Here is a 112,977-nt window from a genome sequence, read left to right as displayed (position 1 = left end):
CCCCCGCGGGGGCACCGCCGTACGGCAGCAGGACCACGCGTGGAGTTCCATCCCAGTCCACCGGCGCACGTGGTGCCGCCGCCCGGCCCGCCGGGCAGCGGCACCGTGGGACCGTGCGCGGGTGCCGCGGCCGGCCAGCAGGGGACAGCGACCCCGGCCGCGACTGGGCCGAGAGGTGGGACGGCCGGAGTCCGGGGACGCCCGGGGCCGGCCGTCGCACCCCCGGTCCGGTCCGGTGCGCGCCCGGGCGCACTCCCCCCTTCACCCCGCGCCGCTACGCGCGTCCCCGTGCGCCACAACCATCCGAACCACTACGCACCGTGATCATCGGCGGCGGCCCCGGCAGGAAATGCTCTGTGCCGAACTGTGCCGAACCGGTTGCAGAGCGAGCCCTCCGTCCAGCACGATGCTCGTTGTACGCGGTTCTCCCGGCGCCTCACGGCTCACCGAGGGGGCCCGCGACGGCGTTCTCCGCAGCCGCGCCACGGAAGGCGGCCGCGGTTCCTCAGTTCACGCTCCGTGAGCGTAGGACCGGCGCAGACCTGTGCGCCGAGCCACCGCGCACGGGCGTGCGCGCCCCGCGCGGCCGGCCACCCACGCCGGAGCCGCGCGGCGCGCCCCGAAGCCGACCGACCCGACGGCGCTCCTCCCCCGGCGCCGTCACCCCAGCACCGGCGCGGCCCTGACGCCGAGTGCTGAACGACAAAGGGCCCCGTTCCCCCGCGGGGCCCTTTGCCCTTTCCTCAGGGGTGCCCGTACGGGGCACCCGCTCAGGGGTGCTCGCGCCACACGCTCGGGTCGACCGGCTCCTCGGCCGGAGGCGGCGGCACCGCGCCGGGCACCGGCGTCCCGCCGGTCGGGGCGGGCGGCTCCTCGTGCGAGCCGAGCACCTCGCTCACCCCGCCGCCGGGGGCGAACGGCGCGTCCTGCGGCGCGGCGGCCTGGGGCGGCACCCCGTGCCCCGGAACGCCCTGAGCCGGCACCCCCTGGGCCGGAACGCCGTACGGCGGCGTCGCGTACGGCACCTGCGGCGGCACCGCCGGATGGGGCACCGTGCCCCGCCCCGGGGCGAACGGGGACTCGGCGTACGGCACGGCGCCCTGCGGCGCACCCGCGCCCCGGCCGCGGAAGGCCGCCAGCAGCGGCGGCACCAGCAGCGCGCCGGCCAGCGCCCAGACCGCGTTGGCCACCAGCACGCTCACGAAGGCCAGCCCGCCCGACTCCTCCTGGGAGATCTCCATCCGCGCCGAGCCGATCCAGCCCGAGCTGGACGTGGTCCGCGTCATCAGTACCCCGGAGACCGTCATCAGCAGGGTGAGCGCCCCGGCGTGCACGGCGGCCAGGCGCAGCCGGTCGGCCGAGTCCAGCCCGCGCCGGAACGCCACCCGGCCGAGCAGGGCCGCCGAGACGAGCGCGAGCAGCCCGGCCCAGCGCCAGTCGCCGGTCAGGTCGTGCAGGTCGAAGAAGGAGAAGTCGGTCTCGCTGCTGCGGTCGCCCCAGGAGGAGTCGCCGCGGGAGCCGTCGCTGCCGGACAGGCCGGAGTGCGCCCGGAAGGTCGCCCCCGAGCCGAAGCCGAGCAGGTTGAGGCCGAGGTTGGGCAGGAAGGCCAGCGAGATCCCGGTCTGCGCCCCGCTCTCGCTGGTGGCCGCGACCAGGACGAAGGCCGTCACCGAGGACAGCCCGACCGTGACCGCCAGCGCCTGGCCGGCGGCCAGCGCGGACACCGCCCAGCCGCGCACCGCGCGGCTGCGCCAGGCGGCCCAGCGCAGCGCGTCGGTGCCGTGGACGAGGAAGGCCAGCAGGCCGGCCAGCACCGCGGTCCAGGCGACCGCCTCCAGCCAGCCGGAGCCCGCCGTGATCAGCGGTTGACCGGACTTCTGGGCGCCGGAGCCGAAGTCGCCGAAGTAGTCGGGTTTCGCGGCGCGGCCCGAGGGGTTCCATTCGGTGCCGCCGAGCAGCCCGAGCAGTCCGCTCACCGCCGCGAGGACCAGCGCGGTGCGCAGCGCCTCGGCGGCGGCCTGGCCCCGGGTGAGCTGGCCCACCACGGCCTTGCGCCGGCGCAGCCCGGCCCGCAGGCCGAGCCAGAGCGCCAGGCACCACAGGACGGTGACGGTCATCGGCAGCACCCGGAGGGCGATCTCCAGCCGGTCGGTCCGGTCGTGGCCCAGCGGGCTCTGGTACCCGAGCCGGAACGGTGCGCCGAGCGCGTTCAGGGCCATCGACACCGCCGAGCCGAAGCGCTCGCCGAAGCCGGCCGACTGGAACCGGTACTCGTACTGGTAGTCGCTCGGGATCGCCGCGATCAGCGCGGCGGCCAGCAGGACGAGGGTCGGCGCGACGGCCACCTTGACGGCCGGGCGCCAGTCCGCGGCGGTCAGCAGGCGCTGGAAGGCGGGCTGCTTGTCATACTCCTGCCCGGCACCCCAGCTGCCCAGGGCGGGCGGGACCGCGGCCACCGGCCCGTACCCGGGCTGGGGTCCGTACCCCGGCTGCGGTCCGTACGGCGGCGGGACGGGCGGAGCCGCACCCGGCGGAGGCGGCGGGACGGGCGGGGCGGCGGGCGGGGCGGCGGCCGCCGGGGCAGGGGGCGCGAACGGCCGACCGCACGACCCGCAGGCGGGCGCCCCCTCCTCCGAAGTCGCCCCGCACGATGTGCAGTTGGCCATGGCCCGCGTTCCCCCCGCTCGACGAGTCCCTGGCCGCTCCAGGGAGCCCGTTTATCCCATCGGACCCGAACGGATGTCAACCGGGAACCGGGGCAGGCGGATTGGCCCGTCGGGCCGGTTTCAGCCGCGCTTCTTCGGGACCTCCGGGACGGGCAGCAGCGGCAGCCGCAGCGCGCCGAACGCGCCCTCGGGCACGGCCGGCCGGGCCGGCGCCACCGCCGCCACCCGCAGGTACTCCGCGCCCTGGGCCGGGCGCTGGTCCGCCTCGCCCTTGTTCGGCCACATCGACATGGCGCGCTCGGCCTGGGCGGTGATGGTGAGCGAGGGGTTGACGCCCAGGTTGGCGGAGACGGCCGAACCGTCCACCACGCTGATCCCGGGGTAGCCGTACAGCCGGTGGTACGGGTCCACCACGCCGGTCTCGGGGGCGTCGCCGATCGGGCAGCCGCCGAGGAAGTGCGCCGTCATCGGGATGTCGAAGATCTCGCCGACGGTGCTGCCCGGGAAGCCGTTGATCTCGTCGGCCAGCGCCTGGGCGCCCTGTTCCGCCGCCGGGATCCAGGTCGGGTTGGGTTCGCCGTGGCCCTGGCCGGAGGTGAGCCGGGCCTTGCCGAGCGGGCCCTTCTTCAGCGAGACGGTGATCGAGTTGTCCAGCGACTGCATCACCAGGCCGATGATCGTCTTCTCGGACCAGCGGCGCTGGTTCATCGAGCGGGCGAAGGTCACCGGGTGGAGCGCCGTGTTGCCCAGGTAGCGCAGCCAGCGCGGGACCGCCCCACCGCCCCTGACCTGGGCGATGGACAGCGCGCCCATCGCGTTGGAGCCCTTGCCGTAGCGGACCGGCTCGATGTGGGTGTTGGCGTCCGGGTGGATCGAGGAGGTGATCGCCACGCCCTTGGTGAAGTCCGCCTTGCCGCCGTAGCGCCGGTCGGTGGTCTGCGCGCCCACCAGGGCCTCGGAGTTGGTGCGGGTCAGCTCGCCCAGCCGCGCCGAGATCCGGGGCAGGTGGCCGCCGTCCCGCATCCGGTGCAGCAGCGACTGGGTGCCGTAGGTGCCGGCCGCGACGACCACCCGGGCCGCGGTGACGGTCCGCGCGCCCGCCTTCACCCGGTCGGTCCTCGACCGCGCGTCGGTGCGGCGCACGTCCACCGCGTAGCCGCCGCTCCCGTCGGCCCCTTCGATCTCCCGGATCCGGGCCACCGTGGTGAGCGGGTGGATCTCCGCCCCGCCCCGCTCGGCCAGGTACAGGTAGTTCTCGGTGAGCATGTTCTTGGCGCCGTGCCGGCAGCCGGTCATGCACTCGCCGCACTCCACGCAGGCCTTGCGGGCCGGGCCGGCGCCGCCGAAGTACGGGTCGGCGACCTCGCTCCCGGGGGCCGCCTTGGCGGTGCCGTCGGTGTCCTCGCCGTCGCCGAAGAAGACCCCGACCGGCGCCATGTGGAAGGTGTCGCCGACGCCCATCCGCTCGGCGGCCGCCTTGAGGTGGACGTCGGAGGGGGTGAGGGTCGGGTTGAGCCGGACCCCGAGCATCCGCTGCGCCTGGTCGTAGAACGGCGCCAACTCCTGCTGCCAGTCGGTGATGTGGCGCCACTGGCGGTCCTCGAAGAAGGCCTTCGGCGGCACGTACAGGGTGTTGGCGTAGTTCAGCGAGCCGCCGCCGACCCCGGCGCCGGCCAGGATCAGCACGTTGGCCAGCAGGTGGATCCGCTGGATGCCGTACAGCCCGAGCGCCGGCGCCCACAGGTAGTTCGGCAGGTCCCAGGAGTTCCTGGGCAGTTCGTCCCGGTCGAAGCGCCGGCCGGCCTCCAGGACGGCGACCCGGTAGCCCTTCTCGGTCAGCCGCAGGGCCGCGACCGAACCGCCGAAGCCGGACCCGACCACCACCACGTCGTAGTCGAACTCCGCCGCACCGCCGGACTGCACCATCTGCCACCGCTCCTTCACCGGGTGAACCTGCCTGTGGGTACCGCGAACCGGGCCCCGCCGCAGGTGCGGGGCCCTGGGGCCTGTCTGCGGGGGCCTACTTGAAGCGCAGCGCCTTGAGCACCCGCAGCCCGCCGGTCATCAGGGCGGCGAACTGCTTGTCGTCCAGGCCGAACGAGGGCGCGATCGGCATCAGCCGCTGGGTCGCGACGGTCTGCGCCTCGGTGAAGCGCAGGATGCCCTCCGCGCCGTGCCGGCGGCCCAGCCCGGAGTCGCCCATGCCGCCCATCGGCGAGCCGACCGAGCCGTACGCGGCGGCGTACGCCTCGTTGACGTTGACCGTGCCGGTGCGCAGCCGGGCCGCGACCGCCCGGCCGCGCCGCAGGTCCCTGGTCCAGACGCTGGAGTTCAGGCCGTACGGCGTGGAGTTGGCGGCGGCCACCGCCTCCTCCTCGGTGTCGAAGCGGTAGAGGGAGACGACCGGGCCGAAGGTCTCCTCGGCGCAGACCGCCATCTCCGGGGTGACGCCGTCGAGGATGGTCGGCTCGTAGAAGAGCGGGCCGAGGTCCGGCCGGGCGCGCCCGCCGGCCACCACGGTGGCGCCCGCCTTGACCGCCTCCTCCACGTGCCGGCCGGTGGTCTCCAGCTGGCGGGCGGAGACCAGCGAGCCCATGTCCGCGCCGTACGCGAGGCCGCCGCCGAGGCGCAGCGCCCGGGTGCGGGCGGCGAAGCGCTCCAGGAACTCGTCGGCCACCGAGCGGTGCACCAGCAGCCGCTCGATCGAGATGCAGAGCTGTCCGGCGGAGGAGAAGCAGGCCCGTACGGCGCCCGCGGCGGCCGCGTCGAGGTCGGCGTCGGCGAGCACCAGCATGGCGTTCTTGCCGCCGAGTTCGAGCGAGGCGCCGACCAGCCGGGCGGCGGCGCGCTGGGCGACGTCGCGGCCGGTGCGGGTGGAGCCGGTGAACGAGACGTAGTCGGCGTGCTCCACCACGGCGGGGCCGATCACCGGGCCGTCGCCGATCACGATCTGCCACAGGTCGGCGGGCAGTCCGGCCTCGATCAGCAGCTCGCGGGCCCACAGCGCGGTCAGCGCGGTCTGGGTGTCGGGCTTGTTGACCACCGCGTTGCCGGCCACGAAGGCCGGCAGGGCGTCGCCGACGGACAGCTCCAGCGGGTAGTTCCACGGCGAGATGTGGCCGACCACGCCCTTGGGGCGGCGGGCCTCGACGGCGTGGGTGAGCACCGGCAGCGCGCCGCCGTGCCGCTTGTCCTTGAGGTACCCGTGCGCGGCCCGCCCGTAGTGCCGGGCGGCCATGGCGACGGCCAGCACCTCCTCGAAGGCGTGCAGCCGGGCCTTGCCGGTCTCCGCCTGGACGAGGTCCAGCACCTCGTCCTGCCGCTTGAGCAGCAGGTCGTGGAAGCGCAGCAGGACGGCGGCGCGGCGGCGCACCGGCAGCGCGGCCCAGGCCCCCTGGGCGCGGCGGGCCAGCTGGAAGGCGACCTCGACGTCGGCCGGGGTGGACTGCGGCAGGCTGGCCAGCCGTTCGCCGGTCAGCGGGGCGACGGTCTCCACCAGGTCGGGTTCACCGGTGGCGGTGACGCCGGTGGCCAGCCTGGCGACCAGGGACGGCGGGACGGCCGCGGCGACGGTCCGGCCGCCGCCGGGGGCCGCCGGGTTGCCGGCGCCGGAGGGTTCGGTGGCCACTGCGTCTGCTGTGAGGTCCGACATACGGCGCAGCCTAGGCGCTCGGCGGCCGGTCCGGTACCCGTCGGTAACAAGAATCTGCCGCAGTCGGGCGAAAGCGGGCGCCCCCGCCCGACCCGGTCAGCGGCTCGGGGCGAAGTTGTTGAGCACCGCGTAGAAGCGCTGCTCGGCCTCGTTCCACTCGTTGCCCCGGTCCGGGCTGGACGAGTAGATCGCGTAGCTGGTGCCGTCCTGGCTGATGAACTCGGTCTCGATCGCGCGCCGGCGGCCGCCCTCCTTGGCCAGGTAGCTGAACTCCCAGACCGCCGCCTCCTGGCCCTTCACCGCCGTGCCGGCCATCCGGTGCTGCTTGTAGTCCTTGAGCGACTTGGCGACGGTGGCCTCCATCTGCCGCATGTGCTCCAGCGGCTTGACCGACTGGCCGACCGTGACGGCGAACTGGAGGTAGTGCACCTTGCCGTCGGGGCTGTAGTAGATCTGGTTGTCCCCGGCGCTGATCCGCTGCCAGGACGGGGTGCCGTTCGGCAGCGGGAAGCGGAAGCCGGCCGGGTCGTCGACCCAGTGGTAGCCGCTGGGCGGCGCCGCCGCGGGGGTGGCGTCGCTGGTGGGCTCCGGTCCGGTGGACTCGGCGGCGGTCGGCGTCGGGTCGTCGGGGGTGTCGCCGCCGACCACGTGCCGGGTGACCAGGAAGGTGCCCGCGGCGGCCAGCAGGCCGACGGCCACCGCTATGCCGACGATCTTCAGCAGGTTGCGGCGCTTGGCCGGTCCCCGCTCCGGCGCAATGGAGTGCGACACCGGCGCGACGGGACCGGTGTGCGCCCGGGCAGCGTCCTGCGCGCCCCCGGCGGTGTCCGGTTCGGCGAGGACGGGCGCGGCGGGAACAGCGGCGACCGCAGGGACGGCGGGCACAGCAGCGGCAGCGGGGACGGCGGCCCCGGAGGCCTTCGGCTCGGTCGGCTCCTCGGAGCCCTCGGCCGGCTCCGCCACGGCCACCGGGCCCTCGGTGCGGTCCACCACCGGCACCGACCGGGTGGGCGTACGCACCGACGGGACCGACTTCAGGCCCATCGTGTGCCCGGCCCGCACCTCGGCCAGCATCGCGGCCGCCTCGTCCGCGGTGGGCCGCTCGGCCGGGTCCTTCGCCATCAGCGCGGCCAGCACCGGCCCCAGCGGCCCGGCCCGCCGCGACTCCGGCAGCGGCTCGTCGACCACCGCGGCGAGCGTGGTGATCGGCGAGTCCCGCCGGAACGGCGACTGGCCCTCGACCGCCGCGTACAGCGTCGCCCCGAGGCCCCACAGGTCGGAGGCGGGACCGGGCCGCTCGCCCTGGGCGCGCTCCGGCGCCAGGTAGTCCGGCGAGCCGACCAGGTCGCCCGGCCGGGTCAGCTCGGTCGAGCCCTCGTACTTCGCGATGCCGAAGTCCAGCAGCACCACCCGCCCGGTGCCGCGCTCCAGCAGCACGTTGGCCGGCTTCACGTCCCGGTGCAGCACGCCCAGCTGGTGGCCGCGGTGCAGCGCGGCCAGCACCTGGCTGCCGACCTCGGCGGCGGCGCGCGGCTGCAGGGTGCCGTCCTGGCTGATCACGTCGGCCAGCGAGCGGCCGTCGACCAGCTCCATCACGATCCACGGCCGGCCGTCCTGCTCCAGCACGTCGTGCACGGTGATCACACCGGGGTGCTTGATCCGCGCGGCCGCGCTGGCCTCGCGCTTCATCCGGGTGTGCAGGATCTGCAGGTCCTCCTCGGGCAGGTGGTTGACGGTCAGCTCCTTGACCGCGACCTCCCGGTCGAGCATCCGGTCCCAGGCCCGCCAGACGGTGCCCATGCCGCCCCGGCCGAGCCGCTCGCCGAGCTCGTACCGCCCGGCCAGCAAACGCTCCGCCTCGGCCGCCTCCGGCCGGTCCTGCACGCCCATCTGCGCCCGCTCCCCCACACATTCCGCCTGCCGTCACCGCGACGGAGGGCCTGGTGCAGACCACTGTTCGAACAAATCCCACGCACACATTAGGCGCACCTTGCCGCCCCCGGTAATCACGCCCACCCCCCGGACCGGTGGAACGGAATCCGGGCGGGCCGTCAGCCTGCGAACAGCACCACCGCGACGATTCCCAGCACCAGCAGCACGAACACTCCGCCCACCAGCAGCGGGCCCCACAGGGAGGGGGGTATCCGGGGCGGCTTCGCCCCGCTCCCTGCCCCCAAGTCCCCACCGTTCCGGCCCTTTCGGGCACTCCTCCCGGCCCTGGAGCCGACGGCCCTCCCGCCGCGCCCGCGCGGCACCGCCGGCGTCTCCGGCACCGGCACCGGCCCCCCTGCGGCCCGGCTCCGCTCCTCCGCCTCCCCGTCGACCGGCTCCGGCGCCCCCGCCAGCAGCCCCGCCAGCTCCTCGCGCACCGCCTCCGCCGTCGGCCGCAGCACCGGATCGGGCTGCAACAGCCGCTCCACCAGCGGCGCGAGCGGCCCGCACACCACCGAGGGCTCCCGCCGCCCGTCGCGTACGGCCGTCACCAGCTCCGGCACGTCCCGCTCCGGGTACGGCGAACGGCCGGTGACCAGCCGGTGCACCAGCACCCCGAGCGCCCAGCAGTCGCCCGCCGGGCCGCCGTCCAGCGGCCAACGCTCCGCCACCGGGCCGACCAGGGTCGCCCGCACCTCGTACCGGCGCCGCCCGCCCGGCCCGCCGAGCTCCTCGGCCAGCGCCTCCTCGGCCACCCCGGCGAGCAGCCCGCCGAGCATCGCCGCGCCGTCCTCGCAGACCAGCACCGCCTCCGCGGTCAGCGCGCCGTGGGTCAGCCCGGCCGCGTGCAGCGCCCGCAGCGCCCCGGCCAGGTCCGCCGCCAACTCGGCCGCCCGGTACGGCGGCAGCGGCCCTTCGGCGAGCAGCTCGGCCACCGTCCGCCCGACCGGCCGCTCCTCCACCGTCCACAGCAGCTCGCCCTCGACGAACGCGCCGACCCCGCGCAGCAGCCGCGGGTGCGCGACCGGCGCGGTCGAACCGACCGCCGCCACCCGGCGCACCATCCGGTCCGCCTGCGCCGCGGCGGCCGCCTCCGGATCCTGGCCCGCCGTCAGCACCCCCGGCAGCTCCAGGGCGCCCAGCAGCACCGATTCACCGGTCCGCTCGTCCACCGCCTGGGCGCGCAAGGGTTCGGGGCGGTCCGTCAGCCGGTACCGCCCCGCCAGCAACTGACCGGGGCCGCCTCGCATGCCAGTTCCTCTCACTCACCGAGCAGCCTACTGAGCGGCTCCCAGGGCCTGCCGTCGAACTCCCTCGCCTCCGGGCGAACGACGGGAGTCCGACGACAGGCCCTAGGCTCGATCCCATGGACTGGACCGATCTGATCGACACCGCCTTCGAGGCATCCGGGAACAGCAGCAAAGCCAACCAGGCCGAGGCCGTCCGCGCCGTCGAGGCGACCGTCATCGACGGCGAGAAGCCGGTCGCCTCCACCGCCGGGCGCCACCCCGACCACTTCCGCAAGGGAGTGCTCGTGCTGACCACCCATCGGCTGCTCTTCCTGAAGGACGGGAAGCCGCCGGTCCCGGTTCCGCTCGCCGCCGTCACCGACGTCACCGTGACCCGCACCAAGCTCAACGGCGAAGTGCTCCTGGTGGTGGCGCTCAGCGGCTCGCACCGCTTCGAGGACGTGGCCAAGGCCGAGTTCTTCGCCGAGCAGCTCCGGGCCTCCGCCCGGGCCGCCCGGAACGCCCCGAAGGCCGGGCCCGCCGCCACCCCGGTCGAGGCGTCCGCCGGTGAGCAGCTCATCGGCCAGCTGGAACGGCTGGCCGCCCTGCGCGCCTCCGGTGCGCTCACCGAGGACGAGTTCACCCGCGCCAAGCAGCGCCTGATCGGTTAGGACCTGCCGCCCTACGGCGCGGGCTGGAAGCTGTTGAAGACGACGTCCCGGAGCGGGGCCTGGGCGGCCCACTCCGCGTCCGGGACTATCCAGTAGATCGAGTACCCGTACTTGGGCGGGGTCCCGGTCACGAAGCCGCGGTTGAGCGAGTGCATCCTGGGCGTGCCGTTGGTCCACTCCCAGTCCGCCGCGTTGGTCCACTGCCGGTAGGTGATCGCCGCCAGGTTGAGCCGCTGGTAGTTGCTGACCTGACCGCGGACGTTCGGCTCCGACTCCTGCCAGTCCGCGACCGCGCTCGCCCCGGGCGACGTGGTCCACTCGATCCGCAGCTGGCTGCCGTCGGCCGCGTTCTTGAAGATCCGCCGGTTGGCGTCCGACCCGGTCGGCTGCAGACCGTCCGGCAGCACGACGGAGAAGCCGCTCGGGTCCTTGTACTCGTGGTACCCGGCCGGCACGGCACCCGGCGCGGCCGGCGCGGGCTGCGCCGGTGCCGCCGGGGGCTGGACGGGAGCCGCCGGCGCACCGGCGGACTGCGCGGGCGCGTCCGGCGCCGCGGCCGGGTCGCCGGTCGGCTGGGCGGGCGCCGGGGCGGGCGCGGGTTCGCCCGTCGGTGCCGACGTCGGCACCGGCTCGGTACCGGTCGCCCCCGGCGAGGTGGCGACCGCGCTCTGCGAGGCCGCGCCGTTCGCGCCGCCGTCGTCGGTGCCGACCATCCGGACGACCGCCACCACTCCCGCGATCAGCAGCAGCACCACGATCACGGTGGCGATGGCCAGCCGTCGCCGGCCGGTGCGCGGATCGGCCCCGGCCGCCTGGGTCGCGCCCATCGTCCACTCGCTGGTCACCGGCCGGATCGGCTCCGCGCCCGGCTCCTCGGACGGCGTCCCGGCGGGCTCCGCGTCCTGGGCCCGACTCCCGACCCGGACCGTCCCCAGCAGCCCGCCCACCGACCGCTTGCGGCCGTTCCCGGTCTGCTCCGGCTCCTTCGGCGAAGACTCCGAGGGCTCCGCGGACTCCGCCGAGGTCGACGCCGACGCCGACGCCGACGGCTCGGACGGCTCCGCGGCGTCCGACGCCTCCGCCGGCCCCGCCGCCTTCGACAGCCCCGCCTTCGACAGCCCCGACGCCTTCGAGGCCTTCGGCTCCTCGGCCGGCTTCTCCAGCGGCACCGCGTGCTCGGTGGTGGACTCGGCCCGCGCGGTCGCCTCCGCGACCACCCGCTTGAGCATCGACCGGGTCTGCGAGGCGTCCAGCCGCTCGGCCGGGTCCTTCGCCAGCAGCCCCTCGATCACCGGCTGCAGCGGCCCGGCGTTCACCGGCGCGATCAGGTCCTCGGTCATCACCGCGGTCAGCGTGGCCAGCGCCGAGCCCCGGTCGTAGGGCGGCCGGCCCTCGACCATCGCGTACAGCGTGCCGCCCAGCGACCACAGGTCGGCCGGCGGCCCGGGCTTCTGCCCGCGGGCCCGCTCCGGGGAGATGTACGAGGGCGCGCCGACGAGCATCCCGGTCGAGGTGACGGAGGCGTCGCCCTCCACGCTGGCGATGCCGAAGTCGGTGAGCACGACCCGGCCGTCCTCGCCGATCAGCACGTTGGACGGCTTGACGTCCCGGTGCAGGATGCCGAGCGCGTGCGCCGCGCTGAGCACGCCCAGCACGTCGAGCGCGATCTCCGCCGCCCGGGCGGGGGCCAGCGGCCCGTCCTCCCGGACCACGTCGGCCAGCGAGCGGGACTCGACCAGCTCCATGACGATCCACGGCCGGTCGTCCTCGTCGACCACGTCGAAGACCGTCACCGCCGAACTGTGCCGGATCCGCGCGGTCGCCTTGGCCTCGCGCAGCGTCCGGGTGATCAGCCGGTGCTTCTCCTCCTCGTCGACGCTGGCGTTCATCCGCAGTTCCTTGACCGCGACGGTCCGGCCCAGCATCTCGTCCTCGGCGCGCCAGACGGTGCCCATGCCGCCGCGCCCGAGCACGCCGTTCAGGCGGTAGCGGCCGGCCAGGAGGCGGCCGGTGGAACCCTGCGCCTGGGTCATTCGGAACGTTCCCCCATGTGCTGCTGGCGGTCGTGGTGACGGCGCGTCGGCCCGACCTGGGGCCCGGACGCCCAAGCCTCCATCATCTCCTGTCCGGAGGGCCCGCGACCACCCGGCCCCCGCATCGAGCCGGTACGAACCGGAACGGAGGCGGCGCTCCGTGCCCGATCTGTGATCGAAAACTCGCCAAGATCTGTCCGGACCACTGCTACCGTTCGGCAGCTCATCGTATTCCGGGGGGATTCGACGCCCATGACCGCACCCGCACCGGGCACTGACGGCCCATCGATCCGGCCGCACACCGCCCAGCACTACTCGGTCGCACCACCCCCCGTCTCCCCCGAGGGCTACGTCGCCCCGGGCATGCCCGGCGCCCCCGTGGCCGGCTTCGACCCCGTCGAACCCACGCCCAGGACCACCCCCCGGCACCGCACCGCCCTGGCCGTCTCCCTCGCCCTCCTCGCCATGCTCCTCGGCGGCCTCGCCTACGGCAGCGCCCCGCTGCGCGCCGCCGACAGCCTCGGCTGGCTGGCCATCGCCCCGGCCGGCCTGGTCGCCCTCCCGCTCGGCCGGCTCGGCGGCCAGGGCCGCTTACTCCCCCCGCTCGGCGCGCTCCTCGCCGCCGGCGCCCTGCTCCTCGGCCAGCTGATCGAGCACCTCCGCCGCGTCCACGCCGACGGCCCGACCCCCGGCGGCCTGCTGCACGACACCGTCACCGCCTGGCGCGCCGACCTCCGCCCCCTCGACGCCGCCTTCTACGCCATCGCCCTCATCGGCGGGTTCCTCCTCACCCGCCGCAGCGCCACGCGGAGTTGACCGCCCGCCCCGTCCCCTCCCCGTACCACCCCCGCACCCGCACCCGCCTCCCGCACCGGGAAAAGGAGAAGGCCCCCGCCGTCACCCGGCAGGGGCCCCTCGATCAGGTCAGGTCAGGACTCAGCGGTGGTCGAGCGCCGGGTTGACGGTGACCTCGACCCGCTGGAACTCCTTGAGCTCCGTGTAGCCCGTGGTGGCCATCGCCCGACGCAGCGCGCCGAACAGGTTCATGGTCCCGTCCGGCGTGTGCGAGGGCCCGGTCAGGATCTCCTCGGTGGTACCGACGGTCCCGAGGTCCACGCGCTTGCCGCGCGGCAGCTCCTCGTGGACGGCCTCCATCCCCCAGTGGATCCCCTTGCCCGGGGCGTCCGTCGCCCGCGCCAGCGCGGCACCGATCATGACCGCGTCCGCGCCGCAGGCCACGGCCTTCGGGATGTCCCCGCTGTAGCCGACGCCGCCGTCCGCGATGACGTGCACGTAGCGGCCACCGGACTCGTCCATGTAGTCGCGACGGGCGGCCGCCACGTCGGCCACGGCGGTGGCCATCGGCACCTGGATGCCCAGGACGTTCCGCGTGGTGTGGGCGGCGCCGCCGCCGAAGCCGACCAGCACACCGGCGGCACCGGTCCGCATCAGGTGCAGGGCCGCGGTGTACGTGGCGCAGCCGCCGACGATCACCGGGACGTCCAGCTCGTAGATGAACTGCTTGAGGTTGAGCGGCTCGGCGGCGCTGGAGACGTGCTCGGCCGAGACGGTGGTGCCGCGGATGACGAAGACGTCGACGCCGGCGTCCACCACGGCCTTGGAGAACTCGGCGGTGCGCTGCGGCGAGAGCGCGGCGGCGGTGACCACGCCGGAGTCGCGGACCTCCTGGATCCGCTGCTTGATCAGCTCGGCGCGGATCGGCGCGGCGTAGATCTCCTGGAGCCGGCGGGTCGCGGTGGACTCGTCGGTGATCGCGGCGATCTCGTCCAGCAGCGGCTGCGGGTCCTCGTAGCGGGTCCACAGGCCTTCGAGGTTCAGCACGCCCAGACCGCCGAGGCGGCCGATCTGGATGGCCTGCTGCGGCGAGACCACGCTGTCCATCGGGGCGGCCAGGAACGGCAGCTCGAAGCGGTAGGCGTCGATCTGCCAGGCGATCGAGACCTCCTTCGGGTCCCGGGTCCGGCGGCTGGGGACGACGGCGATGTCGTCGAAGGCGTACGCCCGTCGGCCGCGCTTGCCTCGCCCGATCTCGATCTCAGTCACTTCGAGCCCTTCTGCTTTGTTGCTCATGCCCGCCGGGTCACCCCGGCCGCCCCCCAGTATCCCGTACTGCCGCTGGTCCCGCCCCGACGGCCCGCGCCCGGGCGCACCGGCAGGGGCCCGCCGCCGCGGTGCGGCAGCGGGCCCCTCGGTGGCCGGTGGCTCAGCGGGCCGAGTAGTTCGGCGCCTCGACGGTCATCTGGATGTCGTGCGGGTGGCTCTCCTTGAGGCCCGCCGAGGTGATCCGGACGAAGCGGCCCTTGCTCTCCATCTCGGCGACGGTGGCGGCGCCGACGTAGCCCATGGTCTGGCGCAGACCGCCGACCAGCTGGTGCAGCACGGCCGACAGCGGGCCGCGGTAGGGCACCTGGCCCTCGATGCCCTCGGGGACGAGCTTGTCGTCCGAGGCCACCTCGGCCTGGAAGTAGCGGTCCTTGGAGTACGAGCGGCCCTGGCCGCGGGACTGCATGGCGCCCAGCGAGCCCATGCCGCGGTAGGACTTGAACTGCTTCCCGTTGATGAACATCAGCTCGCCCGGGGACTCCTCGCAGCCGGCCAGCAGCGAGCCGAGCATCACGGTGTCGGCACCGGCGGCCAGCGCCTTGCCGATGTCGCCCGAGTACTGCAGGCCGCCGTCGCCGATGACCGGCACGCCGGCCGCCAGGCAGGCCTGGGCGGCCTCATAGATGGCGGTGACCTGCGGGACGCCGATGCCGGCGACGACGCGGGTGGTGCAGATGGAGCCGGGGCCGACGCCGACCTTGACGCCGTCCACGCCGGCGTCGATCAGCGCCTGGGCGCCGTCCCGGGTGGCCACGTTGCCGCCGACCACGTCGATCCCGACGGCCGACTTGATCTTCGCGATCCAGGCCAGCGCGTTGTGGCTGTGGCCGTGCGAGGTGTCCACCACCAGGAAGTCCGCACCGGCCTCGACCAGGGCCTGGGCCCGGTCGAACGCCTCGGCGCTGGCACCGACGGCGGCGCCGACCAGCAGCCGGCCCTCGGCGTCCTTGGCGGCGTTCGGGTACTGCTCGGCCTTGACGAAGTCCTTGACGGTGATCAGGCCCTTGATCCGGCCCTCGTCGTCGACCAGCGGCAGCTTCTCGATCTTGTGGCGGCGCAGCAGGGCCATCGCGTCCACGCCGGAGATGCCGACCTTGCCGGTGATCAGCGGCATCGGGGTCATGATCTCGCGGACCTGGCGGGTGCGGTCCGACTCGAAGGCCATGTCGCGGTTGGTGACGATGCCGAGCAGCTTGCCCGCCTCGTCGGCGATCGGCACGCCGGAGATGCGGAACTTGGCGCACAGCGCGTCGGCCTCGCCCAGGGTGGTCTCCGGGCCGACCGTGATCGGGTCGGTGACCATGCCGGACTCGGACCGCTTCACCAGGTCGACCTGGTTGGCCTGGTCCTCGACCGAGAGGTTGCGGTGCAGCACGCCGACGCCGCCCTGGCGGGCCATCGCGATGGCCATGCGCGACTCGGTGACCTTGTCCATCGCCGCGGACAGCAGCGGGATGTTGACGCGCACGTTCCGGGAGACCCGGGAGGAGGTGTCCACCTGGTTCGGCAGCACCTCGGAGGCCCCGGGCAGCAGCAGGACGTCGTCGTACGTGAGCCCGAGCATGGCGAACTTCTCGGGTACGCCTGCGGCGTTGTAAGACATTTGGGGGGTACCTTCCGTGGCCGGCCTAATCCGCTCACGCCCTGAGGGTGGGGGCGCATTCATCGCTCACTCGCGCAGACCGCCGAAGCCGGGTACGAATAGGAGGATCCTCCAAGGGGACCCCGCGCGCACCCGTCAAACTTTGGCAACCCGCCCAGGCGCCGATACCCCATGGTACTGGCACCGCGAATGTGTCCTCGTGTGCCCTTGACAACAACCCCGCCCCGTGGATCATTCCGCCCGCAACCGGCGGAAACGGCACGCAACGGGAGGAGTGGTCAGGAGGACTCCTCCGCGAGCGCCCGCAGCCGGCTGAGCGCCCGGTGCTGGGCCACCCGGACGGCACCCGGTGACATCCCGAGCACCTCGCCGGTCTCCTCCGCCGACAGCCCGGCGGCCACCCGCAGCAGCACCAGCTCGCGCTGACGGGCCGGCAGGTTGGAGAGCAGCTCCTTCGCCCAGGCCGCGTCGCTGCTCAGCAGCGCCTGCTCCTCCGGGCCGAGCGCCTCGTCCGGCACCTCCGGCAGGTCGTCCTGCGGCACGACGGTCGAGCCGGGCCCGCGCATCGCGGCCCGCTGGAGATCGGCGATCTTGTGCGCGGCGATCCCGTACACGAAGGCCTCGAACGGGCGCCCCTGGTCCTTGTACCGGGGCAGTGCGCAGAGCACCGCCACGCAGACCTCCTGGGCGACGTCGTCCACGTGGTGGCGGGCCCCGCCGGGCAGCCGGACCAGCTTGGCGCGGCAGTACCGCAGCGCCAGCGGGTGGACGTAGGCGAGCAGCGCGTCGATCGCCGGGTTCTCGCCGCGCACCGCGGCCGCGACCAGTTCGCCCACCAGCGGCGAGCCGCCCGTGCCGAGCACCGGCCGGCGGCCCGGCCCGGTCCCACCGGCGGAACCGCCGGGTTCGGCGTACGACGGACCGTGGCCCGGACCGGAGGGCTCGGCCTCCACCGGGTCCGCCTGGCCGGTCGCACCGGCGACGTCGTCGCGCATCGGTCCATGGTGCCTGGTCGAGCGGGAAAACGCGGCACCGCGTCCGGAGTTGTGCACCGGAACGTTATGCGCTGCGGCACCGTCCGGCGTCCCGCGCACCACCGGCCCCTCCTGCACCGTGCCGCCTCCCGCCCCGCCGCCGTCGGCGGTCCCGTCCGTCGCGCCGTCCGCCGAGTGTCCTGCGGCTGCGTGATTCGCCGCAGTGCCTGTCCGCTGGTCCCCGAGGTGCTCCACTCCTCCATGGTGCAACCTCGGGACCGTAACGTCACACGCCCGTGCGGCGCCCGCTCCGGGAACCTCCGGCGGCACGCCGCAACCGGCGGCGCCGCCGGTGGTCAGCGGACCAGGCCCCAGCGGAAGCCCAGCGCCACCGCGTGCGCCCGGTCGGAGGCCCCGAGCTTCTTGAACAGCCGTCGGGCGTGGGTCTTCACGGTGTCCTCGGAGAGGAACAGCTCGCGGCCGATCTCGGCGTTGCTGCGGCCGTGGCTCATGCCCTCCAGCACCTGGATCTCACGCGCCGTCAGGGTGGGCGCCGCGCCCATGTCGGGGCTGCGCAGCCGGCGGGGGGCGAGCCGCCAGGTCGGGTCGGCGAGGGCCTGGGTGACGGTGGCCCGCAGCTCGGCGCGCGAGGCGTCCTTGTGCAGGTACCCGCGGGCACCCGCGGCCACCGCGAGCGCGACCCCGTCGAGGTCCTCGGCGACGGTGAGCATGATGATCCGCGCGCCCGGGTCGGCGGACAGCAGCCGCCGGACCGTCTCGACCCCGCCGAGGCCGGGCATCCGGACGTCCATCAGAACGAGATCGGAGCGGTCGGCCACCCAGCGGCGGAGGACCTCCTCCCCGTTCGTCGCGGTGGTGACCCGGTCCACACCGGGTACGGTCGCGACCGCGCGGCGAAGCGCCTCGCGGGCGAGCGGGGAATCGTCGCAAACGAGAACGGAAGTCATGACCGTCGTCCTCCGCAGCTGATCCGCGTCACGTTGAGCCTCCTGGCTGGTACGAACCTCTACGACACGGCCGATCGGCGACGGACTCCGCGGTGATCGCCCCAACCTGCCCGCGATCGTTCCCGACGTCCGGCGCCCGCTAACCGCCTCCGCACTTCCAACGACCGTCACTCGAATGAGTTACGGCCTTCGGGGCCATCTCCACCACTGTACGTGGCCAACCCATTACCGATCAGCCGCATCGCGGTGCACACGCCGCTCTTTTGCGCAGCTCGCGCGCGGTCGGCGTACGACCCGCACATCGATTCGGCACCCCGCGCGCCCGTCGACCACCCGATTGCCACGTCCGCGCCCGCTGGAGCCCCTTGCCCACTATGCCCGTTTTTATAGCTTTCGTATGGTCATTGACTGTTGTGCCAGTGTGTGGGTGACTTGTCCATGGAGTTGCCTTAAGTCATATTTCCAGGTGTCCACACCAGTGCATCGAAGCCCCGCCGCACCGCTCGGCAGCAGCCCCGCCGAACGCCCGGCCGACGGCCGACAGCCTCTGAAGGGAATGAGCCATGGCAGATTTCTCCCGCCTCCCCGGTCCCAACGCGGACCTCTGGGACTGGCAGCTCTCCGCAGCCTGCCGTGGCGTGGACAGCTCGCTCTTCTTCCACCCCGAGGGCGAGCGCGGGGCGGCGCGCAGTTCGCGCGAGGCCAGCGCCAAGGAGGTCTGCATGCGCTGCCCGGTGATCGCCGAGTGCGCGGCGCACGCGCTGGCGGTCCGCGAGCCGTACGGCGTGTGGGGCGGGATGACGGAGGACGAACGCGAGGAGATGCTGGGGCGCTCGCGACACCGATTGGTCGAGGTTCCGCTGGCCCCGCCGGCGGTCGCCCAGCGGTAGACCCGTCTCCTTGAGCGCCGTGAAGAAACGTTTCTTCGCGGCGCTTCAGTCTTCTGGCTCACCGTACGTACCGGACCCCGACGGTCCCGTCACCCACCGTCAGCGGTCGGCGGCCGCCCCCGCCAGCCGCTCCAGCATCAGCGCCACGGCCGGCACCTCGGCCAGGTCCGGGAGGGTCAGCGCGACCACCTGGCGCACCGCGGGCGCCCCGGAGGCCGTCCGCACCGGCACCGTCGACACGCCGTCAGGACGCACCGACCGCAGCGCCAGCCGGGGCAGCACCGCCACCCCGAGACCGGCCGCCACCAGGCCGACCACCGCCGGGTAGTCGTCCGTCGCGAAGTCGATCCGCGGCTCGAAGCCCGCCCCGGTGCACAGCTCCACCAGGTGCCCCCGGCACTGCGGGCAGCCGGCGATCCACTGCTCCTCCGCCAGCTCGGCCAGCCCCACCGCCCCGCCCCGCCCGGCCAGCGGGTGGGCGGCCGGCAGCACGCCCACCAGCGGGTCGTCCAGCAGCGGGGTGACCACCAGGTCGGACCAGTCGGTCCCGGCGGTCAGCTGCTGCGCCTCCAGGTTGGCCTCGGCCCGGGCCTCGCGCGGCGTGCCGTGGGCGGGCGCCGGGAGCGCGACGGCGCCGTCGGACTGCGGGTAGCGGAAGGCCAGCGCGATCTCGCACTCGCCGCCGCGCAGCATCGCCAGCGACTCCGGCGGCTCGGCCTCGACCAGCGACACGCGCACCCCCGGATGGCTGTCCCGCAGGCGGGCGACCGCGGGCGGCACCAGGGTGGAGCTCGCGGTCGGGAAGGAGACCAGCCGCACCCGTCCGGCCCGCAGCCCGGCGATCGCGGCCACCTCCTCCTCGGCGGCGGAGAGCCCGGCCAGGATTCCGGTGGCATGCTTGAGCAGGACCCGGCCGGCCTCGCTGAGCTGCATCCCGCGGCCCGAGCGGACCACCAGCGGGGTGTCCACCGACTTCTCCAGGGCCTTCATCTGCTGACTGATGGCGGGCTGCGTACACCCCAGCTCGCGGGCGGCGGCGGAGAAGGAGCCGGTGCGGGCGACGGCACGCAGAACGCGCAGATGGCGGGCCTCGATCATGCCTTAGTTATAAGGCAATCTTTGCATTCTGCAAAATTCTGCTGATAGTTGAAGCCTCAAGCGGAACCTCGGACGGAACGCCGGAGGCCCGGCCCGCCCCCCGGGGGGAGCGGACCGGGCCTCCGGTCAGGCGTCGGAGCCTCAGTGCGAGTGGCCGTGGCCGTGGCCGTGACCGTTGTCGGCCTCCTCCTCCTTCTTCTCCACCACGAGGGTCTCGGTGGTGAGAAGCAGGGAGGCGATCGAGGCGGCGTTCTCCAGGGCGGAGCGGGTGACCTTGACCGGGTCGATGACGCCGGCCTTCACCAGGTCGCCGTACTCGCCGGTGGCGGCGTTGTAGCCCTGGCCGATCTCCAGCTCGGCGACCTTGGAGGTGATGACGTAGCCCTCCAGGCCGGCGTTCTGGGCGATCCAGCGCAGCGGCTCGTGCAGCGCCTTGCGGACCACGGCGACACCGGTGGCCTCGTCACCCGACAGGCCCAGGCCCTCGTCCAGCACCTTGGCGGCGTGGACCAGGGAGGCGCCACCGCCGGCGACGATGCCCTCCTCGACCGCGGCGCGGGTCGCCGAGATGGCGTCCTCCAGGCGGTGCTTGCGCTCCTTCAGCTCCACCTCGGTGGCGGCGCCGACCTTGATGACGCAGACGCCGCCGGCCAGCTTGGCCAGGCGCTCCTGCAGCTTCTCGCGGTCCCAGTCGGAGTCGGTCGCGGCGATCTCGCCCTTGATCTGGGCGACGCGGCCGGCGACGGCCTCGGAGTCACCGGCACCGTCGACGACCGTGGTCTCGTCCTTGGTGATGGTCACGCGGCGGGCGGTGCCCAGCACGTCCAGGCCGACCTGGTCGAGCTTGAGGCCGACCTCCTCGGAGATGACCTGGCCACCGGTCAGGACGGCCAGGTCGCCGAGGATCGCCTTGCGGCGGTCGCCGAAGCCCGGGGCCTTGACGGCGACGGCGTTGAAGGTGCCACGGATCTTGTTCACGACCAGGGTCGACAGCGCCTCGCCGTCGACGTCCTCGGCGATGATCAGCAGCGGCTTGGAGGCACCGCCCTGGAGGATCTTCTCCAGCAGCGGCAGCAGCTCCTGGATGGAGGAGATCTTGCCCTGGTTGATCAGGATGTACGGGTCCTCGAGGACCGCTTCCTGGCGCTCGGCGTCGGTGACGAAGTACGGCGACAGGTAGCCCTTGTCGAACTGCATGCCCTCGGTGAAGTCCAGCTCCACGCCGAAGGTGTTCGACTCCTCGACGGTGATGACACCGTCCTTGCCGACCTTGTCGATCGCCTCGGCGATCAGCTCGCCGACCTGGGTGTCCTGCGCGGAGAGGGAGGCGACGGCGGCGACGTCGTCCTTGCCCTCGATCTCGCGGGCGACGGACAGCAGGTGCTCGGAGACCGCGGCGACGGCCTTGTCGATGCCCTTCTTCAGGGCGGCCGGGCCGGCACCGGCGGCGACGTTGCGCAGACCCTCGTTGACCAGGGCCTGGGCCAGCACGGTGGCGGTCGTGGTGCCGTCACCCGCGACGTCGTTGGTCTTGGTGGCGACCTCCTTGACGAGCTGCGCGCCAAGGTTCTCGTACGGGTCGTCCAGCTCGACCTCGCGGGCGATGGTGACACCGTCGTTGGTGATGGTCGGGGCGCCGAACTTCTTGTCGATGACGACGTTGCGGCCCTTGGGGCCGATGGTCACCTTGACGGTGTCGGCCAGCTTGTTGACACCGCGCTCCAGCGAGCGGCGGGCGTCCTCGTCGAACTGCAGGATCTTCGCCATGTTCCCTATTCCCTCGGGGCTGCGGCCGGCCCACCGGCCGCCGAACTACGTGAACCAACAACCACGCCCCGGGCCCCTGTCACTGGGACACGGATCCGGGGCGGGTCGGTACGTCTTACTTCTCGATGACCGCGAGAACGTCGCGGGCCGAGAGGACGAGGTACTCCTCGCCCTTGTACTTCACCTCGGTGCCGCCGTACTTCGAGTACAGGACGATGTCGCCGACGGCGAGGTCGAGCGGCAGACGCTGACCGTCCTCGAAGCGGCCCGGGCCGACGGCCAGGACGACGCCCTCCTGGGGCTTCTCCTTGGCGGTGTCCGGGATAACCAGGCCGGAGGCCGTGGTGGTCTCGGCGTCGAGCGGCTGGACCACGATGCGGTCCTCGAGCGGCTTGATGGCAACCTTGCTGCTGGTGGTCACGTCCGAGCTCCCCTTCGGAGATTACGGGGTTTTCTAACGGGTAGGGGCGATCCTGCGGGCCTGCCGTCGCGGGGGTCAGACACACGTCGTCGCGTTAGCACTCCCCTAGTGGTGAGTGCCAAGGATGACCATAGGGCCGTGTTAGCACTCAGTCAACCAGAGTGCCAACGGCGAGTCCCGGAAGTCCCCGGTTCGCGAATGAGTAGCCGTACTCATGTACGACCGGGCCCGGCCCCGCCAGACTCCTGCCATGACCTCGACCCCGGTGCGCATCGGCCCGTCCCGGCCCAAGGACGCCGCCCTCGCCCTGCTGTCGCTGCCCCTGCTGGGGGGCGTGCTGCCGTTCGTCGCCTTCCTCCTCGTCGCCTGCCTCGGCACCATCCCCGGCTACGGGGACGACGGGGACGGGCGCGGGTGGGCCTTCCTGGGCATCGGGATGCTGGCCGCCCCGGTGGTCGCCCTGGCGGCGGGCCTCGTGGTGGCATTCCGCAGCCGGCGGTCCGGCTACCGGCTCCTCCCGGTCGCCGCCGGGCTCGCCCCATTCGCGCTGCCGGCGGTCCTCTCCTCGGGCGTGCTGTGGCGGTGAACCGGCTGCCGCTCGCCGACCCGCTGCGCCCGGTCGGCCGTCCGACGGACCTGCTGCTCGCGCTGCTGACGGTCCTGGGGGCCGCCTCGCTGCTGGGGTTCGGCTGGATCGCGGCCTTCCTGGCCGCGCTCGCGCTGGAGGCCCACCCCGCGATCGGCGGCTGGGCGGCCCGGGGCGCCGCGACCGCGCTGCTGCTCGTCCCGGTCGTGACGGTGGCCCGGTACACCCACCGGCGGGGCTACCGGATCACCCCGGTCGCCGCCGCGGTCAGCCCCGCCCTGCTGACCGCCCTCGCCAGCGCGGGGTGGCTCCGGTGAGCCGGCCCCACGGCGCGCCCGGGCGGCCGCCGGTCCACTGGGCGCCGGACCTGGTGCTCGCCGCGGTGGTGCTCGCCGGGGCCGTCGCGGCGGCGTCCGTCGGGTCGTTCGTGCTCAACTGGCTGAAGCTGCTCGCCCTGTACGGCCCCGGGGTGGAGGCCCTGGACGTCTTCGGCGTCGTGGTGATGCTCGTCCTGCTGGCACTGACCGGCCTCGGCACCCGGCGGCTCGGGTACCGGATCACGCCGTACGCCGCGCTGGCGGCCGCGCCGCTGATGCCGCTGGTGTTCTGGCTGACCTCCGACGTCCCCGTCATCGGCCGGTGAACGCCGCGCGGCCGCTCCGGCCGACCGGCCACCCGGCCGACCCGCGAGAATGGCCCCGTGGACACCGAGAACCTCCAGCCGCTGCTGACCCCCGAGGGCCAGGCCCTGCTCGCCGAGCTGCGCGAGTTCACCCCCGAGGAGGAGCTCGCGCTGGCGACCCGCCTGCGGCGGGAGCACCCGGCGGAGCTGGTGTCGGCCGCGTTCGGGCAGGCGCGGCTGCGGCAGCGGGCGCGGGCGAAGTTCGGGGCGGACGCCGACCTGATGTACTTCACGCCCAACGGGGTCGAGCAGTCCACCCGGCGCAGCGTGGCCGAGTGGCGGGCCCGGCGGTTCGCCGACCTGGGCGTACGGCGGCTGGCGGACCTGTGCTGCGGCATCGGCGGGGACGTGCTGGCGCTGGCCCGGGCCGGCATCGAGGTGCTGGCCGTCGACAGGGACCCGGCGGCCTGCGCCGCCACCGCGGCCAACGCGGCCGCGCTGGGCCTGGCCGACCTGGTCGAGGTGCGCTGCGCGGACGTCGCCGAGGTGGACGTCACCGGCTACGACGCGGTGTTCACCGACCCGGCCCGGCGCACCGCGCGCGGCCGGGTGTTCGACCCGGAGGCGTACGCCCCGCCGCTCTCCTGGGCGATCGAGGCCGGCCGGCGGACCCCGATCGGCGCGCTGAAGGTCGCGCCGGGCATCCCGCACGAGGCCGTGCCGGAGGACGCCGAGGCCGAGTGGGTCTCGGACCACGGCGACGTCAAGGAGGCGGTGCTCTGGTTCGGAACCAGGGCCACCAGCCCGCACCGCGCCACCCTGCTGCCGCACGGCGCCAGCCTGACCGGCGGCGACCTGCCCGACCCGCCGGCCGGCCCGGTCGGGCGCTACCTGTACGAGCCGGACGGCGCGGTGATCCGGGCCCACCTGGTGGCCGAGGTGGCCGGGCAGGTGGGCGGCCGGCTGATCGACCCGAAGATCGCCTACCTGACCTCGGACGAGCTGGTCGCGACGCCGTACGCGCACGCCTTCGAGCTCACCGACGTGCTCCCGTTCAACATCAAGAAGCTGAAGGCGCTGCTGCGCGAGCGGGCGGTCGGCACGGTGGTGATCAAGAAGCGCGGGATGGCGATCACCCCGGAGGAGCTGCGCCGCCAGCTCAAGCCCTCCGGGCCGAACACCGTCACGGTGATCCTCAGCCGCACCGACAACGGGCCGCTGATGATGCTGGGGCAGCCGGTCTGACCCCCGACGCGGCGGCCCCAGGACCGGGACGGGGCTACGAGGCGGGCGCCTGGATGTAGTCCTCCAGCCGGGCCACCGAGAAGCCCTGCTCCTGGATCCGGGCCAGCAGGTCGCCGAACATCTGGGTCATCGTGGCGCCCTTGAGCTCCTTGGGGCCGCGGAAGTGCGCCAGGACGATGTCGCCGGGCTTCAGCTTCTTGTCCGCGGCCTGGTACTGCATGTCGTGGATCTGCATCGACTCGCGCCAGAGCACGATCGCGCGCGGGCCGCACTGCTGCACCGAGGTGTTGAGCATCGGGGTGTTGGCGCCGTCGCCGAACGGCGGGCGGAACAGCAACGGGGCGGTGCCGTACTGCTGGGTGAGCGCGGCCTGGTCGTCGCAGATCTCGGCCTTCTGCTTGTCGGCCGACAGCTTGCTCATCACCGGGTGGTCCACGGTGTGGTTCTGGATGTGGTTGCCCAGCGCCTGGAGCGGCTTGAAGTAGCCGTAGTCGTTCTTGACGATGTCCTTCGTCAGGAACATCGAGATCGGCACCTTGAGGTCGGTGAGCATCTCGACGAACTTCGGGTCCTTCTCCGCGCCGTCGTCGATGGTGATGAAGACGACCTTGTCGCTGGTCTTCACATCGCTGAACACCGGTACGGGGCCGGTCCGTTCGAGCTTGATCGGCTTGTCGGCGGGCGGCGCCGGGGCGGGGGCGAGCGGGGTGAGGTTCCACTTGGCCCAGGCCGCCGCGTCCGCGCCCGCCGGGGCGCCCGCCGAAGGGGGCGCGGACGCGCTGGTCGGCGCGGCGCCGGTGGGCCGGGGCGTGGCCGCCGCCGTCGTGGCGGCGGGGGCGGCACCGCCACCACCCCCGTTGTCCCCGCACGCGGTGGCGAAGGCCAGCAGGGCCAGCGCCCCCACCCCGTACGTCCTGGTCCTGCTCCGCCTGATCACCGCTGCGCGCTCCCGGTTCCCGTCCAGCCTTCTCTCAGCTATGCACGGTACCGACCGCCGCGGCGGTTCCCGGCCAGGGGCTACTCGACGTGCTCGCTGGTGAAGGACCAGCGGTGCACCGGACGGCCGAGCAGCCCGGCCGGCGGGTCGGCGACGGGCACCGGCTCGCCGTTCCACCAGGTGATCAGCAGCACCCGCTCGCCCGGGGCGGAGAGCAGTTCGAGGCGCTCCAGACCGGCCGAGCCGCGGACCGCGGGCAGCACCGACTCCCGTACCCAGGCGGCGAGTTCGTCGCCCCGGCCGGTCGCCGCCCGGGCCTCCCACATCGCGGCGACGGTCATGCCGCGCCGCCGCCGAGGGCGTCGTAGGCCTGGCCGTGGAAGTCCGTGTGGGGCACGTGGGTCTCGGTCACCGGCAGCGAGGAGTCCGCCGACAGGTCGAGGGCGGACGGCGTGCGGTCGCGCCACACCATCTCGGCGCCCAGCGCGGCGACCATCGCGCCGTTGTCGGTGCACAGGCCCGGCCGGGGCACCCGCAGCCGGATGCCGGCCCGGTCGCAGCGCTGCTGGGCCATCTCGCGCAGCCGCGAGTTGGCCGCCACGCCGCCGCCGATCATCAGGTGGTCGACGCCGTTGTCCTTGCACGCCTTGACGGCCTTGCGGGTGAGCACGTCGGTGACCGCCTCCTGGAAGGACGCCGCCACGTCGGCGACCGGCACCTCCTCGCCGGCCCGGCGCTTGGCCTCCACCCAGCGGGCGACGGCGGTCTTCAGGCCGGAGAAGGAGAAGTCGTACGCCGGGTCGTTGCGGCCGCTCAGCCCGCGCGGGAAGGCGATCGCCTTCGGGTCGCCCTCGCGGGCCGTGCGGTCGACGATCGGGCCGCCGGGGAAGCCGAGGCCGAGCACCCGGGCGACCTTGTCGAAGGCCTCGCCGGCCGCGTCGTCGATGGTCGCGCCGAGCGGGCGGACGTCGCTGGTGATGTCCTCGCTGAGCAGCAGCGAGGAGTGCCCGCCGGAGACCAGCAGGGCCATCGTCGGCGAGGGCAGCCGGCCGTGCTCCAGCTGGTCGACGCAGATGTGCGAGGCGAGGTGGTTGACCCCGTACAGCGGCTTGTCCAGCGCCCAGGCGTACGCCTTCGCGGCGCTGACGCCGACCAGCAGCGCGCCGGCCAGGCCGGGGCCGGCGGTGACGGCGATGCCGTCCAGGTCGCTCGCCTTGATCCCGGCGGTGTCCAGGGCACGCTGGATGGTCGGGACCATCGCCTCCAGGTGCGCGCGGCTGGCGATCTCCGGGACGACGCCGCCGAAGCGGGCGTGGTCGTTGACGCTGGAGGCGACCGCGTCGGCCAGCAGCGTGGTGCCGCGCACGATGCCGACGCCGGTCTCGTCGCAGGAGGTCTCGATGCCGAGGACGAGCGGTTCGTCAGCCATGGCGGGTGTCCTCAATGTCCTTCGGGTCAGTGCTGTCAGTGCTCGGGTGGTCGAGGCGCATCACCAGCGCGTCGACGTTGGCGGGCTGGTAGTAGCCGCGCCGGATGCCCACCGGTTCGAAGCCGTGGCGCTCGTACAGCCGCTGGGCGCGCGGGTTGTCCACCCGCACCTCCAGCAGCAGCTCGGCGCACTCGCGCCGGGCGGCCTCCCGGATCAGGTCGGTGAGCAGCGCCGTGCCGAGGCCGGCGCCCTGGTGGCGCTCGTCGACGGCGATGGTCTGGACGTCGCCCTCGCCGGCGATCGCCATCAGTCCGGCGTAGCCGACGATCCTGCCGTCCGGGGCGGCCGCGACGGTGTAGTGGCGGGTGCCGCCGGGGTGGGACTCGGCCAGTTCGGACCAGAACATCCCGGCGGACCAGGCGTCCTCGGGGAAGAGCCGCAGCTCCAGCTCCAGCACCGGCGCGATGTCCCACCAGCGCATCGGGCGCAGGGTGGTGCCGTGGTTCACGCCGGGAGCACCGCCTTGCCTCCCAGAACGTTCTTGTAGGCCGCGGGGACCTGGGCGTCCGGGCGGCGCAGGTACAGCGGGTGGTTGGGCAGCAGCTCGCGCCCGGCGGCCAGCTCGGCGGCGGCGAAGCCGGCCAGGGCGCCGGCCGAGACGTGCTCGGGGCCGTGCGCGCCCGGGAAGGCGTCGGGGTAGAGCAGCGCGCCGGCGCCGACGGAGCGCGGCTGCGGGGTCAGCTCGGCCGGGCGGTCCACGGCGGGGCCCTCGGTGCGGCGGCCCTCGGCGTCGTACGAGGCCCAGTAGACCTCCTTGCGGCGCGCGTCGGTGGCGGCCGTGAACGGCTGCCCGGCCAGGCCCTCGGCGCGGGCCTGGAAGGCGATCGCGTCCAGCGTGCAGACGCCGTGCACCGGCAGCCCGAGGGCGTGGCCGAGCGCGGCGGCGGTCACCAGGCCGACCCGCAGGCCGGTGTACGGGCCGGGGCCGACGCCGACCGCGATGCCGGTCAGCCGGTGCTTGTCCACCCCGGCGGCCCGCAGCACCTGGTCGATCGCGGGCAGCAGCAGTTCGCCGTGGCGCCTGGCGTCGACCTGGTGGGTCTCGGCGAGGACGGCCGTGCCGTCGTGGACGGCGGCGGTGACGGCGGGGGTAGCGGTGTCGAACGCGAGCAGCAGCACGGGTCAAGGTTAGACCGACGTTGGGCCGACCGGCCGATCGGCAGGGTGTACCAGGCGGGAACACAGATCCGAGGCACTGCGACCCGCGCGGATGAACCTGGCACGATGGGGCCGTACGTAAAGGGACGGCGGCGGGAGCGGCAACGTGGCGAAGATGGGTCCTGGAGTGGTGGTCACGGGGTTGACCCTGGGGGCCCTGGCGGTGGTGAGCCTGCTGGCCTTCCAGGCCAACGGCGCCCAGGACCGGGCCGGCGGCCCCAAGCCCACCGCCACCACCACGGCGACCGGCACGGCCACCGCCGCGGCGCCCACCGCCGCGGCCACCCCGACCGTCCCCCCGCTGCCGGCCACCTCGGGCACCGGCACCCGGGTGGTGTACTCGGTCGGCAGCCACTACGTCTGGCTGGTCGACCCGAAGAAGAGCCCGCAGGTCGCGGCCGCCTTCCCGGTCACCCCGGGCTCGGTCGAGCCCGCCCCGGGCAGCTACGCGGTGTACAGCCGCACCCCGACCACCACCGGGACGGACGGCAAGCAGATCGAGCACGTGGTGCGCTTCGCGCAGCAGAACGGCGTGGTGTTCGGCTTCAGCGCGGCGGTGGACGGCGCGACGCCGACCACCGACCCGAGCGCCAAGACCGGCGGCATCCGCAGCGGCCGCGCCGAGGGGCAGCTGCTCTGGGACTTCGCGCCGAAGGACACCAAGGTGGTCGTGATCGCCTGAGCCCGGACGGGACCGGGCGGCCCGGCTTCGGGTTCGGGTTCGAATTCGGTTTCGGGAGGAGCGGCCTCAGGCGGCCCGGGGCGTCCGCGCCTCGGGCCGTTCGTCGTGTCCGGGCCGCGGTCCGTCCTGCCGGGGGCGCGGTCCGGGCGGTGTGGACACCGCCTCGGCGGCCGCGCAGGCGGCCAGCAGCGCCCGCATCGGCTCTCCCGGAACGCGACGGGCGGACTCTCCGGCCCCGGCGGCGGTGACCGCGCGCTGCGGGGCGGGGGTGGTGCTCGACATGGCGCCTCCCTAGTTAGGCAGACCTAACCGCAGCACCCATCCCACCACGCCCGGCACCCCGGCCGCAACATCTTGCCGACAGTCTGTCGGCAAGATGTCGGCGAGTCGTCGGAGCCCCGTCGGCGGGTCGTCGCCGCCCTCCCGGCTATCCGAGTTCCGCCAGCGCCGCGTCCGCCCAGCGCGGGCCGATGCCGGTCAGCACCACCCGGCGCGGGTCCTGGTCGTCCCCGCCCTCGGTGCCGCCGATGGCGCGCTCGATCCGGACCTCCAGCCGGTCCTCGGACAGCCGCTCGACCTTGCCCTCGCCCCACTCGACCACGACCACCGACTCGGGCAGCGAGACGTCCAGGTCGAGGTCCTCCATCTCGTCCAGGTCCCCGCCCAGCCGGTACGCGTCCACGTGCACCAGCGCCGGGCCGCCGACCAGCGAGGGGTGCGCCCGGGCGATCACGAAGGTCGGCGAGGTCACCGCCCCGCGGACCTGCAGCCCCTCCCCCAGGCCCCGGGTCAGCGTGGTCTTCCCCGCCCCCAGCTCGCCGGAGAGCAGCACCAGGTCACCCGGCCGCAGCAGCGCGGCCAGCTCCCGGCCGAGCCGGCCCATCCGCTCCGGGGTGGGGACGGTGAGAGTGGCGTGCGAGCCCATGCGCGTGTCTTGCCCTTCGGTCCGTACGGCGCGCCGACCACCGGCCGCCACCGCTACCGTGCCACATCGGCGGGCACCCGCGCGGCGGGTGGGCCCTTCGGGCGGGCACCCGGGCCTCAGGCGGGGTCGACGACGGTCTCCGCGGTCCGCTCCCCGGCCAGGTCGAGGACGGCCGCGGGCAGCGGCGCGGCCCCGGCGAAGCCGACGGCCCGGCGCAGCAGCCGGGCCAGCTCGTGGTCGACCAGCTCCGGGCACTCCAGCATCACCAGGTGCCCGGCGCCCTCGGCCAGCACCAGCTCCGCGCCGGGCAGCCGCTCGGCCATCGCCTCGCTGTGCGTCGAGGGCGTCAGCAGGTCCTTCGTCCCGGCCAGCACCAGCGCGGGCAGGCCGCGCAGGGCGTCCAGCGCCCCGTACTTCTCGTGCGCGCCGAACACCGGGTAGAACTCGGCGACCACGTCGATCGGGGTGGCGTCCAGCAGCTGCTCGGCGAAGCGCACCACGCCGGGGTCGACGTCCCGGCCGCCGAAGGAGAACCTCCGGTAGAACACGGCGGCCACGTCCGAGCCCAGCCGCCTGGTCGCCTCGACCAGGTCGACCTGGCGGCCCAGCAGCTTCACCACCCCGGGCGCGACCTTCTTGAACAGCTTCGCGCCGGCCTTCGGCAGGCCGAGGCTGACCTCGTTCCAGTCCCCGGCGAGGGTGCCGATCAGCGCCACCCCGGCGACGCGCTCGCGGAACAGCTCCGGGTGCTGGTCGGCCAGCGCCATCACCGTCATGCCGCCCATCGAGTGGCCCACCAGCACCAGCGGCCCGGTCGGCGCGACGGCGTCGATCACCGCCTTGAGGTCGCCGCCCAGCTGGTCGATGCCGGCCGGCTCGCCCGCCAGGTACGAGCGGGAGCGCTCGGAGCGGCCGTGGCTGCGCTGGTCCCAGAAGACCAGCCGCAGGCCCTCGCGCAGCGCGGCCCGCTGGAAGTGCCAGCTGTCCTGGTTGAGGCAGTAGCCGTGGCAGAACACCACGGTCAGCGGCTCGGCACCGGTCCCGCCGTCCGGCCCGCTCCAGCCGGTGCCGTCCAGCTCGACGTACAGCTCGGTGCCGTCCGGCGCGGCCACCGTCCTCGGGCGCCCGCGCAGCGAGCCGTACGGGGCGTTCGCGTCCAGCTCGGCCCGGGCCCGGCGGCGCATCGCCCGGCCGACGGTCAGCCGCTCGATCGCGACGCCCGCGGCCGCCCCGGCCGCCAGCACGCCGACCGAGATCCCGATCACACCCGCCCGGCTCACCCCGGAGGCGGCACCGGCCGCCCTGGCGACCGCCGCGACCGGACTGCCCTCGGCCGGCCCCCCGGTCATGCCGACCGGACCTCGGCGTGGCTGCCGCCCAGGTAGCGGCGGGGCACCCGGGCACCGATTCGGGTGATGATCTCGTACGAGACGGTGCCGCAGGCGCGGGCCCAGTCCTCGGCGGTGGGCTCGCCGCGCTCGCCGTTGCCGAACAGCAGCACCTCGTCGCCGATCGCCGGGGCGTCGCCGCCGAGGTCCACCACGAACTGGTCCATCGCGACCCGGCCGGCCACCGTGCGCCACTTGCCGTCGATCTGCACTGGGCCGGTGCCGCTGGCGTGCCGGGGGATGCCGTCGCCGTAGCCGACCGGGACCAGGCCCAGCGTCGTCTCGCCCGGCGTCGTGTAGTGGTGGCCGTAGCTGACCCCGTGCCCGCCGGGGACGTGCTTGACCAGCGCCAGCCGCGCGGTCAGCGCCATCACCGGGCGCAGCCCGAAGTCCGCCGGCGAGCCCACCTCGGGCACCGGCGACAGCCCGTACGCGGCCAGGCCGGTGCGGACCAGGTCGAAGTGCGACTCCGGCAGCAGCAGGGTGGCCGGGGAGTTCGCCAGGTGCCGGACCTCGGGGCGCAGCCCGGCGGCCTCGGCCGTGGCCAGCGCGACGCGGTAGGAGTCCAGCTGGGCCTGGATCGACGGGTGGCCGGGCTCGTCCGCCGCGGCGAAGTGCGACCAGACGCCGACGACCGTCAGCAGCCCCTCCGCCTCGGCCCGGCGGGCGGCCGCCACCAGCCGCGGCCAGTCGTGCGGCTGGCAGCCGTTGCGGCCGAGGCCGGTGTCGGCCTTCAGGTGCACCCGGGCCGGGATGCCGGTCTCGCGCACGGCGGGCAGCAGCTCGTCCAGCGCCCACTGGCCGCTGACCGAGATGTCCAGGCCCGCGCGCAGCGCCTCGCACCACGGCCCGCCCGGCGTCCACAGCCAGCACAGGATGCGGGCCTGCTCGGGGCGGATGCCCGCGGCCCGCAGGGCCAGCGCCTCGTCCGGCGTCGCGCAGCCGAGCCAGCCGACCCCGTTCGCGACCGCCTCCCGGGCGCACTCGACCGCGCCGTGGCCGTAGGCGTTCGCCTTGACCGCGAGCATCACCGCCGTGCTGCCGACGCGCTCGCGCAACGCGGCGAGGTTGCCGCGCAGGGCGGCGAGATCGATGGTCGCCTCGGCCCGTACGCCGTCGGTGAGGGTGGCTGTGCCGATCGTGTTCGCAGTTGTCATCAGGGTCAGTCTCCCAGACGTCCCGGAGTCCTCGCCGAACGGCCCGTCGGCGCGGCGGCCGACGACCGGGCCGCGCGCACCGCGCCGACCTGCGGCGAACCGCTCGTCCGTCCCTTGCACGGACGCGTTCGACGGACCGTCCGGTTCCGGTTGCCGGCCCTCCGGGCGCCTTCCCGGCCTTCCCGGTCAGGGCGTCCGGACCGCCCGCCACACCGCCGGCAGCGCGCCGGCCACCGCGAGCGCCGTCGTCGGGGCGCCCGGCTCGCCCGCCGCCTCGCGGCCGGCCAGGCCGTGCAGGTAGGCGGCCGCCGACGCGGCGTCCAGCGGCGCGAGGCCGGCCGCCAGCAGGGAGCCGGCCAGCCCGGCCAGCACGTCGCCGCTGCCGGCCGTGGCCAGCCAGGAGGTGCCGGTCGGGTTCACCCGGACGGCCCCGCCCGGGTCGGCGACCACCGTGGTGGAGCCCTTCAGCAGCACCGTCGCGCGGTAGGCGGCCGCCAGCCGGCGGGCGGTGGCCAGCCGGGCCGCGGCCAGGTCGTCGGCGGCCGGCGGCGTGCCGCCCCCGGCACCCGCGAGCAGCCGGGCGGCCTCGCCGGTGTGCGGGGTGAGCAGGGTGGGCGCGGTGCGGCCAGCCAGCGCGTCCGGGCCGAGCCGACCCAGCTCGGTCAGCCCGTCCGCGTCCACCAGCACCGGGACGTCGCTCGCCAGCGCCTCGGCCAGCGCCTGCCGCGCCCCCTCGCCGCCGCCCGGCCCGACCACCCAGGCCTGCACCCGTCCGGCCCCGGCCGGCCCGCCCTCGGTGACCAGCACCTCCGGGAAGCGCCGCACCACCTCTTCGGCCGCCGTGCCGACGTACCGGACGGCGCCCGCGCCCCCGTGCAGCGCCCCGGCCACCGCGAGCAGCGCCGCCCCCGGGTAGGTCGCCGAGCCGGCCGCCACCCCGACCACGCCGCGCCGGTACTTGTCGCTCTCCGCGCCCGGCACCGGCAGCAGCGCCGCCACGTCCGCGTGCTGGAGCGCCGTCACCTCCGCGGCGAGCGGCTCCAGCCCGATGCCGACCAGCTGCACGGCGCCCGCGTACGAGGCCCCCGGGTCGATCAGCAGACCGGGCTTGTACGTGCCGAAGCAGACCGTGACGTCCGCGCGCAGCGCCACGCCCGGCACCTCGCCGGTGTCGGCGTCCACCCCGCTCGGCAGGTCCACCGCGACCACCACCCCGCGCCGCGCCGCCCGCGCGTACGGCTCCGCCGCGGGGCGCAGCCCGCCCCGGCCGCCGATGCCGACGATGCCGTCCAGCACCAGGTCCGCGCGCGAGAAGTCGGCCAGGCCGACTTCCTGCTCCACCGTCACCCGCCCACGGGCGGCCCGCAGCGCGGCCAGCCCGTCCGGGTGCGCCTTCTCCGGCACCAGCAGCACCGCCGTCACCCGCGCCCCGCGCCGGGCCAGCGCGGCCCCCGCGTACAGGGCGTCACCCCCGTTGTCCCCGCTGCCCGCGAGCACCGTCACCCGACTGCCGTACACCCGCCCCCGACGCCCGGTCAGCAGCCGCGCACAGGTCGCGGCCAGCCCCGCGGCCGCCCGCTGCATCAGCGTGCCCTCCGGCAGCCGCGCCATCAGCTCGGCCTCCGCGGCCCGGACGGTTTCCACAGGGTGTGCATGACGCATTCGGGGACTCCTTCAGAAGCCGGCCGGTATCAGACCTGGGCGCACTTTCGAGTGACCCCTACAACGATCCCCCGCGCACACCCGGCTGTACGCCTACGTTGTCGCCTGTGGACATCCTTCAGTCGTTCCTGAGGCTGCACGTGCCCCAGGGGTGCAAGATCGAACTCTTCCAGGCCTGGGAAGAGATCATCGTGACTCCTCATCAGGGCGGTGCGCACGAGGACGTCGTCGCCCGGTTCGCCCGTACCGTGGCACGGGAAGCAGCCGGAGAACTGTACGTCAGCACACACAAAGGCCTGATCACCCCGACCGGCCGATTCATCCCGGATGCGACCGTAGCCCCCGTCGGCCGCTTCCGGGGCCAGGAACCGTGGTCACCACCGACAGGCGTCGCGCTGGTCCTGGAAATCACGTCGACCAATCCGCTCAAGGAGCGCGAGCCGAAGCGGCTTGGCTACGCCGCCGCAGGCATCCCCTGCTATCTATTGGTCGACCGCGACGAAGAGCGGGTCACGCTGTTCACCGAGCCCGAGAACGGGGACTACACCGCCCTCGTCGAGACCGGTTTCGGCAAGGCGATCGACCTGCCCGCCCCGTTCTCGTTCGCACTCGACACGGCGCCCCTGCGGTAGGACGCAGCCACCGCAGGGGCGCCGTACGGCCGAGCGGCTACTCGACGGTGACCGACTTCGCCAGGTTGCGCGGCTGGTCGACCTCGTGGCCCTTGGCCGTGGCCAGCTCGCAGGCGAAGACCTGGAGCGGGACGGTGGAGACCAGCGGCTGGAGCAGGGTCGGGGTGGCCGGGATGCGGATCAGGTGGTCCGCGTACGGGACGACGGCCTCGTCGCCCTCCTCGGCGATCACGATCGTGCGGGCGCCGCGGGCCCGGATCTCCTGGATGTTGGAGACGATCTTGTCGTGCAGGATCGACCGCCCGCGCGGCGAGGGCACGACCACCACGACCGGCAGCCCCTCCTCGATCAGCGCGATCGGGCCGTGCTTGAGCTCGCCCGCCGCGAAGCCCTCGGCGTGCATGTACGCCAGCTCCTTGAGCTTGAGCGCGCCCTCCAGGGCCACCGGGAAGCCGACGTGGCGGCCGAGGAACAGCACCGAGCGGGCGTCGGCCAGCGAGCGGGCCAGCTCGCGCACCGGCTCCATGGTCTCCAGGACCTGCTCGACCTGCTTCGGCGCGTCGCCGAGCTCCTTGATGACGGCGAAGATCTCGTCGCCCCACTTGGTGCCGCGCACCTGGCCCAGGTACAGGGCGACCAGGTAGCAGGCGACCAGCTGGGTCAGGAACGCCTTGGTCGAGGCGACCGCGACCTCCGGACCGGCGTGGGTGTACAGCACCGCGTCCGACTCGCGCGGGATGGTGGAGCCGTTGGTGTTGCAGATCGCCAGCACCTTGGCGCCCTGCTCGCGGGCGTGCCGCAGGGCCATCAGGGTGTCCATGGTCTCGCCGGACTGCGAGATGGCGATGACCAGCGTGCCCGGGCCCATGATCGGGTCGCGGTAGCGGAACTCGGAGGCGACCTCGACCTCGCAGGGGATGCGGGTCCAGTGCTCGATCGCGTACTTGGCGATCATGCCGGCGTGGAAGGCCGTGCCGCAGGCCACGATGACGACCTTGTCGACCGAGCGCAGGTCGGCGTCGGAGATCCGCAGCTCGTCGAGGGTCAGCCGGCCGTCGGTGCCGATCCGGCCGAGCAGGGTGTCGGCGACCGCCTTCGGCTGCTCGGCGATCTCCTTGAGCATGAAGTAGTCGTAGCCGCCCTTCTCGGCGGCGGAGGCGTCCCAGTCCACGTGGTACTCGCGCACGTCGGCCGGGGTGCCGTCGAAGTTGGTGACGGTCACTCCCTCCCGGCGCAGCTCGACCACCTGGTCCTGGCCCAGCTCGATCGCCTCACGGGTGTGGGCGATGAAGGCGGCGACGTCCGAGGCGAGGAAGTTCTCGCCCTCGCCGCGGCCGACCACCAGCGGCGAGTTGCGGCGGGCGCCGACGACCACGTCCGGCGCGTCCGCGTGCACGGCGACCAGGGTGAAGGCGCCCTCCAGCTGACGGCAGACCGCCCGCATGGCCTCGGCGAGGTCGCCCGCGTAGGCCTCGCCCAGCAGGTGGGCGACGACCTCGGTGTCGGTCTCGGACCGGAGGGTGTGGCCGCGCTCGGCGATCTCGGCGCGCAGCTGGGCGAAGTTCTCGATGATGCCGTTGTGCACCACCGCGACCCGCTCGCGGTCGTCCAGGTGAGGGTGGGCGTTGGCGTCCGTCGGGCCGCCGTGGGTGGCCCAGCGGGTGTGGCCGATGCCGGTGGTGCCGCCGGGCAGAGGGGTCTCGGCGAGCGACTTCTCCAGGTTGGCGAGCTTGCCCGCCCGCTTGTCGGTGGCCAGGCTCCACTGCCCTTCGGAGTCCTGGACCTGCACCGCGACACCGGCCGAGTCGTAGCCCCGGTACTCCAGTCGCTGCAAGCCTGCGATTACTACGTCGAGGGCGGTCTGAGCGCCCACGTATCCAACAATTCCGCACATGCGTGCCAGCATAAGGGCGGTTCTGTGGCCGTTTTCCCGCCGCGCGGGAACACTGCGTGACCGACACCACAGCCACCGTGAACGCCGCGACGGCTCACAATGGAGCATGTGCCGACCGAACTCTGTACGCCGGGCGCCGCCACGCCCGGCCCGTCCCCGTCCCCCTACGTGGACCTCAGCCGGGCCGAGTGGAGCGCGCTGCGCGAGCGTACGCCGCTGCCGCTGACCGCCGAGGAGGTGGAACGGCTGCGCGGCCTCGGGACCGCCCTCGACCTGGACGAGGTCCGCGACGTCTACCTGCCGCTGTCGCGCCTGCTGAACCTGTACATCCACGCCACGCACGAGCTGCGCGGGACGCTGGGCACGTTCCTGGACACCCCGGACACCGAGCGCACCCGCACCCCGTTCATCATCGGCGTGGCCGGCTCCGTCGCGGTCGGCAAGTCCACCACCGCCCGTCTGCTGCAGGCGCTGCTGGCCCGCTGGCCCGAGCACCCCCGGGTCGAACTGGTCACCACCGACGGCTTCCTGCTCCCCAACGCCGAGCTGCGCCGCCGCGGCCTGATGGCCCGCAAGGGCTTCCCGGAGTCGTACGACCGCCGGGCGCTGATGCGCTTCGTCGCGGACGTGAAGGCGGGCAAGGAGCGGGTCAGCGCGCCGGTCTACTCGCACCTGGTGTACGACATCGTGCAGGGCGAGCGGCTGACCGTGGAGCGCCCGGACATCCTGATCGTCGAGGGCCTGAACGTGCTCCAGCCGGCCCTGCCCGGCAGCGACGGCCGCACCCGCCTCGCGGTGGCCGACTACTTCGACTTCTCGATCTACGTCGACGCCCGGACCGACGACATCGAGCACTGGTACCTGGACCGCTTCCGCAAGCTGCGGCAGACCGCCTTCCAGGACCCGAACTCCTACTTCCGCCGCTTCACCGAGGTGCCGGAGGAGGAGGCGATGGAGTACGGCCGGCAGGTCTGGCGCACCATCAACAAGCCCAACCTGCTGGAGAACGTGCTGCCGACCCGCGGCCGGGCCACCCTGATCCTCCAGAAGGGCCAGGACCACAAGGTCCGCCGGGCCCTGCTGCGCAAGCTCTGAGCCCACCCCGACGAGCGCGCCCCGACGAGCGCGCCCCGAGGGGCGCGCCCGGGGAGGCACCTCCGGAGGAGCGCACGACACGAAGGGCCCCCGCGGCGCGCGGGGGCCCTTCACCGTGTCTCCGGGGCTCAGCCCAGGTGGGTGCGCACGGCCTCGGCCAGGCGCTGCCCGACCGTCTCGGCCTGCGCCGGGTCGGCGGCCTCGACCATCACCCGGACCAGCGGCTCGGTGCCCGACGGGCGCAGCAGCACCCGGCCGGTGGAGCCCAGCTCGGCCTCGGCCTCGGCGACCGCGGCGGCCAGCTCGGTGCTGGTCCTCACCCGGGACTTGTCGACGCCCTTGACGTTGATCAGCACCTGCGGCAGCCGGGTCATCACGGCGGCCAGGTCGGCCAGCGGCTGCTTGGTGGCGGCCAGCCGGGCGCCCAGCATCAGGCCGGTCAGGGTGCCGTCACCGGTGGTGGCGTGGTCCAGCAGGATCACGTGGCCGGACTGCTCGCCGCCCAGCGCGAAGCCGTGCTCCTTCATCGCCTCCAGCACGTAGCGGTCGCCGACGGCGGTCTCCACCAGCTCGACGCCCTCGCGCTCCATCGCCAGCTTGAAGCCGAGGTTGGACATCACGGTGGCCACGGCGGTGTTGCCGCGCAGGGTGCCGGCCTCCTTCATGGCGATCGCGAGGATGGCGATGATCTGGTCGCCGTCCACCTCGTTGCCCTCGGCGTCGGCGGCCAGGCAGCGGTCGGCGTCCCCGTCCAGGGCGATGCCGAGGTCGGCCCGGTGCTCCTTCATGGCGACGCGCAGCCGGTCCAGGTGGGTGGATCCGACGCCGTCGTTGATGTTGAGGCCGGTGGGCTCGGCCCCCAGGGTGTGGACCACCTCGGCGCCGGCCCGGGCGAAGGCCTCGGGGGCGACGTAGGCGGCCGCGCCGTGGGCGCCGTCGATGACGACCTTGATGCCGTCCAGGCGGTTGGGCAGCACGCCGATCAGGTGGGCGACGTACTTGTCGAAGCCCTCGGTGTACTCGCGCACCCGGCCGACGGCCGCGCCGGTCGGACGGTTCCAGTCCTCGTCGCCGAGGGTGTGCTTGCGGTAGTGGGTCTCGATCGCGTCCTCGATGCGGTCGTCCAGCTTGTGGCCGCCGCGGGCGAGGAACTTGATGCCGTTGTCCGGCATGGCGTTGTGGCTGGCGGACAGCATCACGCCGAAGTCGGCGCCGAGCGCGCCGGTGAGGTACGCCACGGCCGGGGTGGGCAGGACGCCGACCCGCAGGACGTCGACGCCGGCGCTCGCCAGACCGGCGATGACGGCGGCCTCCAGGAACTCGCCCGAGGCGCGCGGGTCACGGCCGACCACCGCGACCGGCCGGTGGCCGTCGAAGGCGCCGGCCTCGCCGAGCACATGGGCCGCGGCGACCGACAGGCCGAGCGCCAGCTCCGCCGTCAGGCCCTCGTTGGCCACCCCGCGCACGCCGTCCGTACCGAAGAGTCGTCCCACTGTCCCGTCCTCCATCACCACTGCTCGGAACCCAAACCGATGATCCCGGCCGCCGCGCAGTAGCCGGGGAACACGTCGCCCCGGAGTACGCGAGGTACTCCGGGGCGACGGTTTTTCGCGCAACCAGGGGGTGCGCCGCCAGGGCGGACCGCACCCCCGGGGGAGGCGATTAGCGCTTGCTGTACTGCGGCGCCTTGCGGGCCTTCTTCAGACCGGCCTTCTTGCGCTCGACGGCGCGGGCGTCACGGGTCAGGAAGCCGGCCTTCTTCAGCGCGCCGCGGTTGTTGTCCACGTCGGCCTCGTTCAGGGCACGGGCGACGCCGAGGCGCAGCGCGTAGGCCTGGCCGGAGACGCCGCCACCGCTGATGCGGGCGACGACGTCGTAACGGCCGTCCAGCTCGAGGAGCTTGAAGGGCTCGTTCACGGTCTGCTGGTGCACCTTGTTGGGGAAGTAACCCTCGAGGGTGCGACCGTTGATCTTCCACTGGCCGGTGCCGGGGACGATGCGCACGCGGGCGATCGCCTCCTTGCGACGGCCCAGGCCGGCGCCGGGGACGGCCTCGCCGAAGCGGCCGGCCAGCGACTCGGAGGTGTAGCTCTCCTCGGAGGTGTACTCGCCCTCGACGGCCTCAACGGCCTCGTCGAAGTCGACCTCAAGGGTTTCAGTGGTCTCGGCCACGGTGTTCCTCAGCTCTTTTCAGTGTTGGGGGGCTTGGTGGCCGAATTACTGCGCGACCTGGGTGATCTCGAACGGCACCGGCTGCTGGGCAGCGTGGGGGTGCTGGTCGCCCGAGTAGACCTTCAGCTTCGAGAGCATCTGGCGGCCCAGGCTGTTCTTGGGGATCATGCCCTTGATGGCCTTCTCGACGGCCTTCTCCGGGTTGTTCGCCAGCAGGTCGTCGTAGCGCACCGAGCGCAGACCGCCCGGGAAGCCCGAGTGGCGGTAGGCCAGCTTCTGGGTCTTCTTGTTACCGGACAGGTGCACCTTGTCGGCGTTGATGATGATGACGAAGTCACCAGTGTCAACGTGCGGCGCGTAGATCGCCTTGTGCTTGCCCCGGAGGAGGTTGGCGGCCTGGGAGGCCAGGCGGCCGAGCACGACGTCGGTCGCGTCGATGACGTGCCACTGACGCTGGACGTCGCCGGGCTTGGGGCTGTACGTACGCACGGTCGTAGCCTTCGCTTTTCAGTGAGTGAGTCCTGACAGGAGCACCCGGACGGCAGAGCAGCCTGGCCAACCTTGGACGCAATTCAAGGGTGACCGCTGGTCGACGACCTGATGTCTCCGGCGTACCGACCTCTCACGTGAGATAGAGCGAGCCAATACGCACATCAAGCGTCCAGGTTACCGGCCGGATCCGAAGGGGTCAAAAATGGGTCGGCTCCGTCCGGCCGGAGGCCCGGCCGTCACTCAGCGTTCGCGCTCCACGCGGGTCACGTCCCAGACCGGTTCCGGCGACTCGAACACCCGGCCGTCCGCGCCGAACACCAGGAAACGGTCGAAGGTCTTGGCGAACCAGCGGTCGTGGGTGACGCACAGCACGGTGCCGTCGAAGGCCTCCAGGCCGGCCTGCAGCGCCTCGGCGCTCTCCAGGTCCAGGTTGTCGGTCGGCTCGTCCAGCAACAGGGCCGTGACACCGGAGAGTTCGAGCTTGAGGATCATCAGCCGGGCCTGCTGCCCGCCGGACAGCGACTCGAACTTCTGCTCCTCCTGGCGGTCCAGCTCGTACCGGCGCAGCGCCCCCATCGCGGCGCCGCGGCTGAGCGCGTGCTCCTCCTCGACGATCGACCGCACGGTGCGGCCGAACAGCTCCGGGTGGGCGTGGGTCTGCCGGAAGTGGCCGGGCACGACCCGGGCGCCGAGCTTCCAGGCGCCGGTGTGCTCGACGGTCTCGTCCCCCGCGAGCAGCCGCAGCAGGTGCGACTTGCCGGCACCGTTGGCGCCCAGCACCGCGACCCGCTCGCCGTAGAAGACCTCCAGGTCGAAGGGCCGCATCAGGCCGGTGAGCTCCAGCTGCTCCAGGGTGAAGGAGCGCACACCGGTGCGCCCGCCCTTGAGCCGCATGGTGATGCTCTGCTCGCGCGGGGGCTCCTCCGGCCGCCCGGCCTCCTCGAACTTCTTCAGCCGGGTCTGGGCGGCGGCGTAGCGGGTGGCCAGGGCGTGGCTGACGGCGGCGGCCTGGCGCAGGGTGACGACCAGCTTCTTGAGCTTGGCGTGCTCCTCGTCCCAGCGCCGGCCGAGCTCCTCGAACCGCGCGAAGCGGTCCTTGCGGGCCTCGTGGAAGGAGTCGAAGCCGCCGCCGTGCACCCAGACGCTGCTGCCCGCCGCGCCGGACTCCACGGAGATGATCTTGTCGGCGGTCTTGGAGAGCAGCTCGCGGTCGTGCGAGATGAACAGGACGGTCTTCGAGGTGGCCTTGAGGGCCTCCTCCAGCCAGCGCTTCGCCGGGACGTCCAGGTAGTTGTCGGGCTCGTCGAGCAGCAGCACCTCTTCGGGGCCGCGCAGCAGCGCCTCCAGCACCAGCCGCTTCTGCTCGCCGCCGGAGAGGGTGTTCAGGCCGCGCCACTGGGCCTTGTCGAAGGACACCCCGAGGGCCGCCATCGTGCAGACGTCCCAGTCGGTCTCGTAGTCGTAGCCGCCGACGTCGGCCCAGTCCGAGAGCGCCTGGGCGTAGGCCATCTGCGTCTTCTCGTCGTCCTGGGCGATCATCGCCAGCTCGGCGGCGTCCACCGCGCGGGCGGCCTTGGCGATCCGCTCGGGGGCGACGGAGACCAGCAGGTCGCGCACCGAGGCGTCGGCCGGCAGCGCGCCCGGGGTGGACTGCTGGTCCTCGCGGCCGGTGGTGCCGACGAACTGGCGCATCACGCCGAGCCCGCCGCTGATCGTCACCGTGCCGCCGTGCGGCTGGATGTCCCCCGCGATCATCCGGAGCAGGGTGGTCTTGCCGGCGCCGTTGGCACCGACCAGGGCGACCGCGGCGCCCTCTCCGACCCGGAAGGACGCGTCGTCGAACAACACGCGCCCGTCCGGCAGGTAGTACTCCAGGTGCGAAATCTCGACGTGTCCCATGGGAACGATTCTCCCAAGCGGACGCGCCGGGCCAAAACGGATTAACCGATGGCCGGCTGACCGGGCAGGGTCCGCATCCGCCGGGCCGCCCGGTTGCGCTCGGCCAGCTGGTCGTCCGGCGGGTAGCCGACCTCCTCCAGCGTGAGCCCGTACGGCCGGATCACGTTGACGGCGGAGTTGCGCACCCCGCCGGCCAGCACCTCGCCGGGGAACTCCACCGGCCGGTGCCCGTCGCCGACCAGCAGCATCGCGCCGACCAGCGCCCGGACCATGTTGTGGCAGAAGGCGTCGGCCCGCACGGTGGCGACCGCGAGCGAGCCCTCCTGGGCGGCGTACGGGTCCACCGGGACGCGGTCCCAGTGCAGCTCCAGCAGGGTGCGGATGGTGGTGGCGCCCTCGCGCTTCTTGCAGTACGCGGCGAAGTCGTGCTCGCCGAGCAGCAGCTTCGCGGCGGCGTTCATCTTCTCCACGTCCAGCGGCCGGTCGTGCCAGAGCACGTGGCCGCGCAGCAGCGGGTCCACCCCGCCGGGGTGGTCGGAGACCCGGTACGCGTACCGGCGCCAGACGGCCGAGAAGCGGGCGTCGAACCCGGCCGGCGCCTCGCCGACCCGGTAGATCCGGACGTCCCCGGGCAGCCGGCCGGCCAGTCGGCGCAGCAGCTTCTCCCGGTGCTCCGCCCACAGCTCGGCCGGCAGGTCGACGTGGGCGACCTGGCCTCGGGCGTGCACCCCGGCGTCGGTGCGGCCGGCCACGGTCAGCGGGAACAGCTCCGGGCTGCGGGTGACGACCTGCAGCGCGCTCTCGATCTCCTCCTGGACCGTCCGGCGGCCGCCCTTCTGGCGGGCCCAGCCGGAGAACTCGGCACCCTGGTAGGCGAGGTCGAGCCGGACCCGGACGTACCCGTCGGCCGGGCCGTCCTTCACCGGCGGCTGCTCGACGCACTCGTTGACCACTGCTTCTCTTCTCCCGGGACCTCGAAGAACAAGGAACGGGCCCGCTCCCCCATCACTGGGGAAGCGGGCCCGCAACACACCTAGAGGTGTCAGGCCTGCTCGGCCTCGGCGGCGTCGGCCTTGGTCTCCTCGACCTTGGCGTCGGCCTCCTTGACGGCACGCTTGGTGGCGGCCTCGGCCTCGCCGACGGCGGTCTGCGCGACGGTCAGCGCCTCGACCAGCTCGATCACGGCCATCGGGGCGTTGTCGCCACGACGGGGACCGATCTTGGTGATACGGGTGTAACCACCCGGGCGGTTCTCGTAGCGCGGCGCGATCTCGGTGAAGAGGGTGTGCAGCACCGACACGTCGGTGATGGTCTTGCGCACCAGGCGACGGTTGTGGATGTCGCCCTTCTTCGCCTTGGTGATCAGCTTCTCCGCCAGCGGGCGCATCCGACGGGCCTTGGCCTCGGTCGTGGTGATGCGGCCGTACTGGAACAGCTCCCGGCACAGACCGGCGAGCAGCAGCGGCTCGTGGTGCGGGCCGCCGCCGAGGCGGGCACCCTTGGTGGGACGCGGCATGGATTACTCCTTGAATCTCCGACTACGGCCGTATCAGGTACCGCAGCGGGCGTACGGGCACTGTTGCCCGTACGACTTTCACGACGACGGGGGCGGTTCGTGGAACCGCCCCCGCGGCCAATTCTCTCAGTACTGCTCGGTCTCGGCGAAGTGCGAGTCGTCGAGGTCGTCGGCGCCGAAGGCGTCGGCGGCAGCGGTCGGGTCGAACCCGGGCGGGCTGTCCTTGAGGGCCAGGCCCATGCCGGCCAGCTTCGCCTTGACCTCGTCGATCGACTTCGCACCAAAGTTGCGGATGTCGAGCAGGTCGGCCTCGGAGCGGGCGACGAGCTCACCCACGGTGTGGATGCCCTCGCGCTTGAGGCAGTTGTAGGAGCGGACCGTGAGCTCCAGCTCCTCGATCGGCAGCGCCAGGTCGGCGGCCAGGGCGGCGTCCGTCGGGGACGGGCCCATGTCGATGCCCTCGGCGTCGATGTTCAGCTCGCGGGCGAGGCCGAACAGCTCCACCAGGGTCTTGCCGGCCGAGGCCATGGCGTCGCGCGGACGCATGGCGGGCTTGGTCTCGACGTCGACGATCAGCTTGTCGAAGTCGGTCCGCTGCTCGACACGGGTGGCCTCGACCTTGTAGGTGACCTTCAGCACGGGGCTGTAGATCGAGTCGACCGGGATGCGGCCGATCTCCTGGCCGGAGGCCTTGTTCTGGACGGCGGAGACGTAGCCGCGACCGCGCTCGACGGTCAGCTCCATCTCCAGCTTGCCCTTGCCGTTCAGCGTGGCGAGGACCAGCTCCGGGTTGTGCACCTCGACACCCGCCGGCGGGGCGATGTCGGCGGCGGTGACGACACCCGGGCCCTGCTTGCGCAGGTACATCACGACCGGCTCGTCGTGCTCCGAGGAGACGACCAGCTGCTTGATGTTGAGGATGAGGTCGGTCACGTCCTCCTTGACGCCCGGCACGGTGGTGAACTCGTGCAGGACGCCGTCGATGCGGATGCTGGTGACAGCGGCACCCGGGATCGACGACAGGAGCGTGCGGCGCAGGGAGTTGCCGAGGGTGTAGCCGAAGCCCGGCTCCAGCGGCTCGATCACGAACCGCGAGCGGAACTCGTCGACGACCTCTTCGGTCAGCGAGGGGCGCTGAGCGATAAGCATGGGGGGAATCCTCCAGTTGTCTTCGGCACCCACTATTTGATGCCGACAGGACCAAGCGTACGGGCTCCCGTAGGCAGCGACCAATCACTGCGTGGGAGCCCGTACGAGGTTTAAAACATCACCCGCGTGCCCGAAGGCGCTGCGTCAGACGCGGCGGCGCTTCGGCGGACGGCAGCCGTTGTGCGGGGTGGGGGTGACGTCCTGGATCGAGCCGACCTCCAGGCCGGTGGCCTGGAGCGAACGGATCGCGGTCTCGCGGCCGGAGCCCGGACCCTTCACGAAGACGTCGACCTTGCGCATGCCGTGCTCCTGCGCGCGACGGGCAGCGGCCTCGGCGGCCATCTGCGCGGCGAACGGGGTCGACTTGCGCGAGCCCTTGAAGCCGACGTGGCCGGCGGAGGCCCAGGAGATCACGTTGCCCGCGGGGTCGGTGATCGAAACGATGGTGTTGTTGAACGTGCTCTTGATGTGCGCGTGGCCGTGAGCGACGTTCTTCTTTTCCTTGCGGCGGATCTTCTTCGCGCCGGCAGCCTGACGACCCTTGGGGGGCATAAGTCTGTTCTCCTACTGAGGTGGTCGGTCCGCTGACCCGCGGGCCGGAGGGATGTCCGGTTACGGGACGGACTACTTCTTGCCCGGCTTCTTCTTACCGGCGATCGCGCGACGCGGGCCCTTGCGGGTACGCGCGTTGGTGTGGGTGCGCTGGCCGCGGACCGGCAGGCCGCGGCGGTGACGCAGACCCTCGTAGCAGCCGATCTCGACCTTGCGGCGGATGTCGGCGGCCACCTCACGGCGGAGGTCACCCTCGACCGTGTAGTTGGCGTCGATGTACTGGCCCAGCTTGACGAGGTCGTCCTCGGAGATGTCGCGAACGCGGACATCCGGGTTGACACCGGTCTCGGCCAGGGTCTGCTGGGCGCGGGTACGGCCGATGCCGTACACGTACGTAAGGGCGATCTCGATCCGCTTCTCACGGGGGAGATCAACGCCGGCGAGGCGTGCCATTCAAGGCTCCTGTGGTTCTTCAGAGGTCTTGCGTGCTACCTACTCCGACACCTCACGGTGAGGGAGCCCCGGCCTCTGACCGGGGGTGGCAGTCCGTCCGGGAACGGACGGATCGGGTAGCCCGCTTATGACGTTTTCGCGTCGCGCGAAGTACTACGAGAAATGCTGAAGAGTGATCAGCCCTGGCGCTGCTTGTGGCGCAGGTTGTCGCAGATCACCATGACCCGGCCGTGGCGGCGGATCACCTTGCACTTGTCGCAGATCTTCTTGACGCTCGGCTTGACCTTCATGTTTCAGGTTCTCCGGGTCTAGATCTGACGTTCTTACTTGTAGCGGTAGACGATCCGCCCGCGCGTGAGGTCGTAGGGGCTGAGCTCCACGACGACCCGGTCGTCCGGCAGGATGCGGATGTAGTGCATGCGCATCTTGCCACTGATGTGCGCGAGGACCTTGTGACCGTTCTGCAGCTCGACCTTGAACATCGCGTTCGGCAGAGACTCGATCACGGTGCCCTCGATCTCAATGGCGCCTTGCTTCTTAGCCATGAACTGCGAGATCCACCTTCCGGGACCGGCTACCGTATGCGGAACGCTCGTGCGAACCTGGGTTCACCCCTTCCCCGGGGGGAAGAGGGCGCGCTGAAGCACGCTACGAGTGAGCCGACGGTCCATCCTACGCCAGCGCGTCCGGTGCACCAAAACGGGGGTCCCGGAAAGCGGTCGCCGTCACATCTGCTACGTCAGGCCTTGCTGAGGACCGTCAGCGGCTCGACGTGGGCGGTGCAGGCCGAGCAGCGGCGGGCGGCCTCGGGGATGTCGGTCAGGCACTCGGGGCACGGGCGCTTCGGCGTCTTCGGCTTCTTCGGCATGTAGCGCGCGGTCGCCTTGGTGATCGGCAGCACCACGCAGAAGTACAGCACCGCGGCGGTCATGAAGAACGCGATCAGCACGTTGAGGAACTGCCCGTACGGGAAGGTCACCCCCGCGATGTGCGCCTTGTACGAGCTGAAGTCGCCGGCGGCGCCGACCACCACACCCACCAGCGGGGTGAGGAAGGCGGACACGAAGCCGGTCACCACCGCGGTGAACGCGGCACCGATGACCACACCGACCGCCATGTCGACGACGTTGCCGCGCATCATGAAGTCGCGGAATCCCTTGAGCACGTGCTCTCTCCTGCATCGCTCGTAACCGGACCGGCCGGAGCCGACCACTGCCAGCGCATAAAAATAGGACAAAAGCCCTGGAGGTCCAAACCTCCAGGGCCCTGATCCCTTGTCAGCAGCGGCAGTTGAGCGCCGTCAGGACTACGCGAGGGGGTCCGGAGCTGCGGTGATGCCCAGCTTGGCCAGCTCCGCCTTGCCGCCGTCGAAGGCGGTCAGCACCAGCGGGCCCTGCTCGGTGACGGCCACCGAGTGCTCCCAGTGCGAGGCCCACGTGCCGTCGTTGGTGACGACCGTCCAGTCGTCCTCCAGCACGGTGGTGTGCGGGGTGCCGAGCGACACCATCGGCTCGATCGCCAGCACGGTGCCGGGGACGAGCTTCGGGCCCTTGCCGCGGCCGCGCTCGACGTAGTTCAGCACGTGCGGCTCCATGTGCATCGCGGTGCCGATGCCGTGGCCGCCGTAGCCCTCGGTGATGCCCCACTTGCCCTTGGGCGGGAGCGGCTGGCGGCGGATGAAGCCCTCGATCGCCTTGGAGACGTCCACCAGGCGGTTGTTCTTCTTCATCTGGGCGATGCCGGCCCACATCGAGCCCTCGGTCACCCGGCTCAGCATCTCGACCTCCGGGCGGACCTCGCCGACCGCCACGGTGATGGCCGAGTCGCCGTGCCAGCCGTCCAGGATGGCGCCGCAGTCGATCGAGATGATGTCGCCCTCCTGGAGGGCCCGGTCGCCGGGGATGCCGTGCACGACCTCGTTGTTCACCGAGGCGCAGATCACGCCCGGGAACCAGAGCCCGCCGTGGTTGGCCCGGAAGTTCGAGGTGGCGCCGTGGTCGGTGATGACCTTGTCCGCGACGTCGTTGAGCTCCTGGGTGGTCACCCCGGGGGCGACCGCCTCGCGGCAGGCCTTCAGGGCCTCGGCGACGACCAGCCCGGCCGCTCGCATCTTCGCGATCTGCTCGGGGGTCTTGATCTCCACCATCTGGTCACGCCTTCCAAGTCCGGATTACCACTGCTACCACCGTACGACGCCGAAACGGCCGGGCCACCCGCGTGGGGCGGGCGACCCGGCCGTACCGTCGTACGTTCGCCGAGAGACTCAGCTGTCCTGCTTCAGCGCCTCGATCGAGCGGGCGGTGACCTCGTCCACCTTGCCGAGGGCCGAGATGGTCGCCACCAGGCCCTGCTGGACGTAGTAGTCGATGATCGGCTCGGTCTCCGTGTGGTAGACCTCCAGGCGCGTGCGCACCTTGTCCTCGGTGTCGTCCGAGCGCTGGTACAGCTCGCCGCCGCACTCGTCGCAGACGCCGTCGACCTTCGGCGGGTTGTAGTCCACGTGGAAGACGTGGCCACCGTCGTTGCGGCACAGGCGGCGGCCGGCGATCCGGCGGACGACCTCGTCCTCGGGGACCTCCAGGTCCAGCACGCCGTCCAGCTTGATGCCCTGCTCGGCGAGGAACTCGTCCAGCGCCTTGGCCTGCCCCAGGTTGCGGGGGAAGCCGTCGAGCAGGAAGCCGTTGACGGCGTCCGTCTGGAGCATGCGGTCCTTGGCCATCCCGATGGTGACCTCGTCCGGCACCAGGCGCCCCGCGTCCATGTAGGACTTGGCCTCGAGGCCCAGCGGGGTGCCCTGGCTGATGTTCGCACGGAACAGGTCGCCGGTGGAGATGTGGGGGATGGACAGGGTCTTGGCGAGCAGGTGCGCCTGAGTACCCTTCCCGGCCCCGGGAGGACCAACGAGGACGATACGCATCAGCGGAGGAACCCTTCGTAATTGCGCTGCTGGAGCTGGCTCTCGATCTGCTTCACAGTTTCGAGTCCGACGCCGACGACGATGAGCACGCTGGTGCCGCCGAACGGGAAGTTGGTCTGCTGTCCGAAGGCGACCAGGGCGATCATCGGGATCAACGCGATCAGGCCCAGGTAGAGCGAACCCGGCCACGTGATTCGGGTCAGCACGTAGTTCAGGTACTCGGCCGTCGGTCGGCCGGCCCGGATGCCCGGGATGAACCCACCATACTTCTTCATGTTGTCGGCAACTTCTTCGGGGTTGAAGGAGATGGCGACGTAGAAGAAGGCGAAGAAGACGATCAGCAGGAAGTACGTGGCCATGTAGATCGGGTGGTCACCCTTGACGAAGTTCGTCCGGATCCACGTGGCCCAGCCGGCCTGGCTGTTGGTCAGCTGGACCACCAGGGCGGGGATGTACAGCAGCGACGAGGCGAAGATGACCGGGATGACACCGGCCTGGTTCACCTTGAGCGGGATGTAGGTCGAGGTCCCGCCGAACGCGCGGCGGCCGATCATCCGCTTCGCGTACTGGACCGGGATCCGGCGCTGGGCCTGCTCGACGAAGATGACCAGCATCACGACGATGACGCCGACCGCGACCACGGAGAGGAACTCGACCCAGCCGCCGCCGATGGTGCCGGAGGTCTTGATCGCCCACATCGAGGACGGGAACTGCGCCGCGATCGAGGTGAAGATCAGCAGCGACATGCCGTTGCCGATGCCGCGGTCGGTGATCAGCTCACCGAGCCACATGATGACCGTGGTGCCGGCCGTCATCGTGAGCACCATGACGGCGATCCGGAACACGCTGGTGTCCGGGACGATCTGGTTGGCCAGCGGGCAGCCGGAGAACAGCGCGCCGCTGGAGGCCGTCGCCACGATGCCGGTGCCCTGGAGCACGGCGAGCGCGATGGTCAGGTAACGGGTGTACTGGGTGATCTTGGCCTGGCCGGCCTGGCCCTCCTTCTTCAGCATCTCCAGTCGCGGGATCACGACGGTGAGGAGCTGGAGGATGATGCTCGCCGTGATGTACGGCATGATGCCGAGGGCGAAGATCGTCAGTTGGAGGAGCGCGCCGCCGCTGAACAGGTTGACGAGCCCGAAGAGACCGCTGTTCTTGGTCTCCTTCACGCACTCGTTCACGGCCGTGAAGCTCACGCCCGGCATCGGAATGTGCGAGCCCAGGCGGAACAGCACCATGATGCCCAGCGTGAACAGCAGCTTCTTGCGCAGGTCGGGCGTCTGGAACGCCCGCGCGAACGCACTGAGCACGGTGCCTCCTGCGCCTCCCGCGCGTCGTCGGCGGGAGGGTCGGTCCTGAATGGGGAGTTTGCGGTTCGGGCCCCCGTACAGACGGCACAGGCGAGCCTACGCGCAGCCTACAAGGGAACTCCACGGACTCTAACAGTGCGCAGCCACTCGGAAGAAGCGCGTACCGCCCCTCCCCCACTCACGGGGTACGGGATGCCCGGGTTTGCCACACAAAAGAACGAGCGCCTTCCGGCCCGATGTCCCCGGGAACGGCACGAGCCCCGCACCTCCCGGAGGAGGTGCGGGGCTCGAAGGCGGATCTCAGCGGGCTCAGACGAGCTCGGTGACCGTACCGCCGGCGGCCTTGATCTTCTCGGCGGCGGAGCCGGAGACGGCGTCGACCGTCACCTGCAGCGCAACCGAGACCTCGCCGGTGCCGAGCACCTTGACGAGGGAGTTCTTGCGAACCGCGCCCTTGGCGACCAGGTCCTCGACAGTGACCTCGCCACCCTGCGGGTAGAGCTCGGCCAGCTTGTCGAGGTTGACAACCTGGAACGTGATCTTGAACGGGTTCTTGAAGCCCTTCAGCTTCGGCAGGCGCATGTGGAGCGGCATCTGGCCACCCTCGAAGCGCTGCGGAACCTGGTAGCGGGCCTTCGTGCCCTTGGTACCACGACCGGCAGTCTTACCCTTGGAGCCCTCACCACGACCCACGCGGATCTTGTCGGTCTTGGCACCCGGGGCGGGACGCAGGTTGTGGATCTTGATCGGGTTGTCGCCCATGATCAGTCCACCTCCTCAACCGTCACCAGGTGACGGACCGTGTGGGCCATCCCGCGGATCTCGGGACGGTCCTCCTTCACCACGACGTCGTGCATGCGCTTGAGACCAAGCGTACGCAGGGTGTCACGGTGGTTCTGCTTGCTGCCGATGTACGACTTGGTCTGCGTGATCTTCAGGCGAGCCATCAGGCGCTCACCCCAGCAGCACGCGCCCGCAGCAGAGCGGCGGGGGCCACGTCCTCCAGCGGCAGGCCACGACGGGCGGCGATCTCCTCGGGGCGCACGAGGCCCTTCAGAGCAGCCACGGTGGCGTGCACGATGTTGATCGCGTTGTCCGAGCCGAGCGACTTCGACAGGATGTCGTGAATGCCGGCGCACTCCAGGACGGCGCGCACCGGACCACCGGCGATAACACCGGTACCGGGGGCGGCGGGCTTCAGGAGCACGACGCCGGCGGCCTTCTCACCCTGGATCGGGTGCGGGATGGTGCCCTGGATACGGGGGACCTTGAAGAAGTTCTTCTTGGCCTCCTCAACACCCTTGGCGATGGCGGCCGGAACCTCCTTCGCCTTCCCGTAACCGACACCCACGGTGCCGTCACCGTCGCCCACCACGACCAGCGCGGTGAAGCTGAAACGACGACCACCCTTGACAACCTTGGCGACACGGTTGATCGCGACAACGCGCTCGACGTAAGCGGTCTTCTCGACGGCGGGGGCGTTGCCCCGGTCGTCACGCTTACGGTCGCGCCGCTCGCCACCGCCGGTGCCGCCGCCGGCGCCGCTACCGCGGCGCTGGGGTCCAGCCATTGGAATTACCTCTCTCGATTACGTCCGTCGACTGAGCCGACGAGCGGCTTAGAAGTCGAGCCCGGCCTCACGAGCCGCGTCCGCCAGGGCGGCGATGCGGCCGGCGTACCGGTTGCCCGCGCGGTCGAAGACGACCGACTCGATGCCGGCGGCCTTGGCGCGCTCGGCGACCAGGCTCCCGACCTTCTTGGCCAGCTCGGTCTTGTCGCCCTCGGCGCCCTTGATGGACACGTCGAGGGTGGACGCCGACGCCAGGGTGTGACCCTTGGCGTCGTCGATGACCTGGGCGACCATGTGACGGTTCGAACGCGTCACGACGAGGCGCGGACGCACCTCGGTGCCGACGACGCGCTTGCGAACGCGGATCGCGCGGCGCTTGCGAGCGGCGCTCTTGTAGGCGTTGCCCTTGCCGATCTTGACAGAGACACTCATCGCTTACTTACCACTCTTTCCGACCTTGCGGCGGATGACCTCGCCCGCGTACTTGACACCCTTGGCCTTGTACGGGTCCGGCTTGCGCAGCTTGCGGATCTTCGCGGCGACCTCGCCGACCTTCTGCTTGTCGATGCCGTCCACGTGGAACTTGGTGGCCGACTCGACGACGAAGGAGATGCCCTCGGGGGCCTCGACGAGGATCGGGTGGCTGTAGCCCAGCTGGAACTCCATGTTGGAGCCCTTCGCCAGAACTCGGTAGCCGACACCGCTGATCTCCAGCGACTTGCGGTAGCCCGCGGTCACGCCGGTGATCATGTTCGCCACCAGCGTGCGGGAAAGGCCGTGCAGGGCCTTCGACAGACGCTCGTCGTTGGGGCGGGTGACGAGCAGCGTGCCGTCCTCGCCCTTACCGATCTCGATCGGCGCGGCGACAACGTGGGTGAGGGTGCCCTTCGGGCCCTTCACCGAGACCGCCTGGCCATCGATGGTGACGTCCACGCCAGCGGGGACCTGGATGGGCAGCCGTCCAATGCGCGACATTGCTGTACCTCCGTTTCCCGAATTACCAGACGTAGGCGAGAACTTCTCCGCCTACGCCCTTCTTGGCGGCCTGCTTGTCGGTGAGGAGACCCGAAGACGTGGAGATGATCGCCACGCCCAGGCCGCCGAGCACCTTCGGCAGGTTGGTGGACTTTGCGTAAACGCGCAGACCCGGCTTGCTGATGCGCTTGATGCCGGCGATGGAGCGCTCACGGTTGGGGCCGAACTTGAGCTCGATGGTCAGCTTCTTGCCGACCTCGCCCTCGACGGGCTCCTCAACCTTGTAGGAGGAGATGTACCCCTCCTGCTGCAGGATCTCGGCGACGTGCGCCTTGATCTTGCTGGCCGGCATCGCCACGGAGTCGTGGTACGCCGAGTTCGCGTTACGCAGACGCGTGAGCATGTCTGCGATGGGGTCGGTCATGGTCATGATGGCCTCAGGCCTCTCTCGCCGCGGTTTCTCCGCGCCAGGTCCCCCTGCCGCACTCTTCCGAGTTCGTCAGGGGCACAAGCGCAGGGGACCTGCGACGTCGTAAGACTGGGTGCGAGCCCTCCAGAAGGGCCACGGGCGTCCATGGGGAAGCCGTGGCAGGGGGCCCGACCCCACTACCTTACGGGAATCCGTACGGTAGGCCCAAAACGGGCCGGTGTGGGATCGGGCACCTCTGCTTCGCTGTGTGCCTAAAGTGCCTGGTCCCTCTGTTGGGAGAGGACTACCAGGAGCTCTTGGTCACGCCCGGCAGCTCGCCGCGGTGCGCCATCTCACGAAGGCAGACACGGCACAGGCCGAACTTGCGGTACACCGAGTGCGGACGGCCGCAGCGCTGGCACCGGGTGTAGGCCCGGACGCCGAACTTCGGCTTGCGCTCGGACTTCGCGATGAGGGACTTCTTCGCCATGTGTTACGCCTCCTTGAACGGGAAGCCCAGAGCGCGCAGGAGCGCCCGGCCCTCGTCGTCGGTCTGGGCGGTGGTCACGACGGTGATGTCCATACCGCGCTGACGGTCGACCTTGTCCTGGTCGATCTCGTGGAACATGACCTGCTCGGTCAGACCGAAGGTGTAGTTGCCACGGCCGTCGAACTGCTTCGGGGAGAGGCCACGGAAGTCACGGATACGCGGCAGGGCCAGCGACACCAGACGGTCCAGGAACTCCCACATGCGGTCACCACGGAGGGTGACGTGGGTGCCGATCGGCTGGCCCTCGCGCAGCTTGAACTGCGCGATGGACTTGCGAGCCTTGGTCACGGCCGGCTTCTGACCGGTGATCGCGGTCAGGTCGCGGATCGCGCCCTCGATCAGCTTGCTGTCACGGGCGGCCTCGCCGACACCCATGTTGACGACGACCTTGACCAGGCCGGGCGTCAGCATGACGTTCTCGTACGAGAACTGCTCCTGCAGCTGACCCTTGATCTCGGAGTTGTAACGCTCCTTGAGACGGGGGGTCACCTTCTCAACAGTCGTCTCAGACATCAGATGTCCTCACCGGTTCGCTTGGCAACGCGGATCTTGTTGCCCTCGTCATCGAAGCGGTAGCCAACGCGGGTGACGACCTTCTTGCCGTCCTTCTCCACGACCAGCTGGACGTTGGAGACGTGCACCGGCGCCTCGACGGTGACGATGCCACCCTGAGTGCCCGGGCCCGGCTTGGTGTGCTTCTTGACCCGGTTCACACCCTCGACCAGGACCTTGTTCTCGGCGGGCATGGCCTGGATGACCTTGCCCTGCTTGCCGCGGTCCTTGCCGGTGATGACCTGAACCAGGTCACCCTTCTTGATCTTCATGCTGTTCGCCATGAGTTAGAGCACCTCCGGCGCAAGCGAGATGATCTTCATGAACTTCTTGTCACGCAGCTCGCGGCCCACCGGGCCGAAGATGCGGGTACCACGGGGGTCACCATCGGTGTTCTTCAGAACGACCGCGGCGTTCTCGTCGAAGCGGATGTACGAGCCATCCGGACGACGGCGCGACTTCACGGTACGGACGACGACGCACTTGACGACGTCACCCTTCTTCACCGAACCGCCGGGGATCGCGTCCTTGACGGTCGCGACGATGACGTCCCCGATACCGGCGTAGCGGCGACCGGAACCACCGAGAACGCGGATGCAAAGGATTTCCTTCGCGCCCGTGTTGTCGGCGACACGCAGTCGCGACTCCTGCTGGATCACAGCTTTCTCCTGATCGTCAACGAGAGCTGACGGGCCGGCCGCTGCTCACACCAGCGCCCGCGAGGGACCTGGTGCACATACGGCCGTACCGCATCAACTTCGTTACTTGGCCTTCTCGAGGATCTCGACGACGCGCCAGCGCTTCGTCGCGGACAGCGGGCGGGTCTCCGCGAGGAGGACCCGGTCGCCGATGCCGCAGGCGTTCGCCTCGTCGTGCGCCTTCAGCTTGTTCGTACGGCGGATGACCTTGCCGTACAGAGCGTGCTTGACGCGGTCCTCGACGGCGACGACGACGGTCTTGTCCATCTTGTCGCTGACGACGAGACCCTCACGGGTCTTGCGGAAACCGCGCGTCTCGTTGGTGTTCTCAGTCATCAGGCGCTCTCCACCGTCTCGATGCCCAGCTCGCGCTCGCGCATCAGGGTGTAGATCCGCGCGATGTCCTTACGGACGAGCTTGAGCCGTCCGTGGTTGTCGAGCTGCCCGGTCGCCGCCTGGAAGCGGAGGTTGAACAGCTCCTCCTTGGCCTCACGGAGCTTGGCAACGAGACCCTCGTTGTCCAGCTCGCGGAGGTCAGCAGCCTTGGTGCCGGCCGACATCAGCTCTCACCTGCCTCGCGCCGGATGATCCGGCACTTCATCGGGAGCTTGTGAGCTGCGCGGGTCAGCGCCTCACGAGCCACCTTCTCGTTGGGGTACGACAGCTCGAACATGACCCGACCCGGGTGCACGTTCGCGATCCACCACTCGGGCGAACCCTTACCGGAACCCATGCGGGTCTCGGCCGGCTTCTTGGTGAGCGGACGGTCCGGGTAGATGTTGATCCAGACCTTGCCGCCACGCTTGATGTGACGGGTGACGGCGATACGAGCGGACTCGATCTGCCGGTTCGTCACGTAGGCCGGGGTGACGGCCTGGATGCCGTACTCGCCGAAGGCGAGCTCGGTGCCACCCTTGGCAGCGCCACGACGCTTCGGGTGGTGCTGCTTGCGGTGCTTGACCCGACGGGGGATCAGCATGGGAGTCAGGCCTCCGTTCCGGTGTTCTCGGCAGCCGGCGCCTCAGCGGCCGGGGCCGCGGGGGCCTCGGCAGCGGCGGGACGACGGCCGCGGCCACCGCGCTCGCCACCACGGCGGTCGCCACCGCGGGCGGGACGACCACCCTCGGGACGGGCCGGGCGGTTGCCCGAGCGGGCAGCGGCGTTCTCAGCGCGGACCTCGGCGATGTTCTTGACGTCGCCCTTGTAGATCCAGACCTTCACGCCGATGCGGCCGAAGGTGGTCTTGGCCTCGAAGAAGCCGTAGTCGACGTTCGCACGCAGGGTGTGCAGCGGCACACGACCCTCGCGGTAGAACTCCGACCGGCTCATCTCGGCGCCGCCGAGACGACCGGAGCACTGGACCTTGATGCCCTTGGCGCCGGACTTCATGGTGCCCTGCATCGACTTGCGCATGGCACGGCGGAAGGAGACGCGGGAGGACAGCTGCTCCGCGACGCCCTGAGCCACGAGCTGGGCGTCCAGCTCGGGGTTCTTGACCTCGAGGATGTTCAGCTGGACCTGCTTGCCGGTCAGCTTCTCGAGGTCGCCGCGGATGCGGTCGGCCTCGGTGCCACGGCGACCGATGACGATGCCGGGGCGGGCGGTGTGGATGTCGACGCGGACGCGGTCGCGGGTGCGCTCGATCTCAACCTTCGAGATGCCGGCGCGCTCCATGCCCTTCGTCATCATGCGACGAATGGCAACGTCTTCCTTGACGTAGTCCTTGTACAGCTTGTCGGCGTACCAGCGGGACTTGAAGTCCGTGCTGATGCCGAGGCGGAACCCGTGCGGGTTAACCTTCTGGCCCATTACCGGGTCCCTTCCTTGCTGCTGACGACCACGGTGATGTGGCTGGTCCGCTTGCGGATCCGGTAGGCGCGGCCCTGGGCACGCGGGCGGAACCGCTTCAGGGTCGGACCCTCGTCAACGTACGCCTCGCTGATGACGAGGTCGTCCACGTTGGAGTGGTTGTAGTTGTGCGCGGCGTTGGCAATGGCGCTGTCGAGCACCTTGCCGACCGGCACGGTGGCGGCCTGCGGAGCGAAACGCAGGACGGCCTGGGCCTCCGTGGCCGGCAGGCCACGGATGAGGTCCACCACGCGGCGGGCCTTCATGGGCGTGACGCGGATGTACCGCGCCTGGGCCCTGGCTTCCATGGTTGTCCCCTTAATGGAGTAAGTCATTGAGTCGTTCTGGCGGTGAAGCTCAGGCGACTAGCGACGCTTCGACTTGCGGTCGTCCTTGACGTGGCCGCGGAAGGTGCGGGTCGGAGCGAACTCGCCCAGCTTGTGGCCGACCATCGACTCGGTGACGAACACCGGGACGTGCTTGCGACCATCGTGAACCGCGATCGTGTGGCCGAGCATGGCCGGGAAGATCACGGAGCGGCGGGACCAGGTCTTGATGACGTTCTGGGTACCCGCCTCGTTCTGCGCGTCCACCTTCTTGAGAAGGTGGCCGTCGATGAAGGGGCCCTTCTTGAGACTGCGCGGCATCTGACCTGCTCCTAGCGCTTCTTGTTGGTCTTGCGGCGGCGCACGATGAGAGCGTCCGACGCCTTCTTCGGGCGACGGGTACGACCCTCCTTCTGGCCCCACGGCGAGACCGGGTGGCGACCACCAGAGGTCTTACCCTCACCACCACCGTGCGGGTGGTCGATCGGGTTCATGGCGACACCACGCACGGTCGGGCGAACGCCCTTCCAGCGCATACGGCCGGCCTTGCCCCAGTTGATGTTCGACTGCTCGGCGTTGCCGACCTCGCCGACGGTGGCGCGGCAGCGCGCGTCGACCAGGCGGATCTCGCCGGAGGGCATGCGCAGGTGCGCCATCTTGCCCTCACGCGCCAGCAGCTGGATGCCGGAGCCGGCCGAGCGGGCCAGCTTGGCACCGCCGCCGGGACGCAGCTCCACCGCGTGGATGGTGGTACCGACCGGGATGTTGCGCAGCGGCAGGTTGTTGCCCGGCTTGATGTCGGCGCCAGCGCCGTTCTCGATCCGGTCGCCCTGCGTGATGCCGCGCGGCGCGATGATGTAGCGCTTCTCGCCGTCCGCGTAGTGCAGCAGCGCGATGCGCGCGGTGCGGTTCGGGTCGTACTCGATGTGCGCGACCTTCGCCGGCACGCCGTCCTTGTCGTGACGACGGAAGTCGATCACGCGGTAGGCGCGCTTGTGACCGCCACCCTGGTGGCGAACGGTGATCCGACCGGCGTTGTTACGGCCGCCCTTGCTGTGCAGGGGGCGAACCAGCGACTTCTCCGGGGTGGACCGCGTGATCTCTACGAAGTCGGCCACGCTGGAGCCACGACGGCCCGGCGTAGTCGGCTTGTACTTGCGGATGCCCATTTGGCTCTCTCGTCCTCGTCCTTATCGACGATCACGATCTCCGTTAGGAGACCGGACCACCGAAGATGTCGATGCGGTTGCCCTCGGCCAGCGTCACGATGGCGCGCTTGGTGTCCTTGCGCTTGCCAAAGCCCGTCTTGGAGCGCTTGCGCTTGCCCTGACGGTTGATCGTGTTGACAGCCTCGACCTTGACCGAGAAGACCGCCTCGACGGCCTGCTTGATCTGGGTCTTGTTGGCGCCCGGCGACACGATGAACGTGTACTTGTTCTCGTCGAGAAGGCTGTAGCTCTTCTCGGAGATGACCGGCTTCACCAGGACGTCACGGGGGTCCGTGAACGTCTTGCTCGTAACGTCGCTCATCAGGCGGCGCTCCCTTCGAGCTCGCCCTCAGCGGCAACGGCCTTGGCGGACGCGGCCGGACCGGCCACGAAACGCTCGAAGGCGGCCTGGGTGAAGACCACATCGTCGGAGACGAGCACGTCGTAGGTGTTCAGCTGACCGGCGTCCAGGATGTGCACGTGCGGCAGGTTGCGAGCGGACTTCAGGCCCAGCTCGTCCTCGCGCTCGACGACCAGGAGGACGTTCTTGCGCTCGGTGATCTTGCCGAACAGGCTCTTGGCGGCCTTGGTCGACGGCACCTCGGCCGCGACCACGTCGGTGACGACGTGGATGCGGTTGTGGCGGGCCCGGTCGGTGAGCGCACCGCGCAGAGCGGCGGCGATCATCTTCTTCGGGGTCCGCTGCGAGTAGTCGCGCGGCACGGGACCGTGCACGACGCCACCGCCGGCGAACTGCGGCGCACGGGTCGAGCCCTGACGGGCGCGGCCGGTGCCCTTCTGGCGGTACGGCTTCTTGCCGCCACCGCGGACCTCGCCACGAGTCTTGGTCTTGTGGGTGCCCTGACGGGCCGCAGCGAGCTGCGCCACGACGACCTGGTGCATCAGCGGAACGCTGACCTTCGCGTCGAAGATCTCGGCCGGAAGCTCGAGGCTGCCGGTCTTGTCGCCCGAGGGCGACAGGATGTCAATGGTGCTCATATCCTCACAGCCCCTTCGCCGCGGTGCGGACGAGGACGAGGCCGCCGTTCGGACCCGGGATTGCGCCCTTGATCAGGAGCAGCCCCTTCTCCGCGTCAACGGCATGGATGGTCAGGTTCTGGGTGGTCACACGCTCGTGGCCCATCCGGCCGGCCATCCGTACGCCCTTGAACACGCGACCCGGGGTGGCGCAGCCACCGATCGAGCCGGGCGAGCGGTGCTTGCGCTGCACACCGTGACCGGCGCCGAGGCCCCGGAAGTTGTGGCGCTTCATGACACCGGCGAAGCCCTTGCCCTTGGAGGTGCCGGTCACGTCGACCTTGACACCCGCCTCGAACAGCTCGGCGGTGATCTCCTGGCCCAGGGTGTACTCGGAGGCGTCCGAGGTACGGAGCTCGACCAGGTGGCGGCGCGGGGTGACACCGGCCTTGGCGAAGTGGCCCGCGAGGGGCTTGTTCACCTTGCGGGGGTCGATCTCGCCGAAGCCGATCTGGACGGCGTCGTAGCCGGCCGGGCTGTCGGCGGTGTGGACCTGGGTCACGACATTGGGCCCAGCCTTGACGACGGTCACCGGGACGACCCGGTTGTTCTCGTCCCAGACCTGGGTCATGCCGAGCTTCTCGCCCAGGATGCCCTTAATCTGCTTAGCCATCTTCGGTGCGCCTCTCAGAGCTTGATCTCGATGTCGACGCCAGCCGGCAGGTCGAGACGCATGAGCGAGTCAACCGTCTTCGGCGTGGGGTCGAGGATGTCGATCAGACGCTTGTGAGTACGCATCTCGAAGTGCTCGCGCGAGTCCTTGTACTTGTGCGGCGAGCGGATGACGCAGTACACGTTCTTCTCAGTGGGCAGCGGCACCGGGCCCGCGACCTGCGCACCAGTACGAATCACCGTCTCGACGATCTTCTTCGCCGAGGAGTCGATGACCTCGTGGTCGTAGGCCTTGAGCCGGATGCGGATCTTCTGTCCCGCCATGGCTACTCAGTAGTCCTTTGTCCTTAGTCACTTCGCGACTCCCCCTCCGACCCCCGCGCTCGGGCGTGTCGCACTCGCGCTTGCAAAAAACCGGCGAAGTAATTCGTCGGTTTAAAACTTTCGGGGTGAGGGGTGCCGGGTCGAGGCCCCGCACACGCTTCCCGGAAGATTCCCGTACTTTCGCCCCGCAGCTGCCGTGGCGTAGAACTCACGCTTGACGGCCATCACGGGAACGACGAGTACATGGGACTCGCTTCCGGTCCTCCCGGCGGGAGGCGCGCAGCATCGGCACTCAACCGAGCAACTTGGACATACTGCCACATGGAGCAGCCCGGATGCCAATCGGGGCCGGTGAGGCGCTCCTCACCGGCCCCGATGGGGTGACGTCCCCGCTCAGTCCTTGCGCCAGAGCACCCAGCCCCGGTCCTTGTTGAACTTCGCGACGTGCCAGCCGGGCCGCGCGTCCGGCCAGCTGGTCTGCGGCAGGTCGCCCTTGCTCCAGCCGGCCAGGTACGCGGTGGCCGCCTCCGGCGGGGCGGAGCCGTCCTTCAGGTCGTCCGACCAGACCCGGCCCCAGTAGACCTCGTAGGCCATCGACATCCGGGTGTCCCAGTCGAGGTCCATGTCCAGGACGACGTTGTCGCCCTTGCGCAGGCCCGCCTCCTTGGCCACGCCCACCGCCTGGTACTTGCGGGCCTTGGCGTGCGGCTCGGAGACGTTGTCGGTGACGGCGACCGTCGCGTAGGCGGCGAACAGCGTCACGCACCCCACCACCGCGGCCACCACCCGGCGCCCGCCGGCCACCCGCAGCAGCAGGCAGGCGCCCAGCACCGCCAGCGCGCCGAAGCTCGTCCGGACCATGTGCAGGTCGTCCCAGGTCGAGGCCAGGAACATCGCGTCCGGCACCGTCCACGGACTGACCCAGAGCTTGAGCGCGGCGCCCGCGTACGCGCCGACCGACAGCTGGATGATCCCGATCGCCGCCACGCCGGCCAGCGCCGTCCACAGCAGCGCGCGGACCCCGGCCCGCCACAGCGCGGCCAGGCCCACCACCATGAACATCGGCACCAGCACCGCGCAGTACCGGGCGTACACCCAGTTGTCGGTCCGGTCGTTGTCCGCCAGCCCCGCTGCCGAGGCCAGCGCGGTGCCGAACAGCAGGGCCACCATGGTGAAGGCCACCACCCGCTCGGCCACCGTGTACCGGCGCCGGAAGACGACCGCCACGCACAGCACCAGGGCGACCGCCCCGAAGCCGTACGTGGAGGTCATGAAGTACCAGAGCTGCCCGAAGGTGCGAGCGATGATCGTGCCGATGTACTTGCTGTCCCCGAGGTTCTCGAAGACCTTGTTGCCGACGGTGCTCGGCGGCACGTCCTTGAACTGGTTCTCGACGAAGCGCGCCAGCAGCTTCGCGCCCAGGTACGACAGCCCGAGCCCGCCGACGCCGGCCAGCGAGGCGAGCCGCGGCGCCCAGCCGACGGCCAGCACCACCGCCAGGACCAGCGCGGTCAGCGCCACGACCACGCCGCCGCGGTCGTGGGTGGCCAGCGAGTAGCCGGCCGCCAGGCCCATCCCGGCCGCGTACAGCGCGCGGCGGCGCGTCGTGCCGGGCGAGAGCCAGCCGTGCATCGCGAGCAGCCAGGCCAGCAGGATCACCGGCAGCACGGTGTCCGACATCACGAACTGGGAGTAGAAGACCACCGGCGGCACCAGCGCCACGGCGGCGCCCACCAGGTACGCGTGCGGCCGGGACAGGCCCACCCGACGCGCCGCCGCCACGGCGAGCGGGAACACCAGCGCGTTGAGCAGCGCGTTGATGCCCATGATCAGGTGGTACGCGGCGGCCGGGGTGTCGGCGATCCGCAGCGCCGGCGAGATCAGCAGCGGGTACCCGCCGGGGATCACCACGCCGACCGGCATCTCGGTGGTCGGCCGCCCGGCCAGCACCCGCGCGATCACCAGGTAGGAGTCCTCGTCGGCGTGCACCGACGGGAAGTAGTTGTGGATCGACAGCACCAGGCGGAACGCCACCTGGCCGCCGTACCCGAGCAGCAGGACCACCGGCCAGAACCAGCGGTGGGCGGCCAGCGCCCGCAGCCGGGCCGGCACGACCGGTGTGTCGGGCGCGTTCGTGCCGCCGTCCTCACCCCGGCCCGGGCCGTCGGACGTGTGGGCAGAGTCGATCAGCGGCTGCACCGGGACACTTCCCTACTTGTATGAGTTTGGCGATCTCGTCATGACCGGCTCCGGGCGGCGCGCCACGGTTCCCGCCACCACTCGTCGAAGCGCATCGGCAGTGTGCCACGCGGTGATCTGCCGGAGCCAACACACTCCTCCCCCCACGGACGACAACGGCCCGCCAGGACAGGGTGGTTCGGCCCCTGCTGATCCGCTGCCCGGGGGGCTGGCAGAATCTCGGTGTCCGGCACCGTAACCACACACCGCCTCCGCACCGAATCTCTGCGGAAGAGCAGAAGGACCGAACAGTGACGACGAGCGTGCAGCCCGCCTCCACCCCGGGCATGCAACAGGGCATACCGTCCAGGCGAACAAGACGGGCCGCCGCCCTGCGCGGCCCCGCCGTCCTCTGGACCGCGGAGGCCCTGACCGCGGTCGCGGCGGCCCTGCTCATGACGGGCCTGGCAACGTCCATCGAGCTGAACCCCATGTCGCGGATCGGCCAGGTCAGCGGCCTCGCCGCGTTGCAGCTCCGGCTCCTGCTGCTGCTCGCCGTCGTCGTCCTGGTCCTGGTGTCGGCGATGCGCCGCTGGGCGGAGGTCCCGGTCCGGTTCGCCGCGGCCGCGGTCGCGGGCCTGTCCTCCGGCGTCCTGGCGGCCGGCGTCTCGCTCGCGCTGCGCGACACCAACTGGCCTCTGTACGCCCAGTCGGGGGACTCCGGCAACCTCCAGGCCTGGGTCAGCGCCCTGATGGACGGCAAGCCCCTCGACGGCGCCTACCCGCCGTTGTTCCCGCACATCGTCGCCTTCGTCGCCGAACACCTCACCCACGGACAGATCGGCTACGCGCTCAAGCTCGTCGACCTGCTGTTCGTCGCGATGCTCGGCCCGCTCGCCTACCTGTCCTGGCGGCTGCTGCTGCCCCCGCTCTGGGCACTCGGGATCGGCGTCACCGCCGCCCTGCCGATGGCGCAGCCGTACAAGCCGTACACCACCTTCGTGCTCGTCGCCTTCCTCCCCGTGCTGGCGAAGCTGATGCAGCTCCTCCAGCGCGCCCCGGAGCTCCCGCGCCGCACCGTCGCCGTCCGCGGCGCCGTGCTCGGCCTCGGGATCGCACTGCTGTTCAACCTCTACTCCGGCTGGTTCGTGTGGTCCGCCGCCGGAGCGGTGGTCCTCACCGTGGTGCTGCTGCTGCGTGCCCGCCGCACCGGCGGGACCCCCGGCCTGCTCAACGCCCTGACCGCGATCGGCGCCGCCGCCGGGGTCTTCCTGGCCGTCTCCTCCCTCTACCTGGTCCGGCTGCTCGGGTCCGCCGGGAGCACGGTCGACCGCTACTGCTACTTCGACACCTACACCGAGCCGACCTACTTCGCGATGTGGCGCGACGACCTCCCCGGCACCGACGGCCAGAGCACCTGGCCGATCCCCGGCGAGCTCGGCGGGGTCGGCCTCTTCACGATCCTGCTGCTGGTCGGCCTGGGCGTGGCGCTGGCCCTCGGGATCGGCCGGGCCGTCGTCCTGACCGCCGCCGCCTGCACGGCGAGCGCCCTGCTGATGCGCTACTGGTACGCCTCCCACATGGAGCGCGACCAGGCCGTCATGCTCTACCCGCGCACCAGCGCGCAGCTGCTCTACTGCCTGCTGGTCCTCGTCGGCCTGGCCTGCTACCTGATCGCCCGCCGCCGTCGGAGCGCCGCTTCGGCCCCCGAGACGGCCGAGGAGACCGGCCGCCGTCTCCCGCTGCGCCTCAACCAGCGCGGCGTGGCCATCGGCGCCCTCTGCGCGCTGGGCCTGCTCTTCGGCATGGCCGGCTCCGCCACCGCCAGCAAGTACATGCCCGACCCGCACGAGGGCGCCGGCATGCTGGCCTGGATCTCGCAGACCACCGCCGACACCAAGGGGCACTGCTCACGCTACGCGCCCAAGTGCGTCGACGCCCCGGGACTCATCAACCCGGCGGACCCGAAGGTCGACCTCGGGAAGCTGATCTGCCCGAAGGTCAACCCGTACCCGCGCAAGGACGAACTGCTCCCCGGGTTCTCCGCAGACCTGCCCGAGTGACCCTCCCCGAACCGCGAACGGCACTGGGCCGGTAGTCCGAACTCGGACTACCGGCCCAGTGCCGTACCAGTGGGTGCGAGCGGTCAGTGCCGGTCGCCGCCGGTCAGCGCGTGGCGGACCAGCACCTTGGCGCCGGCCCGCTCGCCGCGCTTCAGGGCGCCCGGCAGCATGGTCAGCGCGTGCAGGCGGGAGGCGCTGCGGAACCGGGCCGCACGGGCGGCCTTCGGCCAGCCGCGGGCGTCCATCCGCTCCGCCACCGCGTTGAAGTACCGCTCCGCCTCGGTGAACCGGGTGCCGGAGAAGGCCTGCACCGAGGACTCGCTGACGGCGTGCCGCCGGTACTGGAAGACGACGGTGGTGTTGTCCACCAGCATCTGCTCGCCGCGCTCCAGCAGGTCGACGACCAGGGCCAGGTCCTGGATCACCGAGTACTCGTCGCGGAAGTTGACCGCGCGCAGCGCCTCGCCCCGCCAGCAGATCGACGGGAAGTAGAGCCAGTTGCCGCGCAGCACGCTCGCGGCCAGCTCCTCGCCGCCCATCAGCCGCCGGCCCTTGACGGTCGGCGCGTAGATCTTCTCCTTGACGTTGTCCGCCAGGCCGGAGCGGCTGACCTCGCCGTTGCCGTCGATGACCTCGACGCCCGGCTGCACCATGCCCAGGTCCGGGTTGTCCTTGACGATCGCCCGGACGGTCTCCAGGTAGTGCGGGTGCAGCAGGTCGTCGCAGCCCATGATGACCACGTGGTCGGCCGTGGACAGCTCCACGCACTTCTGGAAGTTCTTGGTGATGCCGAGGTTCCGCTCGTTGCGCAGGTAGCTCACCCGGTCGTCGCCGAGCGAGGCGAACCAGCCCGGGACGTCCGGCTCCTTGCCGTCGTCTATGACGGTCAGCCGGAAGTCCCGGTCGGTCTGCGCGAGGATGCTCCGCACCGCGGCCTGCATCAGCGCCACGTCGCCGTAGTACGGCAGCATGAACTCGAAGGTCGCCACGGGATCAGGCCTTGCTGCGGTCGACCGGCGCCGAGACCGGCAGGTCCAGGTCGAAGCGCTCCTCGTTCAGACGGGCGCCCTCGTTGATCGCCACGGTCCGCGCCAGGTCGGTGAGCTTCTTCTCCAGCGAGCGGAAGCGCAGGAAGGTGTTCAGGGTCAGGAAGCCCATCCCCAGCACCATCCCGTACAGCACCAGGTCGGTGCCGCGGCCGACACCGAGCTGGTGGGCCAGCCAGGTCACGTCGGTGGGACGCAGCACCGCGTAGATGTTCACGAGCACGAAGACCGAGAACGCGATGCGCTTCCAGGCGCGGGTGTTGGCACGGTCCCAACGCCGGATGAACATGAAGGCGAGAGTGACCGAGCCGAGAATGAGAACCAGCTGGATCCAGAAGAATTTCATCGGCGGCTACGCTCCCGCAGCGAGATGTCGAAGATGATGTTGACGCCGTTGATCAGGGACTGACCCTTGGCGCGTGAGTAGTCGGTGTACAGGATGTCCACCGGGAGTTCGGCGACCCGGAGGTCCGAGCCGGCGAGGAAGCTGACGATCTCCGACGCGTGCGCCATGCCGTTCATGGTGATCCGCAGCCGGCCGGCGGCCTCGCGGTTCAGCACGCGCAGACCGTTGTGGGCGTCGGTCAGCTTGAGCTTGCGAGCGGTCGGGCTGACGGTCGCCGCGGTGCGCAGGACGACCCGCTTGATCCACGGCACCTGCCCGTTCTGCTCGATGAAGCGCGAGCCGAGGACGACGTCCGTGTCGCCCTCCCGCAGCAGGGCGACCATCTTCTCGACGTCGGCGGTCTGGTGCTGGCCGTCCGCGTCGAAGGTGGCGAAGTACTTGGCGCCCGGCTGGGCCAGGGCGTAGGCGAGGCCGGTCTGGAGGGCGGCACCCTGGCCGAGGTTGACCGGGTGGCGCACCAGGTGCGCGCCCGTCTCCATGATGTGCTTGGCCGAGTCGTCGCCGCTGCCGTCATCGACGACCACGATGTTCGGGAACGTCTTTCGCGCCCCCTCCACAACGTCGGCGATCACCTGGCCCTCGTTGTAGGCCGGGATCACCAGCCAAACATCGTCGTACTGGGACACGGAGGCTCCATGAATGGGGTCTGGCCCGCGCTGCTGCGCGGCGATCTGAAGATGAGGGGCGGACACGGTCAGTCACCGGCCGTCCGGCTGCTCAACACCGCGGCGTTCGGGTCCCCCGACTGCTGGACGAGGCCGGCGGAGTTCGTCGCCGAACGGGCGAAACTCTGCCTCAGGACCGCCAGCATACCGAGGACGGTGGCCACGGAACCCGCCGTGTACGCAACGACCACGCGGGTGGACACGTCGCCCGGCATGAAGGTGATCGCGGCGAGGACCGCCGTGCCGACCGCCCAGCAGAGCAGCTGAAGGTTGTGCCGCTTGAATACCATCAGCGCCTGGCCGAGCACCATCGCGAACATGTACGCCACGGTTCCGGCGGACATCCAGAAGAAGTCGAGGCAGCCGAGCACCGGCTTTGCGCCGAACAGCACCTGGATCAGCCAGGGGCCGAGGGCGACCGCCGGGATGCCGCCGAGCACGCCGAGTCCGCCGACCACGGCGCCGATCTTCTTGAGCATCCCGGTGAAGGCGGCCCGGTCCCCGACCGCGATCGCGGCGGAGAGGCCGTTCAGCAGCGAGGCCTGGAGCGAGCCGAAGACGAACAGCGGCACCCGGGCCAGCACCAGCGCGTTGAGCAGGGCGGCGATCAGCGCGGAGTCGGAGGGCGCGAGCAGCTTGGTGCTCACCACGGCCGCGTTCACCACGACCTGGGAGAGCAGCGTCGAGCAGATCAGCAGGCCGAGCCCGGAGCAGAGTTCGGACCAGCCGACCTGCTCGCCGGGCTTCACCGCGCGCAGCAGCGGCGGCAGCGTGACGATCGTGGCGATGATCGGCGCGACGGCCAGGATCAGGCTGAACGCGAGCGCCGAGTGCACACCGGCCACGGCGAAGGCGAAGGCCAGGCCGATCCGCAGGCCGCCGTCCAGGCCGAGCTGGGTGCCGTACGCGCCGAAGCGGCCGAGGCCGGCCAGCACGCCGCGGGTGAGGTAGCAGACGGCCATGCCGGTGAAGGCCCCGCCGAGCGCCAGCACCAGCGAGCGGTCGCCGTGGAACATCGACCGGGCGATCGGGCCGGAGGCGGCGCCGAGGGCGACCAGGGTCGCCGCGAGGATCCCGCCGGTGAGCAGGGTCGCCCGGCGCAGCACCGGCGCGGCGCCGTGGCCGAGCGCCGCGCGCGCCGAGACGATCCGGGTGAGCTCCTGCTCGATCGGGAAGAAGACGCCGATGCCGACCGACATCACGATCGTCCACAGCAGCGAGACGTTCGCCATGTCGTCGACCGACAGGCTGTGGCCCGCCACTCCGAGGTGGATGTAGGAGGCGGCACCCAGTACGACGGTGCCGCCGGCCACCGCCAGGGTTCCCGGCGGTAGCGCGGCAGCCACCTTCGTCAGTGCGTTCTTCACTGAGGTCTGTCGCTCTCCGTGGTCCGGGCCGTGGCGGCCAGTTCGGCGAAGACGGGCGTGGCCAGGGCCTCGGCCAGCATGGTCCGCCACTCGGGCAGCGGCGCCAGCCCGGCGGCGGCCCAGCGGTCGTGGGCCAGCACGCTGAAGGCGGGGCGGGCGGCCGGGCGGACGAAGGCCTCCGACGTGGTCGGGCGGATCCGCTCCGGGTCCAGCCCGCTCAGCGCGTAGGTCTCGCGGGCCAGTCCGCACCAGGTGGTCCGGCCGCTCGCGGTGCCGTGGTAGACCCCGGCCGGGGCCTGCCCGGCGAGCGCGGCCCGGCCGAGCTCGACCAGGCGGCCGGCCAGCGCGTACGACCAGGTCGGCTGGCCGTGCTGGTCGTCCACCACGTCCAGGGTGTCGCGCTGGGCGGCGAGCTTGAGCATGGTGGCCACGAAGTTCGGGCCGTGCTCGCCGTACAGCCAGGCGGTGCGAACGACGTAGCCGTGCTCGGGGAGCAGTTCGGCGACCGCCCGCTCCCCCACCAGCTTGCCGCGGCCGTACGCGTTCACCGGCGCGGTCGGGGCGTCCTCCGGGCAGGGCTCGGTGGCGTCGCCCGGCAGGACGTAGTCGGTGGAGACGTGCAGCAGCCGCGCGCCGCTCTTGGCGCAGGCCTCGGCCAGGTGGCGCACACCGGTGCCGTTGACGGCGGTGGCGGCGTCCTCCTCGGCCTCCGCGGCGTCGACGTTCGTCCACGCGGCGCAGTTGACCACGATGTCGTGGCCCTCGACGGCGGCCTGGACGGCCGCCGGGTCGGTGATGTCGAGGTCCGCCCGGCGCAGCGCGGTGATCTCGGCGGTCCCGTCGGCGCCCAGCACCGAGAGCAGGTCCTGCCCGAGCATCCCGGCCGCGCCGGTGACCAGCCAGCGCACGGGCGCGGCGGCGTTCGCGGTCACTTGGCCAGGGCCGCCTTCTGCTTCAGCGGCTCCCACCAGGCGCGGTTCTCGCGGTACCACGCGATGGTCGCGGCGAGGCCGTCCTCGAAGCGGACCTGCGGCTCGTAGCCGAGCTCCTCACGGATCTTGCTGATGTCGATCGAGTAGCGGAGGTCGTGGCCCTTGCGGTCCTCGACGTGCTCGACCATGTCCCAACCCGCGCCGGCGGCCTCCAGCAGCAGGCCGGTCAGCTCCTTGTTGGTGGCCTCGGTGCCGCCGCCGATGTTGTAGACCTCACCCGCGCGGCCGCCGCGCATGACCAGCTCGATGCCCCGGCAGTGGTCGGAGACGTGCAGCCAGTCGCGGACGTTGCCACCGTCGCCGTACAGCGGCACCTTCTTGCCGTCGATCAGGTTGGTGGTGAACAGCGGGATGACCTTCTCCGGGAACTGGTAGTGCCCGTAGTTGTTGGAGCAGCGGGTCACCACGACGTCCATGCCGTGGGTGCGGTGGTACGCCAGCGCCAGCAGGTCGGAGGAGGCCTTGGAGGCCGAGTACGGGGAGTTCGGCTCCAGCGGCCAGGTCTCGGTCCAGGAGCCCTCGCTGATCGAGCCGTACACCTCGTCGGTGGAGATGTGCACGAAGCGGCCGACGCCGTGCTTGCGCGCGGCGTCGAGCAGGACCTGGGTGCCGACGACGTTGGTCAGCACGAACGGGCCCGCACCGGCGATCGAGCGGTCCACGTGGGACTCGGCGGCGAAGTGCACCACCACGTCGTGGCCCGGCATGACCTGGTCGACGGCGTCCGCGTCGCAGATGTCGCCCTGGACGAAGGTGTAGCCCTTGTGGTCGGCCACCGGGGCGAGGTTCTCCAGGACGCCCGAGTAGGTGAGCTTGTCAAAGACCGTGATCCGGGCGTTCTCGTCAGCCCCGAGGAGCTGACGGACGAACTCCGAACCGATGAACCCGGCGCCGCCGGTCACGAGGATGCGCATAATGCGCGTAGTCTACCGCCGCCCGAACACCCTCCCGACCCGGCCCCTCCCGCGTCGGGCGATCTCGAATAGGGTGCTCCCATGCGTGGAATCCTCCTGGCCGGCGGCACCGGCTCGCGGCTGTGGCCCCTGACTCGTGCGGTGTCGAAGCAGCTCCTCCCGGTCTTCGACAAGCCGATGATCTACTACCCCCTCTCGACCCTCGTGATGGCCGGGATAAGCGAGATCCTGATCATCACCACCCCGAACGACCGGGACCAGTTCGAACGGCTGCTGGGCGACGGTTCCCAGTTCGGCCTGAAGCTCCAGTACGCCGTCCAGGAGAAGCCCGAGGGCATCGCCCAGGCCTTCGTGCTCGGCGCGGACTTCATCGGCGACGAGCCGGTGGCCCTGATCCTCGGCGACAACATCTTCCACGGCACCGGCCTGGGCACCTCGCTCACCGAGCACTCCGACATCAAGGGCGGCCGGGTCTTCGCCTACCCCGTGGCCGACCCGACCGCGTACGGCGTGGTCGAGTTCGACGAGAGCGGCCAGGTCATCTCCATCGAGGAGAAGCCGACCGAGCCCAAGTCCCGCTACGCCGTCCCCGGCCTGTACTTCTACGACAACCGGGTCGTCGAGATCGCCCGCACCCTGGAGCCGAGCGCCCGCGGCGAGCTGGAGATCACCGCCGTCAACGACGCCTACCTGCGCACCGGCGACCTGCACGTGACGACCCTCGACCGCGGCACCGCCTGGCTGGACACCGGCACGTTCGTGTCGATGGTCCAGGCCTCGGAGTTCGTCCGGGTCATCGAGGAGCGCCAGGGCTTCAAGATCGGCTGCATCGAGGAGGCCGTCTGGCGGGCCGGGCTGATCGACGACGCCCAGCTGCGCGAGCTCGCCGAGCCGCTGCTGAAGAGCGGCTACGGCCAGTACCTGGTGGACCTGCTCGACGAGGCGGCCGCCAAGTGAAGTTCCGCGAGCTCTCCATCGAGGGCGCCTTCGAGATCACCCCGCAGGTGCACGGCGACGCCCGCGGCCACTTCACCGAGTGGTACCGCTTCGACCTCCTCGCCGAGGTCGTCGGCCACCCGCTGGACCTGGCCCAGGCCAACCTGTCGCTGTCCGCCAAGGACGTCGTCCGCGGCATCCACTTCGCCGACGTCCCGCCCGGCCAGGCCAAGTACGTGGCCTGCACCCGCGGCGCGGTGCTGGACGTCATCGTCGACCTGCGGGTCGGCTCGCCGTCCTTCGGCAAGTGGGAGTTCGTCCGGCTGGACGACACCGAGCGCACGGCCGTCTACATCCCGGAGGGCCTCGGCCACGGCTTCTGCGCCCTGAGCGACGACGCCACGCTGACCTACCTCTGCTCGGCGACGTACAACCCGACCGGCGAGCACGGCGTGCACCCGCTGGACCCGGACCTCGGCATCGAGTGGCCGACCGACGCCCCGCAGCTCTCCGCCCGTGACGCGGTCGCGCCCACCCTCGCGGAGGCGCTCGCCACCGGCCTGCTGCCGGACTACCAGGCCTGCAAGGCCTACACGGACTCGCTGAAGCAGCAGTAGCGACTGCCGGTCCGGCTGAGGGGACGCGCGCGCGAGCGCTCACGTCCCCTCAGTCATCCCTCCTGCCCCTCCTGCCCCCTCCCAGGCCCCTTCCCAGGCCGCTCCCCAGCCGGCCGGATCGGACGACCATGACCCACCAAGCGGGACCCTCACACGGCATACGCGGGGGCGTCGGCACCCGACGCTTCGCGTGGCTGATGGGAGGGGGTGGAGGAGGCAGCCTGTCCGGCCGCCAGAACAGCTTCGGCGCGATCCGCACGGCCCTGGCGGTGCTCGTCGTCTACTCCCACGCCTACCCGCTCGGATTCGGCCGGCCCGCTCCGCTCTCCCACTTCAGCGGTGGCCAGATAGACCTCGGCCGGCTCGCGGTGGTCGGCTTCTTCGCGCTCTCCGGGTTCATGATCACCGGCAGCGCCCTGCGCAGCACGATCGGCCGGTACTCCTGGCACCGCGCCCTGCGCATCCTGCCCGGGCTCTGGGCCTCGCTCCTGGTCTGCGTCCTGCTGGTGGCGCCCGCCCTGTACTACCGGACCCACCACTCGCTCACCGGCTACTGGTCGCACCCGCACGGGCCGCTGAACTACCTGGCGGGTGCCTGGAACGCCTCGCTCTCCACCGGGTTCGACATCTCGAACGTGATCGACGACGGCATGAAGGCCGGCACCAACCACGACCCCGGGATCAACGGCTCCCTCTGGTCGCTCGACTACGAGATGCTCTGCTACGTCATGATGGGCCTGCTGGCCGCCGGCGGCGTGCTGCTGCGCGCGAAGAAGACGGTGCCGCTGCTGACCCTGGTCGGCTGGATCCTGATCTTCGAGGACTGGCGGACGACTCCCGGCTTCGTCAACAACCCGCACAGCATGGGCTTCTACATCCACGTGCCGGTCTTCGGCCAGGTCTACACCCAGTACTTCGTCTACCTGGCGTTCGTCTTCCTGCTCGGCGCCACGGTGCAGCTGTACAAGGAGCGGATCCCGATCAACGCCGGGCTCGCGCTGCTGTCGGTCGTCGTGCTCGTCGCCAGCCTGCGCTACGGCGGGCTGTTCGCGTTCGGCTACCCGGCCTTCGCGTACCTGCTCTTCTGGCTGGCGGTCCGGCTGCCCCGGCCGTTCCAACGGATCGGCGTCAAGCGGGACTTCTCGTACGGCATCTACGTGTACGGCTTCACCGTCGAGCAGGCCGTCGCCGCGCTCGGGGGCAACACCCACGGCATGAAGGTCTACCTCCCGCTGTCCCTCGGCGGGACGGTCGTCCTCGCCGCGCTCTCCTGGTACCTGGTCGAGAAGCCCGCGTTGAAGGCGAAGGACTGGACGCCGCGGCCGGTGCGCGCGCTGGCCGAACGCCGGGCCCGCACGGTCGTCGTCCCGGTGTCGGCCGAGCAGGCCGGGGAACCCGCCAGGTCTGCGGTCCCCGCGCCCTGACCGCACGACGCCAGGCCCCGGTGGCCCGGTTCGCCCTCAGCGGGTCCTGAAGACCCACACCTTGAGGAGGACGAACCGGGCCACCGTCGCGAGGCCGTTGGCCACGACCAGGCCCGCGACCTCGACCACCCGCGAGGCGTGCGGCGCGAGCAGGGCCAGCAGCGCGAGTGCGCCGCTGCTCAGGCCCAGGCCGATCAGGAAGGCGACGGCGCCCTGGAGCTGGTGGCGCACCGCGCCCTCCGAGCCGGTGATGCCGAAGGTGAAGCGCCGGTTGGCCGCGGTGTTGGCGACCGCGCTCACCGCCAGGGCGATCAGGTTCGCCGCCTGCTGGTCGACGACCTGGCGGGCCACCACGTACAGGCCCAGGTAGAAGAGCGTGCTGAGCACGCCGATGACCAGGAACGACGGCAGCTGCCGCTTGGCGGTGCCGGCCGTCGCGGCCGCCCGGCCGTCGGGGGCCGGTGCCGGCGCGTTGTCGGTGGAGACCATGGATTGCCCACTGCTTCGTTCGTCGGGTCAGGAGAGCTCGTAGACGGCCACCCGGCCGTTGTCGAACACCGGCTTGGCGAGGTCCTTGAGCTGCGGTGACTCGGCGCCGGCCTTCCGCTGGACCACGAGGTAGCGGACCTTGTGATCGCGGTGCAGCCGGTTCAGGACGTCCGGCGTCGGCGCGTAGAACGCGGCCTCGTTGAGCTGGAACAGCTCGGTGTCCCAGAACGGCGAGCCGGAGGCCGACGCCCCGTTCGCGCTGGCCATCAGCCTCGGCGCGTACGCCCAGCCCTCGATGAGGACCGAGCGCTCCGAGTAGCCGCTGAGCCAGTGCGAACGGTAGTTGGCGCACGGCAGGCCGTCCGCGTAGTCCTCGTACTGCCAGCAGTGGCTGTTCGTCGCCAGGATGTCCGAGGGCGCGCTGTGCGAGCGGATCCAGCGCGCGGCGTTCACCTGGCTCGCCGGCATCACCCAGCTGCCGTCCCACAGGGTCTCGTGGGCCTGAATGGCATCGAGGGCGAGGCCCGGGGTGCCGAGCGTCAGTCCGGCGGTGAGCAGGACGACCCCGCCCCGGCGCCGCAGACCGCCCGCCGCCCTGGAGAGCAGGCGCCAGAGCAGCCCCAGGAGGACCGCCAGCACCGCGAACGCGGCCGCCACGCTCAGCGCCGGCAGCAGCGGCGTGTACGGCTCGGTGCCGGTGCCGTCCCCGGTGTGCTCGCGCAGGAAGGTCTCCCAGTCCGCCGAGAACCGGTACGAGAGCCAGGTGAACAGTCCGGTCAGGGCCACCGCGCCGACGGCCAGGGCGGCCTTCGCTGCCTTGGGCAGCGTGGCCCGTTCGAAGGCCTCGCAGTACCCCCAGGCGGACAGCACCGCCCCGAAGGGCATCGCGGAGATGGTGAAGTAGCTGGCGTTGTAACCGTTGACCACCAGGTAGGCCGCCGGTCCGGCGACCACCGCGCCGAGCAGGAACCACTGCACCGCGTCGAGCCGGAGGCGGCGCCGCCACAGCAGCGGCACCGCGCCGAGGAGCTTGATCTGGTGGTTCAGGAAGAAGGCGATCAGGACGGCCGCGACCAGACCGCTCTGCAGCAGCACCGGCCGGCCCTCCACGGGTTCGGCCCAGTACTTCTGGATGTTGCCGAAGGGGATGACCTCCAGGCCGTAGCTCTCGAAGTCGAAGATCACCGCCGTCGCGAAGAGCTGGGCGCCCGCGATGGCCGCGCCCAGCCCGACAACCCTCCAGGGGATGCGCCGGGTCCTGATCAGGACCGCCAGGCCGGCGACGGCCAGACCCGCGAGTGCCACCGGGAGGGTGCTCGCCTTGGCCGCGCTGGAGGCGGTCGCGAACATCGCCGCCAGGACGAAGACTCCCCACCCGAACTCCGGTGCCCGGGGCGGCCCGTCGGCGTCGCCCGGGCCGCCGACCCTGCGGAGCCCGTCGGCGACCACGCCGATCAGCGCGATCAGCAACGGCTGACTGTACGTCAGCGACATGCTCGACCAGGACATCAACCGGACGGCCGGCGCACCGAAGGTCCAGCTCATCACGGTGTTCGGGTAGACCGCGGTGAACTCGCCGACCGCGAAGAGCAGCAGCGCGGCGAGCGGGCCGGCCCACGCCCGACCGGTGATCCGCTGGGCCACCACCGCCGTGATCAGCGCACCGAGCGCGGCGAACGCGGGGACGAGCAGCCTGGTCTCGACCACCGGCAGGTCGATGTGGCCGACCATGTCGGTCATCGCCATGTGCGCGAACGTGAACCAGTGGTAGTGGAGCGGCTCCCCCGCCACCTGCGGCAAGGTCAGCGGCACGTGCTGCTTGGCGTTGGCCGCCAGCGACAGCATGTACGGCATGTCGCCGAACAGCCGTGACTTCTCGTCCGTCGCCAGGACCGGGAACTTCGACAGGAAGACCAGGTAGTAGTACAGGCTGGTCAGGCCCACCAGCCCGGCCATCGACCAGGAACAGCCGAGGGACAGCCGCCGGTACCCGCTGGGGCGCCAGTGCCGGCGCAGGCGCGGGACGAGCAGGAACGGGACGACCACGGCGAGCGGCCACCCGACGGCCACCGACTGGAGGCCCGCGCGGACGAGGACCGCCCACGCCGCCAGCTCCAGCACCAGCCCGGTCACCGCGCCGAAGACGAGGTCCTCCAGCAGGGTGTGCGGACGCCTGCGCAGGGCCCGGAAGACCAGGGTGCCCGGAAGCACCACGCCCCAGCCCGCGTAGAAGGTGTACCGGGCGATGTCACCGACCCTGGTGTCCGCGGCCAACAGCAGCCCCACCAGGAGCAGGTACGCGCAGACCGCAGGGAGGAACCGCCAGAGGGCGTGGGCCCCGGTTCTCCCGTCCGCCGTGCCGCCGGGCCGCCCGCCGGACGGCGCCGGAATACCCGGGCGTCCTCCGGTGGCCGGCACTGCTCCGGTCGCGGTGCTGTTCGTATGCATGGTGTCCGTTCTCTCGTCCGAGCTCACAGCTCGCAGCACGGCAGCCCGGTGGAGGCCGGCGGCGGTCCGTCGACCGGCGTCGGAACGACTCCGGTCAGCCCGTGTAGGAGGCGCTGCGACGAGCTGTCGCGGGGTCGGTCCCCTCCGCCGAGTCATAGCCGACGAAGTAGGCCGGCCTGGCCTGTGCCGCCGAGTAGATGCGGCCGACGTACTCGCCCAGGAGGCCCATGCAGAAGAGCTGCACGGCGCCGAGGAACAGCATGCCGATGAACAGCGAGGACCAGCCGGGGACGGTCTTGTCGAGCGCGTACGCGACCACGGTGTAGACGCCGAGGGCGAAGCAGAGCACGAAGCTCAGCAGGCCGAGCCAGGTGGCGAGCCGCAGCGGGCTCGCGGAGAAGTTGGTGACGCTGTCGACGGCGAGGCGGACCATCTTGGACAGCGGGTAGTGGGTCGAGCCGGCGACCCGCTCCTCGCGCACGTAGACGACCTCGCCACTCGGGAAGCCGAGCCACGGCACCAGCAGCCGGTAGACCGGCTGGTGCTCGGGCATCGCCTTGAGAGCGTCCACCGCCGCGCGGCTGAGCAGCCGGAAGTCACCGGCCTGGTTGGGCATCTTCTTGCCGACGAGCTTGCGCATCAGCCAGTAGTAGGCGCCGGCGGTGCGGCGCTTGAAGATCGTGTCGGTGCCGCGGTCGCCGCGCACGCCGTAGACGATGTCGAGGTCCCGCTCCCGCGCGAGCGAGAGCATCTCGGGGATCTTCTCCGGCGGGTCCTGGAGGTCGGCGTCGATGGAGACGACGTAGTCGCCGAAGGCACGGTGGATGCCGGCGGTGAGCGCGGCCTGGTGCCCGGAGTTGCGGGCGAAGCGGACGATCCGGAACTCCGGCCAGTCCTGGTGGATCTTCTGCATCAGCGCCGGGGTGGCGTCCGTGCTCCCGTCGTCGATGCCGACCACTTCATACGTGATTCCCAGGCCGTCGAGGATCGGGCGCAGGCGCCGCACGGTCAGCGGCAGCGCCTCCTGCTCGTTGTAGATCGGCATGACGACCGACAACAGCGGCGCCGGTTCCCCGGTCCGCCCGACTCCCTGCTCCACTGCGTTGAGCATCCTTCTTCGCCTGTCCCCATGTGATCCGAAAGCGGTTGGGCGGCATGGACCGCCGGGTCGACCCACCGGCCGGAATCCTTCCCCCTCCGCACCCGGAGCATCGCGGACGCCGGCGGGGGAGAGCCAATGAGCGGCAGGATAGCAGTCCATTCCAAGGGCACTCTCAACGGACCTGTTACCTGATCGCCGTCGATTCGATATCCCGACACGCCGAAGGGCCCCGCGCACCCGGGGTGCGCGGGGCCCTTCGGACGAGCCTGTACGAGGCAGGCAGGTCAGATCGTCAATTACTTGATGATCTTGGTGACCTGGCCGGCGCCGACGGTGCGGCCACCCTCACGGATGGCGAACTTCAGGCCCTCCTCCATGGCGATCGGCTGGATCAGCGCGACCGTCATGGCGGTGTTGTCGCCCGGCATGACCATCTCGGTGCCCTCGGGGAGGGTCACGACGCCGGTCACGTCCGTGGTACGGAAGTAGAACTGCGGGCGGTAGTTGTTGAAGAAGGGGGTGTGACGGCCACCCTCGTCCTTCGACAGGATGTACGACTGGGCCTCGAAGTCGGTGTGCGGCGTGACCGAACCCGGCTTGATGATGACCTGGCCGCGCTCGACGTCCTCGCGCTTGATGCCACGGAGCAGCAGACCGACGTTCTCACCGGCCTGGCCCTCGTCGAGCAGCTTGCGGAACATCTCGATGCCGGTGACCGTGGTGGTGGTCTTGGTCTCCTTGATGCCGATGATGTCGACAGTCTCGTTGACCTTGAGGATGCCGCGCTCGATGCGACCGGTGACGACGGTGCCACGACCGGTGATCGTGAAGACGTCCTCGATCGGCATCAGGAACGGCTGGTCCACGGCGCGGGCCGGGGTCGGGATGCTCTCGTCGACAGCCTTCATCAGGCCGAGGAGCTTCTGGCCCCACTCGGCGTCGCCCTCGAGGGCCTTCAGCGCGGAGACGCGGACGACCGGCAGGTCGTCGCCCGGGAACTCGTACTCGGAGAGCAGCTCACGGACCTCGAGCTCGACGAGCTCCAGGATCTCCTCGTCGTCCACCATGTCGGCCTTGTTCAGGGCGACAACGATGTACGGAACGCCGACCTGGCGGGCCAGGAGGACGTGCTCCTTGGTCTGCGGCATCGGGCCGTCGGTGGCGGCGACCACCAGGATGGCGCCGTCCATCTGGGCGGCACCGGTGATCATGTTCTTGATGTAGTCGGCGTGACCCGGGCAGTCAACGTGCGCGTAGTGACGGTCCTCGGTCTGGTACTCGACGTGCGCGATCGAGATGGTGATACCGCGCTGACGCTCCTCCGGGGCCTTGTCGATCTGGTCGAACGGCGTGAAGGGGTTCAGGTCCGGGTACGCGTCGTGCAGCACCTTGGTGATGGCCGCGGTCAGCGTGGTCTTGCCGTGGTCGATGTGACCGATGGTGCCGATGTTGACGTGGGGCTTCGTCCGCTCGAACTTCGCCTTCGCCACTGAGTCCTCCTGAGGACAGTTCCTGTACGCCGTGCTGACGCCAGTTGGTCTTTGATCGGTTTTGGTGCGGGTTGCCCGGAGGACATCCCGTGCCGTCCCGCTGGTGGGGGGGCCGGAGGCTCCCGGGAGGATCCGACCGGATCCTCCCGAGACGCCTCCGAATAGCCTAAGGCTTCGCAATCGTCCCGATTATCGGGACGTCACTCGCCCTTGGCCTTGGCGATGATGTCGTCCGCCACGTTCTTCGGAACCTCGGCGTACGAGTCGAACTGCATCGAGTAGCTCGCGCGACCAGAGGTCTTGCTGCGCAGGTCACCGACGTAGCCGAACATCTCGGAGAGGGGCACCAGCGCCGTGACGACGCGGGCACCGTGACGCTCGTCCATGGACCGGATCTGGCCACGGCGAGAGTTGATGTCGCCGATCACGTCGCCCATGTAGTCCTCGGGCGTGGTGACCTCGACGGCCATCATCGGCTCGAGGAGGACCGGCTTGGCCTTCCTCGCGCCTTCCTTGAAGGCCATCGAGCCGGCGATCTTGAACGCGAGCTCGGAGGAGTCGACGTCGTGCGACTGGCCGTCCAGCAGGCTCACGCGGACACCCTGCAGCGGGTAGCCGGCGAGGATGCCGAACTCCATGGCCTCCTGGCAACCGGCGTCGACCGACGGGATGTACTCCCGCGGAACGCGGCCACCGGTGACCTTGTTGACGAACTCGTAGCCCTCGGCCTGCTCGAGCGGCTCGATCGCGATCTGCACCTTGGCGAACTGACCGGAACCACCGGTCTGCTTCTTGTGGGTGTAGTCGATGCGCTCGACCGCCTGGCGGATGGTCTCGCGGTACGCGACCTGCGGCTTGCCGACGTTGGCCTCGACCTTGAACTCACGGCGCATACGGTCGACCAGCACCTCGAGGTGCAGCTCGCCCATACCCGCGATGATGGTCTGGCCGGTCTCCTCGTCCGTGTTGACCTGGAAGGACGGGTCCTCCTCGGCGAGACGCTGGATGGCAACACCCAGCTTCTCCTGGTCACCCTTGGACTTGGGCTCGATCGCGACGCGGATGACCGGGGCCGGGAAGTCCATGGACTCCAGGATGACCGGGTTCTTCTCGTCGGACAGCGTCTCACCGGTGGTGGTCTGCTTCAGGCCCATGACGGCGATGATGTCGCCGGCGCCCACCGAGTCGATCTCCTCACGCTTGTTCGCGTGCATGCGGTAGATCTTGCCGATGCGCTCCTTCTTGCCCTTGACGGCGTTCAGCACCGAGGTGCCGGACTCCAGGCGGCCCGAGTAGACCCGGACGAAGGTGAGCTTGCCGAGGTGCGGGTCCGACATGATCTTGAACGCGAGCGCGGCGAGCGGCTCGTCGTCCGAGGCCTTGCGGGAGATCTTGACGCTGTCGTCGCCCGGCTTGGTGCCCTCGATGGACTCGATGTCCAGCGGGGACGGCAGGTACTTGACGACCGCGTCGAGCAGGGGCTGAACGCCCTTGTTCTTGAAGGCGGTACCGCAGAAGATCGGGGTGAAGTCCGAGTTCAGGGTGCCCTTGCGGATCGCGGCCTGCAGCAGCTCGACCGGGATCTCCTCGCCCTCGAGGGCGAGCTCCATGATCTCGTCGCTGACGTTCGAGACCGTGTCGATGAGCGCCTCGCGGTACTCGTCGGCCTGCTCCTGCAGCTCGGCCGGGATGTCGACGATGTCGTACATCTCGCCCTTGGCGGCCTCGGCGGACCAGACCAGCGCCTTCATGCGGACCAGGTCGACAACGCCCTGGAAGTCCGACTCGGCACCGATCGGGAGCTGCATGACCAGCGGGGTGGCGCCGAGGCGGTCCACGATGGTCTTGACGCAGAAGAAGAAGTTCGCGCCCGTGCGGTCCAGCTTGTTGATGAAGCAGATGCGCGGGACGCCGTAGCGGTCAGCCTGCCGCCACACGGTCTCGGACTGGGGCTCGACACCGGCGACACCGTCGAACACCGTCACGGCACCGTCGAGGACGCGCAGCGAACGCTCCACCTCGACGGTGAAGTCGACGTGACCCGGGGTGTCGATGATGTTGATGGTGTGGTCGGCGTCGTCGACCGTCCAGTGACAGGTCGTCGCGGCCGACGTGATCGTGATGCCGCGCTCCTGCTCCTGCTCCATCCAGTCCATGGTGGCAGCGCCATCGTGGACCTCACCGATCTTGTACGACACACCGGTGTAGAACAGGATCCGCTCGGTGGTGGTGGTCTTGCCCGCGTCGATGTGCGCCATGATCCCGATGTTGCGGACCTTGGCGAGGTCAAGGGAGGTTGCAGCCATTGTGGCTCGTTCTCTCTCTGTCTAGTGACGGGGTACGGACTACCAGCGGTAGTGCGCGAAGGCCTTGTTGGACTCGGCCATCTTGTGGGTGTCCTCGCGACGCTTCACGGAAGCGCCCAGGCCGTTGCTGGCGTCGAGGATCTCGTTCATCAGGCGCTCGGTCATGGTCTTCTCGCGACGGGCGCGGGAGTACCCGACCATCCAGCGCAGCGCCAGGGTGCTGGCGCGGCCCGGACGGACCTCGACCGGAACCTGGTAGGTCGCGCCACCGACACGGCGGGACTTGACCTCGAGGGCCGGCTTGACGTTCTCCAGCGCGCGCTTCAGCGTCACGACGGGGTCCGAGCCGGTCTTCTCACGGACGCCCTCGAGGGCGCCGTAGACGATCCGCTCAGCGGTGGAACGCTTGCCGTGCAGCAGGATCTTGTTGACCAGCTGGGTGACGACCGGGGAGCCGTAAACCGGGTCGATGATGACCGGGCGCTTCGGGGCGGGGCCCTTACGAGGCATTCTTACTTCTCCTTCTTGGCGCCGTAGCGGCTGCGAGCCTGCTTGCGGTTCTTGACACCCTGGGTGTCAAGCGAACCGCGGATGATCTTGTAGCGGACACCAGGAAGGTCCTTCACACGACCACCGCGCACCAGCACGATGGAGTGCTCCTGCAGGTTGTGGCCCTCGCCCGGGATGTAAGCGGTGACCTCGATCCCGCTGGTGAGGCGCACACGGGCGACCTTGCGGAGAGCCGAGTTCGGCTTCTTCGGGGTGGTCGTGTACACACGCGTGCAGACCCCACGGCGCTGCGGGGAACCCTTCAGCGCGGGAGTCTTGTTCTTCTCGACCTTGTCCTGCCGGCCCTTTCGGACCAGCTGCTGGATCGTAGGCACCGTTTCTCCGTTTTCTGTGTGCCAAGGCTTGGTGGAACTAACCTGCGGTGTCTCCCCTCACACACGGCCCCGTGGTCGACCCACGCGGTCGGGTGTGTTGGGCTTGTTACGACACGGAATCCCATGGCTGCTGTACAGCGACGGCGCTCTACGCGCGGGACGCTGGGAAGCGCTCCGGCTCGGCGCGGCGACCGGTGTGCATGCACGCACAAGGACCCGGGGACACCCCAGGCACAAGGTCAGAGCGTACCTAGCGCATCGGGCTCGGTCAAAACAAATGCAACGCCGCAGGTCGCGGGGCCGGCCCTCGAAACGGGACGGGAAACGACGAGGGCGGCACCCATACCACGGCCGAGAACCCCCCGCACGGCGAAACCCTACGCCTCCGCGCGGACGGCGGCGAGCGGGGCACTCCCGTCGTCGGCGCCGTCCCCGGACGTCCCGGCCGACGACACCTCGCCCTGCTGCTGGTCGGTCTCCTTCCGGTCCGACAGGGCGACGAGCAGCCCCAGCGCCGCCACGGCCACCCCGTACAGCAGCACGCAGGGCTGCCAGCCCACGAACGGCGGCGCCCAGTGGGCCGGGCTGATGAAGAACGACCCGCCGGTACCGACCGCCATGCGGCGCAGCGCCCAGACGAACGCCGCGAAGTCGGCCAGGGCCAGCGCGGCGGAGCAGAGCACCATCAGCCGACGCCAGGCGAAACCGCCCTGCGGCAGCCGCTCGTGGCAGATCGCGGCGCACACGATCGGCAGCCCGACGGCGAACGGCAGCAGGTAGCGGCCCTGCCAGATCATGCCGACCTTCTGCGCCTGCATGGCCTGGGCCACCAGCGGTATGACCACTATCCCGGCCAGGATCCCCAGGACGGCCAGGGAGTCCCTGAGCCGCGCGTAGCAGAGCGCGAGCAGCGACAGGAGGACCGCCACGCCGCACCACAGCAGCAGCGTCACGGCCGGGGGTTCGGCGTCCAGCCAGCCGAAGTAGCCGATCATCTGCTTCATGTACAGCAGACCGTTGTCGAAGGTCTGACGGGCCGCGGACAGCGGAGTGAAGCCGCTCGGGGCGTTGATGACCGAGTGGTCCGGGTGGGTCGAGGACCAGACGAGGGCCACGCCGGCCGAGACCGCGGTCAGAGCGCCCCAGACCCAGGTCGCCCGATGGCGCAGGATCGAACCCAGCACGTCCCGGCGCCCGAGCAGCAGCAGGGCGAAGAAGACCGCCCCGCTGCACCAGATCACGCCCAACGGCCGGATGCTGATCAGCACGGTCGCACCGATGCCGAGCCGGGCGACGCGGCGGCTCAGGAGCTGTGGGTCCGGGTTCATCAGCAGCGCCACGGCGGCGCTCCAGACCAGGATGCCCGCGGCGATCTCCGGGCCGCTCGGGTTGACCACACCGAACATGAACAGCGACATCGGGGTGGCGGCCGCCACCACTCCGAGGATGCCGAGGGAACGCCGACGCCACTCCGCCGCCGAGACCACCGCACTCGCCACCAGGGCGGCGCAGATCGCGGCCGAGATCAGGCGCATCAGGTAGAAGGCCGTCTTGCCGGGGAGCAGCAGGCTGGGCCAGCCGACGGCGAAGTAGTACGCCGGGTGGTAGCGGCCCGCCGACGTGGTCACCTCGGCCGTCCCGGAGCGCTGCTTGAGCGCGGGTGCGCAGTCGGCCGACTGCCAGGGCTTGAAGGCGTAGCAGGAGTGGGTCTCCGCCACGTCCTCGTAGATCCGCGGGAGCACCACCCCGCTCTCGGCCCAGTAGCTTTTGATCCCGCCGACCGTGTGCGGGGTCATGACCTCCTCGCCGTTGACCTGGCCGCGGGCGACCGCGCCGGCCCGGATGAGGTGCGCGGGTTCGTCCGGCGAACCGCCGATCGGAGTCGCCAGCGACCAGGACGCGCTCAGCGCGAACAGGATCGCGAACGCGACCGCCCACAGCCGCCGGGGCGAGGTCGCAAGCCGCTCGGCGATGCTCTTGACGGCAGTGATCATCATCTGGAAATGGGCCTTTGGGGTCGGTCCGAACTCGGCGTGCGGCACCATGGCCGGGCGTGGTGGGTGCTCGCATCGACGAGATGTAACAGGCAACGGTCAGCCATGGACGAGAAGACCGTACCGAACCGAGCCCTGAGGGACTAATGGCACCCTCCCGATGGCGGTCTCCGAGCCCGGCGGGCCCGGTGCGGTCCACCGGCGACGAGGGACGGTACCCAACAGGTTCAGACGGTACCCAGCGGGATCACCAAGGTCCAGAGCGTACCGCCCGAACCTCCGACCAGCAGGCCGGACACGGGCCGCCGCGGGGCCACCGGACCGGACCGGCCTCAGGCGAGGCCGATGAGGATCATCAAGGTCCAGAACGCGCAGCCCAGGTAGCCGATGACCAGGCCGAGGACGGCCGCCCAGTCGCCGTCCATGTTGCGGCGGCGGATCTCCGCACGGGCGATGTGGCCGGTGACCACGGCGGGGGCGGAGAGGCCGACCAGGCCGGCCACCAGGGAGACCACGGCGAGCACGTTGGTCTGGCGGGCCTGGGGCGGCGGCGGGACCGGCATGAAGGTGGCCGGAACGGGCGTGGCCACGGTGGGCGACGGCGCCGTCATCGGCCCCGAGGGCAGGTCGGCCACCAGCACGGCCAGCTGGCCGTAGGTCTGCGCGGCGGCCACCGCCTCGTGGCGCTGCTCGTACTCCTGGACGGTGAGCCGCCCCTCGGCGAACGCGGCCTTGAGCACGTCGAGCGTGCGGTCCCGGTCCGCGTGGCCCGCCCGCATCGCGGCCTGCGACGCCACCGCGGGCGCGGGCGCCGGCTGCCAGCCACCCGCCGGCAGCTTGCCGGGCGGATAGCCGGAACCGGGCTCGCCCCATGGTTGTACGGACATCCGCCACCTCCCGGTAGCGCGGTACCCCCGCGCACGTCACTGCTCCCTCATAGTGCAGGACGAACGGCCGAACTGAGTAGTTGCCAAATCGGCCCAGTAGCCGCCGAGAAGACGATTTCGCGTGGCGTTCCTCACGCGTTCGGCGGACACGCTCAGGGGATGCTCAACTCGGGCGACAGGCTGTTCGAGCAATGACAGGCTGAGCCCGGAGAGACCCGCACCACGACGACGTCCACCACCACGAGCAGAGAAGGCCGCCATGCAGGCGTCAGCGCCGCCGTCCCCCGACCTCTCCGGGCCGGGAACCCCGTCCGCCGTCAGCATCCAGGGGCTCTGGAAGCACTTCGGCCCCCAGGCCGCGGTGGCCGGGCTGAGCCTGGAGCTGCCGGCCGGGGCGTTCATCGGCCTGGTCGGGCCGAACGGTGCCGGCAAGACCACCACGCTGTCGATGGTCACCGGGCTGCTCCGGCCCGACCAGGGCACCGTCCTGGTGCACGGCGCCGACGTGTGGGCGGACCCGGTCACGGTCAAGGCCCGGATCGGCATCCTGCCCGAGGGCCTGCGGATGTTCGAGCGGCTCAGCGGGCGCGAGCTGCTCCAGTACACCGGGCGGCTGCGCGGCCTGCCCGGCGCCGAGGTGGACCGGCGGGCCGAGGAGCTGCTGGCCGTCCTGGACCTCGGCCGGGACGCCGACAAGCTGGTCGCCGACTACTCCACCGGCATGCGCAAGAAGATCGGCCTGGCCGCCGCGCTGCTGCACAACCCGGACGTGCTGTTCCTGGACGAGCCCTTCGAGGGCGTCGACCCGGTCTCCGCCCAGACCATCCGCGGCGTGCTCAAGCGGTACGCCGCGGCCGGCTCCACGGTGATCTTCTCCAGCCACGTGATGGAACTGGTCGAGCAGCTCTGCGACTGGGTCGCGGTGGTCAACGCCGGCCAGGTGATAGCCCAGGGGCCGCTGGACTCCGTCCGGGGCGGGCGCAGCCTGCACGAGGCCTTCCTGGAGCTGATCGGCGTCCGCGAGGACGACGGGCAGGCGCTCGGCTGGCTCGGCGGCGGGCAGGCCGGGGGCACCCTGTGAACAATGCCCCGGTGCCCGACGGGCGGACGGTGGTCCGTGCCCTGGTGGCGCTCAAGCTGCGGCTGCTGCGCAACGGGCTGCGGCGCAGCCCCGGCCGGACCACCGTCTACGTGATCGGCGGCGTCGCGGGCCTGGCCCTCGCGGCCGGCGTCGCCGTCGCCATGACCGCGCTGAACGGGCGCTACGCGGGCTCCGGGGACGCCGGGGTGATGCTGCTCGGCGTGCTGACCCTGAGCTGGGCCGCGCTGCCGCTGTTCCTCTTCTCCAGCGACGAGAGCGCCGACCCGACCCGGCTGACCATGCTGCCGCTGCGCCCCGGCCCGCTGCTGCGCGGCACCCTGCTGGCCGCGCTGATCGGACCGGGGCCGCTGGTCAGCCTGGTGCTGGTGACCGCCGCGGTGCTGGCCGGCGCGACCGGCGGCGCCTCGGCCGCGGTCGCGGTGCTCGGCGTGCCGCTCGCGCTGCTCTGCCTGGTCACGCTCTCCCGGGCGGTCGCGGCGGGCAACGCCCGGATGCTCTCCAGCCGGCGCGGCAAGGACTTCGCGATCTTCGGCGGCCTGGCCTTCGCCCTCCTGGTGCAGGTCGCCAACGTCGGCTCGCAGAGCATCCTCGGCCGCCGGGGCGGGCCGATCGACCTCAGCCCGCTCAAGCCGATCGCCTCCGTGCTGCGCTGGATCCCGCCGATCAGCGCGGCGGACGCGCCGCGCACCGCCGGCGAGGGCCGGTACGGGCTGGCGCTGCTCCAGCTCGCCGCGTCCGCCGCGCTGCTGGCCCTGCTGCTGCGCTGGTGGCGGCGGAGCCTGCAGGAGCTGATGGTGACCGCCGACTCCTCCACCCTGGAGGTCGCCCGCGGGGTGCAGGACTCGCGCGGCTGGCGGTTCCTGCCCCAGGGCCGGACCGGCGCGGTGATGCAGCGGCACCTGCGGTACGCCTGGCGCGAGCCGCGGGCCAAGGCGGCGCTGTTCACCAGCATCGGGATGACGCTGGTGATCTGCGTGCTGTCGATGGTCCAGGGCTGGGCGAGCGTCTACCTGCTGGCGATGACCGGGGTGTTCCTCGGGCTGCAGATGCTCAACCTGTTCGGTATGGACGGCTCGGCGTTCTGGATGGTCGCCGCCACCCTGCGCACCCCGGCCGACGCCCGCTCCGAGCTGCGCGGCCGGGCGTACGCGGTGCTGTCGTACGCCGTCCCCGTGACGCTGCTGCTCGGGCTGGTCCTGGCGGCCGTCACCGGCCGGTGGAGCGAGCTGCCGTCCGCGCTCGGCCTGGCGCTGACGCTGCTCGGCTGCGGGATCGCGCTGGGCGCGATGTTCAGCGTCCTGGCGCCGTACACCATGCCGGCCGACAGCAACCCGATGCGCAACGCCGCCCCGGGCCAGGGCGGGCTGATCCTGCTCAACCAGTTCGGCTCGATGCTCGGCGTCGCCCTGCTGGCGCTGCCGGTCGGCGGCTACCTCGCCTGGGCCCTGGTCTCCGACGGCCCGAGCTGGCCGGTGCTGCTGGTCGGCCCGCTGTACGGCGCCCTGGTCGCGGCCCTCGGCGTCCGCCTCGCGGCGGCCCGCCTGCTGGACCGCACCCCGGAGATCCTCGCCAAGGCCGTCGAGCGCTGAACCGCTCTCCCGTCGGTCCGCGCCGCCGCTCCGGCATCATGGGCAGGAGGAGCCGGGCCGTCGTGGCACCGTCGAGGAGAGCAGGGACACACCGTGGGCGAGCGCGCGCAGCAGGCCGGGACCGCCGGACCGCTGCTGGAGCAGGCGGTGCGGTCGGTGGTGACGGCGCCGGAGGAGGCGCTGGACCTCGCCCTGGACACCGGGGCCTCGCTGCTGGCCGCCTCGGCCGGGCAGTGGCCGGAGGTCGGCCGGGCGCTGCTCGGGTACGCGGACACGGCCGTCGGCCGCTGCTGGTCCGCCGGGTGGCGGCCGGCCGACCTGGCCCGGGTGGTGCGGCGCGAGCTGAAGCCCGTCCACCTGGCCCTCGCGGTGGACCTGATCGCCGCCGAGGGCCGCCGCCACCCCGCGGCCGCCCTGGACCGGCGCTGGCTGGAGCAGCTGCGCGAGCTGGAGGCCGAGGTGTGGTGGTCCGGCGACGACGAGTACCTCGGCGCCTTCGCCGACCGGCACCGGCTGGACCGCTTCGCGCTCGCCACCGCCGCCCTGGAGCTGCTGCGCACCTGGGGCCGGCTGCCGCCGATCGCCCCGGTGGGGCCCGCCCCCGGGCAGGCGGTGCGGCCGCAGCACGCGGGGCCGGTGAGCGGCGAGCCGCGGATGCTGGCGCGGATCCGGGCGCTGCTGGCCAAGGCCGAGTCCACCGAGTACCCGGAGGAGGCCGAGGCGCTGACCGCCAAGGCCCAGCAGCTGATGGCCCAGCACAGCATCGACGACGCGCTGCTGGCCGCGTCCGGTGCCGACCGCGACACCCCGGCGGCGCTGCGGATCGGGGTGGACAACCCGTACGAGGGCCCCAAGACGATGCTGCTGGACGCCGTCGCGGCGGCCAACCGGTGCCGGGTGGTGTGGGCGAAGGAGTTCGGCTTCTGCACCGTGGTCGGCTTCGACGGCGACCTGGACGGCGTCGAGCTGCTCTACACCTCGCTGCTGGTGCAGGCCACCCACGCGCTCAACAAGGCGGGCTCCCGCAAGGACTCGCGCAGCAAGGCGTTCCGGCAGTCCTTCCTGGTCGCGTACGCGGCGCGGATCCGCGAGCGGCTGACCGCCGCGACCGAGCGCGCCACCAGCGCCGCCGCGGCCGGACGGCACCTGCGCGAGGACGGCACCGAGGAGCAGCTGCTGCCCGACGCGCGGCTGCTGCCCGCGCTCGCCGCCCGCTCCGAGGCGGTGGACCAGGAGATCGGCCGGCTGTTCCCGAAGCTGGTCTCGCAGCGGGTGCGGGTCAGCGACGGCGTGGGCTGGGCGGCCGGACGCGCCGCCGCCGACCGGGCCGCGCTGCACGGGCGCGCCGGGGCGATCCGCCGGTAGGCGGTCACACCCCGGCGGTCCCCCGGCCGACCCGCGCAAGATCCACAGGAGTCGCCCCGCCTCCCGGGGGACCTGATAGAACGTAGTCCGCCACGAACAAAGGGGGGCTCGACGTGACGGAACCGGCGGCGGAGTCGGGGTACCGGGACCGGGTGCGCGGAACGCTGCTCGGCGGAGCGATCGGCGACGCGCTGGGCTGGCCGGTGGAGTTCCAGCAGCTCCACCAGATCCAGGACCGGTACGGGCCGCAGGGCGTGACCACACTGCCGGCCGGGTCCGGGCCGGTCGAGGTCACCGACGACACCCAGATGACGCTGTTCACCGCCGAGGGCCTGATCCGCGGCTTCGTCCGCGGCTGGACGGGCGGCGGCGGCTCGGTGCCGGAGGCCGTGCACGGCGCCTACCGGCGCTGGCTGCGCACCCAGTTCCAGGACGCGCCGGACACCGGGCCGCAGCCCCGCCCGTACGACGGCTGGCTGCTGAGCCGGCCCTTCCTGTACGCGCGGCGGGCGCCGGGCAACGCCTGCCTGAGCGGGGTGTCCGAGCACCCGGTGTTCGAGGCGCCGTCCGCGATCGGGCTGACCGGGCCGATCAACCCGGGTTCCAAGGGCTGCGGCACGGTGATGCGCTCGGCGCCGTTCGGGCTGGCCCGGCTGGGCGTCGAGCAGTCCTTCGGGCTGGCGGTGCAGTGCGCCCAGCTCACCCACGGCCACCCGACCGGCTACCTCGCGGCGGGCGCCTTCGCGGCGCTGGTCGAGCGGCTCGCGCACGGCACCGAGCCGTGGGCGGCGGTCGGCGAGACGGTGGAGCAGATCCGCGAGCTGCCGAGCTCCAAGGAGACCGTCCAGGCGCTGGCCCGGGCGGTGCGGCTGGCCCAGGAGGCCGAGCCCGCGGCGGAGACGGTGGAGCGGGTCGGGCTCGGCTGGATCGCCGAGGAGTGCCTGGCCATCGCCGTGTACTCACTGCTGGCGGCCACCCTGGACCCCGACCCGGTGCGCACCGCGCTGCTGCTGTCGGTGAACCACTCCGGGGACAGCGACTCGACCGGCGCGGTCTGCGGCAACCTGGTCGGGGCGGCGTACGGCGCCGCGGCGCTGCCCGCCGAATGGGCCGGGGCGGTCGAGGGCCGGGCGGAGCTGCGGCAGGTCGCGGACGACCTGCTGGTGCTGTTCGGCAGCCGCGACCCCCGGCACCCGGCGCTCGGCGGGCGCTACCCGGCCTGGTGAGCCCGCGGCCCCTCGGACGCCGCCCCGGCCCGTCGGCTACTTCGCCAGCGGGTCGGTGACCTGGCCGAGGAACAGCGGCGCCCCGCCCCGGGCGTCCCGGATCAGGAACAGGAACGGCCGGTCCAGGTACAGCTGGACCGGCCGGTCGGCGTTCGGCGCCGCCGCCGCCTCGACCCCGGCACCGCTGCCGGCCGCCGCGACCGTCCCCTCCTCGTCGACCTCGACGGTGGCCTTCTGCACCACCGTTCCGACGACCAGCGGCTCCTTGGCGATGCCGGTGAGATCGGCCTTGTCGAAGGCCGAGGAGACGCCGAGCGAGCGCAGCGCGGGGGTGAGCTCCTTCGAGGTGCCGAAGCGGAAGCGCGGCAGCCGGAGGTCGACCGGCCGCTCGGCGAGGGCGCCGAGGACGCGGTCGAGCTGGGGCTGGTCCAGGCCCTTGGCGAAGGCGGCGAAGCCTCCCTGCGCGGGGACGATCAGGTCCATCACCAGTGCGCCGTCCGCGTACGGCAGCTCGACGGCCTGCCAGGGCTCGCCGAGGATCCCGCCGGAGCCGTCGGCGTACTTGAACTCCCCGGTCTGCGCCATCGTGGGGACGGCCGGGGTGGAGCCGTCGAGCTTGTGGAACGGGCGGTCGGCGGTGTGCGAGGGCTTGAAGGCGGCGGCCCACCGGGCCTTCAGGTAGAGCGCGTCGGTGAGCACCAGCCGGGTGCTCGGGGTGATCGCGTCCCGGCCGAACAGGTCCTTGATCCGGCCGTCGGTGGCCTTCTCCACGGCCGCGTTGACGGTCTTGCGGGCCCCGTCCGGGTCCTTGGCGAAGTCGGCCTGGTGCACGCCGGTGTCGAAGGCGGCGGCCAGGTCGGCCAGGTAGCCCGGCTCGACGGCCAGGCCCTGCTGCGTCCAGAGGTCGTCGCTGCGGCGCAGGGTGAGCCGGTCGGTGGCCGGGACCGGCCGGTTCAACGCGCCGGTGGCGAGCGCGTACTGCCGCGGGTCGAGGTCGGTGTGCAGGGCCTTGGCCAGTTCCCCGGCGGTGGCGCCGCGGGCGCCGGGCAGCAGCATCGCGAGCAGGGTGGCCAGGCCGGACGGCGAGACCACGAGGTTGCCGCCGGCGGCGTCCGGCTGGGCGGTCAGGGCGTGCAGGAGGTCGAGGCCGAAGGCGTCGGTGGCGGCCGCGGTGGCGGCCACCCGCGCCGGGTCGACGGCCGGGCGGCTCGCGGGCGCGGCCGCCCGGAGCTCCACGGGCGCGGCGGCTCCGGTGCCGCCGCAGCCGGCGAGCAGCGGCGTGGCGAGCGCGGCCGCGAGGAGCAGCGCCGCCGGGCGGCGGAGGGTGCGACGGGTTCCGGTGCTGCGGTTCGTCATGGCCCTTCGACGCGCCGCCCCCGGATCGGGTTCCGGCCCGTACGGCGTCAGTCCCAGAGCGCCCCGAGCTCCAGCAGTTCGTCCCGGTGCTCGATCCGCTCCACCCAGTCGGCCGGCCAGGCCGCCTCGCCGTGGTGGGCGCCCGCGAAGGCGCCGGCCAGGCAGGCGAGGGAGTCGGAGTCGCCGCTGGAGTAGGCGGCCCGGCGGACGGCGGCGACCGGGTCGTCGGGCAGCAGCAGGAAGCAGAGCAGGCCGGTGCCGAAGGCCTCCTCGGCGACCCAGCCCTCGCCGGTGGCCAGGCAGGGGTCGGCCTCGACGTCGGGGGCGGCGAGGGCGGCCTCCAGCTGGTCGAGCACCGTGAGGCAGTCGTCCCAGCCGCGGGCGATGACGGCCTGCGGGGAGCTGCCGTACCAGCGGTCGGCGAGGTCGCCGAGCCAGAACTCGTCGTAGCGCTCGCGGCTCGCCAGCGCGTACGCCCGCAGCACCGCCGGCAGCCCGGCGGGCGGGACGCCCTCGGCCAGCTTGCGGACGGCGTACGCGGTGAGGTCGCCGGCGGCGAGCGCGGTCGGGTGGCCGTGGGTGAGCGCGGACTGCAGCTGGGCGGCGCCGGAGAGCTGCCGGGCGTCCAGCTCGCGGATCAGCCCGATCGGGGCGACCCGCATGTTGGCGCCGCAGCCCTTGGATCCGACGTCGCTGGCCTGCTGCCAGCGGTACTCGTCGTGGCTGAGCCGCTCGCAGGCGCGCAGGCAGGTCATGCCGGGGGCCCGGTTGTTCTGCGGGGAGCGCCACCAGTCGACGAACTCCTCGCGGACGGGCCGCACCAGCCGGAGGGGGGTGAGCGGCCCGCGCGCCAGGGCGGTGCGCAGGCCGCGGCCGAGGGCGAGGGTCATCTGGGTGTCGTCGGTGACCAACGCGGGCTTGGGCAAGGGCAGTTGCCGCCAGTCCTCGCAGTACTGGGCGATGTGCTCGATCTCGTCGAACTCGGTGCGGTGGCCCAGCGCGTCCCCGATCGCCAGCCCCAGCAGCGCCCCTGTCGCCTTGCCCACGGCCCTCTCCCCCTCAGTCGTCAGACCTCGACCAGCAGCTCCTTGAGCCCCCGGATCACGTAGCCCGGGTTCCACTCGGGCTCGCGGACCAGCCGCAGGCCCGGCGCCCGGCGCAGCAGGGTGCCGTAGGACTCGGTGAGCTCCAGTCTGGCAAGCGGGGCGCCGAGACAGAAGTGGATTCCGGCGCCGAAGGTGATGTGCGGGTTGTCGGTGCGGCCGAGGTCGAGGCGGTCCGGGTCGGCGAAGCGCTCGGGGTCGCGGTTGGCGGAGCCGAAGAGCAGGGCGATCTCGGCGCCGCGCGGGACGGTGACGCCGCGGACCTCGATGTCCTCCAGCACCCAGCGCTCGAACATCTGCAGCGGGGTGTCCCAGCGCATCAGTTCCTCGACGGCGGTGGGCAGCAGTTCGTCCACCGAGCCGCGCAGCCGGGCGAGCTCCCCGGGGTTGCGGAACAGCGCCCACCAGCCATTGCCGGTGGTGTTGACGGTCGCCTCGTGGCCGGCGTTGAGCAGCAGCACGCAGGTGGAGATCATCTCCTGCTCGCTGAGCGCGTCGGAGCCCTCCTGGGCCTGGATCAGCGCGCTGATCAGGTCCGAGCCCGGGGCCGCCCGGCGCTCGCGGATCAGGGTGCGCAGGTAGTCGGAGAACTCGGTGCTGGCGGTGACGGCCCGGCGGGCGGCCTCCTCGCCGGGGTTGAGCTCGAACATCCCGGTGATGTCGGCGGACCACGGCCGCAGCAGGTGCCGGTCGCCCTCCGGCACGCCGAGCATCTCGGCGATCACGGCGACCGGCAGCGGCTCGGCGACGGTGGCGATCAGGTCGCCGCCGCCGGCCGCGAGCAGCTCGTCGACCAGCTCGCCGGCCAGCCGCCGCACGGTGGGGCGCAGGCCCTCGACCATGCGCGGGGTGAAGGCCTTGGAGACCAGCCGGCGGATCCGGGTGTGGTCGGGGGCCTCCAGGTCCAGCAGCCCGTTGTCGTTGAGGGTGTGGAAGGGCTCGTGCGCCGGGTCGGGCTCGGGGCGGCCGAACTCCGCGTGGCTGAAGCGGTGGGTGTAGGTGCGGCCCAGCCGGCGGTCGCGCAGCAGGGCGCTGACGTCCTCGTGGCGGGAGACGAGCCACTGGTTCGTCGGCTCGAAGTACGTCACCGGCGCGTGCTCGCGCAGCTCGGCGTACGCGTCGTACGGGTGGGCCACGAACGCCGCCGACCAGGGGTCGAACTTCGCCGTCGTCGTCATCGGTCGATCACTCCAGGCCAGAGGGGGGAAGCCGGAAGGATCATCGTACGCACGCGGTACGTCCGGGAATATGACCCTTCCGGCCCCTGCTCAGGCCCGCTCCAGGACAAGTCGGCGCACCAGCTCCGGGAGCGCCCGGGAGATCGGCTCCCGGATCACCTCGGCCGCGGCCCCGTCGTACGGCGTCGGCTCGCCGTTCACGATGATCAGCTCCGCCCCGCTCCTCACCGCGTCGAGCGGCAGCGCCGCCACCGGGAACACCTGGAGGCTGGTGCCGACCGCGATGAACACGTCGCAGGCCCGAACGATCGCGTCGGCCTGCCCGAGCACCTCCGGGTCGAGGTTCTCGCCGAACATCACCACGCGCGGCTTCAGGATCCCCCCGCAGGCCCGGCACGCCGGGTCCGGCTCCCCCGCCTCGACCCGCGCCAGCGCCTCCGCCATCGGCCCGACCACCCGGCAGCGCAGGCACTGCGTCTCCCGGGCCGTGCCGTGCAGTTCGAGCACCTTGCGGGCGGGCAGCCCGGACTTCTGGTGCAGCCCGTCGATGTTCTGGGTGAGCACCCGCAGCGGCAGACCGGAGCGCTCCAGGTCGACCAGCGCCCGGTGCCCGGCGTTCGGCTCGGCGGCCAGTGCGCCCGTCTCCAGCCGCATCCGCCAGGCCCGTCGGCGCACCTGCGGATCGTCCCGGTACGGCCCGATGGTGACCAGCTCCTCGGCCGACGGGTCCTTCTGCCACAGGCCCTGCGGGCCGCGGTAGTCGGGGATGCCGGAGTCCGTCGAGATGCCCGCGCCGGTGAGCACGGCGATCAGGGGACGCTTCGCGTTCATACCCCGGACGGTACGGGCGGCGGCCCGGCCCCGGCCACCGAAATTCCGGGGGCGCCGGCCCCGCGAACGCCCCGGCCCGGGAAACGCCGAAGGGCCCGGAGGCTTGATGCCTCCGGGCCCTTCTTCTTTGTAGCGGGGACAGGATTTGAACCTGCGACCTCTGGGTTATGAGCCCAGCGAGCTACCGAGCTGCTCCACCCCGCGTCGGTAAACACGACTCTACGCGACTTCCGCCGAATGACCTAATCGGCTTCCGTCCGCCCCCTGAAGGCTCCCCGCCGCCCCCGGCGGGTCCGGCTCCCCGGCCCGCCCCGAAGGCCCCTGACGACCCCCGGGAACGCCGCAGGGCGGCCACCCCGTGAGGGGTGACCGCCCTGCGTCAGTGACGCGCGACTCAGCCGGTGTACGGGCCGTAGTCGTAGTCGTCCAGCGGGACCGCCTGGCCGGAGCCGGCGCCGAAGGGCGACAGGTCATAGTCGTCGTAGCCGACGGCCGAGTACATCGCGGCCTTGGCCTCCTCGGTCGGCTCGACCCGGATGTTGCGGTAGCGGGGCAGACCCGTACCGGCCGGGATGAGCTTACCGAGGATGACGTTCTCCTTGAGGCCCAGCAGCGGGTCCGACTTGGCGTGGATCGCCGCGTCGGTGAGGACCCGGGTCGTCTCCTGGAAGGAGGCGGCCGACAGCCAGGACTCGGTGGCCAGCGAGGCCTTGGTGATACCCATCAGCTGCGGACGGCCGGAGGCGGGGTGACCGCCCTCGGCGACGACGCGGCGGTTCTCCTGCTCGAAGCGACCGCGCTCGACCAGCTCGCCGGGCAGCAGCTCGGCGTCGCCCGACTCGATGATCGTCACGCGGCGGAGCATCTGCCGGATGATGATCTCGATGTGCTTGTCGTGGATCGACACACCCTGCGAGTTGTAGACCTTCTGGACCTCGGCGACCAGGTGGACCTGGACGGCACGCTGGCCCATGATGCGCAGGACGTCGTGCGGGTTGGTGGCACCCATGGTCAGCTTCTGGCCGACCTCGACCGCCTCGCCCTCGCTGACCAGCAGCTTCACGCGCTTCGAGACCGGGTAGGCGATCTCGTCGCTGCCGTCGTCCGGGGTGACGACCAGCTTGCGGGTCTTCTCGGTGTCCTCGATGCGGACCCGGCCCTGCGCCTCCGAGATCGGGGCCACACCCTTGGGGGTACGGGCCTCGAAGAGCTCGACGACACGCGGCAGACCCTGGGTGATGTCGTCACCGGCCACACCACCGGTGTGGAAGGTACGCATGGTCAGCTGGGTACCGGGCTCACCGATGGACTGGGCGGCGATGATGCCGACCGCCTCACCGATGTCGACCAGCTTGCCGGTGGCCAGCGAGCGCCCGTAGCACATGGCGCAGGTGCCGACGGCCGACTCACAGGTCAGGATCGAGCGGGTCTTGACCTCGCCGATGCCGTGGCGGATCAGCTCGTCGATCAGGACGTCGCCGAGGTCCGTGTTGGCGGTGGCGAGGAGCTTGCCGTCCACCGTGATGTCCTCGGCCAGCATGCGGGCGTAGACGCTGGTCTCGACGTCGTCGGCCTTGCGCAGCACGCCGTCCGGGCCCACGGAGCCGATCGCCAGCTTCAGGCCGCGCTCGGTGCCGCAGTCCTCCTCGCGAATGATGACGTCCTGGGAGACGTCGACCAGACGACGGGTGAGGTAGCCGGAGTCGGCGGTACGGAGGGCGGTGTCGGCCAGACCCTTACGGGCACCGTGGGTGGAGATGAAGTACTCCAGCACGGACAGACCCTCACGGAACGACGCCTTGATGGGTCGCGGGATGGTCTCGTTCTTGGCGTTCGACACCAGACCACGCATACCGGCGATCTGGCGCATCTGCATCATGTTTCCACGAGCACCCGAGTCGACCATCATGAAGATGGGGTTCGTCTTCGGGAAGTTCTCGTTCATGGCCTCGGCGACCTCGTTGGTCGCCTGGGTCCAGATGCCGATGAGCTCCTGCTTGCGCTCGTCGTTGGTGATCAGGCCGCGCTCGTACTGACGCTGGACCTTCTCCGCCTTCGCCTCGTAGCCCTCCAGGATCTGGGGCTTGTTCGGCGGGACGACGACGTCCGAGATCGAGACGGTGACGCCCGAGCGGGTCGACCAGTGGAAGCCGGCCGCCTTCAGGTTGTCCAGCGTCGCCGCGACGACGACCTTGGGGTAGCGCTCCGCCAGGTCGTTGACGATCGCGGAGAGCTGCTTCTTGCCCACCTCGTAGTCGACGAACGGGTAGTCCTCGGGCAGCAGCTCGTTGAAGAGCGCGCGGCCCAGGGTGGTGGTCAGGCGGAACGGCTCGCCGTCGAACCAGCCGGACTGGCCCTCCTCGTCCACCGGCGGGGTCCAGCCGCGCGGCGGGACGGTGCCGGCCGGCAGGCGCAGCTCGATCGGGGCCTGGACGTCCAGGTCGCGGGCGTCGAAGGCCATGATCGCCTCGGCGGTCGACGAGAAGGTGCGGCCGGCGCCCTTCACGTTGTCGCGGTCCGAGGTCAGGAAGAACAGACCGAGCACCATGTCCTGGGTCGGCATGGTGACGGGGCGACCGTCGGCCGGCTTCAGGATGTTGTTCGAGGACAGCATCAGGATGCGGGCCTCGGCCTGCGCCTCCGCGGAGAGCGGCAGGTGGACGGCCATCTGGTCACCGTCGAAGTCCGCGTTGAACGCGGTGCAGACGAGCGGGTGGATCTGGATGGCCTTGCCCTCGACCAGCTGCGGCTCGAAGGCCTGGATGCCGAGGCGGTGCAGGGTGGGCGCACGGTTCAGCAGGACCGGGTGCTCGGCGATGACCTCTTCGAGGACGTCCCACACGACCGGACGGGCGCGCTCGACCATGCGCTTGGCCGACTTGATGTTCTGCGCGTGGTTCAGGTCCACCAGGCGCTTCATCACGAACGGCTTGAAGAGCTCCAGCGCCATGGCCTTCGGCAGACCGCACTGGTGCAGCTTGAGCTGCGGGCCGACGACGATGACCGAACGGGCCGAGTAGTCGACTCGCTTGCCGAGGAGGTTCTGACGGAAACGACCCTGCTTGCCCTTCAGCATGTCGCTGAGGGACTTCAGCGGGCGGTTGCCCGGGCCGGTGACCGGACGGCCGCGGCGGCCGTTGTCGAACAGCGCGTCGACGGCCTCCTGGAGCATGCGCTTCTCGTTGTTCACGATGATCTCGGGGGCACCGAGGTCGAGCAGGCGCTTCAGGCGGTTGTTGCGGTTGATGACGCGGCGGTACAGGTCGTTCAGGTCGGAGGTCGCGAAGCGGCCACCGTCCAGCTGCACCATCGGACGCAGGTCCGGCGGGATGACCGGGACGCAGTCCAGCACCATGCCGTTGGGCTTGTTGGTGGTCTGCAGGAACGCGGAGACGACCTTGAGGCGCTTGAGCGCACGGGTCTTCTTCTGGCCCTTGCCGGTGCGGATGATCTCGCGCAGGCGCTCGGACTCCTCCGCCAGGTCGAAGGTCTCGAGGCGGTCCTTGAGGGCCGCCGCGCCCATCGAGCCGGAGAAGTAGGTGCCGAAGCGGTCGCGCAGCTCGCGGTAGAGCAGCTCGTCGCCCTCGAGGTCCTGGACCTTGAGGTTCTTGAAGCGGGCCCACACCTCGTCGAGGCGGTCGAGCTCGCGCTGCGCGCGGTCGCGCAGCTGCTTCATCTCGCGCTCGGCGCCCTCGCGCACCTTGCGGCGCACGTCGGCCTTGGCGCCCTCGGCCTCCAGCTCGGCCAGGTCGGTCTCGGCCTTCTTGGCGCGGGCCTCGAGGTCGGAGTCGCGGCGGTTCTCGATCTGCTGGCGCTCGACCGAGACGTGCGCCTCCAGGGACGGCAGGTCGCGCTGGCGGCGCTCGTCGTCGACCCAGGTGATCATGTAGGCGGCGAAGTAGATGACCTTCTCGAGGTCCTTCGGCGCCAGGTCCAGCAGGTAGCCCAGGCGGGACGGCACGCCCTTGAAGTACCAGATGTGGGTGACCGGGGCGGCCAGCTCGATGTGGCCCATCCGCTCACGGCGCACCTTGGCGCGGGTCACCTCGACGCCGCAGCGCTCGCAGATGATGCCCTTGAAGCGGACGCGCTTGTACTTACCGCAGTAGCACTCCCAGTCCCGGGTGGGGCCGAAGATCTTCTCGCAGAAGAGCCCGTCCTTTTCCGGCTTCAGGGTGCGGTAGTTGATGGTCTCCGGCTTCTTGACCTCGCCGTGCGACCACTGGCGGATGTCGTCGGCGGTGGCCAGGCCGATGCGGAGCTCGTCGAAGAAGTTGACGTCAAGCACTGGTCGTCAAGCCCTCTTTCGTAAGTCGAGAGTCGTTCATGTGGTCTGAGGGGGGCCTGGGGGCGGGCCGGCCGCTGCTGCGGCCGGCCCAACCTCCGTCAGACCTCTTCGACGCTGCTGGGCTCGCGCCGGGACAGGTCGATGCCGAGCTCCTCGGCGGCGCGGAACACGTCCTCGTCGGAGTCCCGCATCTCGATGGACTGGCCGTCCGAGGACAGCACCTCCACGTTGAGGCAGAGCGACTGCATTTCCTTGATGAGGACCTTGAAGGACTCGGGAATGCCGGGCTCGGGGATGTTCTCGCCCTTGACGATGGCCTCGTAGACCTTGACGCGGCCGAGGACGTCGTCGGACTTGATGGTGAGCAGCTCCTGGAGCGCGTAGGCGGCGCCGTACGCCTCGAGGGCCCACACCTCCATCTCACCGAAGCGCTGACCACCGAACTGCGCCTTACCACCGAGCGGCTGCTGGGTGATCATCGAGTACGGACCGGTCGAGCGGGCGTGCAGCTTGTCGTCGACCAGGTGGTGCAGCTTGAGGATGTACATGTAGCCGACCGAGACCGGCATCGGGAACGGCTCGCCGGAGCGGCCGTCGAACAGCCGGGCCTTGCCGGTGGAGTTCACCAGGCGCTCACCGTCACGGGTGAGGGTGGTGTTGTCCAGCAGGCCGGTGATCTCGTCCTCGCGGGCGCCGTCGAAGACCGGGGTGGCGAGGTTGGTGCCGCCCTCGACCGTGTCGGCGCCGATCGCCTGGAGGCGCTGGGCCCACTCGTCGGCGAGGCCGGAGACGTCCCAGCCCTGCTTGGCGAGCCACCCGAGGTGGATCTCCAGGACCTGTCCCGGGTTCATTCGGGACGGGACACCCAGCGGGTTGAGGATGATGTCGACCGGGGTGCCGTCCTCCAGGAACGGCATGTCCTCGACCGGCAGGATCTTCGAGATGACGCCCTTGTTGCCGTGACGGCCGGCGAGCTTGTCACCGTTGGTGATCTTGCGCTTCTGGGCCACGTAGACGCGGACCAGCTGGTTGACGCCCGGGGGCAGCTCGTCGCCCTCTTCGCGGTCGAAGACGCGGACGCCGATGACCTTGCCGGACTCACCGTGCGGCACCTTCAGCGAGGTGTCGCGGACCTCACGGGCCTTCTCGCCGAAGATCGCGCGGAGCAGGCGCTCCTCCGGGGTCAGCTCGGTCTCGCCCTTGGGCGTGACCTTGCCGACCAGGATGTCGCCGGTGACGACGTCGGCGCCGATGCGGATGATGCCGCGCTCGTCGAGGTCGGCCAGGACCTCCTCGGAGACGTTCGGGATGTCCCGGGTGATCTCCTCGGGGCCGAGCTTGGTGTCACGGGCGTCGACCTCGTGCTCCTCGATGTGGATCGAGGAGAGGACGTCGTCCTGCACGAGGCGCTGCGACAGGATGATCGCGTCCTCGTAGTTGTGACCCTCCCACGACATGAACGCCACGAGCAGGTTCTTGCCGAGGGCCATCTCGCCCTCGTCGGTGCACGGGCCGTCGGCCAGCACCTGGTTGACCTCGACCCGGGCGCCCTCGTCCACGAGCACCTTCTGGTTGAAGGCGGTGCCCTGGTTGGAGCGGGTGAACTTGGCGGCGCGGTACGTGGTGTACGTGCCGTCGTCGTTGGCCACGGTGACGTAGTCGGCCGAGACCTCCTGGACGACACCGGCCTTCTCGGCGGTGATGACGTCCGCGGCGTCGACGGCGCAGCGGTACTCCATGCCGGTACCGACCAGCGGGGCCTCGCTCTTCAGCAGCGGCACCGCCTGGCGCATCATGTTCGAGCCCATGAGCGCGCGGTTGGCGTCGTCGTGCTCGAGGAACGGGATCATGGCGGTCGCGACCGACACCATCTGGCGCGGCGAGACGTCCATGTAGTCGATCTCGGAGCCCGGGATGTAGTCGATCTCGCCGCCACGGCGGCGGACCAGGACACGCGGCTCGGCGAAGTGCAGGTCCGCGGTCAGCGGGGCGTTCGCCTGGGCGATGACGTAGCGGTCCTCCTCGTCGGCCGTCAGGTAGTCGACCTTCTCGGTGACCACACCGTCGACGACCTTGCGGTACGGCGTCTCGATGAAGCCGAACGCGTTGACCCGGCCGTACGAGGCCAGCGAGCCGATCAGACCGATGTTCGGGCCTTCGGGCGTCTCGATCGGACACATGCGGCCGTAGTGCGAGGGGTGCACGTCACGGACCTCGAAGCCGGCGCGCTCACGGGAGAGACCGCCGGGGCCGAGCGCGGACAGACGACGCTTGTGGGTCAGGCCCGACAGCGGGTTCGTCTGGTCCATGAACTGCGACAGCTGGCTGGTGCCGAAGAACTCCTTGATGGAGGCGACGACCGGCCGGATGTTGATCAGGGTCTGCGGCGTGATCGCCTCGACGTCCTGGGTGGTCATGCGCTCGCGCACGACGCGCTCCATACGGGCGAGACCCGTACGGACCTGGTTCTGGATGAGCTCGCCGACGTTGCGCAGGCGGCGGTTGCCGAAGTGGTCGATGTCGTCGACCTCGACCACGATGTCGCGGCCCTCGTCGTCACGCCACTCGGTCTCGCCCGCGTGCAGCTTCACCAGGTACTTGATCGCACCGATGATGTCGGGCTCGGTGAGCACGCCGGAGTCCAGCGACTCGGCGTTGCCCAGCTTGCGGTTGACCTTGTAACGGCCGACCTTCGCGAGGTCGTAGCGCTTCGGGTTGAAGTAGAGGTTCTCCAGAAGCGTCTGCGCGGCCTCGCGCGTGGGCGGCTCGCCCGGGCGCAGCTTGCGGTAGATGTCCAGCAGCGCGTCGTCCTGGCCCTGGGTGTGGTCCTTCTCCAGGGTGGCGCGCATCGACTCGTACTCGCCGAACTCCTCGAGAATCATCTCGTTGGTCCAGCCGAGCGCCTTGAGCAGCACGGTGACGGACTGCTTGCGCTTGCGGTCGATGCGGACGCCGACCATGTCGCGCTTGTCGATCTCCATCTCCAGCCAGGCACCACGCGAGGGGATGACCTTGCAGGAGTAGATGTCCTTGTCGGACACCTTGTCCAGGGTGGAGTCGAAGTACACACCCGGGGAGCGGACCAGCTGCGACACGACGACACGCTCGGTGCCGTTGATCACGAACGTGCCCTTGTGGGTCATGAGCGGGAAGTCGCCCATGAAGACCGTCTGAGACTTGATCTCACCGGTCTCGTTGTTGGTGAACTCGGCGGTGACGAAGAGCGGGGCCGCGAACGTGAAGTCGCGGTCCTTGCACTCGTCAATGGAGTTCTTCGGCGGCTCGAAACGGTGGTCGCGGAAGGTCAGCGACATCGACCCGCTGAAGTCCTCGATCGGGGAGATCTCCTCGAAGATCTCCTCCAGACCGGACTTCGTGGGGACGTCCTGACCACTCTCCAGGGCCGCCTCGACCCGGGACTTCCAGGCCGCGTTGCCGAGCAGCCAGTCAAAGCTCTCGGTCTGCAGGGCCAGGAGGTTGGGGACCTCGAGGGGCTCCTTGATCTTCGCGAACGAGACGCGGAGCGGGGCGGTGGATGCGGCGGAATTGTTCGAGGCGTTGCGCGGCGCGGCCAAGAGGGGGGTCCTTCCGAGGGCTCGGAGCTCACTACGCGCGTACCAGCCGGGCCTTCACGGGCTTGGTCCCGCCTCCTCGCCACTGGCCTCCGCCGGGATCGAAGTCCCAGGTCAGAGCCGCTTTGCGGAGGCGATGCCAGACCCCTTCAGGGCAACGCAAACTCCGGGCGACGAGTCACGGAGCAGCTAACAGGCAGCGCAAAGGGACAGTGTAGCCAATGGCCACACTGCTGTCCAGCTCTGATTCGGAGACCGAATCGGAGACTCCTCCCGGTAGCCGGCGAGCGCGGACGCCCACCGGGTACTGCTCTAACTCACGTGGAGTCATTTCCCGCCGGAGCCACTGGTTATGCATCCAGTAGCGGACCAACCGGGCGGACTCGCGCCTTGAGAATCGCGCGCCCCGCCGGGTTCGTCAAGGGCCCGCCGACGGTGCGGGCCTCGACCGGTCTATCGACCGCGACCCCCTCGGCGTTACAGAAGCCGTGGTGGGGCCGCCCTCGACGACGGTGATCACCATACCGTCCGGCACCGACGGTGCCGAGTGGGCGTTCGGCCACACCGGTGGACCGGGCCGGCCGGGGACGGCGGAACGGGGCCCCGCGCCCGGCCCAGGGGCCCGGGAACGCGAAAAAGCCGGGCCGACCACCCGCAAGGGTGATCGGCCCGGCTTCAGGCCCCCTCAGAGGGGGCGAGAAGTCACTTGACGGTGACCTTGGCGCCGGCACCCTCGAGGGCGGCCTTGGCCTTCTCGGCAACGTCCTTGGCAACCTTCTCCAGGACCTTGGCACCAGCGGTGTCAACGAGGTCCTTGGCCTCCTTCAGGCCGAGGGAGGTCAGGGTGCGCACCTCCTTGATGACCTGGATCTTCTTGTCGCCGGCACCATCGAGGATGACGTCGAACTCGTCCTGCTCCTCGACGGCCTCAACGGCGGCCGGGCCACCGGCGGCGGCAACGGCGACCGGGGCGGCAGCGGTGACGTCGAACTTCTCCTCGAAGGCCTTCACGAAGGCAGCGAGCTCGATGAGGGTGAGCTCCTCGAACTGCGCGAGCAGCTCGTCCTGGGTCAGCTTCGCCATGATGGCGTCCTTCCACTAAATCGGCAGGTGGTGCCGTATGTACGGGTTGGGCGGGCACGGGCCCGCAGCGAGGCGTGAGCCTGCCGAATTACTCGGCGGCCGCGTCCTCGGCGGCGGGAGCCGGCGTACCGGCACCGCCCTGCTCGACCTTGTCGCGCAGCGCGTCCACAGTGCGGACGAGCTTCGACGGCAGGGCCTGGAAGAGCGCGGCAGCCTGGGACTGCTTGGCCTTCAGGGCACCCGCCAGCTTGGCGAGCAGCACCTCGCGGGACTCGAGGTCCGCGAGCTTCTTGATCTCATCGGCGGACAGCGCCTTACCGTCAAGGACACCGCCCTTGATGATGAGAGCGGGGTTCTCCTTGGCGAAGTCACGCAGAGCCTTCGCCGACTCCACCGGGTCACCGGTGACGAAGGCGACAGCCGTCGGACCGTTGAACAGGTCGTCGAGCTCCGTGATCCCGACCTCATTGGCCGCAATCTTGGTCAGCGTGTTCTTCACCACGGCGTACTCGGCGTTGTCGCCGAGCGAGCGACGCAGGGTCTTGACCTGCTTCACCGAGAGACCGCGGTACTCGGTCAGCAGCGCCGCGGAGGAGCCACGGAACTTGTCCGTGATCTCGGCGACGGCGGCAGCCTTGTCGGGCCTGGCCATAGGCTTACGCCTCCTTCCGTGATGTCGAAGTCGGGCCGACCGCAAAAGTCGACCTGGGTCGCCGCGGACCGACTGGAGGGAAGGAAAGCTCCTGCGAAAACGCAATGAGCCCCGGTGCGCAGGCGCACGGGGCTCGTGACGACCTCGACGGGCGATCGCGCGAACGCGGACCCGGAAGTCGAAGCTCCAGACACACCTGCGCGGGCTGCCTGCGACGAAGCGCAGATCCTTCGGCCACCGATCCCTGACGGGCGCGGCGACAACCAGCGGTCTTTGGCTTCGGCAACAGTAACCGGAGCCCCTCACCAGGTGCAAATCGCCCTCGGACGGGGCATCCCCCGGGGTCGCCGCGGCACGGGTCGCCAGTGCGGCGGGCCGGCGGCTCAGCGGGCCAGCGGGGAGACCGTCCGGACGCCGGTGTCCACGGTGTCCGACTCGGCCGGCGCCTGCGCCGAGAGCAGCGCCCCGGCGAGGTCGGTGTAGAGCACCGAGTCGTCCTGCCGGCCGCTGTCCCCGGTGCCGGTCCGCTGGAGCCGGACCAGCTGGTCCTTGTCGTTGAGCCAGAGGTCCAGGGTGAGCGAGGCCGAGCCGCCGGGCGAGAGCGCGGCCCGCAGGCCGTCCCGGCGGGCCGCGGTCAGCTGGGCCTGGGCGGCCGCGTACTTCTCGGCGGTGGTGGCGACCCGGTAGTGCTCGACGGTCGAGTCCTCGAACTTCTCCTCGCCGACGAAGACCGGGTCCGTCCCCTCGGCGGTGGCCGCGGTCAGCGCCTCGACCGGGTTCAGCAGGTCGATCAGCCCGGCGTACGGGACCTCCTTGTGGCCGTCCGCGTCCGGCGGGACGGTGAAGCGCTCCCAGTGCCGGCCGCCCTGCCTGGCCGCGGTGGCGGCGTCCCCGCCCTGGTAGGCGACGGTGTCCACGACGATCAGCTGCTCGGCCTCGGCGGGGGTGGAGCGCTTGATCTGGAGCGCGGTCTTGGGCTGCCAGAACAGCGGGCCGGACCCGGCGTCCGGGCCGAGCCGGTAGCTGACCTTGGCCCGGCGGGCGGTCTGCATGGCCAGCTGGGCGGAGAGCAGCACCCCGTGCGGCGAGCGGTCGGTGGGCTTGGCCTGGGCGCTCGGGGAGGCGGTGGACGGCGAGGCGGTGCTCAGGCTCGGGCTGCCGGACGGCGTGGCGGACGTCTCCCCGCCCCCGCCGCACCCGCTCAGCCCGCTGGTCAGCAGGGCGACGACGGCCACCGCCGCCAAGCGCTGCCGTGCCGCCATCGTCCGTTCCCCTCTCGCCCGCCCCCGTCCGACGGCGGCCCCGTTCCGGCCACCTTGCCACCCGTCTCCGACCGGCCCGGTGGCGGCCCCCCTCGGGCGGGCGGGTCCACCGGGTCGGCCGAGCCCGGACCGGCGCCGGGGCTCCGGTCCGGGGCGGCGGGGATCAGCTGCCGGCGGCGGCCTTCTGGAGGTCGGCGAGGTCGATGTAGTCCACCGGGGTGGCGGCGATCACCGGGGTGCCGTAGTCCGAGTAGCTGACGGAGACGTTCACCGCGCCGACCTTGCTCTCCGCCTGCTCGGTCCGCTTGACCACGAGCTTGTCGGCGTCGACCCAGACGTCGACCTGCTCGCTGGCGATGCCGGCCGCGTCCAGGCCCTTCTTGATCCGGTCGGCCTGCGCCTGGGTGATGCCCTGGGTGGAGGCGATGGCCAGGTCCGCGGCGCTGATCACGCCGGAGTAGTGGGTGGTCGCCTTGCCGTTCACCGTCTCCGGGCCGACCTCGGTGACCTTGCCGCCGGCGATCAGCGTCCGGACGCCCTGCACCGGGTCCGCGCTCTGCAGCTGGTCGGTCGCACCGCCGGAGGCCTTGGCCATGTCGGCCATGGTGTAGCGCACCCAGCGAGGGCCGCTGTTCTGCAGCAGCTCCCCGCCGAGGCCCAGGAACACCGCGTCCTTGGTGTACAGGTAGTGCGCCTTCGGCCCGCCGGTGATCGGCGCCAGGACCTTGCCCAGCGGGGAGCCCGACAGGTCCATCGCGAGGTCGGCCTCCAGGCCGTCGGCCCAGGACAGCGCGCCCTGGCCCTTCATGGTGATCTCGCCGACCTGGATCAGCTCGTCGACCTTCGCCGACTTGGCCGCACCGGTCTTCTGGGTGACCTGCTCCAGGAAGACCGCCGGGCTGACCTTCTCCGGCTTCGCGCCGGTCGGGGCGGCGGCCGACGGGGTGGCCGGGGCGGCGGCCGTGGTCGGCGCGGCCGGGGCGGCGTTCTTGTCCGCCGACTTGTCGTTGTTGCACGCGGTCGCGGTCAGCGCCAGGGCGGCGAGGACGACGGTGACGGCGGCCTTGCGGGTTCCAGCCATGACTTCCCCCCTCGAAGAGCTGATTGTCAGCTCTTCTCATGCGTTTCTCATCCGGACTCTAACGGATCGCCGGAAGCCCCATGCGCCGGATATCCGCTCCCCCGTCACCCGCCGGCGGCGGGCGTCGCGTCCGCCGCTCCGGGAGCCGAGACATCGGTCGTGGTGACCGTGGTTCCCGCACTCCCCCGGACCGTCTCGCGCAGCCGCAGCAGCTGCATGCCGGGGCCGACCCAGACGTCGTAGCCGATCGCCGTCACCCCGTTCCGCTGGTACCAGTCCAGCGTGGCGGCCCGCCGCTGCGGGCTCAACTCGTCGTCCTTGCCGAACAGTTCGGCCACCGGCGCGGAGCCCCGGTAGTGCGCCACGGTCACCCCGGCCAGCTGCTCGCCGCCGAGCGAGGTGAGCTTGACGCCCTGCGCGACCTCGTACGCCCGGCTGCCCGGGTTGGTGATCAGCGCGGTCGTCCAGCCGCCCGCGAAGCCCTCCGGGTCGGGGCCCGCCGCGGGGTCGACCGACTCGGCGGTGCTCCGCTCCGCGTGCTTGGCCGCGCCGCCCTGGTAGACGAGGTCGAGCGCGCCGTCCTTCACGGTCAGCCGTCCGGTGCCCAGCTCGTCGGTGACGGCCAGCCCGGCCTCGTCCGCGGCGCCCCAGACCAGGGAGCCGCTCGCGGTGCGCCGGCCGGCCGGGCCCTCCTGGACCACGTCGATCCGGGCGCCGCCGGCGTCGTCCAGCCCCTGCGCGGCCGAGAGCACCACCTGCTTGGGCGGCACCGGCGCGGGGCCCCCGGGGGTGCGGGTGGTCGGGACGGCCAGCAGGCTGCACCCGGTGGTGGTGAGCAGCAGCAGGGCCGCCACGAGAACGGTGGGGCGAGGGGCGGGCAGCACGGCACACTCCGGCGGTCACAGGTGCTCCACATGGTCTGACCGGCAGAGCGTACGACGGTTCGGCCCGTCGTTCCCATCCGCCGGTGTCCCGATCCGGCAACCGTTCCGGCCCGTCGGCCCGACCGGCCCGCGCCGGGCCCCGTACCGGCTCCTTCCCCGGGAACGACGGCGGGCCCGCACCCCCGGTGAAGGGGGTACGGGCCCGTCGTACGGACTGCTCTAGAGCACTGGGGCTCAGACCGCGGCCGGGTCCTCCTCGGCGAGGAGGTTGCGGGTGCGGTTCGGGTCCACCAGGACGCCGGGGCCCATGGTGGTCGAGAACGCGGTCTTCTTGATGTAGCGGCCCTTGGCGGCGGACGGCTTGGCGCGGAGCACCTCGTCCAGCGCGGCGGCGTAGTTCTCGACCAGCTGCTCGTCGGTGAAGGAGGCCTTACCGATGATGAAGTGCAGGTTCGAGTGCTTGTCGACGCGGAACTCGATCTTGCCGCCCTTGATCTCGTTCACGGCCTTGGCCACGTCCGGGGTCACGGTGCCGGTCTTCGGGTTCGGCATCAGGCCACGGGGACCGAGCACGCGGCCGAGGCGGCCGACCTTGCCCATGAGGTCCGGGGTGGCGACGACGGCGTCGAAGTCGAGGCGGCCCTTGGCGACCTCGTCGATGAGCTCGTCGGAGCCGACGATGTCGGCGCCCGCAGCACGCGCGGCCTCGGCACGCTCGCCGGTCGCGAAGACCAGGACCCGAGCGGTCTTACCGGTGCCGTGCGGGAGGATCACGGTGCTGCGGACCATCTGGTCGGCCTTGCGCGGGTCGACGCCCAGACGCATGGCGACCTCGACGGTGCCGTCGAACTTGGTGGTGCTGGTCGCCTTGGCGAGGCGGACGGCCTCGAGGGGGGCGTAAAGGCGCTCGCGGTCGACCTGGGCGTCCGCGGCCTTCAGGGCCTTGCTGCGCTTCATGGCTGCTCCTGAATGATGAATGGAGTTGTGGTGTCACGGGCCTGCGCGGGCCCTACCACAGGGGACGAGAAGGGAACTCAGCCCTCGACGGTGATGCCCATCGACCGGGCGGTGCCGGCGATGATCTTCTCCGCGGCGTCCAGGTCGTTGGCGTTCAGGTCGGGCATCTTGGTCGTGGCGATGTCGCGGACCTGGGCGCTGGTGAGCTTGGCGACCTTGGTCTTGTGCGGCTCGCTGGAGCCCTTGTCGACACCCGCGGCCTTCAGGATGAGGCGCGCGGCCGGCGGCGTCTTCGTGATGAAGGTGAAGGAACGGTCCTCGTAGACCGTGATCTCCACCGGCACGATCATGCCGCGCTGCGACTCGGTCGCAGCGTTGTAGGCCTTGCAGAACTCCATGATGTTGACGCCGTGCTGGCCCAGCGCGGGGCCGACCGGCGGCGCCGGGTTGGCCGCACCGGCGTTGATCTGGAGCTTGATAAGCCCCGTGACCTTCTTCTTCTTGGGAGGCATGTCTCTCCGGGTCCTTCCGAGAGGTGATTGCTGGTGCGTGCGAAACCGGGGCGACACCCGGCCGCCAGCACACACATCGGACCAGGCTAACGCGTCCGCGCCGCTGGACCAAAACGGGTTCGGGGCGGAGGCTCCTCGCCCCCGCCCCGAACCCGAAGACGGTATGACTAGTTCTTCTGGATCTGGTCGAAGGAGAGCTCGACCGGGGTCTCCCGGCCGAAGATCTCGACCAGGCCCTTGACCTTCTTCGAGTCCGGGTTGATCTCGTTGATGGTCGCCTGGAGGGTCGCGAACGGACCGTCGGTGACGGTGACCGAGTCGCCGACCTCGAAGTCCAGCACCTGGATCTCGCTCGGCTTGATCGGCGAGGGCTTGCCGGCCTCCTTGGCCGCCTGGCGCTCGACGTCGGGGGCGAGCATCTTGACGACCTCGTCCAGGGTCAGCGGGTACGGGTCGTAGGCGTTGCCGACGAAGCCGGTGACACCCGGGGTGTTGCGCACGACGCCCCAGGACTCGGGGGTGAGGTCCATGCGCACCAGGACGTAGCCGGGGAGCTTGTTCTGGCGGATGGTCTTGCGGTCGCCGTTCTTGATCTGGACGACCTCCTCCTGCGGCACCTCGGCCTGGAAGATGTACTCCTCGACGTTCAGCGAGACGGCGCGCTGCTCCAGGTTCTGCTTCACCCGGTTCTCGTAGCCGGCGTAGGTGTGGATCACGTACCACTCGCCCGGCATGAAGCGCAGGTCCTCGCGGAACTTGGCGACCGGGTCGACCTCGTCGGCCGACTCCTCCTCGGCGTCCTCGGCGTCCTCGGCCTCCTCGGCGTCCTCGGCGTCCTCGACGGACTCCTCGGCCTCGGCGTCGCCCTCCACGTGCAGCGCGGCCTCCTCGGCGGGCTCGCCGGCCTCGGCCTCGTCGTACGCCTCGACCTCGTCCTCGTCGCTGTCCGCGGCGTCCACGATCTGCTCGGCGGACTCGGCGTCGTCAGCCGGCTCGGCCGCGTCCAGCTCGGCGGCGCCATCCGCCTCGCGGACGGTCTCGTCGGCGTCGTACAGGGGGGACTCAGACACGGTGGCGGCTTCTTTCCTGGAGATGGTGAAGGTGGCGCGCTCCTCGACCGGCCCGGCGGACGGCCGCTCGCGCGGGCGCCAGGTGAGGTCTCGGAGACTTCAACAGTACCGAGTCCACGGTAGCCGCGCGTACGTCCGGCGCCGACAGCTCGACCCGGGCCGAGTAATCGGCCCGGGTCGGGAGGCTGTTCGAGAGGTGGGGCGGCCGGTCAGCCGAAGACCAGGAGGCTCAGCTTGGAGAAGCCGTAGTCCAGGCCGGCCACGAAGGCCATCATGACCACCACGAAGGTGACGACCACGGCGGTGTAGTTGGTGAGCTCGCCGCGGGTCGGCCAGACGACCTTGCGCAGCTCGGCGATGATCTGGCGGTAGAAGAGGGCGGTCCGTGCGAACAGGCCCTTCTTGGCCCGCTTGCCCGACTTCTTCTGCTTGCCGGACTTCTTGTCGCCCTCGGCCGATGCGATCTCGGCAGCGCCGTCGGCACCCTCGGGGTTGCCGCTCTCAGGCGTTGCGGTGGAGCCCGTGGTCTCCGTCACTCGTCCTCACCTGAATCCGGGTCCTGCCGGCTTCGCCGCGCACCCGGTGGGGGCGGCCAGTCGGCTAGCGGTGCTGATCGGTGCCATCTCCGCATCAAGCCCGCTCACTCCTGTGGAGCGAACGGGCTGAAAACGGATCTAGCAGCAGGGCAAGAGGGACTCGAACCCCCAACCGCCGGTTTTGGAGACCGGTGCTCTACCAATTGAGCTATTGCCCTACGGTGCCTCGCGGCTCCGGTGGCGACCAACCTACCGTATCTCCCCCCGCTGTCTGCACAGGCGGTGAAAGCTCCGGTTCTTGGCGGGCCGTCGAGCAGCGAGTGTACGTGGTCGAGGGGTGTTTGGTCGAACTTCTTCTTCCGGCTTCTCTTCCGGACCGGCCGCTCCCCCGGCGGACGTCCGGTCCGGCGGGACCCCTTCCGACGGACCGTCGGGCCGCGATTCGGACGGGAACGTACGGATGCCGATACCCCGATGCCCGGTAGGTCCCGGTTCTGCGACGATGCAGGCATGAGCGCTTCCACCCCGCAGCCCGACCAGTCCATCCGCCCCGCCGACCGCCGGGTCTCCGCCCGGATCGGCGCGATCGCCGAGTCCGCGACCCTCGCCGTGGACGCCAAGGCCAAGGCCCTCAAGGCCGCCGGCCGCCCGGTCATCGGTTTCGGCGCCGGCGAGCCCGACTTCCCCACCCCGGACTACATCGTCGAGGCGGCCGTCGAGGCCTGCCGCGACCCGAAGAACCACCGCTACACCCCGGCGGGTGGCCTGCCCGAGCTGAAGGCCGCGATCGCCGCCAAGACGCTGCGCGACTCCGGCTACGAGGTGGACGCCTCCCAGGTGCTCGTCACCAACGGCGGCAAGCAGGCGATCTACGAGGCGTTCGCGGCGATCCTGGACCCGGGCGACGAGGTCATCATCCCGGCCCCGTACTGGACCACCTACCCGGAGTCGGTCCAGCTGGCCGGCGGCGTCCCGGTGGAGGTCGTCTCCGACGAGACCACCGGTTACAAGGTCTCGGTCGAGCAGCTGGAGGCCGCGCGCACCGAGAACACCAAGGTGGTGCTGTTCGTCTCGCCGTCCAACCCGACCGGCGCGGTGTACACCGAGGCCGAGGCCGAGGCGATCGGCCGCTGGGCGCTGGAGCACGGCCTGTGGGTGCTCACCGACGAGATCTACGAGCACCTGGTGTACGGCGACGCCACCTTCACCTCGCTGCCGGCCCTGCTGCCCGAGCTGGCCGAGAAGTGCATCGTGGTCAACGGCGTCGCCAAGACCTACGCGATGACCGGCTGGCGGGTGGGCTGGGTGGTCGGCCCCAAGGACGTCATCAAGGCCGCGACCAACCTCCAGTCGCACGCCACCTCGAACGTCTCCAACGTCGCCCAGCGCGCCGCCCTGGCCGCCGTGGCCGGCGACCTGGACGCGGTCGCCGAGATGCGCGAGGCCTTCGACCGCCGCCGCAAGACCATCGTGCGGATGCTCAACGAGATCGAGGGCGTGCTCTGCCCCGAGCCCGAGGGCGCCTTCTACGCCTACCCGTCGGTCAAGGGCCTGCTGGGCAAGGAGATCCGCGGCCGGCGCCCGCAGACCTCCGCCGAGCTGGCCGCCCTGATCCTGGACGAGGCCGAGGTCGCGGTCGTCCCGGGCGAGGCCTTCGGCACCCCCGGCTACCTGCGGCTCTCCTACGCGCTCGGCGACGCCGACCTGGTCGAGGGCGTCAGCCGGGTCCAGAAGCTGCTCGGCGAGGCCCGCGACTGACCTCGGGTCCGTCCGCCGACGTCAACCCGACGCCAGGGTTTCACCCGGCGCACCGCCCCCTTTCACCCCTTCAGGGGATGTAGAGGGGGCGGTTCCCGTTCAGGGGCCGTATACGGCAGTATCGGTGAATGGAACGCCTGTTGAACCCGCGAGACGTCAGGGGCCTCCCGAAGGCCCACCTGCACCTGCACTTCACCGGCTCGATGCGGCCCGCCACCCTCCTGGAGCTGGCGGACAAGCACGGCGTCCGGCTGCCGGAGGCGCTCAGCTCCGGCGAGCCGCCCCGGCTGCGGGCCACCGACGAGCGGGGCTGGTTCCGCTTCCAGCGGCTGTACGACACCGCCCGCTCGGTGCTGCGGGACGAGGAGGACATCCGCCGGCTGGTCCTGGAGACCGCCGAGGACGAGCGGCGGGACGGCTCCCGCTGGCTGGAGATCCAGGTCGACCCGACCTCGTACGCGCCCCGGCTGGGCGGACTGATCCCCGCCCTGGAGCTGATCCTGGACGCGGTGGAGCACGCCGCCGCGGCGACCGGGGTGGGCATCCGGGTCCTGGTCGCGGCCAACCGGATGAAGTCCCCGATGGACGCCCGGACGCTGGCCCGGCTGGCCGTCCGCTACGCCGACCACGGGGTGGTCGGCTTCGGCCTCTCCAACGACGAGCGCCGGGGCCTGGCCCGGGACTTCGACCGGGCCTTCGCGATCGCCCGCAACGGCGGGCTGCTGGCGGCCCCGCACGGCGGCGAGCTGTCCGGCCCGGAGTCCGTCCGGGACTGCCTGGACGATCTGGGCGCCGCCCGGATCGGCCACGGCGTGCGGGCCGCCGAGGACCCCCGGCTGATGGAGCGGCTGGCGGACCGGCAGGTCACCTGCGAGGTCTGCCCGTCCTCCAACGTCTCGCTCGGCGTCTACGAGCGCCCCGAGGAGGTGCCGCTGCGCCGGCTCTTCGACGCCGGGGTGCCGCTCGCCCTGGGCGCGGACGACCCGCTGCTGTTCGGCAGCCGGCTGGCCGCCCAGTACGAGCTGGTCCGGGACGTGCTGGGCTTCTCCGACGCCGAACTCGCCGAGCTGGCACGGCAGTCGGTGCGCGGCTCGGTCGCGCCGGAGGCCGTCCGCAAGGAGCTGCTGGCGGACATCGACGCCTGGCTGGTCGGCGACCGCGCCCCCGCGGAAGCGGCCGCCGTACCCGCCTAGGGCCGCTGCTAGTGCTGCCCCGCAGAAGTTCGTTGAGGGGTGTTGATCAGGCTGCCTTGAGTGGGGTGCCTTCGTAGGTCCAGCGGTAGGGCTTCGCGGTC

At 71.4% G+C, this 112,977-nt stretch carries 111 protein-coding genes and 2 tRNA genes; 20 read left to right on the top strand and 93 right to left on the bottom strand.

The features are described from left to right. Positions 1-770 precede the first annotated feature (770 nt). The 5 genes from ACFVXH_RS33035 to ACFVXH_RS33015 all read right to left on the bottom strand — a co-directional run bounded on the left by ACFVXH_RS33035 (position 771) and on the right by ACFVXH_RS33015 (position 9,500). On the bottom strand, positions 771-2,456 hold the full coding sequence (locus ACFVXH_RS33035) for a hypothetical protein (RefSeq protein ID WP_387829522.1): 1,686 nt from the start codon (positions 2,454-2,456) through the stop codon (positions 771-773). Positions 2,457-2,786: 330 nt separating this feature from the next. Continuing rightward, positions 2,787-4,592, bottom strand: coding sequence for a GMC family oxidoreductase (locus tag ACFVXH_RS33030; protein WP_049657027.1), 1,806 nt, complete (start codon positions 4,590-4,592; stop codon positions 2,787-2,789). Positions 4,593-4,686: 94 nt separating this feature from the next. Next, positions 4,687-6,318: a succinic semialdehyde dehydrogenase gene (locus tag ACFVXH_RS33025; protein WP_049657028.1), complete on the bottom strand. Its 1,632-nt coding sequence runs from the start codon at positions 6,316-6,318 to the stop codon at positions 4,687-4,689. 96 nt (positions 6,319-6,414) lie between these two features. Then, positions 6,415-8,208, bottom strand: coding sequence for a serine/threonine-protein kinase (locus ACFVXH_RS33020; protein ID WP_387829519.1), 1,794 nt, complete (start codon positions 8,206-8,208; stop codon positions 6,415-6,417). A 161-nt stretch (positions 8,209-8,369) separates the two neighbouring features. Beyond that, positions 8,370-9,500, bottom strand: a complete 1,131-nt coding sequence (locus tag ACFVXH_RS33015) for a protein kinase (protein WP_079272376.1) — start codon at positions 9,498-9,500, stop codon at positions 8,370-8,372. 116 nt (positions 9,501-9,616) lie between these two features. Between ACFVXH_RS33015 and ACFVXH_RS33010 the strand changes: the two genes are divergently transcribed. Next, complete coding sequence (locus tag ACFVXH_RS33010; RefSeq protein ID WP_074003941.1) at positions 9,617-10,150, top strand: SHOCT domain-containing protein; 534 nt, start codon at positions 9,617-9,619, stop codon at positions 10,148-10,150. An 11-nt stretch (positions 10,151-10,161) separates the two neighbouring features. Here ACFVXH_RS33010 and ACFVXH_RS33005 read toward each other — a convergent pair whose 3' ends face one another. Further along, positions 10,162-12,183: a serine/threonine-protein kinase gene (locus ACFVXH_RS33005; protein ID WP_387829516.1), complete on the bottom strand. Its 2,022-nt coding sequence runs from the start codon at positions 12,181-12,183 to the stop codon at positions 10,162-10,164. A 252-nt stretch (positions 12,184-12,435) separates the two neighbouring features. Between ACFVXH_RS33005 and ACFVXH_RS33000 the strand changes: the two genes are divergently transcribed. Beyond that, positions 12,436-12,999, top strand: a complete 564-nt coding sequence (locus ACFVXH_RS33000) for a hypothetical protein (RefSeq protein ID WP_387829514.1) — start codon at positions 12,436-12,438, stop codon at positions 12,997-12,999. 120 nt (positions 13,000-13,119) lie between these two features. Here the strand turns inward: ACFVXH_RS33000 and ACFVXH_RS32995 are convergent, their stop codons facing one another. From ACFVXH_RS32995 to ACFVXH_RS32980, 4 genes are all read right to left on the bottom strand, one after another. Then, positions 13,120-14,247, bottom strand: coding sequence for a GuaB3 family IMP dehydrogenase-related protein (locus ACFVXH_RS32995; protein WP_049654353.1), 1,128 nt, complete (start codon positions 14,245-14,247; stop codon positions 13,120-13,122). A 160-nt stretch (positions 14,248-14,407) separates the two neighbouring features. Further along, a complete protein-coding gene (gene guaB / locus ACFVXH_RS32990; protein WP_049654355.1) occupies positions 14,408-15,910 on the bottom strand; it encodes an IMP dehydrogenase in 1,503 nt (500 codons plus the stop codon). Positions 15,911-16,188: 278 nt separating this feature from the next. Continuing rightward, positions 16,189-16,905: an RNA polymerase sigma factor ShbA gene (gene shbA / locus ACFVXH_RS32985; protein ID WP_074003945.1), complete on the bottom strand. Its 717-nt coding sequence runs from the start codon at positions 16,903-16,905 to the stop codon at positions 16,189-16,191. A gap of 335 nt (positions 16,906-17,240) precedes the next feature. After that, complete coding sequence (locus tag ACFVXH_RS32980; RefSeq protein WP_014136228.1) at positions 17,241-17,852, bottom strand: response regulator transcription factor; 612 nt, start codon at positions 17,850-17,852, stop codon at positions 17,241-17,243. Between the two features lie 563 nt (positions 17,853-18,415). On the opposite strand from ACFVXH_RS32980, the gene ACFVXH_RS32975 reads away from it, so the two are divergent. Beyond that, positions 18,416-18,742, top strand: coding sequence for a WhiB family transcriptional regulator (locus ACFVXH_RS32975; protein WP_049654358.1), 327 nt, complete (start codon positions 18,416-18,418; stop codon positions 18,740-18,742). A gap of 99 nt (positions 18,743-18,841) precedes the next feature. Here ACFVXH_RS32975 and ACFVXH_RS32970 read toward each other — a convergent pair whose 3' ends face one another. The 3 genes from ACFVXH_RS32970 to groES all read right to left on the bottom strand — a co-directional run bounded on the left by ACFVXH_RS32970 (position 18,842) and on the right by groES (position 22,028). Continuing rightward, positions 18,842-19,840, bottom strand: coding sequence for a LysR family transcriptional regulator (locus ACFVXH_RS32970; protein WP_375877209.1), 999 nt, complete (start codon positions 19,838-19,840; stop codon positions 18,842-18,844). A gap of 141 nt (positions 19,841-19,981) precedes the next feature. Beyond that, positions 19,982-21,607 (bottom strand): chaperonin GroEL, encoded by a 1,626-nt coding sequence (groL, locus tag ACFVXH_RS32965; RefSeq protein ID WP_049654364.1) that lies wholly within the window; start codon positions 21,605-21,607, stop codon positions 19,982-19,984. 115 nt (positions 21,608-21,722) lie between these two features. Next, positions 21,723-22,028 carry a co-chaperone GroES gene (groES, locus tag ACFVXH_RS32960; RefSeq protein ID WP_049654366.1) on the bottom strand — a complete coding sequence of 102 codons (306 nt, stop codon included), beginning with the start codon at positions 22,026-22,028 and terminating at the stop codon, positions 21,723-21,725. 250 nt (positions 22,029-22,278) lie between these two features. On the opposite strand from groES, the gene ACFVXH_RS32955 reads away from it, so the two are divergent. Genes ACFVXH_RS32955 through ACFVXH_RS32940 form a run of 4 tightly spaced genes read left to right on the top strand, consistent with a single transcriptional unit; the run spans position 22,279 to position 24,481 of the window. Then, complete coding sequence (locus tag ACFVXH_RS32955; protein ID WP_387829511.1) at positions 22,279-22,614, top strand: hypothetical protein; 336 nt, start codon at positions 22,279-22,281, stop codon at positions 22,612-22,614. Next, a complete protein-coding gene (locus ACFVXH_RS32950) occupies positions 22,611-22,931 on the top strand; it encodes a hypothetical protein (RefSeq protein WP_387829509.1) in 321 nt (106 codons plus the stop codon). The genes ACFVXH_RS32955 and ACFVXH_RS32950 overlap by 4 nt, the downstream gene beginning before the upstream one ends. Further along, positions 22,928-23,257, top strand: a complete 330-nt coding sequence (locus ACFVXH_RS32945; protein ID WP_387829507.1) for a hypothetical protein — start codon at positions 22,928-22,930, stop codon at positions 23,255-23,257. Before ACFVXH_RS32950 ends, ACFVXH_RS32945 begins: the two co-directional genes overlap by 4 nt. A gap of 57 nt (positions 23,258-23,314) precedes the next feature. Beyond that, a complete protein-coding gene (locus tag ACFVXH_RS32940) occupies positions 23,315-24,481 on the top strand; it encodes a methyltransferase domain-containing protein (protein ID WP_375876163.1) in 1,167 nt (388 codons plus the stop codon). A gap of 34 nt (positions 24,482-24,515) precedes the next feature. Here ACFVXH_RS32940 and ACFVXH_RS32935 read toward each other — a convergent pair whose 3' ends face one another. From ACFVXH_RS32935 to tsaB, 5 genes are all read right to left on the bottom strand, one after another. Further along, positions 24,516-25,418 carry a polysaccharide deacetylase family protein gene (locus ACFVXH_RS32935; protein WP_107418825.1) on the bottom strand — a complete coding sequence of 301 codons (903 nt, stop codon included), beginning with the start codon at positions 25,416-25,418 and terminating at the stop codon, positions 24,516-24,518. A gap of 80 nt (positions 25,419-25,498) precedes the next feature. Then, entirely contained in the window at positions 25,499-25,759 is a 261-nt protein-coding gene (locus ACFVXH_RS32930) for a hypothetical protein (protein WP_074003950.1), read from the bottom strand. Next, positions 25,756-26,847 (bottom strand): tRNA (adenosine(37)-N6)-threonylcarbamoyltransferase complex transferase subunit TsaD, encoded by a 1,092-nt coding sequence (tsaD, locus tag ACFVXH_RS32925; protein ID WP_049655951.1) that lies wholly within the window; start codon positions 26,845-26,847, stop codon positions 25,756-25,758. Before tsaD ends, ACFVXH_RS32930 begins: the two co-directional genes overlap by 4 nt. Further along, positions 26,840-27,328 carry a ribosomal protein S18-alanine N-acetyltransferase gene (gene rimI / locus ACFVXH_RS32920; RefSeq protein WP_049655961.1) on the bottom strand — a complete coding sequence of 163 codons (489 nt, stop codon included), beginning with the start codon at positions 27,326-27,328 and terminating at the stop codon, positions 26,840-26,842. Before rimI ends, tsaD begins: the two co-directional genes overlap by 8 nt. A 23-nt stretch (positions 27,329-27,351) precedes the next feature. Then, on the bottom strand, positions 27,352-28,026 hold the full coding sequence (gene tsaB / locus ACFVXH_RS32915) for a tRNA (adenosine(37)-N6)-threonylcarbamoyltransferase complex dimerization subunit type 1 TsaB (RefSeq protein ID WP_049655952.1): 675 nt from the start codon (positions 28,024-28,026) through the stop codon (positions 27,352-27,354). Between the two features lie 154 nt (positions 28,027-28,180). On the opposite strand from tsaB, the gene ACFVXH_RS32910 reads away from it, so the two are divergent. Next, positions 28,181-28,747 (top strand): hypothetical protein, encoded by a 567-nt coding sequence (locus ACFVXH_RS32910; RefSeq protein ID WP_049655963.1) that lies wholly within the window; start codon positions 28,181-28,183, stop codon positions 28,745-28,747. A gap of 66 nt (positions 28,748-28,813) precedes the next feature. Here ACFVXH_RS32910 and ACFVXH_RS32905 read toward each other — a convergent pair whose 3' ends face one another. The 5 genes from ACFVXH_RS32905 to ACFVXH_RS32885 all read right to left on the bottom strand — a co-directional run bounded on the left by ACFVXH_RS32905 (position 28,814) and on the right by ACFVXH_RS32885 (position 33,879). After that, positions 28,814-29,029 carry a hypothetical protein gene (locus tag ACFVXH_RS32905; RefSeq protein WP_049655953.1) on the bottom strand — a complete coding sequence of 72 codons (216 nt, stop codon included), beginning with the start codon at positions 29,027-29,029 and terminating at the stop codon, positions 28,814-28,816. A gap of 145 nt (positions 29,030-29,174) precedes the next feature. Next, positions 29,175-29,672 (bottom strand): tRNA (adenosine(37)-N6)-threonylcarbamoyltransferase complex ATPase subunit type 1 TsaE, encoded by a 498-nt coding sequence (gene tsaE, locus ACFVXH_RS32900; RefSeq protein ID WP_387829503.1) that lies wholly within the window; start codon positions 29,670-29,672, stop codon positions 29,175-29,177. 116 nt (positions 29,673-29,788) lie between these two features. Next, on the bottom strand, positions 29,789-31,021 hold the full coding sequence (locus ACFVXH_RS32895) for an alpha/beta fold hydrolase (RefSeq protein WP_387829501.1): 1,233 nt from the start codon (positions 31,019-31,021) through the stop codon (positions 29,789-29,791). Then, positions 31,018-32,217, bottom strand: coding sequence for an alanine racemase (alr, locus tag ACFVXH_RS32890; RefSeq protein ID WP_375876160.1), 1,200 nt, complete (start codon positions 32,215-32,217; stop codon positions 31,018-31,020). The genes ACFVXH_RS32895 and alr overlap by 4 nt, the downstream gene beginning before the upstream one ends. A 186-nt stretch (positions 32,218-32,403) precedes the next feature. Beyond that, positions 32,404-33,879, bottom strand: coding sequence for a bifunctional ADP-dependent NAD(P)H-hydrate dehydratase/NAD(P)H-hydrate epimerase (locus ACFVXH_RS32885; protein ID WP_074003954.1), 1,476 nt, complete (start codon positions 33,877-33,879; stop codon positions 32,404-32,406). A gap of 107 nt (positions 33,880-33,986) precedes the next feature. Between ACFVXH_RS32885 and ACFVXH_RS32880 the strand changes: the two genes are divergently transcribed. Next, a complete protein-coding gene (locus ACFVXH_RS32880) occupies positions 33,987-34,511 on the top strand; it encodes a Uma2 family endonuclease (protein WP_387829498.1) in 525 nt (174 codons plus the stop codon). 37 nt (positions 34,512-34,548) lie between these two features. On the opposite strand, the gene glmS is transcribed toward ACFVXH_RS32880, so the two are convergent. Further along, a complete protein-coding gene (glmS, locus tag ACFVXH_RS32875) occupies positions 34,549-36,405 on the bottom strand; it encodes a glutamine--fructose-6-phosphate transaminase (isomerizing) (RefSeq protein ID WP_117488219.1) in 1,857 nt (618 codons plus the stop codon). A gap of 99 nt (positions 36,406-36,504) precedes the next feature. Here glmS and coaA point away from each other — a divergent pair, with 99 nt between their 5' ends. Beyond that, positions 36,505-37,500: a type I pantothenate kinase gene (gene coaA, locus ACFVXH_RS32870; protein WP_387829496.1), complete on the top strand. Its 996-nt coding sequence runs from the start codon at positions 36,505-36,507 to the stop codon at positions 37,498-37,500. 128 nt (positions 37,501-37,628) lie between these two features. Here coaA and glmM read toward each other — a convergent pair whose 3' ends face one another. The 37 genes from glmM to ACFVXH_RS32685 form a co-directional block, all read right to left on the bottom strand. Continuing rightward, complete coding sequence (gene glmM, locus ACFVXH_RS32865) at positions 37,629-38,993, bottom strand: phosphoglucosamine mutase (RefSeq protein ID WP_049649054.1); 1,365 nt, start codon at positions 38,991-38,993, stop codon at positions 37,629-37,631. A gap of 169 nt (positions 38,994-39,162) precedes the next feature. Beyond that, entirely contained in the window at positions 39,163-39,672 is a 510-nt protein-coding gene (gene rpsI / locus ACFVXH_RS32860) for a 30S ribosomal protein S9 (RefSeq protein ID WP_049649053.1), read from the bottom strand. 45 nt (positions 39,673-39,717) lie between these two features. After that, positions 39,718-40,161, bottom strand: coding sequence for a 50S ribosomal protein L13 (rplM, locus tag ACFVXH_RS32855; protein WP_030055846.1), 444 nt, complete (start codon positions 40,159-40,161; stop codon positions 39,718-39,720). A gap of 243 nt (positions 40,162-40,404) precedes the next feature. Continuing rightward, positions 40,405-42,063 (bottom strand): ABC-F family ATP-binding cassette domain-containing protein, encoded by a 1,659-nt coding sequence (locus ACFVXH_RS32850; protein WP_049649052.1) that lies wholly within the window; start codon positions 42,061-42,063, stop codon positions 40,405-40,407. A 41-nt stretch (positions 42,064-42,104) separates the two neighbouring features. Then, on the bottom strand, positions 42,105-43,016 hold the full coding sequence (gene truA, locus ACFVXH_RS32845; RefSeq protein ID WP_074003957.1) for a tRNA pseudouridine(38-40) synthase TruA: 912 nt from the start codon (positions 43,014-43,016) through the stop codon (positions 42,105-42,107). An 89-nt stretch (positions 43,017-43,105) separates the two neighbouring features. Continuing rightward, a complete protein-coding gene (rplQ, locus tag ACFVXH_RS32840; protein ID WP_049649050.1) occupies positions 43,106-43,579 on the bottom strand; it encodes a 50S ribosomal protein L17 in 474 nt (157 codons plus the stop codon). A gap of 126 nt (positions 43,580-43,705) precedes the next feature. Beyond that, on the bottom strand, positions 43,706-44,728 hold the full coding sequence (locus ACFVXH_RS32835; protein WP_049649049.1) for a DNA-directed RNA polymerase subunit alpha: 1,023 nt from the start codon (positions 44,726-44,728) through the stop codon (positions 43,706-43,708). Between the two features lie 144 nt (positions 44,729-44,872). Further along, positions 44,873-45,280, bottom strand: coding sequence for a 30S ribosomal protein S11 (rpsK, locus tag ACFVXH_RS32830; RefSeq protein WP_030232513.1), 408 nt, complete (start codon positions 45,278-45,280; stop codon positions 44,873-44,875). 72 nt (positions 45,281-45,352) lie between these two features. Next, on the bottom strand, positions 45,353-45,733 hold the full coding sequence (rpsM, locus tag ACFVXH_RS32825; protein WP_049649048.1) for a 30S ribosomal protein S13: 381 nt from the start codon (positions 45,731-45,733) through the stop codon (positions 45,353-45,355). A 176-nt stretch (positions 45,734-45,909) separates the two neighbouring features. Beyond that, complete coding sequence (rpmJ, locus tag ACFVXH_RS32820) at positions 45,910-46,023, bottom strand: 50S ribosomal protein L36 (RefSeq protein ID WP_003956441.1); 114 nt, start codon at positions 46,021-46,023, stop codon at positions 45,910-45,912. 33 nt (positions 46,024-46,056) lie between these two features. Then, positions 46,057-46,278, bottom strand: a complete 222-nt coding sequence (infA, locus tag ACFVXH_RS32815) for a translation initiation factor IF-1 (RefSeq protein ID WP_003956442.1) — start codon at positions 46,276-46,278, stop codon at positions 46,057-46,059. Positions 46,279-46,472: 194 nt separating this feature from the next. Next, positions 46,473-46,898, bottom strand: a complete 426-nt coding sequence (gene mscL, locus ACFVXH_RS32810) for a large conductance mechanosensitive channel protein MscL (protein WP_049649047.1) — start codon at positions 46,896-46,898, stop codon at positions 46,473-46,475. Between the two features lie 141 nt (positions 46,899-47,039). After that, positions 47,040-47,879, bottom strand: coding sequence for a type I methionyl aminopeptidase (gene map / locus ACFVXH_RS32805; RefSeq protein WP_117488221.1), 840 nt, complete (start codon positions 47,877-47,879; stop codon positions 47,040-47,042). Positions 47,880-47,996: 117 nt separating this feature from the next. Next, positions 47,997-48,650, bottom strand: coding sequence for an adenylate kinase (locus ACFVXH_RS32800; RefSeq protein ID WP_380739395.1), 654 nt, complete (start codon positions 48,648-48,650; stop codon positions 47,997-47,999). Then, the gene (gene secY / locus ACFVXH_RS32795; protein ID WP_030055837.1) at positions 48,650-49,960 is read right to left on the bottom strand and encodes a preprotein translocase subunit SecY; all 1,311 of its coding nucleotides are present in this window, start codon (positions 49,958-49,960) and stop codon (positions 48,650-48,652) included. Before secY ends, ACFVXH_RS32800 begins: the two co-directional genes overlap by 1 nt. A gap of 309 nt (positions 49,961-50,269) precedes the next feature. After that, positions 50,270-50,722, bottom strand: coding sequence for a 50S ribosomal protein L15 (rplO, locus tag ACFVXH_RS32790; protein ID WP_030280790.1), 453 nt, complete (start codon positions 50,720-50,722; stop codon positions 50,270-50,272). Between the two features lie 2 nt (positions 50,723-50,724). After that, positions 50,725-50,907, bottom strand: a complete 183-nt coding sequence (rpmD, locus tag ACFVXH_RS32785) for a 50S ribosomal protein L30 (RefSeq protein WP_049649044.1) — start codon at positions 50,905-50,907, stop codon at positions 50,725-50,727. After that, complete coding sequence (gene rpsE / locus ACFVXH_RS32780) at positions 50,907-51,530, bottom strand: 30S ribosomal protein S5 (RefSeq protein WP_030055834.1); 624 nt, start codon at positions 51,528-51,530, stop codon at positions 50,907-50,909. The genes rpmD and rpsE overlap by 1 nt, the downstream gene beginning before the upstream one ends. Before the next feature lie 48 nt (positions 51,531-51,578). Continuing rightward, positions 51,579-51,962, bottom strand: coding sequence for a 50S ribosomal protein L18 (gene rplR, locus ACFVXH_RS32775; RefSeq protein WP_030280785.1), 384 nt, complete (start codon positions 51,960-51,962; stop codon positions 51,579-51,581). A 3-nt stretch (positions 51,963-51,965) separates the two neighbouring features. Further along, positions 51,966-52,505 carry a 50S ribosomal protein L6 gene (rplF, locus tag ACFVXH_RS32770; RefSeq protein ID WP_049649043.1) on the bottom strand — a complete coding sequence of 180 codons (540 nt, stop codon included), beginning with the start codon at positions 52,503-52,505 and terminating at the stop codon, positions 51,966-51,968. A gap of 22 nt (positions 52,506-52,527) precedes the next feature. Further along, positions 52,528-52,935 carry a 30S ribosomal protein S8 gene (rpsH, locus tag ACFVXH_RS32765; RefSeq protein WP_030055831.1) on the bottom strand — a complete coding sequence of 136 codons (408 nt, stop codon included), beginning with the start codon at positions 52,933-52,935 and terminating at the stop codon, positions 52,528-52,530. Positions 52,936-53,218: 283 nt separating this feature from the next. After that, positions 53,219-53,404, bottom strand: a complete 186-nt coding sequence (locus ACFVXH_RS32760) for a type Z 30S ribosomal protein S14 (RefSeq protein WP_030055830.1) — start codon at positions 53,402-53,404, stop codon at positions 53,219-53,221. Between the two features lie 3 nt (positions 53,405-53,407). Continuing rightward, a complete protein-coding gene (gene rplE, locus ACFVXH_RS32755) occupies positions 53,408-53,977 on the bottom strand; it encodes a 50S ribosomal protein L5 (RefSeq protein WP_030393302.1) in 570 nt (189 codons plus the stop codon). Then, complete coding sequence (gene rplX, locus ACFVXH_RS32750; protein ID WP_030055828.1) at positions 53,977-54,288, bottom strand: 50S ribosomal protein L24; 312 nt, start codon at positions 54,286-54,288, stop codon at positions 53,977-53,979. The genes rplE and rplX overlap by 1 nt, the downstream gene beginning before the upstream one ends. Positions 54,289-54,303: 15 nt before the next feature. Next, the gene (gene rplN, locus ACFVXH_RS32745; protein WP_030393301.1) at positions 54,304-54,675 is read right to left on the bottom strand and encodes a 50S ribosomal protein L14; all 372 of its coding nucleotides are present in this window, start codon (positions 54,673-54,675) and stop codon (positions 54,304-54,306) included. 102 nt (positions 54,676-54,777) lie between these two features. After that, on the bottom strand, positions 54,778-55,050 hold the full coding sequence (rpsQ, locus tag ACFVXH_RS32740) for a 30S ribosomal protein S17 (protein ID WP_030055826.1): 273 nt from the start codon (positions 55,048-55,050) through the stop codon (positions 54,778-54,780). Further along, entirely contained in the window at positions 55,050-55,274 is a 225-nt protein-coding gene (gene rpmC, locus ACFVXH_RS32735) for a 50S ribosomal protein L29 (protein ID WP_049649042.1), read from the bottom strand. Before rpmC ends, rpsQ begins: the two co-directional genes overlap by 1 nt. Continuing rightward, complete coding sequence (rplP, locus tag ACFVXH_RS32730) at positions 55,274-55,693, bottom strand: 50S ribosomal protein L16 (protein WP_030055824.1); 420 nt, start codon at positions 55,691-55,693, stop codon at positions 55,274-55,276. Before rplP ends, rpmC begins: the two co-directional genes overlap by 1 nt. Positions 55,694-55,698: 5 nt before the next feature. Next, positions 55,699-56,523, bottom strand: a complete 825-nt coding sequence (gene rpsC, locus ACFVXH_RS32725) for a 30S ribosomal protein S3 (protein ID WP_049649041.1) — start codon at positions 56,521-56,523, stop codon at positions 55,699-55,701. Further along, entirely contained in the window at positions 56,523-56,870 is a 348-nt protein-coding gene (gene rplV, locus ACFVXH_RS32720) for a 50S ribosomal protein L22 (protein WP_030055822.1), read from the bottom strand. Before rplV ends, rpsC begins: the two co-directional genes overlap by 1 nt. 57 nt (positions 56,871-56,927) lie before the next feature. Continuing rightward, positions 56,928-57,209 (bottom strand): 30S ribosomal protein S19, encoded by a 282-nt coding sequence (gene rpsS / locus ACFVXH_RS32715; RefSeq protein ID WP_030055821.1) that lies wholly within the window; start codon positions 57,207-57,209, stop codon positions 56,928-56,930. A gap of 11 nt (positions 57,210-57,220) precedes the next feature. Next, positions 57,221-58,057 (bottom strand): 50S ribosomal protein L2, encoded by an 837-nt coding sequence (gene rplB, locus ACFVXH_RS32710; protein WP_030393297.1) that lies wholly within the window; start codon positions 58,055-58,057, stop codon positions 57,221-57,223. 43 nt (positions 58,058-58,100) lie between these two features. Continuing rightward, positions 58,101-58,418: a 50S ribosomal protein L23 gene (rplW, locus tag ACFVXH_RS32705; protein WP_030280768.1), complete on the bottom strand. Its 318-nt coding sequence runs from the start codon at positions 58,416-58,418 to the stop codon at positions 58,101-58,103. After that, the gene (rplD, locus tag ACFVXH_RS32700; protein ID WP_049649040.1) at positions 58,418-59,095 is read right to left on the bottom strand and encodes a 50S ribosomal protein L4; all 678 of its coding nucleotides are present in this window, start codon (positions 59,093-59,095) and stop codon (positions 58,418-58,420) included. Before rplD ends, rplW begins: the two co-directional genes overlap by 1 nt. A gap of 4 nt (positions 59,096-59,099) precedes the next feature. Then, entirely contained in the window at positions 59,100-59,747 is a 648-nt protein-coding gene (gene rplC / locus ACFVXH_RS32695) for a 50S ribosomal protein L3 (RefSeq protein WP_030055817.1), read from the bottom strand. 14 nt (positions 59,748-59,761) lie between these two features. Continuing rightward, a complete protein-coding gene (gene rpsJ, locus ACFVXH_RS32690; RefSeq protein ID WP_012785157.1) occupies positions 59,762-60,070 on the bottom strand; it encodes a 30S ribosomal protein S10 in 309 nt (102 codons plus the stop codon). Positions 60,071-60,463: 393 nt separating this feature from the next. Beyond that, complete coding sequence (locus tag ACFVXH_RS32685; protein ID WP_387829489.1) at positions 60,464-62,269, bottom strand: hypothetical protein; 1,806 nt, start codon at positions 62,267-62,269, stop codon at positions 60,464-60,466. Between the two features lie 290 nt (positions 62,270-62,559). On the opposite strand from ACFVXH_RS32685, the gene ACFVXH_RS32680 reads away from it, so the two are divergent. Then, on the top strand, positions 62,560-64,311 hold the full coding sequence (locus ACFVXH_RS32680; RefSeq protein ID WP_387829487.1) for a hypothetical protein: 1,752 nt from the start codon (positions 62,560-62,562) through the stop codon (positions 64,309-64,311). A gap of 83 nt (positions 64,312-64,394) precedes the next feature. Here the strand turns inward: ACFVXH_RS32680 and ACFVXH_RS32675 are convergent, their stop codons facing one another. The 6 genes from ACFVXH_RS32675 to rfbB all read right to left on the bottom strand — a co-directional run bounded on the left by ACFVXH_RS32675 (position 64,395) and on the right by rfbB (position 69,701). Next, positions 64,395-65,300: a glycosyltransferase family 2 protein gene (locus tag ACFVXH_RS32675; RefSeq protein ID WP_198959420.1), complete on the bottom strand. Its 906-nt coding sequence runs from the start codon at positions 65,298-65,300 to the stop codon at positions 64,395-64,397. 4 nt (positions 65,301-65,304) lie between these two features. After that, the gene (locus tag ACFVXH_RS32670) at positions 65,305-65,703 is read right to left on the bottom strand and encodes a DUF2304 domain-containing protein (RefSeq protein ID WP_074003960.1); all 399 of its coding nucleotides are present in this window, start codon (positions 65,701-65,703) and stop codon (positions 65,305-65,307) included. After that, the gene (locus ACFVXH_RS32665) at positions 65,700-66,389 is read right to left on the bottom strand and encodes a glycosyltransferase family 2 protein (protein ID WP_049649036.1); all 690 of its coding nucleotides are present in this window, start codon (positions 66,387-66,389) and stop codon (positions 65,700-65,702) included. The genes ACFVXH_RS32670 and ACFVXH_RS32665 overlap by 4 nt, the downstream gene beginning before the upstream one ends. 68 nt (positions 66,390-66,457) lie before the next feature. Then, positions 66,458-67,795: a lipopolysaccharide biosynthesis protein gene (locus ACFVXH_RS32660; RefSeq protein ID WP_181970608.1), complete on the bottom strand. Its 1,338-nt coding sequence runs from the start codon at positions 67,793-67,795 to the stop codon at positions 66,458-66,460. Further along, the gene (gene rfbD, locus ACFVXH_RS32655) at positions 67,792-68,727 is read right to left on the bottom strand and encodes a dTDP-4-dehydrorhamnose reductase (protein ID WP_074003961.1); all 936 of its coding nucleotides are present in this window, start codon (positions 68,725-68,727) and stop codon (positions 67,792-67,794) included. Before rfbD ends, ACFVXH_RS32660 begins: the two co-directional genes overlap by 4 nt. Further along, positions 68,724-69,701, bottom strand: a complete 978-nt coding sequence (gene rfbB, locus ACFVXH_RS32650; RefSeq protein ID WP_117488227.1) for a dTDP-glucose 4,6-dehydratase — start codon at positions 69,699-69,701, stop codon at positions 68,724-68,726. The genes rfbD and rfbB overlap by 4 nt, the downstream gene beginning before the upstream one ends. An 81-nt stretch (positions 69,702-69,782) precedes the next feature. Here rfbB and rfbA point away from each other — a divergent pair, with 81 nt between their 5' ends. The 3 genes from rfbA to ACFVXH_RS32635 all read left to right on the top strand — a co-directional run bounded on the left by rfbA (position 69,783) and on the right by ACFVXH_RS32635 (position 72,678). Further along, positions 69,783-70,658, top strand: coding sequence for a glucose-1-phosphate thymidylyltransferase RfbA (gene rfbA / locus ACFVXH_RS32645; RefSeq protein WP_049649034.1), 876 nt, complete (start codon positions 69,783-69,785; stop codon positions 70,656-70,658). Further along, positions 70,655-71,254, top strand: a complete 600-nt coding sequence (gene rfbC / locus ACFVXH_RS32640) for a dTDP-4-dehydrorhamnose 3,5-epimerase (protein ID WP_049649033.1) — start codon at positions 70,655-70,657, stop codon at positions 71,252-71,254. The genes rfbA and rfbC overlap by 4 nt, the downstream gene beginning before the upstream one ends. Positions 71,255-71,451: 197 nt before the next feature. Then, on the top strand, positions 71,452-72,678 hold the full coding sequence (locus ACFVXH_RS32635) for an acyltransferase (RefSeq protein WP_074003963.1): 1,227 nt from the start codon (positions 71,452-71,454) through the stop codon (positions 72,676-72,678). 36 nt (positions 72,679-72,714) lie between these two features. On the opposite strand, the gene ACFVXH_RS32630 is transcribed toward ACFVXH_RS32635, so the two are convergent. The 9 genes from ACFVXH_RS32630 to ACFVXH_RS32590 all read right to left on the bottom strand — a co-directional run bounded on the left by ACFVXH_RS32630 (position 72,715) and on the right by ACFVXH_RS32590 (position 84,278). Further along, on the bottom strand, positions 72,715-73,167 hold the full coding sequence (locus tag ACFVXH_RS32630; protein WP_074003964.1) for a GtrA family protein: 453 nt from the start codon (positions 73,165-73,167) through the stop codon (positions 72,715-72,717). A gap of 27 nt (positions 73,168-73,194) precedes the next feature. Beyond that, on the bottom strand, positions 73,195-75,615 hold the full coding sequence (locus tag ACFVXH_RS32625; protein ID WP_143204612.1) for a hypothetical protein: 2,421 nt from the start codon (positions 75,613-75,615) through the stop codon (positions 73,195-73,197). A 94-nt stretch (positions 75,616-75,709) separates the two neighbouring features. Then, positions 75,710-76,726 (bottom strand): glycosyltransferase family 2 protein, encoded by a 1,017-nt coding sequence (locus ACFVXH_RS32620; protein WP_074003966.1) that lies wholly within the window; start codon positions 76,724-76,726, stop codon positions 75,710-75,712. A 287-nt stretch (positions 76,727-77,013) separates the two neighbouring features. After that, the gene (gene tuf, locus ACFVXH_RS32615) at positions 77,014-78,207 is read right to left on the bottom strand and encodes an elongation factor Tu (RefSeq protein WP_049649031.1); all 1,194 of its coding nucleotides are present in this window, start codon (positions 78,205-78,207) and stop codon (positions 77,014-77,016) included. 200 nt (positions 78,208-78,407) lie between these two features. After that, complete coding sequence (fusA, locus tag ACFVXH_RS32610; RefSeq protein ID WP_049649030.1) at positions 78,408-80,513, bottom strand: elongation factor G; 2,106 nt, start codon at positions 80,511-80,513, stop codon at positions 78,408-78,410. A 39-nt stretch (positions 80,514-80,552) separates the two neighbouring features. Continuing rightward, positions 80,553-81,023 carry a 30S ribosomal protein S7 gene (gene rpsG / locus ACFVXH_RS32605; RefSeq protein WP_030055803.1) on the bottom strand — a complete coding sequence of 157 codons (471 nt, stop codon included), beginning with the start codon at positions 81,021-81,023 and terminating at the stop codon, positions 80,553-80,555. A gap of 2 nt (positions 81,024-81,025) precedes the next feature. Then, positions 81,026-81,397, bottom strand: a complete 372-nt coding sequence (gene rpsL / locus ACFVXH_RS32600; RefSeq protein ID WP_014144289.1) for a 30S ribosomal protein S12 — start codon at positions 81,395-81,397, stop codon at positions 81,026-81,028. 377 nt (positions 81,398-81,774) lie between these two features. Then, positions 81,775-83,394, bottom strand: coding sequence for a DUF2142 domain-containing protein (locus ACFVXH_RS32595; protein ID WP_074003967.1), 1,620 nt, complete (start codon positions 83,392-83,394; stop codon positions 81,775-81,777). A gap of 329 nt (positions 83,395-83,723) precedes the next feature. After that, positions 83,724-84,278, bottom strand: coding sequence for a DUF1707 and DUF4190 domain-containing protein (locus ACFVXH_RS32590; protein WP_310593147.1), 555 nt, complete (start codon positions 84,276-84,278; stop codon positions 83,724-83,726). Between the two features lie 259 nt (positions 84,279-84,537). On the opposite strand from ACFVXH_RS32590, the gene ACFVXH_RS32585 reads away from it, so the two are divergent. The 4 genes from ACFVXH_RS32585 to ACFVXH_RS32570 all read left to right on the top strand — a co-directional run bounded on the left by ACFVXH_RS32585 (position 84,538) and on the right by ACFVXH_RS32570 (position 89,560). Next, positions 84,538-85,359, top strand: coding sequence for an ABC transporter ATP-binding protein (locus tag ACFVXH_RS32585; RefSeq protein ID WP_074003968.1), 822 nt, complete (start codon positions 84,538-84,540; stop codon positions 85,357-85,359). An 11-nt stretch (positions 85,360-85,370) separates the two neighbouring features. Then, positions 85,371-86,969, top strand: coding sequence for a transporter (locus ACFVXH_RS32580; RefSeq protein ID WP_387829480.1), 1,599 nt, complete (start codon positions 85,371-85,373; stop codon positions 86,967-86,969). A 93-nt stretch (positions 86,970-87,062) separates the two neighbouring features. Further along, positions 87,063-88,334, top strand: coding sequence for a DUF2786 domain-containing protein (locus ACFVXH_RS32575; protein WP_074003970.1), 1,272 nt, complete (start codon positions 87,063-87,065; stop codon positions 88,332-88,334). 113 nt (positions 88,335-88,447) lie between these two features. Continuing rightward, positions 88,448-89,560 (top strand): ADP-ribosylglycohydrolase family protein, encoded by a 1,113-nt coding sequence (locus ACFVXH_RS32570; protein WP_049660394.1) that lies wholly within the window; start codon positions 88,448-88,450, stop codon positions 89,558-89,560. A gap of 36 nt (positions 89,561-89,596) precedes the next feature. Here ACFVXH_RS32570 and ACFVXH_RS32565 read toward each other — a convergent pair whose 3' ends face one another. From ACFVXH_RS32565 to ACFVXH_RS32485, 17 genes are all read right to left on the bottom strand, one after another. Next, the gene (locus ACFVXH_RS32565) at positions 89,597-90,916 is read right to left on the bottom strand and encodes a serpin family protein (RefSeq protein ID WP_387829477.1); all 1,320 of its coding nucleotides are present in this window, start codon (positions 90,914-90,916) and stop codon (positions 89,597-89,599) included. Between the two features lie 47 nt (positions 90,917-90,963). Further along, positions 90,964-91,986 (bottom strand): ADP-ribosylglycohydrolase family protein, encoded by a 1,023-nt coding sequence (locus ACFVXH_RS32560; protein ID WP_387829546.1) that lies wholly within the window; start codon positions 91,984-91,986, stop codon positions 90,964-90,966. Continuing rightward, positions 91,983-93,197, bottom strand: a complete 1,215-nt coding sequence (locus tag ACFVXH_RS32555) for a cytochrome P450 (protein WP_387829476.1) — start codon at positions 93,195-93,197, stop codon at positions 91,983-91,985. Before ACFVXH_RS32555 ends, ACFVXH_RS32560 begins: the two co-directional genes overlap by 4 nt. A 90-nt stretch (positions 93,198-93,287) precedes the next feature. Continuing rightward, entirely contained in the window at positions 93,288-94,028 is a 741-nt protein-coding gene (locus ACFVXH_RS32550) for an NAD-dependent deacetylase (protein WP_375876148.1), read from the bottom strand. A gap of 130 nt (positions 94,029-94,158) precedes the next feature. Beyond that, positions 94,159-94,232, bottom strand: a tRNA-Met gene (locus ACFVXH_RS32545). A gap of 190 nt (positions 94,233-94,422) precedes the next feature. Then, positions 94,423-98,316, bottom strand: a complete 3,894-nt coding sequence (locus ACFVXH_RS32540) for a DNA-directed RNA polymerase subunit beta' (RefSeq protein ID WP_074003974.1) — start codon at positions 98,314-98,316, stop codon at positions 94,423-94,425. Positions 98,317-98,414: 98 nt separating this feature from the next. Continuing rightward, positions 98,415-101,891, bottom strand: coding sequence for a DNA-directed RNA polymerase subunit beta (gene rpoB / locus ACFVXH_RS32535; protein WP_074003975.1), 3,477 nt, complete (start codon positions 101,889-101,891; stop codon positions 98,415-98,417). 699 nt (positions 101,892-102,590) lie between these two features. Then, positions 102,591-102,974: a 50S ribosomal protein L7/L12 gene (gene rplL, locus ACFVXH_RS32530; RefSeq protein ID WP_198959424.1), complete on the bottom strand. Its 384-nt coding sequence runs from the start codon at positions 102,972-102,974 to the stop codon at positions 102,591-102,593. A gap of 85 nt (positions 102,975-103,059) precedes the next feature. Further along, on the bottom strand, positions 103,060-103,623 hold the full coding sequence (gene rplJ / locus ACFVXH_RS32525; RefSeq protein ID WP_045693068.1) for a 50S ribosomal protein L10: 564 nt from the start codon (positions 103,621-103,623) through the stop codon (positions 103,060-103,062). A gap of 383 nt (positions 103,624-104,006) precedes the next feature. Continuing rightward, a complete protein-coding gene (locus ACFVXH_RS32520; RefSeq protein ID WP_117488240.1) occupies positions 104,007-104,885 on the bottom strand; it encodes a hypothetical protein in 879 nt (292 codons plus the stop codon). Positions 104,886-105,048: 163 nt separating this feature from the next. Further along, on the bottom strand, positions 105,049-105,966 hold the full coding sequence (locus tag ACFVXH_RS32515; protein WP_074003976.1) for a hypothetical protein: 918 nt from the start codon (positions 105,964-105,966) through the stop codon (positions 105,049-105,051). A 104-nt stretch (positions 105,967-106,070) separates the two neighbouring features. Next, entirely contained in the window at positions 106,071-106,850 is a 780-nt protein-coding gene (locus ACFVXH_RS32510; RefSeq protein ID WP_387829473.1) for a hypothetical protein, read from the bottom strand. A gap of 234 nt (positions 106,851-107,084) precedes the next feature. Beyond that, on the bottom strand, positions 107,085-107,807 hold the full coding sequence (gene rplA / locus ACFVXH_RS32505) for a 50S ribosomal protein L1 (protein ID WP_049651983.1): 723 nt from the start codon (positions 107,805-107,807) through the stop codon (positions 107,085-107,087). 77 nt (positions 107,808-107,884) lie between these two features. Continuing rightward, positions 107,885-108,319: a 50S ribosomal protein L11 gene (gene rplK / locus ACFVXH_RS32500; protein ID WP_049651984.1), complete on the bottom strand. Its 435-nt coding sequence runs from the start codon at positions 108,317-108,319 to the stop codon at positions 107,885-107,887. 167 nt (positions 108,320-108,486) lie between these two features. Beyond that, positions 108,487-109,389 (bottom strand): transcription termination/antitermination protein NusG, encoded by a 903-nt coding sequence (gene nusG / locus ACFVXH_RS32495; RefSeq protein ID WP_387829470.1) that lies wholly within the window; start codon positions 109,387-109,389, stop codon positions 108,487-108,489. A 209-nt stretch (positions 109,390-109,598) separates the two neighbouring features. Then, positions 109,599-109,925 carry a preprotein translocase subunit SecE gene (gene secE, locus ACFVXH_RS32490; protein ID WP_049651985.1) on the bottom strand — a complete coding sequence of 109 codons (327 nt, stop codon included), beginning with the start codon at positions 109,923-109,925 and terminating at the stop codon, positions 109,599-109,601. Positions 109,926-110,070: 145 nt separating this feature from the next. Next, positions 110,071-110,143, bottom strand: a tRNA-Trp gene (locus ACFVXH_RS32485). 292 nt (positions 110,144-110,435) lie between these two features. On the opposite strand from ACFVXH_RS32485, the gene ACFVXH_RS32480 reads away from it, so the two are divergent. Together ACFVXH_RS32480 and ACFVXH_RS32475 are read left to right on the top strand one after the other, a co-directional pair. After that, positions 110,436-111,683: a pyridoxal phosphate-dependent aminotransferase gene (locus tag ACFVXH_RS32480; protein ID WP_375876145.1), complete on the top strand. Its 1,248-nt coding sequence runs from the start codon at positions 110,436-110,438 to the stop codon at positions 111,681-111,683. Between the two features lie 128 nt (positions 111,684-111,811). Beyond that, positions 111,812-112,876, top strand: a complete 1,065-nt coding sequence (locus ACFVXH_RS32475; protein WP_049651987.1) for an adenosine deaminase — start codon at positions 111,812-111,814, stop codon at positions 112,874-112,876. The last annotated feature ends 101 nt before the right edge of the window (positions 112,877-112,977 follow it).

This window comes from Kitasatospora sp. NPDC058184, assembly GCF_042883725.1.
In the GTDB taxonomy this organism is placed as follows: domain Bacteria; phylum Actinomycetota; class Actinomycetes; order Streptomycetales; family Streptomycetaceae; genus Kitasatospora.
The sequence above is the reverse complement of the archived record's forward strand: the minus strand, read 5'-3'. Positions and strand labels throughout refer to the sequence as shown.

Coding starts and splice junctions, on each gene's coding strand:
- ACFVXH_RS33030 (WP_049657027.1), bottom strand. CDS start 4,592: ATGGTGCAGTCCGGCGGTGCGGCGGAGTTCGACTACGACGTGGTGGTG.
- ACFVXH_RS33025 (WP_049657028.1), bottom strand. CDS start 6,318: ATGTCGGACCTCACAGCAGACGCAGTGGCCACCGAACCCTCCGGCGCC.
- ACFVXH_RS33020 (WP_387829519.1), bottom strand. CDS start 8,208: ATGGGCGTGCAGGACCGGCCGGAGGCGGCCGAGGCGGAGCGTTTGCTG.
- ACFVXH_RS33015 (WP_079272376.1), bottom strand. CDS start 9,500: ATGCGAGGCGGCCCCGGTCAGTTGCTGGCGGGGCGGTACCGGCTGACG.
- ACFVXH_RS33010 (WP_074003941.1), top strand. CDS start 9,617: ATGGACTGGACCGATCTGATCGACACCGCCTTCGAGGCATCCGGGAAC.
- ACFVXH_RS33005 (WP_387829516.1), bottom strand. CDS start 12,183: ATGACCCAGGCGCAGGGTTCCACCGGCCGCCTCCTGGCCGGCCGCTAC.
- ACFVXH_RS33000 (WP_387829514.1), top strand. CDS start 12,436: ATGACCGCACCCGCACCGGGCACTGACGGCCCATCGATCCGGCCGCAC.
- guaB (WP_049654355.1), bottom strand. CDS start 15,910: ATGTCTTACAACGCCGCAGGCGTACCCGAGAAGTTCGCCATGCTCGGG.
- shbA (WP_074003945.1), bottom strand. CDS start 16,905: ATGCGCGACGACGTCGCCGGTGCGACCGGCCAGGCGGACCCGGTGGAG.
- ACFVXH_RS32980 (WP_014136228.1), bottom strand. CDS start 17,852: ATGACTTCCGTTCTCGTTTGCGACGATTCCCCGCTCGCCCGCGAGGCG.
- ACFVXH_RS32975 (WP_049654358.1), top strand. CDS start 18,416: ATGGCAGATTTCTCCCGCCTCCCCGGTCCCAACGCGGACCTCTGGGAC.
- ACFVXH_RS32970 (WP_375877209.1), bottom strand. CDS start 19,840: ATGATCGAGGCCCGCCATCTGCGCGTTCTGCGTGCCGTCGCCCGCACC.
- groL (WP_049654364.1), bottom strand. CDS start 21,607: ATGGCGAAGATCCTGCAGTTCGACGAGGACGCCCGCCGCTCGCTGGAG.
- ACFVXH_RS32955 (WP_387829511.1), top strand. CDS start 22,279: ATGACCTCGACCCCGGTGCGCATCGGCCCGTCCCGGCCCAAGGACGCC.
- ACFVXH_RS32930 (WP_074003950.1), bottom strand. CDS start 25,759: ATGACCGTCGCCGCGATGTGGGAGGCCCGGGCGGCGACCGGCCGGGGC.
- tsaD (WP_049655951.1), bottom strand. CDS start 26,847: ATGGCTGACGAACCGCTCGTCCTCGGCATCGAGACCTCCTGCGACGAG.
- rimI (WP_049655961.1), bottom strand. CDS start 27,328: ATGCGCTGGTGGGACATCGCGCCGGTGCTGGAGCTGGAGCTGCGGCTC.
- ACFVXH_RS32910 (WP_049655963.1), top strand. CDS start 28,181: ATGGGTCCTGGAGTGGTGGTCACGGGGTTGACCCTGGGGGCCCTGGCG.
- ACFVXH_RS32905 (WP_049655953.1), bottom strand. CDS start 29,029: ATGTCGAGCACCACCCCCGCCCCGCAGCGCGCGGTCACCGCCGCCGGG.
- tsaE (WP_387829503.1), bottom strand. CDS start 29,672: ATGGGCTCGCACGCCACTCTCACCGTCCCCACCCCGGAGCGGATGGGC.
- ACFVXH_RS32895 (WP_387829501.1), bottom strand. CDS start 31,021: ATGACCGGGGGGCCGGCCGAGGGCAGTCCGGTCGCGGCGGTCGCCAGG.
- alr (WP_375876160.1), bottom strand. CDS start 32,217: ATGACAACTGCGAACACGATCGGCACAGCCACCCTCACCGACGGCGTA.
- ACFVXH_RS32885 (WP_074003954.1), bottom strand. CDS start 33,879: ATGCGTCATGCACACCCTGTGGAAACCGTCCGGGCCGCGGAGGCCGAG.
- glmS (WP_117488219.1), bottom strand. CDS start 36,405: ATGTGCGGAATTGTTGGATACGTGGGCGCTCAGACCGCCCTCGACGTA.
- coaA (WP_387829496.1), top strand. CDS start 36,505: ATGGAGCATGTGCCGACCGAACTCTGTACGCCGGGCGCCGCCACGCCC.
- ACFVXH_RS32850 (WP_049649052.1), bottom strand. CDS start 42,063: ATGGGACACGTCGAGATTTCGCACCTGGAGTACTACCTGCCGGACGGG.
- rplQ (WP_049649050.1), bottom strand. CDS start 43,579: ATGCCGCGTCCCACCAAGGGTGCCCGCCTCGGCGGCGGCCCGCACCAC.
- ACFVXH_RS32835 (WP_049649049.1), bottom strand. CDS start 44,728: ATGCTTATCGCTCAGCGCCCCTCGCTGACCGAAGAGGTCGTCGACGAG.
- rpsK (WP_030232513.1), bottom strand. CDS start 45,280: ATGCCCCCCAAGGGTCGTCAGGCTGCCGGCGCGAAGAAGATCCGCCGC.
- rpsM (WP_049649048.1), bottom strand. CDS start 45,733: ATGGCACGCCTCGCCGGCGTTGATCTCCCCCGTGAGAAGCGGATCGAG.
- rpmJ (WP_003956441.1), bottom strand. CDS start 46,023: ATGAAGGTCAAGCCGAGCGTCAAGAAGATCTGCGACAAGTGCAAGGTG.
- infA (WP_003956442.1), bottom strand. CDS start 46,278: ATGGCTAAGAAGCAAGGCGCCATTGAGATCGAGGGCACCGTGATCGAG.
- map (WP_117488221.1), bottom strand. CDS start 47,879: ATGGTGGAGATCAAGACCCCCGAGCAGATCGCGAAGATGCGAGCGGCC.
- ACFVXH_RS32800 (WP_380739395.1), bottom strand. CDS start 48,650: ATGCGTATCGTCCTCGTTGGTCCTCCCGGGGCCGGGAAGGGTACTCAG.
- rplO (WP_030280790.1), bottom strand. CDS start 50,722: ATGGGCGACAACCCGATCAAGATCCACAACCTGCGTCCCGCCCCGGGT.
- rpmD (WP_049649044.1), bottom strand. CDS start 50,907: ATGGCTCGCCTGAAGATCACGCAGACCAAGTCGTACATCGGCAGCAAG.
- rpsE (WP_030055834.1), bottom strand. CDS start 51,530: ATGGCTGGACCCCAGCGCCGCGGTAGCGGCGCCGGCGGCGGCACCGGC.
- rplR (WP_030280785.1), bottom strand. CDS start 51,962: ATGAGTGTCTCTGTCAAGATCGGCAAGGGCAACGCCTACAAGAGCGCC.
- rplF (WP_049649043.1), bottom strand. CDS start 52,505: ATGTCGCGCATTGGACGGCTGCCCATCCAGGTCCCCGCTGGCGTGGAC.
- rpsH (WP_030055831.1), bottom strand. CDS start 52,935: ATGACCATGACCGACCCCATCGCAGACATGCTCACGCGTCTGCGTAAC.
- ACFVXH_RS32760 (WP_030055830.1), bottom strand. CDS start 53,404: ATGGCGAAGAAGTCCCTCATCGCGAAGTCCGAGCGCAAGCCGAAGTTC.
- rplE (WP_030393302.1), bottom strand. CDS start 53,977: ATGTCTGAGACGACTGTTGAGAAGGTGACCCCCCGTCTCAAGGAGCGT.
- rplX (WP_030055828.1), bottom strand. CDS start 54,288: ATGAAGATCAAGAAGGGTGACCTGGTTCAGGTCATCACCGGCAAGGAC.
- rpsQ (WP_030055826.1), bottom strand. CDS start 55,050: ATGACTGAGAACACCAACGAGACGCGCGGTTTCCGCAAGACCCGTGAG.
- rpmC (WP_049649042.1), bottom strand. CDS start 55,274: ATGTCGGCCGGCACCAAGGCTGCTGACCTCCGCGAGCTGGACAACGAG.
- rplP (WP_030055824.1), bottom strand. CDS start 55,693: ATGCTGATCCCCCGTCGGGTCAAGCACCGCAAGCAGCACCACCCGAAG.
- rpsC (WP_049649041.1), bottom strand. CDS start 56,523: ATGGGCCAGAAGGTTAACCCGCACGGGTTCCGCCTCGGCATCAGCACG.
- rplV (WP_030055822.1), bottom strand. CDS start 56,870: ATGGAAGCCAGGGCCCAGGCGCGGTACATCCGCGTCACGCCCATGAAG.
- rpsS (WP_030055821.1), bottom strand. CDS start 57,209: ATGCCGCGCAGTCTCAAGAAGGGCCCCTTCATCGACGGCCACCTTCTC.
- rplB (WP_030393297.1), bottom strand. CDS start 58,057: ATGGGCATCCGCAAGTACAAGCCGACTACGCCGGGCCGTCGTGGCTCC.
- rplW (WP_030280768.1), bottom strand. CDS start 58,418: ATGAGCGACGTTACGAGCAAGACGTTCACGGACCCCCGTGACGTCCTG.
- rplD (WP_049649040.1), bottom strand. CDS start 59,095: ATGAGCACCATTGACATCCTGTCGCCCTCGGGCGACAAGACCGGCAGC.
- rplC (WP_030055817.1), bottom strand. CDS start 59,747: ATGGCTAAGCAGATTAAGGGCATCCTGGGCGAGAAGCTCGGCATGACC.
- rpsJ (WP_012785157.1), bottom strand. CDS start 60,070: ATGGCGGGACAGAAGATCCGCATCCGGCTCAAGGCCTACGACCACGAG.
- ACFVXH_RS32670 (WP_074003960.1), bottom strand. CDS start 65,703: ATGAAATTCTTCTGGATCCAGCTGGTTCTCATTCTCGGCTCGGTCACT.
- rfbB (WP_117488227.1), bottom strand. CDS start 69,701: ATGCGCATCCTCGTGACCGGCGGCGCCGGGTTCATCGGTTCGGAGTTC.
- rfbA (WP_049649034.1), top strand. CDS start 69,783: ATGCGTGGAATCCTCCTGGCCGGCGGCACCGGCTCGCGGCTGTGGCCC.
- ACFVXH_RS32635 (WP_074003963.1), top strand. CDS start 71,452: ATGGGAGGGGGTGGAGGAGGCAGCCTGTCCGGCCGCCAGAACAGCTTC.
- ACFVXH_RS32630 (WP_074003964.1), bottom strand. CDS start 73,167: ATGGTCTCCACCGACAACGCGCCGGCACCGGCCCCCGACGGCCGGGCG.
- ACFVXH_RS32625 (WP_143204612.1), bottom strand. CDS start 75,615: ATGCATACGAACAGCACCGCGACCGGAGCAGTGCCGGCCACCGGAGGA.
- ACFVXH_RS32620 (WP_074003966.1), bottom strand. CDS start 76,726: ATGCTCAACGCAGTGGAGCAGGGAGTCGGGCGGACCGGGGAACCGGCG.
- fusA (WP_049649030.1), bottom strand. CDS start 80,513: ATGGCTGCAACCTCCCTTGACCTCGCCAAGGTCCGCAACATCGGGATC.
- rpsG (WP_030055803.1), bottom strand. CDS start 81,023: ATGCCTCGTAAGGGCCCCGCCCCGAAGCGCCCGGTCATCATCGACCCG.
- ACFVXH_RS32595 (WP_074003967.1), bottom strand. CDS start 83,394: ATGATGATCACTGCCGTCAAGAGCATCGCCGAGCGGCTTGCGACCTCG.
- ACFVXH_RS32590 (WP_310593147.1), bottom strand. CDS start 84,278: ATGTCCGTACAACCATGGGGCGAGCCCGGTTCCGGCTATCCGCCCGGC.
- ACFVXH_RS32585 (WP_074003968.1), top strand. CDS start 84,538: ATGCAGGCGTCAGCGCCGCCGTCCCCCGACCTCTCCGGGCCGGGAACC.
- ACFVXH_RS32565 (WP_387829477.1), bottom strand. CDS start 90,916: ATGACGAACCGCAGCACCGGAACCCGTCGCACCCTCCGCCGCCCGGCG.
- ACFVXH_RS32555 (WP_387829476.1), bottom strand. CDS start 93,197: ATGACGACGACGGCGAAGTTCGACCCCTGGTCGGCGGCGTTCGTGGCC.
- ACFVXH_RS32550 (WP_375876148.1), bottom strand. CDS start 94,028: ATGAACGCGAAGCGTCCCCTGATCGCCGTGCTCACCGGCGCGGGCATC.
- rplJ (WP_045693068.1), bottom strand. CDS start 103,623: ATGGCCAGGCCCGACAAGGCTGCCGCCGTCGCCGAGATCACGGACAAG.
- ACFVXH_RS32520 (WP_117488240.1), bottom strand. CDS start 104,885: ATGGCGGCACGGCAGCGCTTGGCGGCGGTGGCCGTCGTCGCCCTGCTG.
- ACFVXH_RS32515 (WP_074003976.1), bottom strand. CDS start 105,966: ATGGCTGGAACCCGCAAGGCCGCCGTCACCGTCGTCCTCGCCGCCCTG.
- rplA (WP_049651983.1), bottom strand. CDS start 107,807: ATGAAGCGCAGCAAGGCCCTGAAGGCCGCGGACGCCCAGGTCGACCGC.
- rplK (WP_049651984.1), bottom strand. CDS start 108,319: ATGCCTCCCAAGAAGAAGAAGGTCACGGGGCTTATCAAGCTCCAGATC.
- ACFVXH_RS32480 (WP_375876145.1), top strand. CDS start 110,436: ATGAGCGCTTCCACCCCGCAGCCCGACCAGTCCATCCGCCCCGCCGAC.
- ACFVXH_RS32475 (WP_049651987.1), top strand. CDS start 111,812: ATGGAACGCCTGTTGAACCCGCGAGACGTCAGGGGCCTCCCGAAGGCC.